General features: G+C 63.2%; 100 protein-coding genes (2 of these 100 running past the window's edge). 43 read left to right on the top strand and 57 right to left on the bottom strand.

What is annotated here, in order from left to right; all coding sequences use genetic code 11:
* A protein-coding gene (locus VHC04_RS15070) for a TIGR02466 family protein (RefSeq protein WP_325682678.1) crosses the window boundary here: on the bottom strand, positions 1-450 show its 5' portion. It extends 177 nt beyond the left edge of the window; 450 of the gene's 627 nt are visible here — the first part of the coding sequence; the start codon lies at positions 448-450; its stop codon lies off the left edge, out of view.
* A 128-nt stretch (positions 451-578) separates the two neighbouring features.
* Here VHC04_RS15070 and VHC04_RS23080 point away from each other — a divergent pair, with 128 nt between their 5' ends.
* From VHC04_RS23080 to VHC04_RS15090, 4 genes are all read left to right on the top strand, one after another.
* Entirely contained in the window at positions 579-860 is a 282-nt protein-coding gene (locus VHC04_RS23080) for a cupredoxin domain-containing protein (protein ID WP_408903819.1), read from the top strand.
* Between the two features lie 136 nt (positions 861-996).
* Positions 997-2,247, top strand: a complete 1,251-nt coding sequence (gene efeB, locus VHC04_RS15080) for an iron uptake transporter deferrochelatase/peroxidase subunit (protein ID WP_325682682.1) — start codon at positions 997-999, stop codon at positions 2,245-2,247.
* 186 nt (positions 2,248-2,433) lie between these two features.
* Positions 2,434-3,855, top strand: coding sequence for a carbohydrate porin (locus VHC04_RS15085; RefSeq protein ID WP_325682684.1), 1,422 nt, complete (start codon positions 2,434-2,436; stop codon positions 3,853-3,855).
* 31 nt (positions 3,856-3,886) lie between these two features.
* Complete coding sequence (locus VHC04_RS15090) at positions 3,887-5,041, top strand: hypothetical protein (RefSeq protein ID WP_325682686.1); 1,155 nt, start codon at positions 3,887-3,889, stop codon at positions 5,039-5,041.
* Between the two features lie 92 nt (positions 5,042-5,133).
* Here VHC04_RS15090 and VHC04_RS15095 read toward each other — a convergent pair whose 3' ends face one another.
* Positions 5,134-6,756 carry a tetratricopeptide repeat protein gene (locus VHC04_RS15095; protein ID WP_325682688.1) on the bottom strand — a complete coding sequence of 541 codons (1,623 nt, stop codon included), beginning with the start codon at positions 6,754-6,756 and terminating at the stop codon, positions 5,134-5,136.
* A 3-nt stretch (positions 6,757-6,759) separates the two neighbouring features.
* On the bottom strand, positions 6,760-8,574 hold the full coding sequence (locus VHC04_RS15100; RefSeq protein ID WP_325682690.1) for an ATP-binding protein: 1,815 nt from the start codon (positions 8,572-8,574) through the stop codon (positions 6,760-6,762).
* Between the two features lie 211 nt (positions 8,575-8,785).
* Between VHC04_RS15100 and VHC04_RS15105 the strand changes: the two genes are divergently transcribed.
* A complete protein-coding gene (locus VHC04_RS15105) occupies positions 8,786-9,988 on the top strand; it encodes an alpha-hydroxy acid oxidase (RefSeq protein WP_325682692.1) in 1,203 nt (400 codons plus the stop codon).
* Positions 9,989-10,334: 346 nt separating this feature from the next.
* Complete coding sequence (locus VHC04_RS15110) at positions 10,335-11,630, top strand: MFS transporter (protein WP_325682694.1); 1,296 nt, start codon at positions 10,335-10,337, stop codon at positions 11,628-11,630.
* 119 nt (positions 11,631-11,749) lie between these two features.
* Here the strand turns inward: VHC04_RS15110 and VHC04_RS15115 are convergent, their stop codons facing one another.
* The 3 genes from VHC04_RS15115 to VHC04_RS15125 all read right to left on the bottom strand — a co-directional run bounded on the left by VHC04_RS15115 (position 11,750) and on the right by VHC04_RS15125 (position 14,655).
* A complete protein-coding gene (locus VHC04_RS15115; RefSeq protein ID WP_325682696.1) occupies positions 11,750-12,463 on the bottom strand; it encodes an alanyl-tRNA editing protein in 714 nt (237 codons plus the stop codon).
* The gene (locus VHC04_RS15120) at positions 12,460-13,107 is read right to left on the bottom strand and encodes an NUDIX domain-containing protein (protein ID WP_325683068.1); all 648 of its coding nucleotides are present in this window, start codon (positions 13,105-13,107) and stop codon (positions 12,460-12,462) included. Before VHC04_RS15120 ends, VHC04_RS15115 begins: the two co-directional genes overlap by 4 nt.
* 231 nt (positions 13,108-13,338) lie before the next feature.
* Positions 13,339-14,655, bottom strand: coding sequence for a class I SAM-dependent RNA methyltransferase (locus VHC04_RS15125; protein ID WP_325682698.1), 1,317 nt, complete (start codon positions 14,653-14,655; stop codon positions 13,339-13,341).
* A 273-nt stretch (positions 14,656-14,928) separates the two neighbouring features.
* Here VHC04_RS15125 and VHC04_RS15130 point away from each other — a divergent pair, with 273 nt between their 5' ends.
* The 6 genes from VHC04_RS15130 to VHC04_RS15155 all read left to right on the top strand — a co-directional run bounded on the left by VHC04_RS15130 (position 14,929) and on the right by VHC04_RS15155 (position 19,953).
* A complete protein-coding gene (locus tag VHC04_RS15130) occupies positions 14,929-16,470 on the top strand; it encodes a peptide chain release factor 3 (protein WP_325682700.1) in 1,542 nt (513 codons plus the stop codon).
* A 100-nt stretch (positions 16,471-16,570) separates the two neighbouring features.
* On the top strand, positions 16,571-17,080 hold the full coding sequence (locus VHC04_RS15135) for a tetratricopeptide repeat protein (protein WP_325682702.1): 510 nt from the start codon (positions 16,571-16,573) through the stop codon (positions 17,078-17,080).
* Between the two features lie 273 nt (positions 17,081-17,353).
* Positions 17,354-17,968: a glutathione S-transferase family protein gene (locus VHC04_RS15140; protein WP_325682704.1), complete on the top strand. Its 615-nt coding sequence runs from the start codon at positions 17,354-17,356 to the stop codon at positions 17,966-17,968.
* Positions 17,969-17,972: 4 nt separating this feature from the next.
* Positions 17,973-18,557 carry a histidine phosphatase family protein gene (locus tag VHC04_RS15145; RefSeq protein ID WP_325682706.1) on the top strand — a complete coding sequence of 195 codons (585 nt, stop codon included), beginning with the start codon at positions 17,973-17,975 and terminating at the stop codon, positions 18,555-18,557.
* 120 nt (positions 18,558-18,677) lie between these two features.
* Positions 18,678-19,466, top strand: coding sequence for a class I SAM-dependent methyltransferase (locus VHC04_RS15150; RefSeq protein WP_325682708.1), 789 nt, complete (start codon positions 18,678-18,680; stop codon positions 19,464-19,466).
* 1 nt (position 19,467) lies between these two features.
* Entirely contained in the window at positions 19,468-19,953 is a 486-nt protein-coding gene (locus VHC04_RS15155) for a GNAT family N-acetyltransferase (protein ID WP_325682710.1), read from the top strand.
* Positions 19,954-20,010: 57 nt separating this feature from the next.
* On the opposite strand, the gene VHC04_RS15160 is transcribed toward VHC04_RS15155, so the two are convergent.
* On the bottom strand, positions 20,011-20,583 hold the full coding sequence (locus VHC04_RS15160; protein ID WP_325682712.1) for a hypothetical protein: 573 nt from the start codon (positions 20,581-20,583) through the stop codon (positions 20,011-20,013).
* A gap of 257 nt (positions 20,584-20,840) precedes the next feature.
* Here VHC04_RS15160 and VHC04_RS15165 point away from each other — a divergent pair, with 257 nt between their 5' ends.
* The 7 genes from VHC04_RS15165 (at position 20,841) to VHC04_RS15195 (ending at position 26,929) form a co-directional block, all read left to right on the top strand.
* The gene (locus tag VHC04_RS15165; RefSeq protein WP_325682714.1) at positions 20,841-22,007 is read left to right on the top strand and encodes a vWA domain-containing protein; all 1,167 of its coding nucleotides are present in this window, start codon (positions 20,841-20,843) and stop codon (positions 22,005-22,007) included.
* Complete coding sequence (locus VHC04_RS15170) at positions 22,004-22,339, top strand: XdhC family protein (protein WP_408903820.1); 336 nt, start codon at positions 22,004-22,006, stop codon at positions 22,337-22,339. The genes VHC04_RS15165 and VHC04_RS15170 overlap by 4 nt, the downstream gene beginning before the upstream one ends.
* A gap of 176 nt (positions 22,340-22,515) precedes the next feature.
* Entirely contained in the window at positions 22,516-23,214 is a 699-nt protein-coding gene (locus VHC04_RS15175; protein ID WP_325682716.1) for an XdhC family protein, read from the top strand.
* The gene (locus tag VHC04_RS15180; protein WP_325682718.1) at positions 23,211-24,872 is read left to right on the top strand and encodes a molybdopterin-binding/glycosyltransferase family 2 protein; all 1,662 of its coding nucleotides are present in this window, start codon (positions 23,211-23,213) and stop codon (positions 24,870-24,872) included. The genes VHC04_RS15175 and VHC04_RS15180 overlap by 4 nt, the downstream gene beginning before the upstream one ends.
* A gap of 100 nt (positions 24,873-24,972) precedes the next feature.
* The gene (locus VHC04_RS15185) at positions 24,973-26,094 is read left to right on the top strand and encodes a M20 family metallopeptidase (protein ID WP_325682720.1); all 1,122 of its coding nucleotides are present in this window, start codon (positions 24,973-24,975) and stop codon (positions 26,092-26,094) included.
* A gap of 110 nt (positions 26,095-26,204) precedes the next feature.
* Positions 26,205-26,561 (top strand): hypothetical protein, encoded by a 357-nt coding sequence (locus VHC04_RS15190; RefSeq protein ID WP_325682722.1) that lies wholly within the window; start codon positions 26,205-26,207, stop codon positions 26,559-26,561.
* A gap of 17 nt (positions 26,562-26,578) precedes the next feature.
* Positions 26,579-26,929 carry a hypothetical protein gene (locus tag VHC04_RS15195; protein ID WP_325682724.1) on the top strand — a complete coding sequence of 117 codons (351 nt, stop codon included), beginning with the start codon at positions 26,579-26,581 and terminating at the stop codon, positions 26,927-26,929.
* Between the two features lie 154 nt (positions 26,930-27,083).
* Here the strand turns inward: VHC04_RS15195 and VHC04_RS15200 are convergent, their stop codons facing one another.
* Positions 27,084-28,631 carry an amidase gene (locus VHC04_RS15200; protein WP_325682726.1) on the bottom strand — a complete coding sequence of 516 codons (1,548 nt, stop codon included), beginning with the start codon at positions 28,629-28,631 and terminating at the stop codon, positions 27,084-27,086.
* A gap of 228 nt (positions 28,632-28,859) precedes the next feature.
* Here VHC04_RS15200 and VHC04_RS15205 point away from each other — a divergent pair, with 228 nt between their 5' ends.
* Both VHC04_RS15205 and VHC04_RS15210 read left to right on the top strand, forming a co-directional pair.
* On the top strand, positions 28,860-29,303 hold the full coding sequence (locus tag VHC04_RS15205) for a hypothetical protein (protein WP_325682728.1): 444 nt from the start codon (positions 28,860-28,862) through the stop codon (positions 29,301-29,303).
* A complete protein-coding gene (locus tag VHC04_RS15210) occupies positions 29,300-30,364 on the top strand; it encodes an AI-2E family transporter (protein ID WP_325682731.1) in 1,065 nt (354 codons plus the stop codon). The genes VHC04_RS15205 and VHC04_RS15210 overlap by 4 nt, the downstream gene beginning before the upstream one ends.
* A 30-nt stretch (positions 30,365-30,394) precedes the next feature.
* On the opposite strand, the gene VHC04_RS15215 is transcribed toward VHC04_RS15210, so the two are convergent.
* Both VHC04_RS15215 and asd read right to left on the bottom strand, forming a co-directional pair.
* Positions 30,395-30,982 carry a chalcone isomerase family protein gene (locus tag VHC04_RS15215; protein ID WP_325682733.1) on the bottom strand — a complete coding sequence of 196 codons (588 nt, stop codon included), beginning with the start codon at positions 30,980-30,982 and terminating at the stop codon, positions 30,395-30,397.
* Positions 30,983-31,081: 99 nt separating this feature from the next.
* Positions 31,082-32,002, bottom strand: coding sequence for an archaetidylserine decarboxylase (asd, locus tag VHC04_RS15220; protein ID WP_325682735.1), 921 nt, complete (start codon positions 32,000-32,002; stop codon positions 31,082-31,084).
* Between the two features lie 186 nt (positions 32,003-32,188).
* On the opposite strand from asd, the gene VHC04_RS15225 reads away from it, so the two are divergent.
* Positions 32,189-33,727 (top strand): aminotransferase class III-fold pyridoxal phosphate-dependent enzyme, encoded by a 1,539-nt coding sequence (locus tag VHC04_RS15225; protein ID WP_325682737.1) that lies wholly within the window; start codon positions 32,189-32,191, stop codon positions 33,725-33,727.
* Positions 33,728-33,734: 7 nt separating this feature from the next.
* Here the strand turns inward: VHC04_RS15225 and VHC04_RS15230 are convergent, their stop codons facing one another.
* Positions 33,735-34,265 (bottom strand): hypothetical protein, encoded by a 531-nt coding sequence (locus VHC04_RS15230; RefSeq protein WP_325682739.1) that lies wholly within the window; start codon positions 34,263-34,265, stop codon positions 33,735-33,737.
* Positions 34,266-34,583: 318 nt separating this feature from the next.
* On the opposite strand from VHC04_RS15230, the gene VHC04_RS15235 reads away from it, so the two are divergent.
* Positions 34,584-35,780, top strand: a complete 1,197-nt coding sequence (locus VHC04_RS15235; RefSeq protein WP_325682741.1) for a CaiB/BaiF CoA transferase family protein — start codon at positions 34,584-34,586, stop codon at positions 35,778-35,780.
* A 77-nt stretch (positions 35,781-35,857) separates the two neighbouring features.
* Here the strand turns inward: VHC04_RS15235 and VHC04_RS15240 are convergent, their stop codons facing one another.
* Complete coding sequence (locus tag VHC04_RS15240; protein ID WP_325682743.1) at positions 35,858-36,262, bottom strand: OmpA family protein; 405 nt, start codon at positions 36,260-36,262, stop codon at positions 35,858-35,860.
* 275 nt (positions 36,263-36,537) lie between these two features.
* Here VHC04_RS15240 and VHC04_RS15245 point away from each other — a divergent pair, with 275 nt between their 5' ends.
* A complete protein-coding gene (locus tag VHC04_RS15245) occupies positions 36,538-37,965 on the top strand; it encodes an amidohydrolase family protein (protein ID WP_325682745.1) in 1,428 nt (475 codons plus the stop codon).
* A 252-nt stretch (positions 37,966-38,217) separates the two neighbouring features.
* Positions 38,218-38,514 (top strand): hypothetical protein, encoded by a 297-nt coding sequence (locus VHC04_RS15250; protein ID WP_325682747.1) that lies wholly within the window; start codon positions 38,218-38,220, stop codon positions 38,512-38,514.
* Positions 38,515-38,527: 13 nt separating this feature from the next.
* Here VHC04_RS15250 and VHC04_RS15255 read toward each other — a convergent pair whose 3' ends face one another.
* Entirely contained in the window at positions 38,528-41,368 is a 2,841-nt protein-coding gene (locus tag VHC04_RS15255) for an FAD-dependent oxidoreductase (RefSeq protein WP_325682749.1), read from the bottom strand.
* Between the two features lie 87 nt (positions 41,369-41,455).
* On the opposite strand from VHC04_RS15255, the gene VHC04_RS15260 reads away from it, so the two are divergent.
* From VHC04_RS15260 to VHC04_RS15270, 3 genes are all read left to right on the top strand, one after another.
* The gene (locus VHC04_RS15260) at positions 41,456-42,466 is read left to right on the top strand and encodes an LLM class flavin-dependent oxidoreductase (RefSeq protein WP_325682751.1); all 1,011 of its coding nucleotides are present in this window, start codon (positions 41,456-41,458) and stop codon (positions 42,464-42,466) included.
* 119 nt (positions 42,467-42,585) lie between these two features.
* Positions 42,586-43,440: an LLM class F420-dependent oxidoreductase gene (locus VHC04_RS15265; protein ID WP_325682753.1), complete on the top strand. Its 855-nt coding sequence runs from the start codon at positions 42,586-42,588 to the stop codon at positions 43,438-43,440.
* A 4-nt stretch (positions 43,441-43,444) separates the two neighbouring features.
* Positions 43,445-44,374, top strand: coding sequence for an LLM class flavin-dependent oxidoreductase (locus VHC04_RS15270; RefSeq protein WP_325682754.1), 930 nt, complete (start codon positions 43,445-43,447; stop codon positions 44,372-44,374).
* Between the two features lie 34 nt (positions 44,375-44,408).
* Here VHC04_RS15270 and VHC04_RS15275 read toward each other — a convergent pair whose 3' ends face one another.
* Positions 44,409-45,326, bottom strand: coding sequence for an enoyl-CoA hydratase/isomerase family protein (locus VHC04_RS15275; protein WP_325682756.1), 918 nt, complete (start codon positions 45,324-45,326; stop codon positions 44,409-44,411).
* Positions 45,327-45,495: 169 nt separating this feature from the next.
* Between VHC04_RS15275 and VHC04_RS15280 the strand changes: the two genes are divergently transcribed.
* Complete coding sequence (locus VHC04_RS15280) at positions 45,496-46,755, top strand: ATP-grasp domain-containing protein (RefSeq protein WP_325682758.1); 1,260 nt, start codon at positions 45,496-45,498, stop codon at positions 46,753-46,755.
* Here VHC04_RS15280 and selB read toward each other — a convergent pair.
* Positions 46,709-48,598 carry a selenocysteine-specific translation elongation factor gene (gene selB / locus VHC04_RS15285; RefSeq protein ID WP_325682760.1) on the bottom strand — a complete coding sequence of 630 codons (1,890 nt, stop codon included), beginning with the start codon at positions 48,596-48,598 and terminating at the stop codon, positions 46,709-46,711. The two genes, VHC04_RS15280 and selB, sit on opposite strands and share 47 nt — an antisense overlap.
* Before the next feature lie 99 nt (positions 48,599-48,697).
* Here selB and VHC04_RS15290 point away from each other — a divergent pair, with 99 nt between their 5' ends.
* Complete coding sequence (locus VHC04_RS15290) at positions 48,698-52,078, top strand: DEAD/DEAH box helicase (protein ID WP_325682762.1); 3,381 nt, start codon at positions 48,698-48,700, stop codon at positions 52,076-52,078.
* A gap of 101 nt (positions 52,079-52,179) precedes the next feature.
* On the opposite strand, the gene VHC04_RS15295 is transcribed toward VHC04_RS15290, so the two are convergent.
* Positions 52,180-52,614, bottom strand: coding sequence for a CBS domain-containing protein (locus tag VHC04_RS15295; RefSeq protein WP_325682764.1), 435 nt, complete (start codon positions 52,612-52,614; stop codon positions 52,180-52,182).
* A 307-nt stretch (positions 52,615-52,921) separates the two neighbouring features.
* Here VHC04_RS15295 and VHC04_RS15300 point away from each other — a divergent pair, with 307 nt between their 5' ends.
* The 4 genes from VHC04_RS15300 (at position 52,922) to VHC04_RS15315 (ending at position 57,188) form a co-directional block, all read left to right on the top strand.
* A complete protein-coding gene (locus VHC04_RS15300) occupies positions 52,922-53,599 on the top strand; it encodes a GntR family transcriptional regulator (RefSeq protein ID WP_325682766.1) in 678 nt (225 codons plus the stop codon).
* Positions 53,600-53,739: 140 nt separating this feature from the next.
* The gene (gene aspS / locus VHC04_RS15305; protein ID WP_325682768.1) at positions 53,740-55,533 is read left to right on the top strand and encodes an aspartate--tRNA ligase; all 1,794 of its coding nucleotides are present in this window, start codon (positions 53,740-53,742) and stop codon (positions 55,531-55,533) included.
* 84 nt (positions 55,534-55,617) lie between these two features.
* Positions 55,618-56,442, top strand: a complete 825-nt coding sequence (locus VHC04_RS15310; protein WP_325682770.1) for a cell envelope integrity EipB family protein — start codon at positions 55,618-55,620, stop codon at positions 56,440-56,442.
* A 17-nt stretch (positions 56,443-56,459) separates the two neighbouring features.
* The gene (locus VHC04_RS15315) at positions 56,460-57,188 is read left to right on the top strand and encodes a maleate cis-trans isomerase family protein (protein ID WP_325682772.1); all 729 of its coding nucleotides are present in this window, start codon (positions 56,460-56,462) and stop codon (positions 57,186-57,188) included.
* Between the two features lie 142 nt (positions 57,189-57,330).
* Here VHC04_RS15315 and VHC04_RS15320 read toward each other — a convergent pair whose 3' ends face one another.
* The 6 genes from VHC04_RS15320 to VHC04_RS15345 all read right to left on the bottom strand — a co-directional run bounded on the left by VHC04_RS15320 (position 57,331) and on the right by VHC04_RS15345 (position 64,334).
* A complete protein-coding gene (locus VHC04_RS15320; protein ID WP_325682774.1) occupies positions 57,331-58,536 on the bottom strand; it encodes a multidrug effflux MFS transporter in 1,206 nt (401 codons plus the stop codon).
* 117 nt (positions 58,537-58,653) lie between these two features.
* Positions 58,654-58,986, bottom strand: coding sequence for a hypothetical protein (locus VHC04_RS15325; protein WP_325682776.1), 333 nt, complete (start codon positions 58,984-58,986; stop codon positions 58,654-58,656).
* A 210-nt stretch (positions 58,987-59,196) separates the two neighbouring features.
* Positions 59,197-60,213 (bottom strand): DNA polymerase III subunit delta, encoded by a 1,017-nt coding sequence (holA, locus tag VHC04_RS15330; RefSeq protein ID WP_325682778.1) that lies wholly within the window; start codon positions 60,211-60,213, stop codon positions 59,197-59,199.
* Positions 60,214-60,220: 7 nt separating this feature from the next.
* On the bottom strand, positions 60,221-60,766 hold the full coding sequence (gene lptE, locus VHC04_RS15335) for an LPS assembly lipoprotein LptE (RefSeq protein WP_325682780.1): 546 nt from the start codon (positions 60,764-60,766) through the stop codon (positions 60,221-60,223).
* Complete coding sequence (gene leuS / locus VHC04_RS15340; RefSeq protein ID WP_325682782.1) at positions 60,763-63,390, bottom strand: leucine--tRNA ligase; 2,628 nt, start codon at positions 63,388-63,390, stop codon at positions 60,763-60,765. The genes lptE and leuS overlap by 4 nt, the downstream gene beginning before the upstream one ends.
* A 206-nt stretch (positions 63,391-63,596) precedes the next feature.
* On the bottom strand, positions 63,597-64,334 hold the full coding sequence (locus VHC04_RS15345; RefSeq protein ID WP_325682784.1) for an SDR family NAD(P)-dependent oxidoreductase: 738 nt from the start codon (positions 64,332-64,334) through the stop codon (positions 63,597-63,599).
* A 144-nt stretch (positions 64,335-64,478) separates the two neighbouring features.
* On the opposite strand from VHC04_RS15345, the gene VHC04_RS15350 reads away from it, so the two are divergent.
* Complete coding sequence (locus VHC04_RS15350; RefSeq protein WP_325682786.1) at positions 64,479-65,324, top strand: VOC family protein; 846 nt, start codon at positions 64,479-64,481, stop codon at positions 65,322-65,324.
* On the opposite strand, the gene VHC04_RS15355 is transcribed toward VHC04_RS15350, so the two are convergent.
* From VHC04_RS15355 to VHC04_RS15390, 8 genes are all read right to left on the bottom strand, one after another.
* Positions 65,325-66,053, bottom strand: coding sequence for an SDR family NAD(P)-dependent oxidoreductase (locus tag VHC04_RS15355; RefSeq protein ID WP_325682788.1), 729 nt, complete (start codon positions 66,051-66,053; stop codon positions 65,325-65,327).
* Between the two features lie 2 nt (positions 66,054-66,055).
* Entirely contained in the window at positions 66,056-66,937 is an 882-nt protein-coding gene (locus tag VHC04_RS15360) for a TauD/TfdA dioxygenase family protein (RefSeq protein ID WP_325682790.1), read from the bottom strand.
* Positions 66,934-67,833 (bottom strand): alpha/beta fold hydrolase, encoded by a 900-nt coding sequence (locus VHC04_RS15365; RefSeq protein WP_325682792.1) that lies wholly within the window; start codon positions 67,831-67,833, stop codon positions 66,934-66,936. The genes VHC04_RS15360 and VHC04_RS15365 overlap by 4 nt, the downstream gene beginning before the upstream one ends.
* Positions 67,834-67,891: 58 nt before the next feature.
* Positions 67,892-68,620: an SDR family NAD(P)-dependent oxidoreductase gene (locus tag VHC04_RS15370; RefSeq protein WP_325682794.1), complete on the bottom strand. Its 729-nt coding sequence runs from the start codon at positions 68,618-68,620 to the stop codon at positions 67,892-67,894.
* 1 nt (position 68,621) lies between these two features.
* Positions 68,622-69,422, bottom strand: a complete 801-nt coding sequence (locus VHC04_RS15375) for an SDR family NAD(P)-dependent oxidoreductase (RefSeq protein ID WP_325682796.1) — start codon at positions 69,420-69,422, stop codon at positions 68,622-68,624.
* Positions 69,423-69,512: 90 nt separating this feature from the next.
* On the bottom strand, positions 69,513-72,992 hold the full coding sequence (locus tag VHC04_RS15380) for a sarcosine oxidase subunit alpha family protein (protein WP_325682798.1): 3,480 nt from the start codon (positions 72,990-72,992) through the stop codon (positions 69,513-69,515).
* Positions 72,989-73,261: a sarcosine oxidase subunit delta gene (locus VHC04_RS15385; RefSeq protein ID WP_325682800.1), complete on the bottom strand. Its 273-nt coding sequence runs from the start codon at positions 73,259-73,261 to the stop codon at positions 72,989-72,991. Before VHC04_RS15385 ends, VHC04_RS15380 begins: the two co-directional genes overlap by 4 nt.
* Positions 73,261-74,517, bottom strand: a complete 1,257-nt coding sequence (locus VHC04_RS15390) for a sarcosine oxidase subunit beta family protein (protein WP_325682802.1) — start codon at positions 74,515-74,517, stop codon at positions 73,261-73,263. Before VHC04_RS15390 ends, VHC04_RS15385 begins: the two co-directional genes overlap by 1 nt.
* Positions 74,518-74,637: 120 nt before the next feature.
* On the opposite strand from VHC04_RS15390, the gene VHC04_RS15395 reads away from it, so the two are divergent.
* The gene (locus VHC04_RS15395; RefSeq protein WP_325682804.1) at positions 74,638-76,257 is read left to right on the top strand and encodes a GMC family oxidoreductase; all 1,620 of its coding nucleotides are present in this window, start codon (positions 74,638-74,640) and stop codon (positions 76,255-76,257) included.
* 76 nt (positions 76,258-76,333) lie between these two features.
* On the opposite strand, the gene dnaA is transcribed toward VHC04_RS15395, so the two are convergent.
* The 3 genes from dnaA to VHC04_RS15410 all read right to left on the bottom strand — a co-directional run bounded on the left by dnaA (position 76,334) and on the right by VHC04_RS15410 (position 79,552).
* The gene (gene dnaA, locus VHC04_RS15400; RefSeq protein WP_325682806.1) at positions 76,334-77,791 is read right to left on the bottom strand and encodes a chromosomal replication initiator protein DnaA; all 1,458 of its coding nucleotides are present in this window, start codon (positions 77,789-77,791) and stop codon (positions 76,334-76,336) included.
* Between the two features lie 407 nt (positions 77,792-78,198).
* Positions 78,199-78,468: a 30S ribosomal protein S20 gene (gene rpsT / locus VHC04_RS15405; protein ID WP_325682808.1), complete on the bottom strand. Its 270-nt coding sequence runs from the start codon at positions 78,466-78,468 to the stop codon at positions 78,199-78,201.
* Between the two features lie 184 nt (positions 78,469-78,652).
* Positions 78,653-79,552, bottom strand: coding sequence for a cation diffusion facilitator family transporter (locus VHC04_RS15410; protein ID WP_325682810.1), 900 nt, complete (start codon positions 79,550-79,552; stop codon positions 78,653-78,655).
* 445 nt (positions 79,553-79,997) lie between these two features.
* Between VHC04_RS15410 and VHC04_RS15415 the strand changes: the two genes are divergently transcribed.
* A complete protein-coding gene (locus VHC04_RS15415) occupies positions 79,998-80,507 on the top strand; it encodes a hypothetical protein (RefSeq protein WP_325682812.1) in 510 nt (169 codons plus the stop codon).
* Positions 80,508-80,559: 52 nt separating this feature from the next.
* Here the strand turns inward: VHC04_RS15415 and VHC04_RS15420 are convergent, their stop codons facing one another.
* Entirely contained in the window at positions 80,560-81,027 is a 468-nt protein-coding gene (locus VHC04_RS15420) for a hypothetical protein (protein ID WP_325682814.1), read from the bottom strand.
* Positions 81,028-81,360: 333 nt separating this feature from the next.
* On the opposite strand from VHC04_RS15420, the gene VHC04_RS15425 reads away from it, so the two are divergent.
* The 3 genes from VHC04_RS15425 (at position 81,361) to ppdK (ending at position 87,002) form a co-directional block, all read left to right on the top strand.
* On the top strand, positions 81,361-82,218 hold the full coding sequence (locus VHC04_RS15425) for a glycine--tRNA ligase subunit alpha (RefSeq protein WP_325682816.1): 858 nt from the start codon (positions 81,361-81,363) through the stop codon (positions 82,216-82,218).
* A 61-nt stretch (positions 82,219-82,279) separates the two neighbouring features.
* Positions 82,280-84,322: a glycine--tRNA ligase subunit beta gene (gene glyS / locus VHC04_RS15430; protein WP_325682818.1), complete on the top strand. Its 2,043-nt coding sequence runs from the start codon at positions 82,280-82,282 to the stop codon at positions 84,320-84,322.
* A 10-nt stretch (positions 84,323-84,332) separates the two neighbouring features.
* A complete protein-coding gene (ppdK, locus tag VHC04_RS15435) occupies positions 84,333-87,002 on the top strand; it encodes a pyruvate, phosphate dikinase (RefSeq protein ID WP_325682820.1) in 2,670 nt (889 codons plus the stop codon).
* Positions 87,003-87,126: 124 nt separating this feature from the next.
* Here the strand turns inward: ppdK and VHC04_RS15440 are convergent, their stop codons facing one another.
* Positions 87,127-87,615, bottom strand: coding sequence for an Lrp/AsnC family transcriptional regulator (locus VHC04_RS15440; RefSeq protein ID WP_325682822.1), 489 nt, complete (start codon positions 87,613-87,615; stop codon positions 87,127-87,129).
* A 170-nt stretch (positions 87,616-87,785) separates the two neighbouring features.
* Here VHC04_RS15440 and VHC04_RS15445 point away from each other — a divergent pair, with 170 nt between their 5' ends.
* Complete coding sequence (locus tag VHC04_RS15445) at positions 87,786-88,547, top strand: arginyltransferase (protein ID WP_325682824.1); 762 nt, start codon at positions 87,786-87,788, stop codon at positions 88,545-88,547.
* Positions 88,548-88,573: 26 nt separating this feature from the next.
* Here the strand turns inward: VHC04_RS15445 and VHC04_RS15450 are convergent, their stop codons facing one another.
* From VHC04_RS15450 to VHC04_RS15485, 9 genes are all read right to left on the bottom strand, one after another.
* Positions 88,574-90,919 (bottom strand): fibronectin type III domain-containing protein, encoded by a 2,346-nt coding sequence (locus VHC04_RS15450; protein ID WP_325682826.1) that lies wholly within the window; start codon positions 90,917-90,919, stop codon positions 88,574-88,576.
* Positions 90,870-94,247 (bottom strand): hypothetical protein, encoded by a 3,378-nt coding sequence (locus VHC04_RS15455; RefSeq protein WP_325682828.1) that lies wholly within the window; start codon positions 94,245-94,247, stop codon positions 90,870-90,872. The genes VHC04_RS15450 and VHC04_RS15455 overlap by 50 nt, the downstream gene beginning before the upstream one ends.
* A 99-nt stretch (positions 94,248-94,346) precedes the next feature.
* Entirely contained in the window at positions 94,347-94,829 is a 483-nt protein-coding gene (locus VHC04_RS23170) for a hypothetical protein (protein WP_422662677.1), read from the bottom strand.
* A gap of 75 nt (positions 94,830-94,904) precedes the next feature.
* Positions 94,905-95,987, bottom strand: a complete 1,083-nt coding sequence (locus VHC04_RS15460) for a glycine-rich domain-containing protein (protein WP_325682830.1) — start codon at positions 95,985-95,987, stop codon at positions 94,905-94,907.
* 194 nt (positions 95,988-96,181) lie between these two features.
* Complete coding sequence (locus tag VHC04_RS15465; protein WP_325682832.1) at positions 96,182-96,865, bottom strand: hypothetical protein; 684 nt, start codon at positions 96,863-96,865, stop codon at positions 96,182-96,184.
* Positions 96,855-97,988, bottom strand: coding sequence for a baseplate J/gp47 family protein (locus tag VHC04_RS15470; protein WP_325682834.1), 1,134 nt, complete (start codon positions 97,986-97,988; stop codon positions 96,855-96,857). The genes VHC04_RS15465 and VHC04_RS15470 overlap by 11 nt, the downstream gene beginning before the upstream one ends.
* Positions 97,989-98,365: 377 nt before the next feature.
* Positions 98,366-98,884 (bottom strand): phage baseplate assembly protein V, encoded by a 519-nt coding sequence (locus VHC04_RS15475; RefSeq protein ID WP_325682836.1) that lies wholly within the window; start codon positions 98,882-98,884, stop codon positions 98,366-98,368.
* Between the two features lie 15 nt (positions 98,885-98,899).
* Positions 98,900-99,913 (bottom strand): hypothetical protein, encoded by a 1,014-nt coding sequence (locus VHC04_RS15480; RefSeq protein ID WP_325682838.1) that lies wholly within the window; start codon positions 99,911-99,913, stop codon positions 98,900-98,902.
* Positions 99,914-100,120: 207 nt separating this feature from the next.
* Positions 100,121-100,774, bottom strand: coding sequence for a hypothetical protein (locus tag VHC04_RS15485; RefSeq protein WP_325682841.1), 654 nt, complete (start codon positions 100,772-100,774; stop codon positions 100,121-100,123).
* A gap of 301 nt (positions 100,775-101,075) precedes the next feature.
* Between VHC04_RS15485 and VHC04_RS15490 the strand changes: the two genes are divergently transcribed.
* Positions 101,076-101,285, top strand: coding sequence for a hypothetical protein (locus VHC04_RS15490; protein WP_325682843.1), 210 nt, complete (start codon positions 101,076-101,078; stop codon positions 101,283-101,285).
* Positions 101,286-101,977: 692 nt separating this feature from the next.
* On the opposite strand, the gene VHC04_RS15495 is transcribed toward VHC04_RS15490, so the two are convergent.
* From VHC04_RS15495 to VHC04_RS15555, 13 genes are all read right to left on the bottom strand, one after another.
* Positions 101,978-102,316 (bottom strand): hypothetical protein, encoded by a 339-nt coding sequence (locus VHC04_RS15495; protein ID WP_325682845.1) that lies wholly within the window; start codon positions 102,314-102,316, stop codon positions 101,978-101,980.
* Positions 102,316-102,744 (bottom strand): hypothetical protein, encoded by a 429-nt coding sequence (locus tag VHC04_RS15500; protein ID WP_325682847.1) that lies wholly within the window; start codon positions 102,742-102,744, stop codon positions 102,316-102,318. Before VHC04_RS15500 ends, VHC04_RS15495 begins: the two co-directional genes overlap by 1 nt.
* A gap of 10 nt (positions 102,745-102,754) precedes the next feature.
* Positions 102,755-104,317: a phage tail protein gene (locus VHC04_RS15505; RefSeq protein ID WP_325682849.1), complete on the bottom strand. Its 1,563-nt coding sequence runs from the start codon at positions 104,315-104,317 to the stop codon at positions 102,755-102,757.
* A 74-nt stretch (positions 104,318-104,391) separates the two neighbouring features.
* On the bottom strand, positions 104,392-105,201 hold the full coding sequence (locus VHC04_RS15510; RefSeq protein ID WP_325682851.1) for a hypothetical protein: 810 nt from the start codon (positions 105,199-105,201) through the stop codon (positions 104,392-104,394).
* Positions 105,201-105,848 carry a hypothetical protein gene (locus VHC04_RS15515; RefSeq protein ID WP_325682853.1) on the bottom strand — a complete coding sequence of 216 codons (648 nt, stop codon included), beginning with the start codon at positions 105,846-105,848 and terminating at the stop codon, positions 105,201-105,203. Before VHC04_RS15515 ends, VHC04_RS15510 begins: the two co-directional genes overlap by 1 nt.
* Positions 105,849-106,229, bottom strand: a complete 381-nt coding sequence (locus VHC04_RS15520; RefSeq protein ID WP_325682855.1) for a hypothetical protein — start codon at positions 106,227-106,229, stop codon at positions 105,849-105,851. It abuts the gene before it with no gap.
* A gap of 323 nt (positions 106,230-106,552) precedes the next feature.
* Complete coding sequence (locus VHC04_RS15525; RefSeq protein WP_325682857.1) at positions 106,553-107,875, bottom strand: DUF4043 domain-containing protein; 1,323 nt, start codon at positions 107,873-107,875, stop codon at positions 106,553-106,555.
* Positions 107,876-107,911: 36 nt separating this feature from the next.
* The gene (locus VHC04_RS15530) at positions 107,912-108,328 is read right to left on the bottom strand and encodes a hypothetical protein (protein WP_325682859.1); all 417 of its coding nucleotides are present in this window, start codon (positions 108,326-108,328) and stop codon (positions 107,912-107,914) included.
* Entirely contained in the window at positions 108,321-109,745 is a 1,425-nt protein-coding gene (locus tag VHC04_RS15535) for a phage portal protein (RefSeq protein WP_325682863.1), read from the bottom strand. The genes VHC04_RS15530 and VHC04_RS15535 overlap by 8 nt, the downstream gene beginning before the upstream one ends.
* 16 nt (positions 109,746-109,761) lie before the next feature.
* Positions 109,762-110,988, bottom strand: coding sequence for a phage terminase large subunit (gene terL / locus VHC04_RS15540; RefSeq protein WP_325682865.1), 1,227 nt, complete (start codon positions 110,986-110,988; stop codon positions 109,762-109,764).
* 322 nt (positions 110,989-111,310) lie between these two features.
* The gene (locus VHC04_RS15545) at positions 111,311-112,510 is read right to left on the bottom strand and encodes a paraquat-inducible protein A (RefSeq protein WP_325682867.1); all 1,200 of its coding nucleotides are present in this window, start codon (positions 112,508-112,510) and stop codon (positions 111,311-111,313) included.
* Between the two features lie 157 nt (positions 112,511-112,667).
* Positions 112,668-113,228, bottom strand: a complete 561-nt coding sequence (locus VHC04_RS15550; protein ID WP_325682869.1) for a PqiC family protein — start codon at positions 113,226-113,228, stop codon at positions 112,668-112,670.
* Between the two features lie 8 nt (positions 113,229-113,236).
* Positions 113,237-114,928: an intermembrane transport protein PqiB gene (locus VHC04_RS15555; protein WP_325682871.1), complete on the bottom strand. Its 1,692-nt coding sequence runs from the start codon at positions 114,926-114,928 to the stop codon at positions 113,237-113,239.
* 242 nt (positions 114,929-115,170) lie between these two features.
* On the opposite strand from VHC04_RS15555, the gene VHC04_RS15560 reads away from it, so the two are divergent.
* Positions 115,171-115,343, top strand: partial view of an LLM class flavin-dependent oxidoreductase gene (locus VHC04_RS15560; RefSeq protein ID WP_325683072.1) — the beginning only. 850 nt of this gene lie beyond the right edge of the window; only the first 173 of its 1,023 coding nucleotides appear in the window; it begins with the start codon at positions 115,171-115,173; its stop codon lies off the right edge, out of view.

A 115,343-nucleotide genomic window follows, 5' to 3' on the forward strand; every position in this document is an offset into this window, starting at 1 on the left:
GTTGGGATCCAGAAGGTGGATCGCGGTGTCGTCGGCACCGGGCGCGCAGTCGCCGTCATCGACGTAATAGACGCCGGACCACGTCGCCCCCGGATGGGTATGCACCCCGTTGGAGTGGCCTTTCCACGACACGTTCGCCCAGGCGCTGAGCGCCCAGCTCACCGATCCGCGGCCCCCGCCATGAACGGCATAGAGACGCCGGGTCGCCTCCTCGGTCATCGCGCCCATGTGCTCGATCAGGCGCATGCCCGCCTCTCCACAGAAGTCCAGGCGTCCGACCGCCGAGTGCCAGCCTCCGATATTGGTCTGCTGGGTGCCTGGGTCGTGCCGAGCGTGAGCCAGAATTCTCTCACGCAGGGCGACGTTCAGGGCCGCCGCGTCGGCCCAGACATGCTCCAGCACCGGGCTGGCAAAGAGCTGTCCGAAACACGCCTCTCGCAGAGTCCGCATCGTCTTCGCCTCCATTCCTCGCCGCCCGGGGCAGCCCATTGGCGGCCATCGGCGGCCCGTCGCACGCCGCGATGCCGCTGCCTAGATAGATGCGAATAGTTCTCACTGTCATTGACAGACGTCATCTCATGCGATACCGGGGGACCGTCATTGCACAAACCGGAACCCCGACGTTGCGGAAATTCTTGATCGCCCTCTCGGCCGCGACACCGTTCATCCTGTCGGCGACCGGGGCCAGGGCGGCGGAACCCTCCTTCTCCCGGACGGGCCAGCATCTTACCCGGTCCGAACTGATCGTGCCGGCGAACACCAAGGTCCGCGTCGTGGTGAAGAATGCGGATTCGACCCCGGCCGCATTCGAAAGCGATGATTTCAAGGCCGAGAGGTTGTCCCGGCGCATCACGAAGTGACCGTCTTCATCGGCCCGCTGAAGGCCGGCATCAATGAATTCCACGATGGGTATCACGAGGACGAATCAAAGAGCCGCCTGATCGCCAAATGAGGGTGTGATGACCGACTTCCTGCCAACCGGACATTGGCGCTGACATGAGCGGGCGGTGCCCTTTCACGTCCCGTCGCGGATTGCTCGCGGCGGCCAGTTCATTGCTGGCGGCCACCAGCGCGCCGGCGGCGGTCCGCTCCGCCGTGGCCGCCACCACGCCGCCGGCAACGGAGAATTTCTGGGGCGACCATCAGGCCGGCATCATCACGCCGCAGCAGCGGCATAGTTACTTCGCCGCGCTGGACCTGACGACGAAGAAGGCCGGCGACGTGGCCGCCTTGCTGCGGACCTGGACCAATGCCGCGGCCCGCATGGCCAGCGGTGAGACCGCCGAACCGTTGAATGCCAATGCAGAGCAGCCGCCCGCCGATAGCGGCGATGCGCTCGGTTTGTCACCCGCCCGCCTCACCATCACCTTCGGCTTTGGGCCGGGCCTGTTCACCAAGGACAAGCAGGATCGCTACGGCCTGGCGAGGCATCGCCCCGAGGCGCTGGTCGATCTGCCACTGTTCAATGGCGATCAGCTCGTCGAGGCTCATACCGGCGGTGATCTCTCGGTCCAGGCCTGTTCCGACGACGCCCAGGTGGCGTTCCACGCGGTTCGCCAGCTCGTGCGCCTGGCTTATGGATCGGCCCAGCTGCGCTGGGTCCAGGCGGGGTACCTGCCCGACTATCCGGCAGGGGAGACGCCGCGGAACCTGATGGGTTTCAAGGACGGAACGATGAATCCGGGCCCACCCTATCAATCCGTATGGGTGACCGACGAAGGCCCGGCCTGGATGCACAACGGCAGCTACCTCGTGGCCCGGCGCATCCGCATTTCCCTTGAACACTGGGACCGCACCGATCTGGACTTCCAGGAGGAGGTGATTGGCCGGCGAAAATACTCCGGTGCGCCGTTGGGTCGCGAGAAGGAATCCGATCCCCTGGACCTGGGCGCCACCGACAAGGACGGCAATCCGGTGATCGCCGAGAACGCCCATGTGCGCCTTGCGGCGCCCGAAGCAAATGGCGGTGCCGAGATCCTTCGGCGCGCCTATTCGTATAATGACGGTGTCAACTTCACCGCCGAACGCTGGCCACCGTGGCGGCAGGGCCTGATGTATGACGCCGGCCTGTTCTTCCTGGCTTATCAGCGGGACCCGCGCACAGGCTTCATCCGCATCTTTGATACGATATCGAAGCTGGACGCCATGAATCAGTTCACGACCCATGTCGGCAGCGGCATCTTTGCCTGCCCGGGCGGCGTCGCCGAAGGCATGTTCATCGGTCAGGGACTGTTCGACCTCGCCTGAACCTCGGGTGACTGTGGCGCGAACTCATCACGCCTGCGTCGATGAGAACGACGATGGGACTACAGAGTTGACAAGTGGCCATACAGGGTTTTGTGTCGCGTCAAGTTTTGCGAATGACACGCAGTCGCAGGATTTGCCTCTCACCAAACGGCGTGGTGTGCCAGCCCGGAAGACAGGAGAACCCTCGTGCGCACAAGATTCACCGGCCTTTGCGCATCGCTGTGCTTGATCGCACCGGCGGCGCTGGCCCAGACCGCCAGCCCGCCCGGCACGACGGACGAACCCGGATTCATGACGAATCTGTGGACGCGCAGCACGCTTCTGGGGGATGCGGGGGGCCTGCGATCCACTCTGTGGAACTATGGCATTACCTTCGGCATCGAGGATTTCAACGAGGTCTGGGGCAACACCTCGGGCGGTATCAAGACGGGTGCCAGCTATAACGGCGCCACGCTGGTGAATATCGGCCTTGATACGAACCGGGCCTTCGGCTGGGAGGGCGGCACTTTCAACATCAGCGCCTGGAACATCCGCGGCCGTAACATTGCCGCCGACAACCTGCTGAGCCTGCAGACCCCCAGCGGCATCCTCGCCCAGGACACCACCCGTCTGTGGGAAGTCTGGTTCCAGCAATCCTTCATGGACGGCAAGTTCGACATGAAGCTGGGCCAGCAGGCGGTCGATCAGGAATTCATGGTCAGCCAGGGCTCAGGCCTGTTCCTCAACACGATGATGGGCTGGCCCATGTATCCGTCGGCGAACCTGTATGCCGGTGGCCCAGCCTACCCGCTGTCTTCCCTGGGCGTGCGGCTTCGGGCGCAGCCGGTCAGTGGCGTCACCACGCTGCTGGGCGTGTTCCAGGACAATCCACCGGGTGGCCCGTTCGACGATGACAGCCAGTTGCGCGGCAGCACCCGCTGGGGCGGCAACTTCAACCTGCGCACCGGCGCGCTGGTGATGGGGGAGATCCAATACGCCTTCAATCAGCCCAGTGACGGCGACATGGACCGCAGTGGCGGTACGTCCGGGCTTCCTGGCACCTATAAGCTGGGCTTCTGGTACGACAGCGCACCGTTCCCGAGCCAGCAGTATGACAATATGGGACTGTCGCTGGCCGATCCAAACAGCAACGGCGTCCCCAAGATGATCCGTAACAATTTCAGCATCTATGGTGTGGCTGATCAGACGATCTGGCGTGCCGGGGAGAACAGTCCGCGCAGCCTTAGCGTGTTCGCCCGCCTGATGGGTGGCCCGGGCGACCGCAACCTGATCAACTTCAGCGTCAATGCCGGCGTCACGCTGAAGGCGCCGATCGAGGGGCGTGATGACGACACGGTCGGTATCGGCTTCGGCATCGCCCGCGTGTCCGGCGGTGCCAGAAACTATGATTCCGCCGTCGCGGCCTACAGCGGCGGCTGGTATCCGGTGCGCGGTTCCGAAACGTTCATCGAGGTCACCTACCAGATCGCGGTGACTCCGTGGTGGCAGCTGCAGCCGGACTTCCAGTACGTGTTCAACGTCGGCGGCGGCATCCAGAACCCCAACAACCCGACGCAGAAGATCAACAATGAGGCGATCTTCGGCATGCGCAGCGTGGTGACGTTCTGATCCCCTTTTCTCTCCCGCACGGAGGCGATTCATGAAGAGCAATCGGTTGCTGGAACGCTACGGGCCCCGTCGGCCCGGCCGCCGGTGGTTGGCTATGCTGCCCCTGCTTGCCGGCCTGGCCGCCGGACCTGCCCACGCGGCCGAGCAAGGGTTCCTGGAAACGATCAAGCATCACAGCATCCTGGCGTCCACTGTCCCGTCGAACGGCGACCAGAACCCGTACGCGGTTTTCGTGGCCCCCGTCAGTGCCGGGGTAATCCAGAAGGACGATGTCCTGGTCGACAATTTCAACGACCGGAACAACCTGCAGGGGCTGGGCACCACGATCGTCATCTACCGTCCGTCGACGAAGAAGCTGTCGCAGCTGGTGGCCATCCCGCGCAACCTGGCCGGTTGTCCCGGCGGCGTCGGGCTGACGACCGCCATGGCGATGCTCAAGACCGGTTGGGTCATCGTCGGCAGCCTGCCCAGCACGGACGGTACAACGGCGACCAAGGGTCAGGGTTGCCTGATCGTGGTCAGCCCGACCGGCGCCGTCGCCGGCGTCATCAGCGGTCCCAACATCAACGGACCATGGGGCAACATGGCGGTCATCGACAACGGCGCGACGGCGACCCTGTTTATCAGCAATACCGGATTCGACGTCGGCGCACCGGAAGAAGAGTCGCCGATCGTCAACAAGGCGACGGTTCTGCGGATGGAACTTTCGATTTCCGGCGATAAGCCGCCGGTCGTGACGAACCAGACCGTCATCGCGAGCGGCCTCGGCCAGCAAGCGGACAAGGATGTGTTCATCATAGGCCCGACCGGCCTGGCCCTGGGTGCCGGCGGCGTGCTGTACTTGTCGGATGCGCTGGGCAACCGGATCGCCGCCATTCCGAATGCCGCGACCCGCAAGGACAGCGCCGGCACGGGCGAAACGATCACCAAGGACGGCTATCTGAGGCGTCCTCTGGCAATGACCACCGCGCCGAATGGCCATCTGATCGTGGCCAATGGCCTGAACGGACAGGCGGTGGAGATCGATCCGGTATCGCACACCCAGCTCTATGCCCGCTGGATCGATCCCAACAAGGCCCAGTCACCGCCCGGCAGCGGCGATCTGTTCGGCATCGCCATGACCCCGGCGGGCGATGGGTTCTATTATGTCGAGGATGAAGTGAACATGCTGATGCTGGCGCACTGATCCGGCGGCACATGGCGGGATGGTTCAGGCCCGGCGGGGGAAATCTCGCCGGGCCTGTTGCGTTGAGAAGGATGCAGCGGACCGCTGCTGGACTATGGCGCCTCGAGCGCCGACAGATAGGCCAACCGGCGTTGCACCGCTGCGTCACCCGGCGCCAGGCTGGCTGCCTCACGCAGGGCCTTCTCGGCAGCCGGCAGGTCCCCTGATTGCAGGTGCAACGAGGCCATCAGTGCGTGTCCCGCGGAGTCCTTCGGACGCAGGTCGACCAGCTTCCGTGCCCAGGCCAAGGCGCCGTCGAAATCCCCGCAGCGCGCCGCCAGTTCGGCCAGCCGGCGCAACAGCCCGAAATCGGCCGGAGCCAGCTCCACCGCCTGCTTCGTCATGTCGAACGCCCGCCTCGCATCATCCTGGCGCTGATGCAGATGTGACAGGTGCAGATACCCGGCCGGGTCCAGCGGCCGAGCGGCGATCGACTGCCTGGCCAGGGCCAGCGCCTCGGCCATCGCGCCCCTGGTTTCCAGCAGATTGCCCAGCCGCCGCATCTGGTTCGGATCGGCCGGCATCAACGCCGAGGCCTGGCGCAGCGTCGCCTCGGCGGCGTCCAGATCGCCCGCCTGGGTCTGCAGCGCCGCGAGATGATGGTAGCCGGCCAGTTCCTTCGGCCGTGCCTCGATGGCGCGCCGCGCCCAAAGCAGGGCATCATCCCGGTCGCCGGCCCGCCCGCGCAGGTCGCTCAGGCGGCGCATCAGCCCGGCATCGCCCGGCGCCAGCTCGATGGCCCGTCGCAGCGCAACCTCAGCCGCGGCCAGATTGCCGGCCTGGACCTGGGCAATCGCCAGATGCTCGTAACTGGCCGGATCGGACGGCCGCAGCCGTACAACCTCCTCGTGCCGGGCAACCGCCTCGGCTGTGTCGCCACGCCGGGCCGCCAGCTCGCCCGATCGGCGCAGCACCGCCGGATCGGTGGGGGCCAGTTCCGCAGCGGCCCGCAGTGCCGCCGCCGCCTTGTCCAACTCCATCTGCTGCAGATGCAGCCCTGCGAGGTGCAGATGGTTCGCCACGTCATCCGCCCGAGTGGCGATGGCCTTGTTGGCCCATTCGAAGGCGCCGGACAGATCGCCACGACGCCAAAGCAGATCGCTCAACCGGCGCATGAAGCCGACATGCCCGGGCGCGCGTGCCACGGCTTCGCGCATCGCGGCTTCCGCTGATGAGATGTCACCCAGGGACTGGTAGACCCAGCTCAGATGCAGATGGCCCGAGGCATCGGCTTCCGGTGCCGCCGCGATCGCCCGTGTGGCTAGGTCCAGCGCCAGGGCTATCTCGCCGCGGCGATTGGCGATCTCGCTATGCCGTCGCAGCAAGGTGGCGTCCTCGGGCGCGATGCCCAGCGCCTGTTCCAAGGCATCCGATGCGGCATCCAGGTCGTGGCGGCCGAGGTGGAGACCAATCAACTGATTGCGCAGGCCAATATCGCCCGGGCGCGCCTCGATCGCCTGCAGCAGCGCCGCCAGGGCGGCATCGTGCTGGCCGCGACGGGCGGCGATTTCCGACCGCACACGCAGCAGGCCGGAGTCGGCCGGATTGAAGTCCAGCGCGAAGCGGATGACGCGCTCCGCATCGTCCAGATCGCCCTCATTCAGCCGTTCCCGCGCGGCGCGGACGGCATCCTGCGGCCGGGTCGGATCGGCCAAGGTTTCCAAAACATCCGCCATGGCTCAGGCCGCCTGAGAGAAACCGGCGGCCAGGCCGATACCGAGCTCCGCCGCCGTCTCGGCCGGTTGCCAGTCAGCGCCCAGCTCTTCGCGCATGCGCAGCCGCGAGGGCTCCACCATCGATGACCAGTCATCCGCGACCAGGCTGAAGCTCTCCGGCGATTGGGCGCGGCGCACATCCTCGGCCGGCCAGCCGGCGGCTTTCTTCGACAGCGAGTAGACCAGCGCCCGCGCGACGCGACGGGTTATCGCCCAGCCGGCCACCGTCTTCGCCACGCTGCGCATCCTTTCGGGGTTCAGCGCGCCTTCGAATTCGGCTTCAAGCTGCTCGGCGATCGCGGTTACGGCCGGGTAGCGCAGGTTGACGAACAGCTGGTGCGAGGTCGGGTAGAATTTCGCCGCCCTGCCCTTCAAGCCGCGCTCCTCAATGAGTGCCTCATCCTCCAGGCTGATGATTTCGGGTGGCCGTTCGAAATTCTTCTTCGGCGGCGCGGGTGGAGGTGCCGGCGGCTTTGCTTCGGACTGAAGCTGCGGTTTTGCCGTTTCGATGTCCGGCTTCCGCGGCTGCTGGCCATCCGGCTTCGCCACATCGGCCTTCGGGGCGGCGGGCGGCGGCGGCTTGTATTCCGGGGCGATCTCCAGCTCCGCCACCAGCCGGCGCAGCTCATCCTCGACCTCGCCGACGAATTTCTCCTGCTGCGGGCCGTGCGAGCGAATGACGTCCTTCAACCAGGCTGGAAGGTAGGTCATCACCAGCTGGCCGAAATCGTGCAGAAACACCTGGCGCTGATCGCCGCCACGGAAGCGCAGGAACTGGCGATAGGCTTCCGGACGGACCAGGTAGTCGTCCGGCAGCTCGACGAAGACGGAGCAGAACTTCGCGCCGAACGGGATGCCATAGATCGGCGCGTCCAGGACCCAGGCCTTGTCGGTGCGCGGATCGTAGATCTCGTTCTTGTAGACGATCGCCCCCAGCGCCGCTGGGTGGCCGATGCCGATCGCGGCGCGCGGGCTGTCTCCGGCCTGCGGATCATAGCGGTAATGGATGCGGATGCCGCTGGGTGTTTCCACCACCTCCGTCCGCTCGGCCAGGCTTTCCATGCCGCTCAAGGTCATCAGGGGACGCGGCGCTCCGCCGCCGATGATCGTCGGAGAAAGGCGGACCGCCACATCGGGCGCCAGGCGGAAGAACCGCAGCAGCAGGATGGACAGCAGCCAGTCGGGCTCCATGCGCGGATTGCCGGCGTAGGGATCGGCCACCGTGTCCTGCGCCGCCGACTGGCCATAGAGCACAACCTCGGTCCAATCCCGCGTCAGGTCATAGCCGCCCTCGGCCTGGCAGATCCCGGTTGCGTCAATCACATCGATGCCAGTGCCATCCGGGTTGTCGCCACGCCGAAGCCGTCCATAAACACCGTCGCGCTGGCACATGATGACCTCGCTGACTACCCCGTCCTTGCAGGAGCGGTAGCGGAGCCCGTGCTTGTTCGACGGCAGGGAGGCGACTTTGGCGCCCATGCCGAAATTCGCGTCCAGGCTGTTTTCCTTGTACAGCGAGGACGCGAGATCGCAGATCCGGTCGAGCTCCTGCGCGGACATGCCGCGGCCGGTGTTGCGGATACACAGCTTGCGCACGCCCTCGATGGCGGCGGACATGATGTCCACATATTTGTCGGAGGCGGCGGTCTCCGCTGCCTCGATGGCATTCACCACCAGCTCTCGGATCATCATCGTCTTGGGGCACCGCTCGATGGTGCTGGAAACCAGAAAAGCCTCATTGGCGACGCGCAAGGCCGCGACCGGAGGATGTGAGGACATGAAAACTCCTGGCTGTGATGGCATGTGCCTAGCAGAATGCGGTCCTGGGTGCACCGGTTTATGCTGCAGGCGCGAAGACGTGACCGAGCCGGCACCCTTAACGGGTTGATTTTCCGTCTCTCAGCCGATCGAGCGCGGTGCTCGGACTGGCCCGGCATCCGCGCGCCTGATAAGCAGGGATGGTGGGAAACCCGGGGGAAACGCCGCAGCCATGAGCCGCATCGACAGCGCCATCAACATCGACGACCTGAAGCGAATGGCGAAACGCCGCCTGCCGAAAATCATGTTCGACTTCATCGAGGGCGGCGTGGAGGATGAGGTCGGACTGCGCACCAATGCCCAGGTGTTTCGCAACGTGCGCCTGGTGCCGCGCTATTACATCAACACCTCCAAGCGATCGCAGAAGGCCAAATTGTTCGGCCGCGAGTTTGCCAGCCCGTTCGGTATCGCGCCCACCGGCATGGCTGGAGCCTTCCGCAAGGACGCGGAGCTTTTCCTGTCGCAGGCAGCGAATGACGCCGACGTGCCGTATCTGATGTCCGGCGCTTCCAATGCCTCCATGGAACAAGGCGCCAAGCTGGCGCCGCGGAACCTGTGGTATCAGATCTATGGCGCCAAGGACCGTTCCTTCCAGTTGGACCTGGTGAAGCGCGCCAAGGCGCTGGACCTGTCGACCATCGCCGTGACCTGTGATGTGCCAGTGTCCTCCAACCGCGAACGGAACCGGCGCAACGGATTCGTCCGACCATTGAAGATGACCTTGCCGACGATCCTGGAGGCGATGCTGCATCCTGAATGGGTCATCAACTATTTCCGCAATGGCGGTCTGCCGATGCTGGGCAACTGGCAGCCATACGCGCCGCGGGGATCGACGCCGGACCAGGTGGCGGACGTGTTCGCCGCACAGACGCCGGATGCCAGCCAGGTATGGGAGGATCTGGACGCCATCCGCCAGGCTTGGCCGGGGAAGCTGCTGGTGAAGGGCATCATGCACCCCGAGGATGCACGGCAGGCCATCCGCCTGGGTGTCGACGGCATCATCGTGTCGAACCACGGCGCCCGGCAGCTCGACAACATGCCCTCGCCCATCGACGTTCTGCCAATGATCCGTACCGCCGTCGGACCCGATGTGCCGCTGCTGCTGGACAGCGGCGTACGGCGCGGATCGGATATCGTGTCGGCGCTGTGCCTCGGCGCGGACTTCGTGCTGACCGGACGGGCGACGCTGTATGGCGCGACGGCTGGCGGGCTGGAGGGAGTCAGGAAGGCCATCTCCATCCTGCAGCGGGAGATCGACCTGGTGATGGGCCAGATCGGTGCCGTGACCTTGCAGGATCTGGGTCCGCATTACCTGCTTGAAACGGTGCGCGCCGAAGAGGAACGGCGGAATTCCGGTGCCATGATGGCGCGGTAGCGCGGGTCATCGCCGCGGCCGGCGATCGCCAACCGGTATTTTTGTTAGGATTCCGCATTGATATGCGTGTCGCCGGCAAAAGCGACCAAGGCCGTTCCGTGTACAGCCGCGCCGATAATATCAGCCACCAGACCATGCGGCCTGTTGGCCGGAGACCGCGGCGCAGCATCCTTGCCACGGTATCGCGCCGCCAGCCGGGCAATTCGGCGGCACTCGGGCAATTCGATAGAGAGGCCCGAATACGAATACGGCGTGCCGGAGGAGCCAATCGGGCCGCACATGGCAGCCATACACTTGCCAAGCTGCGCTCGCGGATTGTCTTTTGTCGCCGACAGAGGGAACGACCATGACGAAGACGCGCTGGTGGCTGATCGGCTTGTTGCTGATAGCCAACATGATCAACTACATCGACAGGGTCAATCTGTCGTTCGCGGCCCCTCACTTCATGCAGCTCCTTCACATCGGCCCGGCCGAGATGGGCGTCGTGCTGTCTGCCTTCCTGTGGACGTATTTCCTGCTCCAGGTCCCTTCGGGCATGGCGCTGGACCGGTGGGGCGTCCGCTTCGTGTTCGGCGGCGCCGCGATTTTGTGGGGTGCTGCAACCATGTTGACGGCAACCATCACCAGCGCGACGTCCTTGATCATCTGGCGGGTCCTGCTGGGGGTGGGAGAAGCCCCGTCCGCCCCCGCCGGCACGAAAGTGCTCAGCCAGTGGCTGCCGGATCAGGAGCGTGGGTTTGCCGGTTCGCTCAACATCGCCGGCGTTCCGCTTGGCGTCTTCATCGGATCACCGCTGATCTCGTGGCTGCTGGCCACCTATTCCTGGCAGATGGTGTTCATCGTCACCGGCCTGCTCGCGGTTCTATGGGGCATTGGCTGGATCGCCTACTACCGGCTGCCGGAGCACCATGCCGGCGCCAATGATGCCGAACGAAACCATATCCTGGCAAACAACGCCCGATTGACCCGAGGCGATGTGCCCCAGCGCGCCTCCTGGGGGCAGTTGCTGACCAACCGGAATGTCATGGGCCTGGCACTTGGCCACGCGACACTGCTGTTCAACCTGTACTTCTTCATTACCTGGTTGCCGACCTACCTGATCGAGCGCCATCACATGACGATGATCCATACGGGTATCTATGGGTCGATCCCCTGGCTCTTTGGCCTGGCCGGGGCGCTGGCCGGCGGCGCCGCGTCCGACCGGCTCGTTCGCCGCGGCTGGCCCTTGATGACCGCGCGCAAGGCCTTTCTCGGTCTCGGCATGATCCTGAGCATGGGTGCGCTCGTTTCGGTGTTCACCGAGACCACGATATGGACCGTGTTCTGGCTGAGTGTCGCCGTGTTCGGCCTGATGCTGACCAACAGCGTCGTGTGGTCCGCCAACGCCGAAATCGCCCCCTTGATGCAAGGCGGCCGGGTCGCCGGCATCCAGAATTGCGTCGGCAACGCCGGCGGCCTTCTGGCGCCGGTCATCGCCGGCATCCTGCTGCAAAGCACCGGCAACTGGTCCGCACCGTTGATTCTGGCCGCCTTCGTCGCCTTGGCCGGGGCGGGCATCTACACGTTCATGCTGTCGGATCGCGGCCGGTTTGTCGTCAATGAGCGGTCGCCGGGGATCGAGGCCGCCAGACTCCGTCCATAGCCAGTGTCACACCGCGCGGCGCGGTGACCACGATCACAGCACAGCCGTCTCTGCAAATGCAGGGCACGACAGGATCAGGCGGCCCCCATCGTCCTCCAGCACGTCTCGCGCCGCTCGGGTCAGCCTGGCACGATAATGATCCGGCGGTTCTGCCGGCCCTTGTTCTCGATCTTCTGCACCCGGATCGGCCCGATCTCGCCGGTGCGGGAGACATGCGTGCCACCACATGGCTGCAAGTCGACCAAAGCATCGTCCGTGCCGATCCGCATCAGCCGCAGGCGCCCGGCGCCACGCGGTGGCTGGACGGACATGGTACGAACCAGGCCCGGATCGGTGTCCAAAACCGACTCGTCCACCCACTCGATCCGCACCGGCAGGTCGGCCTCGATCAACCGGTTCAGTCCGGCCTCGATTGCTTCCTTCGGCGGCGGGTTCGGCAGGTCGAAATCCAGCCTGGACTTGTCGGCGCCCACCTGACCGCCGGTGACGGCGGCGCCCTTGATCAGGCTGCACAGCAAGTGCATCGCGGTGTGCATGCGCATCAGGGCGTGGCGGTGGTCCCAGTCGATCACCGCCTCGACCGTCGCCCCGACGGGGGGCAGCACGGCATCGGCCGGGACCAGGTGCAGGATCGCGGTGCCTTCGCCCTTCACGGTGTCCGTTACCGCGACCTCTCCGTCCTTCCAACGCAGCACGCCCGTGTCGCCGGGCTGCCCGCCACCGCGAGCGTAAAAGATGGTGCGGTCGAGCACGATGCCTTCCGCCCCCGCCGACAGCACCGTCGCGCTCAAGCTGCGCAGGGTCGGATCATCCTGGAACACGCGTTCGGTCATGCGGTCATCCATTGCTGCCGCAGGGCCGCCCGGCGCGCCGCCAGCCAAAACAGCCCCAGCGAGGTAACGATATTGGTGAAGCGCCCGGCAAAGGCGGAGGCGATGGCGATGTCCGCGTTCCAGACGCGGATGCGGATATCCTCGGCCTCGGCCGCTTCCCCGGCATGGCCGGCGATGCCGTCCGGATCGGCTGGCGGCGCGTGCACGCGGCCAACAAACACGTCACAGCATTCATCCGCCCCGCCCGGCGTCAGCAGGAATTTCCCGATGTGCTCCAGTAGGTCGGCGGACAGCCGCATCTCCTCCTGGATTTCACGCCGGATTGTTGTCTTGGCCGTTTCGTTGACGTCGCAGAGGCCGGCCGGCAGCTCCACCAGCACCGGTTCCAGCCCGGCGGCAAGGGCCGGCAGTCGGAACTGCTCTATCAGCACCACTTTGTCGGCCCAGGGGTCGTAGGGAACCATGGCGGCGGCGGGACCGCGGCGCCATAGCTCCCATGTGCGTTCAGCCGACATCGTGCCGTCGAACCGCCTGTGCCGAAACTTTATCAGTTCGAGTGGAAACTGGCCGGACCACACCGGGACATTGGAATCGATGATGACACCCGGATGCGGCGGTAAGGGCACGGGGGGATGACGGGCCATGTGGCCGTTGTAGAAGGGTTCGCGGCGGACAGGCAAACCCCGCTGCCCCCAAGGGCTGATGTCGCGCCGGCGTCGTCACCGTCCGCGAGACCCGCTCGGCGCGGCGACGCGGGGCAGGCCCGGCAACCCGCCTCGGCAGCCCGCATGTGCTCGCCGTTGGGCCTGGTCGCCGCCGACCTCTCCCGCACAGGATGCAGGAACCGCGACACAGATCGGTCGGGATCGCCGATGTCAGCGCGGCTTGCGGAACACGCAGACGGATTCCAGCCGAGAGGACCAGAGGAACTGGTCTATGGCCGTGGCGGCGTGCAGGACATAACCGGCCTGGCGCAGCGGCGTCGCGTCGCGGGAAAGCGTGGCCGGATTGCAGCTGACGTAGATGACCACCGGCACACTGCTGGCAGCGATCTGGGCGGCCTGCGGTCCCGCCCCGGCATGCGGCGGGTCGAGAACCACCGCCGCGAAGCCGGACAATTCCCTGGCCGACAGCGGCTGACGGGCGAGGTCGCGATGCACTGTCTCGATCCGGCCGGACAAACCGCCGAGATTCGCAGCGGATTTCAGTGCGGCGACGGCGTCGGCGTCACCCTCGAACGCCGAGACGCGGATCGTGGGCGCCAACGCGAGGCTGAGCGTGCCGCAGCCCGCGTACAGCTCCGCGACCCGGGACCTGCTGGTGAGACGCGGCGGCAAGCCGGCTCGCACCGCGGCGATGATCGCCGCCTCCCCGTCCCGCGTTGCCTGCAGGAAGGCCCCCGGTGGCGGACGGACGGCGATACCGGACAGCTCGGTGACCGCGGGACGCAGCAGGCACAATGTCTCGGGTCTGTCCGCACCCCGCGCCCAGGACAGGCGGGGCACGCCATGGGCGGCGGCGAAGGCGGCCAGGGCGGCGCGATCGGCGGCGCCGGGATCACCATCAGTTCGCAGCAGGATATCGGGGCCGGCATCCAGCAGGTTGATGATCAGCGACGCCTGCCGCCGGATGGCGGCGAGCCCGGTCAAGACCGAGCGCAGCGGAGTCAGCAGGCCGCATAGTACCGGGTGCAACACCAGACAGGCAGAGAGGTCCTCGACCTCGGCCGATCCCGGGCGGTGCAGGCCGAGGATGATCCGCTCGGCGTGTCGTCGGACCGCGAAATCCAGCCGGCGACGCTCGGCGGGCATGCCCGGGATGAAGATGGCCTCGGGCAGCGGCGCGAAGCCGGCGCGGCGGAGGGCGGCGTCCAGCAAGCCCCGTTTCCAGGCAGCGTAGGCGGGGCCGGCCCAGTGCTGCAGCGAACAGCCGCCGCAGTGTCCGAAATACGGGCACGGGGCGGCGACACGGTCCGAGGCCCGGGTTTCGATAGCAGTGGCGCGGGCGATCCACCCGTCGCCACGGGGCCGGAGCGGTACGGCCTGGATTGTCTCCCCGGGCAGTGTCTGCGGCACATAGATCGGCGTGCCATCCGGCAGGCGGCCGATGCCGTCGCCTTCGGCGCCGATGTGATGGATGGTGAGGCGGACCGGCGGGGGCGGTTTGCGGACGGGCGGCGGACGGCGGGGCATGGATGGGGATTACAGAAAGTGGCTGCGCGGCGGTAGGCGCGCCGGGACACGTCGCACTGACTCGCCCCGCGCCCTGTCCGCCGGGTCGAAGGCCGGTGGCGACACGGCAGACGGACGGAAAAGCGTGACCAGGCCGCGGCTGGGACAAAAGGTCATCCGGACGGCCTATGTCCAATCCCAGGTCCCAGGGTCCCGCAGACGGCGTTTCCGTTTCGACCGGCCATCCCCTATATACCGCCGGCATTGTCGAAAGCCCCCCAAGAAAGCCTCGGAATGACCGACCCCGCAGCCGAAATCGCGCGCCGGCGCACCTTTGCCATCATTTCCCACCCCGACGCCGGCAAGACGACGCTGACGGAGCATATCCTGCGGGCCGGCGGCGCCATCCAGATGGCCGGCAACGTCCGCGCCAAGGGCGAACGCCGCCGTACACGCTCCGACTGGATGGGGATCGAGCGGGATCGCGGCATCTCCGTCGTCACCTCGGTCATGACGTTCGAATACAAGGATTGCGTCTTCAACCTGCTGGACACGCCGGGCCATGAGGATTTCTCGGAGGACACGTACCGCACCCTGACCGCGGTCGACTCCGCCGTCATGGTCATCGACGCCGCCAAGGGCATCGAGGCCCGGACACGCAAACTGTTCGAGATCTGCCGCCTGCGCGACATCCCGATCGTCACCTTCATCAACAAGATGGACCGTGAGGCCCGCGACCCGTTCGAATTGCTGGATGAGATCGCTTCGACCCTCGCGCTGGACACGGCGCCCGTCACCTGGCCGGTTGGCCGCGCCGTCGAGTTCGCCGGCACCTATGACCTGCGGAAGCGGGAACTCCATCTGACCACCACGCTGGGCCAGTCCGATCCGCGGCTCCAGGCGATGGCCGAGGAAGTCGACCTTGCCACCGCCGCCCTGCCCGAATTCGATGTCGACGGCTTCAATGCCGGACATCTGACGCCAGTGTATTTCGGCAGCGCCATCAAGGATATCGGCGTCCACGACCTGCTGGACGGGCTGGTGGAGTACGGGCCGAAGCCACGTGCGCAGCATGCCGACCGGCGGGAGATCGAGGCGGCGGAGCCGGGTCTGACGGCGCTGGTGTTCAAGATCCAGGCGAATATGGACCCGAACCACCGCGACCGCATTGCCTTCGCCCGCGTCTGCTCCGGCAAGCTGGTGCGCGGCATGCGGCTGAAGCAGGTGCGCACCGGCAAGATGATCCCGCTGCACGCGCCGCAGTTCTTCTTCGCCCGCGAACGGGAGGTGGTGGACGAAGCCTTCGCCGGCGACGTGGTCGGCATCCCGAACCACGGCACGCTCCGCATCGGCGACACGCTGACCGAGGGCGAGGACATCCAGTTCACCGGTGTCCCCTATTTCGCCCCCGAAATCCTCCGCCGTGTCCGGCTGGACGACATGATGAAATCGAAGAAGCTGCGCCAGGCCCTGGTGGAGCTGGCCGAGGAAGGCGTGGTGCAGTTGTTCCGGCCACAGGACGGATCGGCGCCGCTGGTCGGCGTCGTCGGCACGCTGCAGCTGGACGTGCTGCAATCGCGGCTGGCTGGCGAGTACGGGGTGCCGATCGGGTTCGAAACGTCCCCCTACAATATCGCCCGATGGATATCCTCGGACAACAAGGCGGCATTGGCCAAATTCATTGCGGCGAACCGCTCGGCGATGGCCGACGACGTGGACGGCGATCCCGTGTTCCTGGCGACCTCGGCCTTCATGATGCGCCGGTCGGAGGAGTTGGCGCCAGACGTGACGTTCCGCGATATCAAGGACGTGCGCGCCGAGAAGATGGCTGCCTGATCCCGCTCGGTCGCGCATCATCACAATCATCGACGCGACGGGCTTGCACCCCCACCCGACGCCGCTACGTCTGGGTAGACCACTGACCAGGATGGGGACCATGGCCGGAAAAAGCGAACTCGGCGCCCAACGCATGGAACTGGAGCGCATCATCGAGGAGCGGCAGCGCCTTCTGGGCCCTGACCATCCCGACCTGGCGCATGATCTGCGCGATCTCGGCCGGCTGTCGCATGAGTTGGGGGAGATGATGGACGCGCAGGTCCAGTTGCAGCGCGCGCTGGCGATGCACACCGAGGCCTTTGGACCGGAACATCCGGAAACGGCGACCGATATCAACCACCTTGGCCTGGTGCTGCACGACCTGGGCGACCTGGACGGCGCCTGCGCGGCGTTCGAGCGCGCCTTGTCGATCGATGAGACTGCTCTCGGCCGCGACCACCCCCACGTGGCGCGGGATGCCAACAACCTGGCCGGTGTGCTGAAGGATCTGGGTGACTGCTATTCGGCACGCAAGGCGCTGGACTGGGCGCTGTCGATCTACATGGCCAGACTGGGACCGGACCATCCGACCACGCAATCCGTCGCCCGCAACCGCGCGGGACTCGACTAGGGCCTGATCGCCTGAAGCCGGCGGTTGGAAGGCGTGAATCGCGCTCTTGAATCAAAGAGTTGATAAAGCATGACAGGGTCAACCCGGCCCCGTCATAACTTTCCGTCACAACTTTTCACAACTTTATCGATTGGCACGCCCGCCTTGGGCATTCCCGTGCCTGCGGGACTCCCGCGGGCCTGACGCCGCCGCCCGAACGCGGTATAAGCCCGGTCACACACCGAGCGCGTCGGCCGCGCGCCGTCGCCGGGCGTGTGTCTGGGGAGAGAGATGATGAAACTTTATTATGCGCCGGGCGCCTGCTCGATCGGCATTCACCTGCTGTTGGAAGAGATCGGCAAGCCGTACGAAGGCATCGCCGTGAACCTGCGCGAGGGAGCGCAGTTCAAGCCCGAATTCACCGCCGTGAATCCGAAGTCCAAGGTCCCCACGCTGGTACGGGACGATGGTTCGGTGCTGACCGAATATCCCGCCATCGCCTACTGGCTGGCACGCACCAACCCCTTCGCCAACCTGCTGCCCGACAATATCGACCTGCAGGCCCGCGTACTGGAACTGACGGATTACTGCGTCGCGACCATCCACATGCAGGGGTTTTCGCGAATCTTCCGCCCCTCCAACTACGCGCCGAGTGCGGCGGATGAGGACGCGGTAAAAGCCCGCGGGAAAGAGATTGCCGAAAAAGGCTTCGCCGTCCTGAATGAAGCACTGGCCGGTAAGGACTACGCCGTGGGGTCCTTCAGCATCGCCGATTCCGCGCTCTTCTACGTGGAGTTCTGGTCCAAGCGTGTCGGCATCGCGCTGCCCGCGAATTGCGCCGCGCACCTGGAGCGCATGCTGGCCCGCCCGGCCGTGCAGCGGATGCTGAAAGCGGAAGGGCTGGCCTGACCTGATGAGCACCTCCCTCGCGCAGATCACGCCCACCGCGTTCTGGTTCCTGCGTCACGGTCAGACCGACTGGAACGCCAAGGATCTGTCGCAGGGCAGCGTCGATATTCCGCTGAACGAGACTGGCCTGGCCCAGGCTCGTTCGGCCGCGCTGCTGCTGCGCGGACGCGGTATCACGTCCATCATCTGCTCGCCGCTCGGCCGCGCCCGAACCACCGCGGATATCGTCGCGGAGACGCTGGGACTGCCGGTGGAGATCGATGCCGACCTGCGCGAGGCCGCCTATGGCGTGAAGGAGGGCCATCCGATGGATGGCTGGTTCCCGCAATGGGTGACGGGGGAGTTCACGCCGGAAGGCGCCGAGAGCTTCAGCACGCTGACCACCCGGTCGGTGACGGTGATCAACCGCTGCATCACCCGCCCGCCGATCGTGCTGGTGGTTGCCCACGGCGCCGTATTCCGTGCGCTGCGCGGCGCGATGGGGCATGAACCGAACGTGAGGACCCGCAACGCCGTGCCGGTCTGGTGCGAACCGCCGGCATCCGGATCGACACGTTGGGCCATCACATACGCGGATGAAATGACCTAGCGTGCGGCTGTCTGACACCCGCCACTGCCTGATGTGGCGACGCGCCCGCAAACCGGAGCCTACCGCGCGTGGCGGGAGTGTCTTCTCTCGGTTGTAGGTCGGCCTGAAAGGAGCTTGGCCATGAGCCAACCGGTCACTGAAATCCGCTTCGACGACGGCGCCGCCTATGAGCGCGGCATGGGCGTCTGGAGCCGGCTGGCGGGAGATGTGTTCCTCGATTGGCTCGCGCCCGCCGGCGGATTGCGCTGGCTGGACGTCGGCTGCGGCAGCGGTGCCTTCTCGGAAGCCGTGCTGCAGCGCTTCTCACCGTCCGATGTGCAGGGCGTGGACCCGTCCGAGGCGCAACTGGCCTTTGCCCGCGCCCGCTCTCCGGCGGCGACCTTCCAGCTTGGCGACGCGATGGCTTTGCCCTTCGCGGATAACCGCTTTGACGCAGCCGTCATGGCGTTGGTGATCTTCTTCGTACCCGATCCGGCCAAGGGCGTCGCCGAGATGGCTCGCGTGGTGCGTCCCGGCGGCATGGTCGCCGCCTATGCCTGGGATTTCACTGGCGGCGGCTTTCCGTTCCAACCGATCCAGCAAGCACTGCGCAGCATCGGCGTCCCGCCGCTCCGGCCACCCAGCGCGGGTGCGGAGCGGATCGAGATTCTGCGCGCCTTATGGGAAGGCGCCGGGCTGACGGAAATCGAAACATGCGAGATCACGGTCCATCGTGGCTTCGCCGATTTTGAGGCGCTATGGACCGCGAGTACCGGCACCGGCGGCATGCGCCAGATCGTGGCCAGCCTGTCGGACGCGCAGCGGACCGTGCTTCGGGACGGGCTCCGGGCGCAGCTTCCGCCCCATCCGGACGGTCGCATCCGCTACCCCGCTCGGGCCAATGCCATCAAGGGACGGGTTCCCAACTGACATGGCGGAAACCGCTTTCCATATCGCGCCGGCGCGTTCAGCGGCCGATCTGATCGCGGTGGCCGATCTGTTTCAAGCGTATGCGAATTCGTTGGGGATCGACCTCGGATACCAGGACTTCCCTGCCGAATTGGCTGGCCTGCCCGGCAGATACGCCCCACCCGCCGGCGCCCTGCTGCTGGCGCGCGACGCGGCGGGAACGCCGGTCGGCTGCGTGGCGCTGCGGCGCATCGACCCGCCCGGCTGCTGCGAGATGAAGCGGCTGTATGTCGCCCCGTCCGGCCGCGGGCTCGGCCTGGGACGAGCGCTGGCCGAGGCCGTCATCGCGGCAGCGGAACAACTCGGCTATCGGGAGATACGGCTGGACACGCTTCCGTTCATGCAGGCTGCGATGCGTTTGTACGACGAGCTGGGTTTTGATCAGATCCCGCCCTACTACGACACGCCGGTCGACGGGACCCGGTTTCTGGCGAAACGGCTCCGGTAAACCGGCCGCTTCACGCAGCGGCCGGCGTGAAGCGGACACCATCGCGACGCGGCATGCTCACCGCGACCCGGCCAGCACGGGTCCTTCGGCGGCCCCGCCTGGCAGGCCCACCGCGCGCGCCACAGCGTGAAGCGCCAGCAAAGCCACGAAGGCCCCAAGGTTCACCAGGAACACGAGCTTGACCGTCGCCAACGAAAACGCATCCGGCCCGGCACCCAGACCAAAGCCCGCTACATACAAAGCCAGCTCATAGACCGCGAACGACGCCACGAATGGCAGGCTGACGGCCAGCCGGACAGGCTGCGCCGAAGCGAAGACCGCCGCCGCACCCAGCGCCAGGAAGCTCGCAGCACCGATAGCCACGCCCCAAGCCAGGCTGTCCGCCGTCCAGGGATAACCCAGCAGCGCAAAGCCGATTGTTTGATTAGCCAGCCAGACCAGGCCCACGACAGCGATCCCCTCCCGCCACTCCATTTTCAGGGCGGCGAGCGTGGCGAGCGCGGCGAACGGGGTCGCGCACGCGAAGAAGAAACTGGAGCAGACTCCCCCCACGACGAGGAGACCCAACCAGACAGCGCGGAGCGCGATTTCGGATTGAGGCCGAGCCTGCGGGGCTTGGGTCGTGCTCATGTGACTTGTCTCCACCGCTGCGGGTAACAGGCTGCTATCCAACCCGGTCACCGACACAACTCTACGCTGCGGCGGCCGATCAATCCAGATCATGCCTGCATGGCGGCTCGCCGCCTCATGAGACACCCAATCTTTGTACGGCCAGCACCGACGAACTCGCGCCTTTCTGGGGCACCCCCTTGCGCCCGATTGCTGCCTCTCGTTCACTGTCGGCGATGTCCGAGACCGGAACGCCGTCGTGCCTCGCGGCCAATGTCATGCATTTTGCCCGGCTGCTGCGCCGAGCGGGGCTACCGGTCGGGCCGGCCGAGGCGATTGCGGCCCAGCATGCGCTGACTCTCATCGATCTGGGTTCCCGCACCGAGACGCGGACCGCGCTGTCAAGCGTCATGATTCATCGCCACGAGCATCAGGAGGTGTTCGACCAGGCCTTCAACCTGTTCTGGCGCGATCCTTCGGCGGCGGAGCAGGCAGCGGCGATGGCCCTGCTGGACGCGCAGAAGAAACCGAAGCCGGAGAAGCCGCCACCCGCCGCCCGGCGCGTTGCCGAAGCCTTTGCCAACAAATCCCAGAAACCTCAGCCGCCTCAGGACGAACCACCGCAGGTCGACATGACCATGACGGTATCGGACCAGGAGCGACTGCGGCAGATGGATTTCGAATCCATGAGCGCCGGCGACATCGCCGCCGCCAAGCGGGATATTCGCCGCCTGGTGCTGCCGCTGGACCTGCGCCGCACGCGTCGCCGCCGCCCGGATGCGTCCGGCCCCATCTACGATCTGCGCCGCACCATCCGCACCAGCTTGCGCCAGGGCGGCGAGATTTTCTCCATTGCCCGCGCCCGCCGCACCACCCGTCCGCCACCGCTGGTCGTCCTGTGCGACATCTCCGGTTCGATGGCGAAATACGCACAGATCCTGCTGCACTTCCTGCATGCGGTGACGAACGACCGCGACCGGGTCTATACGTTCCTGTTCGGCACACGCCTGTCGAATGTCACCCGACAATTGAAGGCGCGGGACCCCGAAGTGGCGTTTCAGATGGTAGCCCATGCCGTGCCGGACTGGTCCGGCGGCACACGCATCGGTGAGGCGCTGGCGACGTTCAACCGCGCCTGGGCGAAGCGTGTGCTGGGCCAGGGCGCCATCGTGCTGTTGATCACGGACGGGTTGGACCGCGACGGCGCCCAAGGCCTCGCCGAGAACATGGAGCGGCTGCACAAGTCCTGCCGCCGGCTGATCTGGCTGAACCCCCTGTTGCGCTGGAGCGGTTTCGAACCAAAATCACAGGGCATCCGCGCCATGCTCCCGCACGTGGACGAGTTCCGCCCGGTGCACAATCTGGCCAGCCTGCGCGCATTGATCGAAAGCCTGTCTCGTCCGGCCCCACCGGCCGGCGACCGTCCGGAAAGGATGACCGCATGAGTGGCATGAACCCCGCCGAAGTCGAAGACGTCCTCGCTACCGCCGCCGCCTGGCGCGCCTCCGGCGAGCAGGTTGCCGTCGCGACGGTAACCGAAACATGGGGCAGTTCGCCCCGCCCCGCCGGCAGCCAGATGGCGGTGACCAAATCGGGCCGGATGGCCGGCTCGGTGTCCGGGGGCTGCATCGAAGGCGCGGTGGCCGATGCCGCGATGAAGACCATCGAAACCGGCACGCCGCAGCTTCTGGATTTCGGGGTCAGCCACGAGCGCGCCTGGGAAGTCGGTTTGGCATGCGGCGGCAAGGTCAAGGTGTTTGTCGAGAAGCTCGTCTGACCCGCGGCAGTCATCGCTGACGGCGGGGGCGTGCGGCCTTGCTCGCATGCCCCGCATTCTATTCTCGCGACGGCCCCTGACGACGGCCCCTGGCGATCGCCTGTCGCCGCCCTGCCCCTCCCCCTCCTCAGGATCCCGCGCTATGGTGAGCGGAACGAACGCGGGAAGGAACGTGCATGACTCCTGATATCCTCGCCGCCCTGGAACAGGCGAAGCGCGAGAAGCGTCCGGTCGTGCTGGCCACCCGCCTGCCATCGGGCGAACAGTGCCTGTTGCCGGATTCAAGCGCCGCCGACGCGCTCAACGAGGCGGCCCGGCGTGCGCTGGACCGGGATGAAAGCGGCACCGTCAGGATCGACGGCGCGGACTGGTTTCTGCACGCCCATAACCCGCCGCTGCGCCTGATCGTGGTCGGAGCCGTTCACATCGCCCAGGCGCTGGTACCTTTTGCGGTGCCTTGCGGCTTCGCCGTCACGGTGGTGGACCCCCGACGTTCCTTCGCCTCGGATGAACGGTTCCCGGGGGTCGAGATCTCCACCGCGTGGCCTGACGAGGCGATGGAGACATTCGCCCCGGACTCCCGCACGGCCGTGGTGACGCTGACGCATGACCCGAAACTGGACGATCCGGCGCTGGATCGCGCGCTGCACTCACAGGCCTTCTATATCGGCGCCCTCGGTTCCCGTCGCACCCATGCCGCTCGGCTGAAGCGCCTGCGAGACCTCGGGCATGGGGATGACGCGCTCTCCCGCATCAAGGGACCGGTCGGCCTGAACATCGAGGCAGTCACCGCGCCCGAGATCGCCCTGTCGATCATGGCTGAAATCGTCGGCGTCCGCCGCAACGCGCCGCTGCCGCCCAAAGCATCGTTATGAGGTTCGGATCGGCACCGCTGGACGAGGCCCGCGGTGCCATCATGGCGCACAGCCAGAGAATCGGCGAGCGGATGATCCGCAAGGGATCGCTGCTGGACGAAACCGCTATCGCCGCTTTGCGGGAGGCCGGCCAGACCGAAGTCATCTGTGCACGCCTCGACCCGGGAGACGTGCCGGAAGACATTGCCGCCGACCGGCTCGCCACCCCGCTGGTGGCGCCGCTGATTGCCCGATCCCGCGCCGCAACCGGTCGGGTGAACCTTGTTGCCGAGGCACCTGGCCTGTTGCGCGTCGATGCCGGCCGGATCGACGGGCTCAACATGATCGACGAAGCCATCACCATCGGCACATTGCCCGACTACGCGGTGGTTGCGCCGAAGGACCTCGTGGCGACAATCAAGATCATCCCGTTCGCAGTCCCTGGCACGACGCTGTCGGTCGCCGAGGCCATCGCCCGGCAAGGGCCGCCACCTCTGGCCCTGCACCCGTTCCGGCCGCTGAAGGTCGGGCTGGTGGTGACAAAGCTGCCCGGCCTCAAGGACAGCACCATCGAAAAGACGGTGGCAGTGACGCAACAGCGCGTCGCCAGGCTCACCGGATCGTTGCTGTCGCCGGAGCACCGCGCGCACGAGGAGGCGGCGATCGCCGATGGACTGGAAGCGCTGATCGCCCAGGGCGCGGACCTGCTGATGGTCGTAGGCGCCTCGGCCGTCGTGGATCGCCGCGACGTCGGACCAGCAGCCATCGTGCGGGCCGGTGGCCAGATCATGCATTTCGGCATGCCGGTGGATCCCGGCAACCTGATCTGCCTGGGCCGCATTGGCGATCGACCGGCGCTCGTATTGCCGGGCTGCGCGCGAAGCCCCAGCCTGAACGGGATCGATTTCGTCCTGACGCGGCTGTTCGCCGGCTTACCGGTGACGGGCCGTGACCTGATGCGGCTGGGCGTCGGCGGACTGCTGAAGGAGATGGAGACAAGGCCGATGCCTCGGGAAAAAGCGCCCGCCACGCCGCGATCCGGTGTCGCGCCGCGCAGCGCTCCCACCATCGCGGCGATCGTCATGGCCGCCGGACGCTCGCGCCGGATGGCACCGCACAACAAGCTGCTGGTCACCGACCGTGGCGGCAAGCCCATGATCGCGCGGGTGGTTGATAACGTGCTATCCTCCAACGCGCGGCCAATCCTGGTGGTGACAGGCCACATGGCGGATCAGGTGGAAGCGGCCCTGGGTGGCCGCCCGGTGCGATACGTGCACGCCGCCGACTACGCCGATGGCCTGTCCGCCAGCCTGAAGGCCGGCATCGCCGCGGTACCGCCGGAAAGCGCGGCGGCGCTCGTCTGCTTGGGGGACATGCCGCTGGTCACCGGCCGGATGATCGATCGGCTGCTGTCGATGTACGATCCGCACGAGGGCCGGCTGATCGTGCTGCCGACCTTTCGCGGCAAACAGGGCAACCCGATGATCTGGGACCGTCGCTTCTTTCCCGAAATCCTGGAGATTTCGGGGGATTCGGGCGCCCGCTTCCTGGTCGGCAAGCACGCCGAGGCGGTGTGCGAGGTGGAGATGGGCGACGACGCGGTGCTGCGCGATTTCGACACGACGGAAGCTCTGGCGACGCTGCCGAAAGGCATGCGGCCGGCTATCATCGAGAACTGAGACAGGACCCGCGCAAGCCGCGCCAACCGGTCGATGGTTCCCGCCGCCCTCCGCCAGCGATACGGTGGCGGTTCCCGTCACCACCGAAAGGACGAACCGCATGCCCTCGACCGAGGTCGGCTCCTCCATGGACCTGCTCACGGAACTGGCCGAGTGGGTGAAACTGGAAACACCGACGACAGACGCCGCCTCGGTCAACCGGCTGATGGACGTGGCGGAAGCGGAGCTGACGCAGGCCGGCGCCGCGATCACGCGGATTCCCGGCCGTGACGGGTTCGGCGACAACCTGATCGCCCGCACGGAAGGGAGCGGTCAGCCGATCCTGGTGTCCGGCCATCTCGACACCGTGTGGTCACTGGGCACGCTGGCGCAGATGCCATACGCCGTGAACGGGACCAAGGCGCATGGTCCTGGCATCTATGACATGAAGGCAGGCAGTTTCCTCGCCTTCCATGCTGTCCGCAGCATCCTGCGCCAGCGGATCGCCACACCCAGACCCATCGTCCTGCTGCTGACCCCGGATGAGGAGGTCGGCAGCCCAACCAGCCGCTGGCTGATCGAGCGGGAAGCCGCCCAGGCCGCCGCCGTGCTGATCCCCGAACCCGCTGGCGGCGGGGGCGCCTGCGTCACCGCGCGCAAAGGCGTTGGTCGCTTCGTTCTTCGGGTGGAGGGCCGCGGCGCCCACGCCGGCACCAGCTTCGAGGACGGGGCATCTGCGATCGTCGAGCTGTCGCACCAGATTTTGGCCCTGCACCGCATGGTCGACATCGATCGCGGCATCACCCTCAACGCCGCACCGATCTGGGGCGGCTCCCGCCCAAATGTCATTTCGCCGGATGCCGGTTGCGAGATCGACCTGCGGGTCAGTACCGCCGAGGATGGGATGCTGATGGAAGAACGCATCCTGTCTCTGTCCGCCCGCACGCCGGGCTGCCGCGTGATCGTCGAGGGTGGCATGAACCGCCCACCCTATACGGAAAGTGCCGCGATCACCGCGCTATACGGCAAGGCGCAGGTGATCGCCCAGCAGGTCGGCCTGCCGCTGCCGAAGCAGTCCCGCGGCGGCGGATCGGACGGCAACTTCTCCGCTGCCCTGGGTGTGCCGACGCTGGATGGTCTCGGTTGTCCCGGTGCCGGCGCGCACGCGTCACATGAGCACATCCTGTGGCAGCATCTTTCAGCCAGGGCGGCCTTAATGGCGGGGTTGCTGGAGACGCTGTAGACGATCGCCGCGCCGGTTCCCGCCTCTGTCTCCGCACGGTCGGCAAGGCGATTTGCCCTGCGCGGGCATTTCCCCCCAAGCTGCCCCGCAACAGGAAGCGAGGAAACGTGATGGCCATCCGGATCCACAATCTGTACTGCGACGCGGACGGCGAGTCGCATTGGCGCGATATCCAGGTCGACTGGGCGCAGCAAGGCCCGGAGGGCAAGACGTCGGTCCGTTTCCCGGCCAATGGCATCATCTTCCGTCAGACCCAGGCGGAGCACGACAGGCCATGGCATCCCGCGCCGCGCCGGCAGTATATCATCAACCTCGATGCCGGCGTGAAACTCACCGCCAGTGACGGAGAGGCTCGGATCATCGGCGCCGGAGAGGTGATCCTGGTGGAGGACACCACTGGCAAGGGTCACCTGTCGCAGTCGGTCAGTGACAGGATACGGCACTCGATCTTCATACCGACCGAGTAACAAGAGAGGAGGCATTCATGAAAATCCACAACATCTACGTCGACGATGCCGGCGAAACCCATTGGCGCGACATCGAGGTTCAGTGGGTCGAGGAACGTAACGGCAGCAAGCTGTCGGCCCGGCTGCCGGCCACCGGTGTGATCTTCCGCGAAACCAGCGGAGACTACGACCTGGATTGGCACCCCGCGCCACGGCGGCAATACATCATCAACCTGGACGCCGGTGTGAAGATTACTGCCAGCGACGGCGAGGCGCGGGAAATCGGCGCGGGCGAAGTGATCCTGGTGGAGGATGTCCGCGGCAAGGGACATCTGTCACAGTCGATCGGCGGCAAGATGCGGCACTCGATTTTCGTGCCGATAGAGTAGCATTCCGGTCAGGCAGGCATCGAAGGTCTGCCTCCCGGCCTGCCTCGCCGCACGCTCATCCCGGCATGAAAACACTGGCCGGTTCCTCATGAAACGCCCAGCAGCGTCCCAGGTGAGCGACCATCTCCTCCACATAGGGCGCTGTGGCGCAGAGCTATTCGAAATGATCGTCCGGCAGGATCATGCCGGCACGCCGGCAGATCGCGGCAATCTCCCCACGTCGTGCCGCGGAAATATCGGCGGTCGCGGGAGGCGGAACCGGCGGTTCGGACAAGGAGGCCGCTCCTGGCGTCAACGCCGGACGGTGTGACCGCCAGGGCGTCGCGTCCTCGTACGTCTTGGCGACGCGCAACACCATCGCATCGGCATGTGGCCGGCCGGCGATCTGCATCGACAGCGGCAATCCGTCCTCGGTGAAGCCGATGCATTGCACCAGGGCCGGCCCGCCGGTGCAGTTGAATGGGGCGGCAATGCTGTGGTTCTTCCAGAAATTCAGCGTGCGCCAGGCGTCCAGCCGCCCAGCCGGCCCTGGCCCGGCAGTCACCAGCACGTCATATCGTTCATAGAGCGGTGCCATCTCGGCGATCATCTTCCGCCGCTGGCGCGACGCCTGCATGTAGTCGGGCCCACTGATCAGCAACGCCCCCAGCGCGCGGCCCAGGAAATCGGCACCGAAATCGGTCAGCCGCGTCCGCAGGACAGGTTCGTGCACCGCGAGCAGTTCGCACTCGGCATTGGTGATCTTGACGGCATGATAATCGTGGGCCGGGCGAATCCGGGCATCCTCGATCTGGGCGCCCTGATTGCGGAGGACGTCATAGGCTCTTTCCAGGGCCGCCTTCACCGGGGACGGTGTCGGAATGTCATCCTCATACAGATGCCGTAATACGCCGATCCGCAGCCCTTTCACCCCCGCATTGAGGTCCGCGCGATAGTCCGGCACCGCGGCCGTGGCACTGGCGGGATCTCTGGGGTCGTGGCCGGCGATCGCCTGCAGCAGGATGGCACAATCCTCTACCGTCCATGCCATCGGTCCGGCGTGATCGTAGCTGAAGCTGTTGGTATAGACGCCATAGCGGCTGACCAGTCCGTATGTCGGCTTCAATCCGACTAGGCCGCACAGCGCCGCCGGATTGCGGATCGACCCGCCGGTGTCCGATCCCAGGGAGGCCCCGATCAGCCCGGCGGCCACCGCGGCGCCCGATCCGGATGATGACCCGCCGGTCACGTGGTCCAGTTTCCATGGGTTGCGCGCCACGGGCCAGGGCAGATCGAAGGATGGGCCGCCATGGGCGAATTCATGCGTCGCCAGCTTGCCCAGAAGTATCGCGCCCGCCGCATGCAGCCTGGCAACCGCGGTCGCATCGAAATCCGGCACGTGATCGGCCAGCGTCCTGGAATGGCATGTCGTACGCACCCCGGCGGTGCAATAAATATCCTTCAGCGCGAACGGGATGCCATGCATCGGCCCGAGGTAACGCCCGGCGGCGATGTCAGCCTCGGCGATCCTGGCCTGGGCCAATGCCCGATCGGCCGTGACGGTCAGATAGGCGTGTACCTGGCCATCGACCGCCTCGACCCGATCCAGATAAGCTCTGGTCAGTTCAACCGGGGACAGGCGCTTCGCCGCGATCAGGCGCGCCGCTTCGGACAGCGGCAAATGGTGCAGCTCGGTCGATGTCGGCTGGGCCTCATCCGGCATGGCGGCAGGTCTCCTCGCGGAACGAGGACGCCTGGCGGGCGCTTCCCGCCCTTTACAGCCATCTCCGCCGAACCGCGTCAGGTTTGGAGTTTCGCGCAACGGCCGCGCGGCGCAAGAGGCCGCACGCTCGGCCGCACACTCGGGAACCGGTGCGGCGCGCCGGATCATGGCGTAGGCTGGCAACCCATTGCGACATTCACCGAGGCAGGATTCGTGCGGCGAGAGACCTTGGCACTCATCTGGATCGGCGGCCTGGCCCTGGCGGCCCTGATCTATCTGGTCGGCGCGGACCAGTTCATGGACGCTGTCGCGGTCGCGCTGAACGCGCTGGACGCGACATTCCGCCATGTGTTGTTCACACTGGGGACGCAGCTGTTTGGCGTGGTGCGCGCACTGACGATCGCCTTGTACGTGGTTTTCGTGATCCTGGCGGTCCTGTCGGCATCGCGTGGCCGTGGCGGCGTCGGAGCACTGATCTTCATTTCCATCCTCTACGCGCTGCTGACGTGGCGGCCATTTGAGGATTATCCGCCGCCGGTCGGCCGCTGGATCGTCGCTTTCGCACTGGTGCTGGTCGCCGCCATCGTGATGACGCAACGGCTGCTGGCATCGCCGCGAGACGGGCGCTGGCCGCACTACCCGCCCCCTGAGCGGCCGCCCGGGCCGCGATGAATAGCCTGCCCGCGCCGCCCGTTGACGAAATCTCCCACCTGCAACGGGCAGCCAAGGGTGGGCTGGTCGCACTGCTGGCGCTGGCCGGGTTATGGACGCTGCACCGCTATATCGACGCTCTGATCTGGGCATCGATCCTGGCGATCGCCGTCTGGCCCTTCTATCGCCGGACGCGGGACCGCTGGCCGCCGGGATGGCACAATGTCGTGCTGCCGGCGTGCTTCACCGCGGCGATCGCGCTGGTGGTGGTGATCCCGCTGATCCTGGTGGGAATCGAGGCGGCGAAGGAAGTCGGCACGATCCTCGACGCGATCAACACCGCGCGTGCCGAGGGTATCCCGCCACCGGCCTGGCTGGCGCGCCTGCCGATCCTGTCCACCGAGGCATCCTCATGGTGGCGGCAGCACCTGGCCAGCCCGGAATCCGCCCAGGCGCTTCTGGAACAGGCCCGCCACTCATCCCTGGCCAGCCAGAGCCGAGCGTTCGGCGCGATGGCCGTGCACCGCGTCGTGCTTTTCGGCTTCACCCTGTTGACCCTGTTCTTCCTTCTCCGTGACGGGGAACGCCTGGCGGCGCAGTTGCAGCGCGCCGGGCAGCGCGCCTTCGGGCCGTCCGGTGAGCGAATCGGCCGCCAGATGATCGCTTCGGTCCACGGTACGGTGGACGGGCTGGTCCTGGTCGGCCTCGGGGAAGGCCTTATCCTCGGCGTGGGCTACGTGATCGCCGGCGTCCCACACCCGACACTGTTCGGCCTGCTCACCGCCGTCGCCGCCATGGTCCCGTTCGGCGCCCCGCTTGCGTTCGGTATTGCTGCCCTGACGCTGCTGGTTCAAGCCGAGATCGGCTGGGCCATCGGCATTGCCGCGCTGGGCATGGTGGTGACGTTCGTGGCCGACCATTTCATCCGCCCGGCGCTGATCGGCAAGACGACCCGGCTGCCTTTTCTGTGGGTCCTCCTGGGCATCCTGGGCGGCGTCGAGACCTGGGGCCTGGTGGGCCTGTTCCTCGGTCCCGCCATCATGGCGGCACTGATCCTGCTATGGCGGGAGTTCACCGCCTGACCGGCGGGCCACCAATCATCACGCCACCAGTCACGGCTTCAGCAGGCCCAACAGGTTGGCCCGCAGTTCCGGGGTCGGCGGATGCGGGCCGATGAAACTCTCCAGCATCAACTTGGCGAGGCCGCTGCCGGGATAGACAGTCGGCACGCCGCCATTGAAAGAGACCCGCAGCCCCTTGTCGCTGATGTAATAAGCCAGCGAGTCGCCAGGCTGAACGGCCGGCGCCGCGGCCACCAACCGCTCGAACTCCGCTTCCAGCGATCGGTCGCAGTGGCCGTCGCCGCAATTATCCATCTCCCCTTCGCGATAGCGCGACTGCACCTGCTCACGCGAACCGCCGCGCAGAAAATGCATCACCACGACCTTGGGACCGGGCGATGCCATGATGGCTTGCGGATCAAAGCTTTTCCGCGGCAGATAGAGCGCGGCCACATACAGCTTGATGCGCAGGAAACTGATCGTCCGCAGCCCATAGCCGTTCAGCACCAGCGATTGGCCGTCGACCTGATAGGTATCCGGCACATGGACGCCGGCCAATTCCGCCGCCCAGGCCGGCACGGTCAGTCCGGTGCACAGCGCTCCGGCCAGGGCCGAACGTCGCGGCAGGGTGTAAGGCATCGCAGAACCCATCAGCAGCCGGGCGAATCGCACATCGCATAGGAGGAAACCATCCGGCCTTGATATTGTGCAGACGATGCAATCGTCAATTGATGGAGTTCAATCGCATGCAACGCCGTGGCTGATCCCAGGCGATCGGCTGCAACACCGTTTCCCGTGCTCCCAGCCCGTCCGCACGGGCCGCTGCATCAGCTTCTGACCCACCCTGACCTGCCCGCCGGTGCGCACCGTCTCGCACAGCTCAAAGCCGGACGGAGCGAACAGGATGATGGTCGAGCCGTGCTCGAACCATCCCATCTCCTCCCCCCTCCGTATCATGGTCCGGCATGCCAGCTCCGTCCTGCCCTGTTCCCGGCGGACGCCTGAGAGGTCCAGGAAGCGCAATCGGATGCCGGCAACCAGGATGGCCGCGACCGGCACCAGCGCGACCGGCCAGCCGCCCCGCGCCAGCCGGGTTCTGATCACTGCCCGCTCATTACGGCAGAACAACCGTTCGACGCGCTTCAACGCGATCGGATTCACGTTCCAGGTGTCACCTCCGATATGGGTGACGCCCGTGACGATCAGATCATCCGGCGCGTGGAAGCGATGATACATGGATGATGTCAGCCGCAGCGTCACATAGGTGCCGCTCCGGAACGTGTCGGCGTGCGCCGGATCGCCCAGGAGATCCGCGACCTTGTAAGGCAGTCCCTTGATCTGCAGGACCTTGCCCTGCTCGACCGAACCGCAGGCCCCGACGATGGCGTCGCAGGGGCTGACCAGCACCGCCGGATCGGGATCGATCGGCCGCGCCCCAGGCTTGAGTTCGCGGATGAAGCAGTCATGCATGCTGCGAAACCGCGTCTGCTTCGCGTCCGACAGATCGAGGTCGGCGAAGAAACGCCACGCGGCCAGGGAGGCATCGCGTATCAGCGGCTGCTCGATCCGGCTGAACCAGCCGATGAAGCGTGTGGCCAACCGGCGCGGCAGCCGGTTGGTCAACAGGAAGTTCACATCGTCCTGTTGCACAATCTTCATTATGTTGGCGTGGAAACCCATGACATCCGGGCGTAGCACGATGCAGCGCGGATGTCGGACGATATGTTTGTGACAGCAGCCTATGCCGCCGGTGGCCTTTTAGCCGCCGCGGCCGTAGCACCAAAACTCAAGGCCAGGCTTGACCTTTCCAGGGCCAAGCATCACTCCCTGGCGGGTCACGCACGGATGGCGAAGCGTATTGCGGGACTGGTCCCGTATTATGAATATGCCGACGATCGGTTCTTTCGCGTCGACGATGCGCCACCCGCCATCGAAGCACGGCGGCGTGAAAGCTTCATGTGTCTGTCACAGTTGTTTCAAGGCCGGTTCACGCGTGGCGGTGCCCTGACGGCGGAGGCTGCCGGCGGATTATCGGACCTGCGGTTCACCGGTGCCTATCGTGTGCCGTTCCAGTTCAGCCGTCACGTCCGCCAGCACCTGCGCATGGCCGCATTCGTCGCCGCGACACAGGGTGTCACCGTCACCGATCTGGACGGCAACATCTGCTACGACCTGACCGGCTCCTACGGCGTCAATCTGTTCGGCCACGATTTCTACAAGGCCTGTATCGACGAAGGCGCCGCCCGCGTCCGTGATCTCGGGCCGGTTCTGGGCTCGTATCATCCCGTCGTCGCCGGCAACGTCGCCCGGCTGAAGGCGATTTCCGGCCTGGACGAAGTCTCCTTCCACATGTCGGGCACCGAGGCGGTGATGCAGGCGGTGCGGCTGGCGCGCTACCACACCGGACGATCCCATCTGGTACGGTTCTGCGGCGCCTATCACGGCTGGTGGGGCGACGTGCAGCCAGGGATCGGCAACCCGACGCCGGCCGACCGGACGTATACGCTGGCCGAGATGTCGGACCGCACGCTGCATGTGCTGAGGACACGAAAGGATATCGCCTGCGTGCTGGTAAACCCGCTGCAGGCCCTGCATCCGAATCAGCCCGCGCCGTCCGATTCCGCGCTGATCGACAGCGGTCGCAAGGCGGGCTTCGACCGAGACGCGTACGCCGACTGGTTGGGGCAGTTGCGCACGGTGTGCAGCGCGCGCGGCATCGCCCTGATCTTCGATGAAGTGTTCATGGGTTTCCGCCTCGCGCCCGGCGGCGCCCAAGCCTATTTCGGGGTTCGGGCCGACATGGTCACCTACGGCAAGACCCTTGGTGGCGGGCTGCCGGTCGGCGTCCTGTGCGGCAAGGCCGCGCTGATGAAACGGTTCAGGGACGACAAGCCCGTGGATATCTGTTTCGCCAGGGGGACGTTCAATTCCCACCCCTACGTGATGGGCGCCATGCAGGTGTTCCTGGAACGGCTGCAAACCGAAGCGGTCCAGGACCTTTACCGCGACCTGGATACGATCTGGAACGCGCGCGCCCGAGGCCTGAATGAGCGTCTGGCGGCCGAGGCGCTGCCGGTGCGCGTCGAGAACATCTCGACCGTGTGGACAGTCTGCTACACCCGGCCAAGCCGCTATAACTGGATGCTGCAATATTATCTGCGCGCCGAGGGCCTGGCATTGAGCTGGGTTGGCACAGGCCGGCTGATCTTCACCCTGACCTTCGCCGACGACGATTTCACCGCGGTGGCGGACCGCTTCGTGGCCGCCTGCCGACGGATGCATGATGACGGGTGGTGGTGGTCGCCGCCGGCGGCCACGAACCGCGCCATCAGGCGGCAGGTGCTACGAGAAATGCTTGCGGAGCGCGGCCTGGTTCGGGCGTAGTGGCGCCTCAGGGGCGCGTCGATCCGCACCGGTCGGTGTCATAGGTCGTGTAGCTGCAAAGACCGGTGGCGGACGGCTGCGAGACTCTGTCCGAAGAAGAACTAGAAGAAGAAGAAGAAGAGAAAGAAGAAGACGAGCCAACCGGAACCGTCGGACTGGCCATCAAGGTGCTGATATCGGTGCTGGATACCGGGGCCGGTGCGACATCCCCGACCGAGTCGGCCATCACTGGCTGAGCCGGCTGCGCCTCCCATGCGATATAGCCTTTGATCATGAATGCAAACAGCACGACGACGGCCACCCACATGGCGATTCCGTAGGGGGTCAGCCTGAACAGCCGGTTATCCTGCTCTGCACACCAGCTTTGACAGAAGAAGCGGGTCGGCTGGCTGCCCTCGAACACGATGTCCAGCAGGACATCATTCGGCCGTCCGGGCCGCTCCCGCAGCTTTGCCGTCACCCACTCCACGCCCTTCGCCTCAAGCGCAGCCCGCCACCGTTCCTCGTCGTTCTCGATCTTCATCATGCGGAGCCCCATTCCGCTGTCCCATGCCGGCCGCTGTCGATGCCGGCCGGTGGCCCACCGGGCCGGTAGCCTGTATCCGAGCATATGATACTCATGATATTCATGGGAAGTTTGGCGGAGAGTAAGGGAATGTGTCTCCGCGTTGCGTCACATCAGCCGCCATGCGTGCCATCAGCACGGTCACAGGCGCGGTGGCCGCGGCGGCTTGCCGCCCTGGCGGCAATCGGCAAAGGTCTGCGGGTTAGCCGGTCGCCCGGACGGCTTCGGTCCCCGGCGTCGGAATAACCAGGCAGCAGGATAACACGAGGATCGCCCCATGAGAGGACATCGATGAGCACCCGTCCATTTGAAGGAGTTCGCATCCTCGACTTCACGCAGGTGCTGGCTGGCCCATATGCCAGCTATCAGCTGGCTCTGCTGGGGGCCGACGTGATCAAGATCGAGCGCCGCGGTGGTGAGGATATGCGGCGCACGCCGCTGTCGCGTGAATGGGCCGACCGCAACATGGCCTCTGCCTTTGTCGCCGTGAACGGAAACAAGCGCAGTCTGACGCTGGACCTGCAGAAGCCGGCTGCCCGGGAGATCATCTTCAAGCTGGCGGAATCCGCCGACGTGGTGATGGAAAACTTCCGCGCCGGCGTGATGGACCGGCTGGGCTTCGGCTATCAGGCGTTGTCGGCGATCAACCCCAGGCTGATTTATTGCGCCATCTCCGGTTTCGGCCAGAACGGGCCATACAGCAATGAAGCCGGATATGACGGCAAGATCCAGGCATTGTCCGGCATCATGGCAATCACCGGGCATGAGGAGATGGGGCCGACCAGAGCCGGCTTCGCGGTCTGCGACGTGCTGTCGGGCGCGACCGGTGCCTTCGCGGTATCCTCGGCCCTGTTCCAGCGTACGCATACCGGCCGCGGCCAGTTCATCGACGTATCGATGCTGGAAGCGAGCCTCGCGTTCCTCACTACCCAGGTGGCCGACTACACCGTCGCCGGCCATCGCCAGAAACAGGCCGGCAACCAGGCGATCAGCCGCAAGGTGACGGCGAACCTGTTCCGTGCCAAGGACAGCTTCCTGCTGCTGGCGGTAAACGACGAAAAGCAGTACCGGGCGTTGATGACGACGATCGGCCGCGTCGATGCACTGGACGATCCGCGCTTTGCCGACTGGTTCGCTCGGAAGGAGCATGAGACCGCGCTGCGGGCGATCATCGAGGAAGCACTGCAGGCCGCCGATTCCAAAGTCTGGGAACGGCGATTGAATGATGCCGGCGCCCCCTGCGCCAGTATCTGGAGAGTCGAGGAGGTCATCGACCATCCGCAACTGGTAGCCCGCGGTGCGATGCAGGAGGTCGACAGCCCATGGGGCAAGCTGCGGCTGATGGGCTCCGGCTTCCAGATGGCGCATGGAGGCGGCCGCCTGGACAAGCTGGCGCCGACCCCGGGCGAGGATACGGACGCAGTGCTGGCCGAATTAGGCTATGACCAGACGGCGATCGCCGGGCTGCGGGCCGACGGCGTCGTCTGATCCCGCCGGCCCGCGGCCGATGACCGTCTGTCCCGAACGCGGATGCCACGCGCTCGAGACAGACCGGTCAGGCGCGCTCATTTCGACGGCAATGGCCCGACGTTGATGTCGACACGGCGAACGGAAATCTCCTGCCGGCCGCCTTCGGGCTCCACGGAGCCCTTGGCAATGACGGAAATACGGTTCGGCGAAACACCCTCATTCACCAGCACCGTCTGCACCGCGGCGGCACGCTGCTCCGACAGGCCAGCCACGTCCCTGCCCGGATCAGGCGGCGCGGAATAGCCGACCAGGATCACAGGCTGCAGCGGATGACGTTTGGCAAACGTTGCCGCGTTCTGAATCGCCTCCTGCGCCGGCTGATCCAGCTGCGCCGAATATGGCTGGAAGAATACGGGAAAATTCGCGGTCGGCGGCCCAAACAACTGGGCGCAGGCCCCTAGCATGACCGGCAGCACCAGGGCGGCAAGGCGGATACGCATCAAGTTCCTCACATTTCGTTCATGCCGATAGAGGCACGGGGCCGATAGAGGCATGGGGTCAGGCCGGTATCAAGCCGAAACCGACCCCTGTAGCAACGATTCGCCTCGGAGTCGGTCGTGCCGACACGACGATCCCGAGTCAGGCTGGCCAATCCACAACGGACTCGGGCCACAACGGACTCGGGCCACAACGGACTCGGGTTGCCGGACGGCCGCGAACACGCGACGATGAGCAGGGCCGCGATTTCAGCGGCTATCTGCAGATGGGGAGTCCCATGGTTGACCTGGTGATTCGCGGCGACACGATCGTTACGCCGCAAGGGGTTGGTGCCCACGACGTCCTGATTGCCGGTGAGAAGATCGTGGCGGTGGCTTCCCCGGGCAGCCTGCCAGTACCGGATGGCGCGCGGCTGATCGATGCGACCGGCAAGATCGTCATGCCCGGCGGCATCGACCCGCACGTCCATTGCAAATGGCACCTGCCCAGCCCGGATGGCGGCGCGACCCTGACCCAGGGGCCGGAGGTGGTCAGCAAGGCCGCCGTGCACGGCGGCACGACGACCATCATCGATTTCACCAGAGCACAACAGGGCAGCACGGTCCGCGACGCCATCGAGCAACGGGACAAGGACTGGGTCGGCCAATGCGCCTGCGATTACGCAACGCACCTGATGGTGGAAGGCGCCCTGCCGCTGGACCTGCCCGGCCAGATCGGCGAGGCCATCCAGGCCGGCTATCCGACGGTGAAGATCTTCACCACCGATATCACACCGTCCCGCAAGGGCCGGATGGTCGATTTCGGTGATATCTGGGAAATCTTCCAGGTGCTGGCGGCCAACCAGGGCATGGGCGTGATCCACTCCGAGGACAACGACATTGTCATGCACATGTATGGCAAGCTGATCCGCGAGGGCCGCACCGGCTTCGAGAACATGGCCGAGGTGCACAACACCCTGTCCGAGGACGTATCGTTCCGCCGCATCATCCGCCTGGCGGAGAAAGTACCGGGGACAGCCCTGTACATGATGCACGTATCCGCCGCCACTGGCGTTTCCGCCATCGCCGAGGCACGGGCGCGTGGCGTGCCGATCTATGGCGAGTCCCTGCATCAGTACATGTTGTATTCAAAAGAGGACTACAAGAAGCCCAACGGCCAGATCTATCACACCTATCCGTCGCTGAAGGGCGCGGAAGACCACGCGGCGCTGTGGCAGGGCACGCTGGACGGCTCGATCAATTGCGTCGCCACGGACGAGATCTGCTGCACGCTGGCGCAGAAGCTCCAGGGCGTGCGGATCGACGACACCACCGGCGGCAATGCTGGCGTGCAGCCGCGTGTGGCGCTGATGTACACGGAAATGGTGGGCAAGCGTGGCTATTCGCTGCCGCGTTATGTCGATCTCGTGTCCACCAACGCAGCAAAGATCATGGGCCTGTATCCGCGCAAAGGCGCCATCGCCGCCGGCTCGGACGCCGATATCTGCGTCCTTGATCCAGCCGATAAACGGGTGGTCAAGGCGTCGGAGATGCATGAAACCGACTACTCACCCTGGGAAGGCCGGCAGATGGAGGCCTGGCCATGCCTGACCGTCGTGCGCGGCCAGATCGCCGTGGAGGACGGCGTGTTCAAGGGCAACCTCGGTCACGGCAAGTGGCAGCACCGCAAGGTCGATCCGGCGCTGATCGCCAGCCCCTGTCTTTGATGGCCCCACCGACGCCTCCGCGTCACGAGGGATGCGGACGCCGCCATGCGCCGCTGGCGATCAAACGCGCCCGTCAAACATGCCGCCTCTTCGACAAGAGCCAAGAGCGCGGATCGGCAAGAGCGCGGACAGCGGGTTCTCGCCCGCAATGATGAAACGGCGTCGGAGAGACCGGCCGCCGCGCCGGATGATGTCATCCGGAGCAATGATCGAAGCAGGCTTCTGTGACCTCTTCCGGGGAGCCGGCCCCCGATGGGCATGACCGACGCACAGTTGCGGGCGCTCCTGCTGGATTGCCTGGTGCTGTGGGAGGTACCCGGGCAGGTGACCGTCCGGAGCGCCGACATTGCGATAGAGTGCGGTGCCGGCACGTTCCTGGTCACCCGGGCGGACCCGGCGATGCGGCCGGTACGATGGTTCTACCAGACGCCGGAACGCATGGCGGCGGGACGTCCGCCGCGGCCGGTGCCCTCGGTGGTCGCGCTGTTGTCCGCCTTGCGCAATGCGATGGGAGGGGCCGGCGGGGACCGCCTGCGGATCGGCGGATAAGGCACGAACGCGTCTACCGGAACCGTTCCAGCCGGTAATGCGGATTGACCGGCTCGCCGTGGCGGATGGCGGCGGCGGTGATCTCGCCGACGACCGGGCCGAGCGTGTAGCCGTTGGCAGTCACCGTGTTGAAGAAGCCGGGCAGGCCGGGCGCCTCGCCAAGCAGCGGCGCGCGGTCGATCGCCGGGTTGATGCCGGTCCAGCTTCGCACCATGGCCAGCGATCTCAACAGCGGCAATGCCTGGGCTGCCACCCACAGATTGCCCTGGATATTCTCCCGCAACGGGTGGCTGCGGCCGCTCGCCGGGTTGAAGGCCCCGAACCACCCGCCGCCCACCAGGAAGCCGCCGCTGGCCTGCTGCTTCAACGACAGGTGACGGTTGGCGACGGCCACCAGATGGCGGGTCGATGGCGGGGCCGATTCGGTAACGATCACCTGCTGGACGGTTCCGGTGACCGGCAGGCTCAATCCGACCATCCGTCCAATCACCGCCGCCCACGGCCCGGCGGCGTTGACGACGCGGCCGGCGGTGATCGGCCCCTTGCTGGTGGCGACGCGCCAGGTCGTCCCGGCACGCCCGATGGCCTCCACCTCCGCGCCGCGCAGCAGCCGCGCGCCGTGCCGCTGGACGAGGGCCAGCAGCGCCGACATGCCGCGCAGCGGGTCACCGTATCCTTCCGCTGGCACGAAATCGGCGCCCAGCATGTGTTCGGACAGGGCCGGCGCCAAGGCCCGCACTTCGTTCCGGCCGAGCACATGGCTTTCGATGCCCCAGCGCCGCTCCATGGCCGATTTGCGGCGCAGCCAATCCATTCCGGCCGCGTCCTCGGCCAGCATCAATCCGCCCTCGGTACGGATGCCCAGATCGTCCCCGACCGCCGTCCCGATCTCTTTCCAGAGCGCGATACTGCGCGGTGCGAGCGGCAGGGTGTGCGCCGCCGGGCCGCCATCTTCTTCGATGCCGTCGGTGAAATCGTAGGACAGAAGCTGCACATGCAGGCTGCCGGCATTGGCGGTGCTGGCGGCCATGGCGATCTCGTCGCGGTCGACCAGCAGCACGTCGGCACCATCGCGCGCCAGGAAATACGCGGTCGACAGCCCGGCCACCCCCCCGCCAATCACCACGACATCGGCGGACCGCTCCGCTACGGGCATCGCGGGCAGCCGATGCAGCCGACGCGGCGTTGACGGAGCCTCCAGCAGCGGCGCGACGAATTCCGGCGCCGGGTGCATCAGCGGCGCCGCCGGAACCGGGCGCAGCGGGGCTCGGGGCGCGGCGAAGTCCTCGGCGTCCAGATCGCCACCCAGCAGCCGCGCGACGGAGGCGGCGCAGAACCGGCCCTGGCATCGCCCCATACCGGCCCGGGTCGCCTTCTTCAATGCCGGCAGCGACGTCAGGCCGGCGGCCATGCGGGCGCGCAGATGCCCGGCGGATATCTCCTCACATCGGCAGACGATGGTTTCATCGGCGATGGGTGGCGGCTCGGGCGCGGCGAACAGGCGCCACAGCGCGTTCTGGAACCGGCGCGCCCGCCGCAGTGGCGCGGCATCCGCTTTTCTGACGTGACAGCCCAGTTCCGCCGCGGCCGTCAGCCCGGCCAGGCGGCCCGCTGCCTCCGCCACCCGAGCCCCGCCGAAGCGCGCACCATTGCCGACCGCGAACACGCCAGCGACAGCAGTGCGACCATCATCGTCCGCCTCGGTTTCCAGTGTCCCGCCGGGGCCCCGCCGATGCGGAACCCCCAACGCTCGGGCGAGGCCCGTCTCGGCCTGAAAGCCCCTGTTCAGCGCCACGAGATCGACGGCGAAGGCCTGCCCACCGGCATGGGCCGCCTGCACCCGCCCGTCACCGTCCAGCCGGTCCAAAACGGTGCCCCACAGCACGGGCACGCCCGCACGGTGCAGGGTGTGCAGCATCCGCGCGCCATCCCAGGCCAGGTCGGGCGCGGCGCGGGCCATCCGCAGCACCATTCCGAGCGCAGCCTGCCCGGGTTTGGGCGCGGCTTCCAGAACCGCGACCGGCGGGATGCCACGTGCCACCATTTCGCAGGCAACCTGTAAGTTCAGCGGCCCATTGCCGGCCAGCAGCAAGCGGCGCCCTGGCAGCACCATCTGCGCGCGGGCCAAGGCTTGCAGTCCGCCGGTCGTCAGCACGCCGGGCAAGGTCCAGCCGGGCAGCGGCACCGGTGCCTCATGCGCGCCTGTCGCCAGGATCAGGCGGCGTGGATGATACAGGACCGATTGACCGCGCACCAAGGCCGCAATCTGGTCGGGCGCAAAGGCGCCCCATGCCAGCGCGCCCGTCTCGATCGCCACACCGGCATCGCGTGCGGCCTGGCGCAGCCGGATGCCGGTGGCGAACTGGCGGTCAGGCGCCGTGGCCTCCAGGCTATGGGCCACCCATTTGCCGTACTGGCCGCCGGGAATGGCCCGCTCATCCAGCAGTATGACCGACGCGCCGGACGACGCGGCGGCGGCAGCGGCGGCAAGGCCGGCGACGCCACCGCCGACGACCAGGATGTCGCAGGTCCGTTCCTGCTGCGGTGGCGTCTCATCCGTCGTGGTCAGCCGGTCCGGCAGCGCGCCGGTGACCCTCTGGCCCTCGGCCGCCAAGGTCATGCAGGCGCGCTGGCCGATGCGGCCGTCCACGGTCACCACGCAGTCGAAACAGGCGCCCATGCCGCAATGCAGCCCGCGCGGCGCACCGGACGGTGTGTGACGAAACGTCACGACACCCGCGGCGGACAGCGCGGCGGCGATGGTCTCGCCTTCCAGCGCCTCGATCGGCATGCCATCGAAGCTGAAGCGGATGGTTCGGCCGACGGTCCGTATGGTGGGAAGGGTCAGGCGCATGGCGGCAGCGTGCCAAATTCATGCCTCGCTTGACAGATGCCTCGGCAGGTCCACCCTGCCGGGAATCAAACCGGACGGGAGGATAAGATGCGTTTCGGCCTGATCATCCGGGGCCAGTATGCCCAAGGCGACGATATGCGCGTGCGCCTGCAGGAGGATCTGGACGCCGCCCGACTGGCCCAGGACCTCGGCTATGACCTTGTGGCGAAAGGGTCGCACTACAGTTCCCACCCGTTCCAGTACATCCAGCAGATCCCCTATCTCTGCCAGGTCGCCATGGTCGCGCCGAAGCTGCGGCTGGTCCCCGGCGTCGTGTTGCTGCCGCTGCACAGCCCGCTGCACGTCGCCGAGGAGCTGGGGTCGTTGGACGTGATGTCGAACGGCAAGCTGGTGTTCGGCGCAGGCATCGGCTACCGCGAGGTGGAGTTCCGCGCCTTCGGCACGACCCAGAAACAGTCCGGTCAGCGGTTCGAGGAGTGTCTGACCGCGGTGAAGCGCCTGTGGTCGGAGGACTTCGTCCACATGAAAGGCAGCTATTTTGAGCTGGACGGCGCCAACTGCACGGTGCTGCCGGTGCAGAAACCGATGCCGCCGATCTGGATCGGCGCGAACGCCAATGTGGGAATTCGCCGCGCGGCGCGCATGGCCGATGCCTGGTTCATCAACCCGCACAACAAGCTGGACACCATCGCGGCGCAGATGGACGTCTACAAGCAGGCCCTGGACGATGCCGGAAAGCCGTTTCCCACGGAATTGCCAATGGGGCGGGAGGTCTTCGTGGCGAAGTCGCGTGACGAGGCGATCCGTCTTGCGCGTCCTTATCTGGAGGTGAAATACAAGGCCTATCGCGACTGGGGCCAGGACAAGGTGATGCCGGCCAGCGATCATTTCGACCTGGATTTCGAGGATCTGGTGCAGGATCGTTTCCTGTTCGGTTCACCGGCCGAGGTGACCGAGCAGATTCTGGTGCTGCGCCGGCGTTTCGGGGTCAACACGCTGATCCTGGGCATCCACTGGGCCGGCATGCCCGCCAGCCTGGCCAGCGAAGCGATGCAAATGATGGCGGAAGAGGTCTTCCCGGCGGTCCGCTCGGCTTGAGCCACGGGCAACCGCGTATGCGCGCGGCAGCCTGCATGTCGAAGCCGCTTCGCAGACGCCAGGCTTGACGGCGATGCTGTCCGGTTGCTGACGTGCGCGATGAGTTCGGGAGGATCACGATGAAAATCGGCGCCGTCATGTTCTTCACCACCGATTCCATGCAGCCGGCGGAGCTGGGCCGGGCGCTGGAAGAACGCGGCTTCGAATCCTTATGGGTGCCGGAGCACACGCATGTTCCCCTGACCCGCCTGTCGGAATATCCCGGCGGCGGCCCCCTGCCCCGGCCTTACTACGACATCTACGATCCGTTCCTGGCCTTGAACACGGCGGCGGCCGCGACGACGACGCTGAAGGTCGGCACCGGCATCGCGCTCCTGGTGCAGCGGGATCCGATCGTCACCGCCAAGATGGTTTCAACCATCGACCAGCTTTCGCGGGGCCGTTTCCTGTTCGGTGTCGGCAATGGCTGGAACCGCGATGAGATCGAGAATCATGGCACGGTGTTCGAAACCCGCAACAAGCTGGCACGGGAGCGCATCGAGGCGATGCAGACCATCTGGACGCGGGACGAACCATCCTATGATGGCGAGTTCGTGACGTTCGGTCCGATGAACCAATGGCCAAAGCCGTTCCAGAAACCTTATCCGCCGGTGATCGTCGGCGGCGCCTATCCCTATGCCGCGAGGCGGGCGATCCGTTACGGAAACGGATGGATTCCCCGTGCCGACCGGCTGGAGCACGAGGGCGTCGGCGTGGTGATCCGGAAATTCCGCGCCATGGCGACCGAGGCCGGGCGTGATCCGGCCTCACTGCCGATCTCCATCTTCCGCGTGCCGGATGATCTGGCAAAACTGCGCTTCTGTCAGGAGATCGGTGTCGACCGCGTGGTGTTCAGCCTACCGGCAGCCAAGGCGGACACGATCATGCCGATCCTGGATCGCTGGTCGCAGGTGAAACGGGAACTGGGGGTCTGACCGCATGGCCGCGCATCTTGGCTACCTGCTCCCGACGCGGGAGCGGATCATGGAAGACCGGCCGGAGACCGGGCCGCTGCTGGACCTGGCGGCTCGCGCCGCCTCCCTCGGCTTCCAGTCCGTCTGGGTTGGCGACTCCCTCACCGCTCGGCCGCGGCACGATCCGCTGACCTTGCTCGCCGCGGTGGCCGGCCGGACGCCGGCGCTGACCCTGGGAACGGCAGTGCTGCTGCCGGCATTGCGCAATCCCGTCGTGCTGGCCCACCAGGTCGCGACACTGGACCGGCTGAGCGAGGGCAAGCTGATCCTGGGCGTCGGCTTCGCGACCGATGTGCCGAACATCCGCACCGAGTTCGCCGCCGCCGGCGTGCCATGGGACAAGCGGGTCGGCCGCATGATGGAAGGGCTGCGGTTGTGCCAGGCGCTGTGGTCGGGCCGCAAGGTGGACTGGGATGGGCGCTGGCACATGACGCAGGCAACGGTCGCGCCGACGCCGCATCGGCCGGGCGGTCCACCCTTATGGATCGGCGGCAATCGGGAGGCCAGCCTGAACCGGGCCGGTCGTTTCTTCGACGGATGGTTTCCGAACTCGCCAACGGCGCAGGATTTCCCGGCGCGCATGGCGCATATCCGGGAGGTTGCGAAGGCACATGGCCGTGATCCCTCGGCGATCAGCGGTGCGCTGTACCTCACGGTTTGCCTGGACGACAACGCGTCCGCCGCCGAGGACCGGATGAACCGGTTCATGGAACATTACTACGGTCAACCCGCCGCGGCGATGCGCCGGCGGCAGGTCAACTACGCCGGCAGCCTGGCAGGGCTGGGTGAGTGGCTGAACGCCTATGAAACCGCCGGCGCGACCCATCTGATCCTGCGCTTCGCCGGAGACCATGAGCGCAGCATGGAAGCGGTGGCGCGTATCCGGGGTCTCTGAGGCCAAGCGATAGCGGTGGGTCTTGCCGGATGGTTCAGTACTCCCCGCTCCGATACGCCTCGTCCAGCCGCTTCGCATCGTCATCGGACCAGTCCGGCCATGCCTCGCCACGCCTGCGCAGCTTGCCGGTGAAAATCGGCGGACGCTTCTCATTGAATGCCTGGCGCCCCTCCTCGCCATCCGTCGTGACCTGGATGAGCAGATGGTTCATCAGGTTCTGCACATGCCAGGCCTGGTCGTCCGGCAATTCCCGGAACCGGACGATGAACTCCTTCATCATCCGCACGGCGGCGGGCGGCAGGGTGACGATATGCCGCGCCATCGCCTCGGCACGCGCCATCAGATCGGCATGCGGCACGACCTCATTGATCAGGCCGACCCGCAGAGCCTCCCGTGCATCGAACGCCTCATCCGTCAGCAGGATCTTCATCGCATCCACGTAGCGAAGCTGTTTGGCCAGCATTGCCGGGCCCGGCCCGTTGCCGACCCAGCCCTGGGTCAGCAGCCCGAACTTGAACCGCGCGTTCTCGGCGCTGGCGATGCGGATATCGGTCGAGGTCAGCAGCATGTACAGCCCCGCCCCTGCCGCCCAGCCGTTGATCGCCGCGATCACCGGCTTCCAGATACGCGGGTAGTGATCGCCCATGCGCCCGTCCAGACCCGTCTTCTGCCCGTGCACCGTCCCGGCCAGCGGCCAGAATATCCGTTTCGTCCGCAAGTATTCGCGGTCCTCGGCGGTCAGGTCGGGTCGCGGCTGCAGATTATGGCCGCCACAGAAATGGCGGTCACCCTTGCCTGTGACGATGGCGCACCGGATATCCGAATCCTCCCACACATCGATCCACGCCTCGGAGATCGCGTCGGAGGTATCCTTGTCCAGGATGTTCGCCTTCGCCGGGTTGTTCAGCGTGATATAGGCGACACCGTCGCGCTTGGCGTACTCGATCGGCATGAAAAAGGCTCCTCTGGACGGTTCTGGTTGGGCAAGGGGCCGGCACTGGACCAAGGATCGACGGCGCTGACAAGCGCGACGGCCCTGCGCACCGCGTATCCGCACCGCGTATCAATGGGTTGTTAACGTTTTACCGGCACGCTTCGACCCAGACCGGAATGGGGCCGCGATGCCGTTCGACGCCGAGAACCTGCCTGCGCTGTCGGAGGACTGTGTGCCCCAGCCGATCCTCGGTACGGCGGCGCTGGCCGGTCGTGCCTACGCGGCCGCCGATCCGGCTGCCGCGTTGTCGGAGGCTCCGGTGGCCTGCCTGTACGACGAGTCGATCGTTCAGCAGCTTTGCTTTCGCAAGGCCGAGGGTATGGCGGTCCAGGCCCGAGCCCTGGCGCAGAATGTACTGTATCGCATCCGGCATCCCCGGCCTGCCTCGGCCCCCCTGCGCCTGCTGGCCCTGTGCGCACCGGGTGATCTGATGGTGAACACGCCGCTCGATTTCATCACCAATGAACTGGATGTGCGGCTGGACCTGCTGTTCCTGCTGCCCGACCAACTGCTGCCCGCGGTGCTGCCGGATCACGACGTCGCCTTCTGCGCGGTCAGCGAGGCGGCGCCGCCGCTGCTTCATCACCTGATCCATCTGTGTGCCCGCTGGCCGCGGCCGGTCCTGAACGACCCGCGCCATCTGCCGCTATTGGCACGCGATACGCTGTCTCGCGCGCTGGCGGATGCGCCCGGAACCTGCAGCCCGCGGGCAATCGCGGCGACGCGGAACATGCTGCACCGCCATCTGCAGGGCGTCCAGCCGCTGCCGCCGCTCGGCGCCGTGGACAGCGCGTTTCCCTGCCTGATCCGGCCGCTGCACGCCCATGCCGGGACCGGATTGTCGCTCCTCAACGGGGATGCCGACCTCGATGCCTATCTGCGTCTGTCGTTGACTGACCGGTTCTACCTGACGGCTTTCCAGGATTACGCCGGACCGGATGGGCTGTACCGCAAGCTGCGGATCGCCTTCATCGAGGGGCGCCCGCATCTGTGCCATATGGCCGTTTCGCGGCACTGGATGGTCCATTATCTGAACGCGGGCATGACCGACTCCGCCGCGAAGCGGGACATGGAGGCGGAGGCGATGGACACCTTCGACATCGGTTTCGCCCGTCGCCATGCCGTCGCGTTCGATGTCCTGAACAGGCGTCTGGGCTTCGACTACTATTCGATCGACTGCGCCGAGACTCCGGACGGCAGGCTTCTGGTGTTCGAAGCGGACACCGCGGCCATCATCCACATGATGGACCCGCCAGAGGTGTTTCCCTACAAGCGACCGCAGATGCGCCGCGTGTTTGACGCGTTCGGCGCGATGCTGCGGCATGGTGCAACCCGTGGGATCAACGGAACGATGGTTCCCCGAACAGGCGCAATCGTTCCGGCCTGATGCGTCGCGTGTCCCCGGTTCGAACGGTGACACCGGCGCGATCGAGGAACTCCAGTACCAGGATCGCCACCTTGCGCCCGTTCTCCAACCGGTCCCGGAACGAAGCGGCGGTGATCACGCCGTCATGCTCCGCCAGGTCGGCGGCGATCGCCACCATCTCGGCCATCGTGTCCCGCCGGAAGAACAGGTCGGGCGGCACTTCCACCAGCTGTCCCATCCGCTGCAGACGCTTCAACGTGGCCCGCACCTCCTTCTCTGGAACATGCAGAGTCTCGGCGAGTTCCCGCAGCCGCGGCGGGCGGAACCGCTGTCCGGTGATCAGCGGTTCGGCGGCGCGCCAGATGCGCTGATCCTGGGCCGACAGCATGACGCTGTGATGCGGCTGGCGCAGCCACGGCCCGTCCTGGGCAATGACGCCATCAGCCACCAAGATCTGAACGATGCCGCCGAAAGCCGCCGCCGGCGGCCGCTCGGGCAATCCGATGCGCAGCCGTTCGGCCTGCATCCCCGGCAGTTCCGGCGACGACCGATGATGCGCATCCAGCATCGCGACAATCCGGTCACGGATGCGGACGAATGCCTCGGGGCTCAGCAGCAGCCCGCCGGCCGGACGGGCGGGAGCGGCGGCGATGACCTCCGCCTGCGCCGGCTCCGGCAGGTTCCAGGCACGGAAGAAGCTGCCGGCATCGGTCCAGTGGGGTGTCACCGCGAGCAGGCCACGCAGCGCCTCGGTCGGATCGGACGCGTCCAGGGACACCAGTTGCACCAGCCGAGCGGCGGTGCGCCGGCCCCGTCGTGGCGGAAATGGGTCCAGGACCGTGCCGCCGCCCAGCGTGTGCGTCGCGCTGGTGTCGCGGATGACGAAACGATCGCGGGCCAGCGCACCGATCGGTTCCCGCAAGGTCAGGCGGACCAGCGCCGTGTCTCCGGGTGTCAGCCGGTCCCGGTCCAGCAGGGACAGGCGCGCCATCCCATGGGCCGTGCCGAGATGCAGATGAACTTCGGTATCCGGCCGCAACTGCACGGCATCCGGCAGCAGGCGCAGCCGAGCATCCAGCGCGGCGGTGGGCGCATGCAGCGCGGGGTGCAACACCCAGTCGCCACGCCGCACCGCATCCTTCGACACGCGTGGCCCGGTGATGTTCAGGGCCACGCGCTGGGCCGCCACAGCCTCCCGCGCCGGCCGATTCTGCGCGTGCAGGCCCCGCACCCGCACCTCCAGCCCCACCGGAGACAGCACCAGCCGATCTTCCACGGCGATCCGGCCCGCCACCAGGGTTCCGGTCACGATCAGCCCGGCACCGGTCAGCGTGAAGGCCCGATCCACCGCCAGACGCGGATGGCCGGACACGGGGCGAGGCGGCCGAGCAGTGGCGACGAGCGCGGCGCGCAACGTCTCCAGCCCCATGCCGGTCACGGCTGACACCGGGATCATGGGCGCGTCGCGAAACCGCGTTTCGGCCAGCAGAGGGCGCAGCGCGGCCGAGACCTCGGCTGTCCGTTCCGGCGCCAGATCGGCCTTGGTGAGGGCAACGACGCCGGTTTCGATACCTAGAAGCGACAGGATCTGCAGGTGCTCACGTGTCTGCGGCCGGATTCCTTCGGTCAGGTCGACAACCAGCAATCCGGTGTCGATCCCGCTGGCGCCGGCGAGCATCGTGTGGACGAAACGCTCATGGCCCGGCACGTCGACAAAGCCGAAATCATCGGTATAGGCATAGCCCAGGTCGATCGTGATGCCGCGCCGCTTTTCCTCGGCCAGCCGATCCGTATCCACACCTGTCAATGCCTTGACCAGGGCGGTCTTGCCGTGATCGACATGACCGGCGGTGCCGATGATCACGCCGGATCATCCCGGTCACAACGGCCGATTCCCGGTAATCCGCCGACCGCCCGGCACTGGCCCTGTTCACGACTCGCGCACCCTTTGCATAGTCGATATATGCGCATTGTGCCCATCGCGTCCGACATCGACCCCTCCCTGGCGCTGAGTGAAGCGGATATCCGGGGCGCGTTCCAGCCCCACACCTATGCCGCGGGACGCACCTATGAGCAGCGCGGCCGGGTGCAGAATCTGTTGATCGCGGAGCGCGGCGGGCTGATCACCGCGACCACGCAGGGATCACTCGCCGACCCCTATCTGCAGCGGCTGACAATCGGCAAGGGACTCGGTCGCCTGCGCATCCAGGGGCGCTGCTCCTGCCCGGTGGGCCGGAACTGCAAACATCTGGCAGCGGTGCTGATCGCGGCACACCGGCGGGAGCGCACGATGCCGCGCGCCGCCGCCGTCCAACAAAGCACGCCGGAGCCATTGCCGCCGCAGCCGGCCCCGCTACCGCAGCACGTTCGCTCCTGGTTGCAGGAATTCGAACAGGACGATGAGGAGCAGACCGAGGATTACCCGCCGTCGATGCGCTCCCGCCTGTTCTATGTGATGACCCTTCGGGCGGCACCGGTGCCCAGGCTGCAGATCGACATGATGAATGTCACGACGCGGAAGGACGGATCGATTTCGGCGGTCCGGCGCTTCAATCATCACGGAAGCCCGGATGGACCGAAATATCTGCGCCCATCCGACCGGGTGCTGGTGGCTCGCCTGCATCGGTGCCCGACCTCGGAGCTGGCGTCGCTGCCGGCGGACGACGACCCGCAGCAGACGCTGCGTGCCATCCTGGCCACCGGGCGGGCGCGTTGGCAATCCGCCGAGGGTGTCGCCCTGAAGGAAGGGCCCGAACGCGGCGGCCAGATCACCTGGGCAACCAACGCGGATGCCTCCCAGCAACCGGCATTGACGCTGGAGGAGGGCCTGGTCGGGGTGCGCATTCCCGATCCCTGGTATGTCGATCCCCGTTCGGGGGAGATGGGGCCGCTGCGCTTCGACCTGCCTGCCGGCGTGGTCAAGCGGCTGCTGCGGGCGCCGGCTATTCCGGCCGAGGCGGCGGCGGAAGTGCGTGAGCAGCTCGCCCGCAAGGCCAGGGCGCCCTTGGTGCCGGTGCCGAACGAGCTGCAACCGCCGGAACGCGTGCAGGTGCCAATGCAGCCGGTGCTACGGCTGCTCAACGGCACCGTGCCGCGCGACCCGAATTTTGGCCGCGGTACCGGCCGCAGCCTGGCGGGCGGCCTGTTCGAGACGCCTCTCGTTCGCCTGTCCTACCGATATGGACCGGTTGACCTGCCGCGCACGCGGCTGCCGACCGCTCGTCTGACGGCACATGGCAACAAGATCTATGAAGTGATCCGGGACCTGCGCGCGGAGCAGGCCGCCATCATGACACTGCGCGAACTGGGGATCGAACCGGTGCAGGACATCGTGCCGGTCTGGTACGCGCACGCACACTCCGACGATTTCGTGCTGCACGAAGCCAGCTCCCACCGCACCTGGCTGCAGGTCGTGACCCAGGATGTGCCCCGGCTGCGCCAGGATGGCTGGATCGTCGAGATCGACACGGATTTCCCGTTCCAGATCGTCGCCGCGGATAGCTCGATCGAGGCGGAGCTTCTGGAAGGCTCCGGTATCGACTGGCTGGAGCTGAACCTGGGCGTCATGGTGAACGGCCAGCGTGTCGATCTGGTGCCGCCACTGCTGCGCCTGCTGGCAAAGCCGGACACCGCGGCGCTGATGGAAGGGCTGGACGACAAGCCGTTCATTGTCCCGCTGAATGACGGTCGGCTGTTGTCGCTGCCGCTCGAGCAGATTCGTCCGACCCTCCAGGCATTGCTGGAGCTGTGGAACAGCCGCGGCGGCGCCCTGGACGGCGACAGCATCCGCTTCACCCGGTTGGACGCCGGCGACCTGGCGGCGGTCGAGGAGCGCTCGGGCCTGGTCTGGCGCGGCGGCGAAGGCCTGCGGGAACTGGGCCGGCGGCTGCGACAGGCCGGTGGAATCCCCACGGTCAGCGTGCCGGACGGGTTCAAGGCCGTGCTGCGGCCATATCAGGCCGACGGGCTCAATTGGCTGCAATTCCTGGCTGCCGCCGGCCTGGGCGGCGTATTGGCCGATGATATGGGTCTTGGCAAGACGGTGCAGGCCCTGGCCCATCTGATGGTCGAAAAAGCCGCGGGGCGGATGGACAGGCCCTGTCTGATCGTCTGTCCCACCAGCCTGATACCCAACTGGGTCGCCGAGGCCACGCGGTTCACGCCCGACCTATCCGTCCTGTCCCTGCACGGGGCCGCCCGGAAATCGCGCTTCGCCGACATCCCGAAATTCGACCTGGTACTGTCCACCTATCCGCTGCTGGTGCGGGATCATGAAACGCTGACGGCGCAAGACTGGCACATGGTCATCCTGGACGAGGCGCAGTCGATCAAAAACCCGGACGCCGAAACCACCCGGCAAGCCTTGCGACTGAGGGCTCGGCAACGCCTGTGCCTCTCCGGCACCCCCTTGCAGAACCACCTGGGGGAGCTGTGGTCGCTGTTCGATTTTCTGGCGCCCGGCTTCCTCGGCAGCCAGAAGACCTTCAAAGCCGCCTATCGCGCTCCGATCGAGCGCCACGGCGACGCGGAGCGCCAGGCCCTGCTGAACCGCCGGGTTCGCCCGTTCATGCTGCGCCGGACCAAGCAGGAGGTCGTCACCGAGCTGCCGCCGAAGACGGAAATCACCGAGTCGGTCGAAATGGAACAGGCGCAACGGGCGATCTATGAGGCGATACGTCTTTCGATGCACGCCAGGGTCAAGGCCGCGATCGCGCAGAAAGGGCTCGCCCGGTCCGGCATCATCATCCTGGATGCGCTGCTGAAGATGCGCCAGGCTTGCTGCGACCCTCGCCTGCTGAAGCTGCAGACTGTCACCCGAAGCAGGGCACGATCGGCGAAGCTGGACCGGCTGATGGAGATGCTGGCCATCATGCTCGACGAAGGGCGGCGGGTGCTGCTGTTTTCCCAGTTTACCGAAATGCTGGCGCTGATCGAGCAGCGGCTGCGCGACGACGGCGTCGGCTATGAAATCCTCACCGGAGATACCAAGGATCGAGCAGGGCCGGTGAAACGGTTCCAATCGGGCAAGGTGCCGCTGTTCCTGATCAGCCTGAAGGCGGGCGGCGTAGGTCTCAACCTCACCGCCGCGGACACGGTTATCCATTATGACCCGTGGTGGAATCCGGCCGTCGAGGAGCAGGCAACGGACCGCGCACACAGGATCGGGCAGAAGAACAAAGTGTTCGTGCACCGGCTGGTGACGCTGGGCACGATCGAGGAGAAGATGGAATTGCTGAAGGACAAGAAGCGCGCCATCGTCGCCAGCGTCATGGACGCGGAACATGGCAGCGCCTTGAAGCTCACCGCCGACGATGTCGAGGAACTGTTCGGCGTCGCGAGCTGACCGGTGTCTCCGGCCGACTGTGGCAGGGCCGGTCCGGCCCTGCCATGCTGCAACCCCGAGCTCTGCTGACGCCTCTCCTTCGGACTTGCCCGGGATCCGCCTCAGGCGTGCAGGCGGGCGATATCCAGCAGGACGTTGGCTTCCAGCGCCTTTTCGTCCAGGCGGTGCTTCACCAGGTCGCCGATGCTGACGATCCCGATCAACGAGCCATCCTCCACCACCGGCAGATGCCGGATGCGCCCCTGAGTCATCGCTCCGAGCGCGACATCCACGCGATCGCGCGGCCCGCAGGTGATCACACGCTTGCTCATCAGGCGGGACACCGGAAATGTCAGCGCCTCCGCCCCATGGCGGTCGATCGCGTTCACGAAGTCACGCTCTGAGAAGATGCCGGCGAGGCGCATCCAGTCGTCCTCGACGACCACGGCGCCGATCTTGTGCTCAGCCAACTTCTTCACCGCAGACAAGACCGTATCGGCCGGAGCCACCTTCACCACCTGGCCGTGCTTTTCCTGCAGGACATCGGAAATAAACATCAGCATCGCTCCTTCTCAATCAAGCGCTCACGCAATCAAGCGCCAGCGAGATCGATATGGGGTTGCAAGGAAGCGTGGCACATAGGTGTCGCAAGTTTAACCAGCGCCCCCGGGAGCCAGCGATCCCGCGACCCCTTGATTCCGAGCGGGCGGACCTTCAGTCAACGGAGTGCCGCACAGGATTGCCGGACCCATGCAACCGGACCACTCCTATTCCGCTATACATTCGAGAAGCGACCGGCGGATAATGATAGTGCCGGTTCGCCCTGGCATTGCCAGAGGATCGTGCCGCGAGAAGGTTGAGACTGTGAAACCCACGACAACCAGCCAGACAAGAGCGGAACGACTGGCCGGGCAGATTTCCAACGCCATTCTGACTGGTGAATTCGCACCGGGCGCGCGTTTGGACGAACAACAGCTCGCGGGCCGGTTTGGCGTGTCCCGCACGCCGGTGCGGGAGGCGCTGCGCCAGCTCGCCACCTCGGGACTGATCGATCTGCGTCCCAGGCGAGGCGCCGTCGTGGCGTCGGTGACGCCCGAGGATCTGCGGACGATGTTCGCCGCCATGGCGGAAATGGAAGCCGCCTGTGCGCGGCTTGCCGCGCTGCGGATGACCCCGTCGGAGCGTCAGGCGCTGCAGCAGTTGCATGAGTCGATGGCGGCGCTGGTGCGGACCGGCGATCCCGATGCGTACGCGGATGCCAACCAGTCCTTCCATCTGTCGATCTACGACGGCAGCCATAATGCAGTGCTGGGCGACTTTACGGCGAGCCTGCGCCGCCGCCTGGCGCCCTTCCGGCGCGCGCAGTTCCACACCACCGGCCGCCTGCCGCAATCGTGGGAGGAACATGATGCCGTCGTCCGGGCAATCCTGGACGGCAACGCACCGGAAGCGCATGCGGCGATGCTTCGCCATGTCGACCTCGTCGAGGGTGCCTTCGACACGTTCAGCAGCGCGGCCCGGCCCGTGGCGATCGTGCGTTAGCAGTGCACGGTCCCGTCCGGTGCGGCAGCCGGCCGCCGAAACGGGATCAATCGCTTGACTTGACCGGGCCACCGGGGCTTGTGTCCGGCCCCTGACATGGCGGCCGACATGGCGCCTCCGATTTCGCTGGGACAAACAGAATGCACGCCTACCGCACCCACACATGCGGCGCCCTGCGCGCTGCCGACGCCGGCCAGACGGTCCGCCTTTCCGGTTGGGTGCACGCCAAGCGCGACCATGGCGGCCTGCTGTTCATCGACCTGCGTGACCATTATGGCATGACGCAGTGCGTATTCAGCACCAGCTCGCCCGCCTTCGAAGCCGCTGACAAGGTCCGGCCCGAAAGCGTGATCACCGTCACGGGTTCGGTCGTGATGCGTGAGGCCGGCACCGTGAACCCCAGGCTGCCGACCGGCGAGGTGGAGTTGCGGGTCTCCGACATGGTGGTGCAGTCGGCCGCCGAGGTCCTGCCGATGCAGGTCGCCGGCGACGAAAAGTTCCCCGAGGATATTCGCCTGCGCTACCGCTTCCTGGACCTGAGGCGGGAGAAGCTGCATCGCAACATGGTGCTGCGCAGCCAGGTGATCACCTCGATCCGCCAGCGCATGATCGGGGCTGGATTCCTGGAATACCAGACCCCGATCCTGACCGCGTCCTCGCCCGAGGGCGCGCGCGACTTCCTGGTGCCGGCACGCCTGCATCCGGGCAAGTTCTATGCGCTGCCGCAGGCACCACAGCAGTTCAAGCAGCTGCTGATGGTCGCTGGCTTCGACCGGTATTTCCAGATCGCGCCGTGTTTCCGCGATGAGGCGAGCCGCGCCGACCGCTCACCGGGTGAGTTCTATCAGCTCGACTTCGAGATGAGCTACGTCACCCAGGAGGACGTATTCAACACGATCGAACCGGTTATCGCCGGCGTGTTCGAGGAATTTTCCGGCGGGCGGATGGTCACCAAACCCCCCTTCCCGCGCATCCCCTACGACCAGGCGATGCTGGAATACGGGTCCGACAAACCGGACCTTCGCAATCCGATCCGCATCGCCGACGTGACGGAGCACTATGCCGGCTCCGGATTCGGCCTGTTCGCCCGCATCGCCGCGTCGGGCGGGGTGATCCGCGCCATCCCCGCCCCTGGCGCCGGCAACCAGCCGCGCAGCTTCTTCGATAAGCTGAACGACTGGGCGAAGGCGGAAGGCCAGGGCGGCCTGGGCTACATCATCTATGACGCCGAGGGACCCAAGGGGCCGATCGCTCGCAATCTGGAAGCGGACCGCGCGGAAGCCATCCGAGCTGCCTCCGGCGCGCGGGCCGGCGATGCGGTGTTCTTCGTGGCCGGGAAAAAGGACGCGGCGGAGAAATTCGCCGGCACGGTGCGCACGCGGCTAGGCGAGGAGCTGGGCCTGATCGAGGCCGGCGCGTTCCGCTTCTGCTGGATCACCGATTTCCCGATGTACGAGTTGAACGAGGAAACCGGCCAGATCGACTTCAGCCACAACCCGTTCAGCATGCCGCAGGGCGAGCTGGAGGCGTTGAACACGCAGGACCCGCTGACGATCAAGGCCTACCAGTACGACATCGTCTGCAACGGCATCGAGCTGTCCTCGGGCGCCATCCGCAACCACCGTCCGGACATCATGATCCGCGCCTTCGAAATCGCCGGCTACACCGCCGCCGACGTGGAAGCCCGGTTCGGCGGCATGCTGAACGCGTTCCGCTATGGCGCACCGCCGCATGGCGGCTCCGCCCCGGGGATCGACCGCATCGTGATGCTGCTGGCCGACGAACCCAACATCCGCGAGGTGATCGTGTTCCCGCTGAATCAGCAGGGCGAGGATCTGCTGATGGGCGCGCCGGCCCCGATCCCGCCGGCGCGGCTCAAGGAACTGTCGCTTAAAATCGACATCCCGCCAAAAGCCAAGGCGACCGGCGGATGAGCCGTCTGCCGCGATGGCGAAAGCCGTGGCGGCCTCCTATGGTACGGCACCGGTTCCGATCCCGGACATGCTGCGGAGTTGTTCATGCGTCTTTCTGCCGCGTTCCTGACGCTGCTTCTGGTTGGTGCCGCCCCGGTCGCTGAACAGCCCGCCCTGGCTGCGAGCGCACAATCAGGCATGCCGGCGGCGGTACCGCTTGCAGCCCACAAGGCGCTGTATGGGCTGACCCTGGCGAAGACCAACAGCACCGACGTGATCGCCGCGCGCGGGACCATGGGATATGAGGTTACGGATGCCTGCGATGGCTGGGCGACCCGGCAGCGGCTGCAGATGACCGTCACCAACGCCGACGGTCAGGACATCGTGATGACGTCGGACTATACGACCTGGGAAGCCAAGAACGGCCTCAAATTCCGTTTCCACGTGCGGCAGACGACCGAACAGGCCATTACCAGCCAGACCGATGGTGACGCGACGCTCACCAAGCTCGGCGGTCCCGGGGAAGCACGCTATACCTCGCCGCAGCAGAAGACCGTTCCTCTGCCGGCGGGCACGATGTTTCCGATGATGCACACCGCGGCGATCATCAACGCCGCGCGGGAGAAGCAGCGCTTCCTGGCGATCCCGCTGTTCGACGGGACGGATGACAGCGGCGTGGAGGACAGCTTCATCGTGATCCTGGACTGGAAGCCTCCCATGCCGACGAAGTGGCCTGCCCTGTCCGCCCTGCCCAGCACGCGGGTCCAGTTGTCGTTCTTCGACCATGACGAAACTGCGATGACACCCAGCTATCAGGTTGGGATGCGGTATTGGGAGAACGGCGTCGCCGACGCGATGAAGATGGATTTTGGCGACTTCGTCATGGACGCCAAGATGACCGAGTTCACCCTGCAACCGCATCGCTGCTGAACCTTGCGGGCCCTCGCATGCTCCGCCCAATCCGCCTCGGTATGCTGACGCCATCCTCCAACACGGTGCTGGAGCCGGCGACGGTGGCCATTCTGGGCGGGCTGCCGGAGGCGACGGCGCATTTCTCGCGCTTCCGCGTCACCCAGATCGCAATGAGCGAGGACGCGCAGGCGCAGTTCGACGACAGCGCGATCCTGGACGCGGCGGAGCTTCTGTCGCACGCCAAGGTGGATACGATTGCCTGGAATGGCACCTCGGCCAGCTGGCTCGGCTTCGATACCGACCGGCATCTGTGCAACCGGATCACCGGTATGACCGGGATCCCCGCGACGACGTCGATCCTGGCACTGAATGAGGCGCTGGCCTTCACCGGTGCCCGGCGCCTGGGGTTGGTGACGCCATATACCACGCCAGTGCAGGACCGCATCGTTGCCAACTACGCCGCCACGGGCCTGATCTGCGATGCCGAACCGGCTCTTGGGATCGAGGATAATTTTGCCTTCGCCAATGTAGCGCCGGAACGGTTGGCCGGCATGATCCGGTCGGCGGCGGCGCGGCGGCCGGATGCCATCGCGGTTCTGTGCACCAACCTGCGCAGCGCGGCGCTGGTGGCGCCGCTGGAAGCCGAGCTGGGGATTCCGATTTACGATACGGTGGCGACGGCGGTGTGGAAAAGCCTGATCCTGGCCGGCAGCGACCCCGGCCGGGTTACGGACTGGGGCCGGCTGTTCCAGCTCCATCCCTGAAGCAGGACAGGGTCAGGTTGACATGCTTTGTCAACTCTTTGATTCAAAGGGTGATTCACGCCTTCCAACCGCCGGCTTCAAGCGATCGCACGTTAACCGCTGCACGGTGCAAGCCGGGAGCCACCATCCCCGGTTGGACCGATCAGCCCCGACCGCTGGCGCCAGCCCGCAATGCGACCCCGATCGCCGCCTGACCCAGCAATGCTGACCCAAGCAACAGGACGACGACCGGGTAGATGGCGCCCGGCGACCAGCTTCCGGCAACGATGGTGCACAGCATGCCGTACGTCATCTGGAAGAAGCCGTAGAGGCCCGATGCCGCCCCAATGGCCTGCGGGTTCACGCTGACGCAGCCTGCCAGGGCAAACGGGCTGGCCATGCCGGCGCCGATCATGAAGATCGCGACGGATCCGACGATGGATACCACGCTGATCTGGCCGGTCATGTCCGCGACAGCGAACAGGACGGCACCGGTTACGCAAATGCCGTTCGCGATCCGCAAGGCTGTTGCCGAACGGACCCGGCTCGCCAGACGGTTTGCCATCAGGCTCCCCAGCGCCACCCCGCCCATCAACAGCAGGTAATACAGGCCGATCTGCTGTGGTGTCTGCTGCAAATGCCGCTCGAAGATGAACGGGGAAGCGGACATGAACCCGTAGAAAGCGGTCGTCGAGCATGCCCCGCCCACCGCGTAGCCCAGGAACCGGCGTGACTGCATCAGCCTGACATAGCCGGTCAACAGGGACCGGCTGCCCGTGGCAGGTGACGCAGTCTCCGGCAGCCGCAGAACACAGGCCGCCAGGGTCGCGGCCCCGATCACGGTCAGCAGGACAAAGCTGGCATGCCACCCGTACCAGGACGTGAGAAAGCCACCGACCGCGGGAGCGATGGCCGGCACCATGGACATCACCAGGGTCAACAGCGCGAGTTGAGCCGCCGCCTTGTCGGGCGCCGCACCGTCGCGCACCGCGGCGCGTCCCAGCACCAGCCCGGCGCAGCCACCCAGAGACTGGACGATGCGTGCGCCGATCAGAACCGTCGCGCTGGGAGCAAACACCGTGACCAAGCTGGCGGCGGTGAACAGCGCCAACCCCGCCAGGATCACCGGACGGCGGCCCAGACGGTCCGAAACCGGGCCGTAGGCGAGCTGGCCGATGGCGAGCCCGACCAGGTACAGGGTAATCGTCAATTGCGCCGCGCTCTCGGACATGGAGAGCGCGACCGCCATCGCCGGCAGCGCGGGAATGATCACGTGCATCCCCAAGGTACCGCAAGCGGTCATGGCAACGAGTAATAGGAAGGGAGCCCGCGCGCTGCCGCGCAGCAGCGGGTTGGTCAGAAGAGACATACCGATATCCGTGCTTTGGCGCCAAATGTGCCTGTGACCTTGGCGCGCCGCAACTCGGCAGAGGCGGATGACCGGCGATGATGACGACGAAGGAGCCTGCTGGAGCGGAGAACCCGCTCAGTGCCAGGTCGGAGCCAGCTCCCATTGCTCGGCCGCCGTCAGCAGGACGTCGCGGACGGTGCCCATCACATCGGCCAGGGTCGCGAACCCGCCGAGATCCTGCATGTCGTCCCAATGCACCGTATGCAGACGATACCGGAACCCTTCCCGGCTTACCACGAAGCTTGGCCCGGTCTCGTCGTCGCCCAGTTCCGGGACCATCACCAGCGTCGCCTCGTCAGCGCAGATCCCCTCCAACTGCACGCACCACTCGGGCGCGAAATCGGCGAGCTCATCCTGCACGAACCGAAGATCCGACTGGTTGATCGGTTGTGGTTCGATCGAGGGCATCACTCTCGTCAGAATAGCCGCTGGTCTGTTGGCTGACATGACAGGCTCCGGATCAAGCGTCGACAAACGCTTCGATCGCGGGACGTGATGACACAGCACGCACCAAATCAAAAGTATAAATTCCCGAGATTTGTATCTATTTTCGATATTTCGCTACCGGCCACTACCCAAGCACGCAATGTCGGCCGGTAGCACGACCGAACATTGACGCTACCGTCGGTTCAATGCAGCAGAGCGGCGCGCAATCGTCATGATGGCATTGCGGCACAGGGTCCGATCCGGCCAGCCGGTGCGTTTGCACCCTCGTTCCGCCTCGGCCATCGCGGTCAGTGCGCCTTGCAGTGCGGCGGCGGACCAAAGGTTCAGTGCCCGGTTGAATGCACCGACCCGTTGGTAGAAAACCGGCGGCCGCAGCGTCTTCGCGGCCTCGGCGGCAGACAGGTTGGATTGCTCCATCGCCAGCCTGGCGCGATGCAGTCGCTGCAGATGACCGATCGCCGTCCGCAGCACCTGCACCGCATGTGCGCCCTCGGCCAAGGCCAGTTCCAACGCTCTGTCGGCGGTACCCACATCGCCGGCCGTGGCGGCGAACAGCGCATCGTCCAGGGACAGGCCTGCCAGATCACCGACGCATGTCTGCGCTGCGTCGATATCGACCCGGTTCCCCGGCCCGACGAACAATGCCAGTTTTTCCAGCTCCGCTCTGGTTGACGCCCTGTCCGCGCCCAGCTGCCCGCTCAACCAGGACAGCGCATCAGGATCGATCCCGACATTCACCGCTTGCAATGTGCCGCGGATCGTCGTCTCCAGAGCTCGGCCTTCCTCCGGGTAGCAGCCCAGGGCGGCACCGTCCGGGTCCGCCTCCAGCAATGTCCGCAGTTTGGAGCGCGTGGGAAGCGTCGCGCCCTCCAGCACCACCAACGCCGGGGCGGCGCCTTTCAACACAGTGCGGACCGCGTCGGTCGCGGCATCGGTCGCCTCTCGGACCCGCACGACGCGACGCCCGCCCATCAGGGGCAGCGAAGCCGCTTCATTGGGAAGATCCCGCAGCTGATCGCGGGCCAGTTCCGCCACGAGAAACGGGTCATCCAGGGATCCGGCCACCGCCTTGACCAGCGCTTCGGCTCGTTCCCGGATCATGCCGATGTCTTCCCCGAACAGGAGGACCACACGCGTATGCCCGGGATCACGCAGGAATGCCGGTATCTGCGCGGGGGCGAGCTTCATACCGGGGTCAGCCGGCCTGTTTGGCGGCCTGCTGCCGAAACCAGACGGCCAGCTGCAAGGCGATTTGCTGTGCCACGGCGTTGGCGATCCGCTTCTGCACCGCCTCGGTTTCCATGTCGGCGGCGAAATACTGTTCGTTGAACACATTGAGACCATCCATCGACCGGGCACTGCCGCTGGTGACGAGGGTCTGCTGGGGATTGCGCTCCACCAGGCGCCAGGACGCGGTACCGATCATACGGACCCGGGTGGAGATGTTATTGGCCTGGATCGAAATCCCTTCGCCGGAGATGCCGTAGGCGACCAGCAGATCATAGGTGGCCGGTGCGCCGGAATCGCTGCCCAGTTCCCGCTGCAAGGCTTGCCGCAGCAACTGGCCGGGGCGGTCCGGAATGACCGGGACGTTGACCTGCGCCATCTCCCGCTGCGCTGGTCCGGCCTTGCCGCTCGCGGTCTTCATGTAGACGGGCTGGAAACCGCAGCCACCCAGCAGGGAGGCGCCGCCCAGAGCCAGCACACGGCAAATCAGACGGCGACCGAGGACCCGGCTCATCCGGCGATCACGAAGTTCACGACGCGGTTCGGCACATGCACCCGCTTGACGATGCGTTTGCCCTCCAGCGCCTTGGCAACCTGCGGATCGGCCTCCGCAACTGCGATCACGGTGTCCGCCGGCGCATCCGGAGGCACATCGACCGTACCGCGCAGCTTCCCCATGACCTGGACGGCGACCGTAACGGTTTCCGCGGCCAGCAAAGCCGGATCGGCTTCCAGCCAGGGCAATTCCGCGACAAGGCGGCCGGTGCCCGGATCAAGGCGGTGATGCACTTCCTCGGCCAGATGCGGCATCATCGGGCTGATCAGGCGCGCAATCGCCTCCATCGCTTCATGGCGCGCCCATACCAGTCCTGGCTCCGGCCTGGCGCGTTCGGCGTCGGTGATGGCGTTCGCCAGCTCATAGACGCGGGCGACGGCCACATTGAAGGCGAAGCTCTCCAGCGCGTCGGTCACGGCCGCGATGCAGCGATGGGTTGCCCGGCGCAGCGCCTTGCCAGCGGCACCGAACGTCTCCGGCCGAGCCTCGCGCGTTACGTCGGCGAGCGCGTCGGCCAGGCGGTAGATACGCTGGGTGAAGCGGAAGGCACCGGCGACGCCGGCTTCCGTCCATTCCATATCGCGATCCGGCGGATTGTCGGACAGGATGAACCAGCGCGCGGTGTCCGCGCCATAGCGGGCGATGATGGCACCCGGATCGATCGTATTGCGTTTCGACTTGCTCATCGCCTCCACACGGCCGACCGTCACCGGCTGGCCGGTCTCGCGGTGTATGGCGGTGCCGTCGGCATGCTTCTCGACCTCATCCGGATAGAGCCAGCTGCCGTCGGCGGCGCGGTAGGACTCGTGGTTCACCATGCCCTGCGTGAACAGGCCGGCAAACGGCTCCTCGACCCCGATATGGCCGGTGTCCTTCATCGCGCGGGTGAAGAACCGCGAATAGAGCAAGTGGAGAATCGCGTGCTCGATGCCGCCAATATACTGGTCCACCGGCATCCAGGCGTCGACCGCCTCGCGCACCAGCGGCACGTCGGCGTTCGGCGAGCAATAGCGGGCGAAATACCAGGAACTGTCAACGAAGGTGTCGAACGTGTCGGTCTCCCGTCGCGCGGGCCTGCCGCAGACCGGGCAGCCGACATGTTTCCAGGTCGGATGATGGTCCAGCGGATTGCCCGGCTTGTCGAAGGTGACGTCATCCGGCAGCGTCACCGGCAACTGGTCGTCCGGCACCGGCACGACACCGCAAGCCTCACAGTGGATGACCGGGATCGGGCAGCCCCAGTAGCGCTGGCGCGACACGCCCCAGTCCCGCAGGCGCCAGTTGACCACGCCTTTGCCGACGCCCAGCGCCTCAAGCCGCCCGATGGCGGCCCGCTTGGCAGCATCGACGTCGAGCCCATTCAGGAATTCGGAGTTGAACAAGGTTCCAGGGCCGACATAGGCGTCCTTGCCAAGAGCGAAGGTCGCCGGATCGGCGCCGGGCGGCAGGACCACCGGCGTGACTGCCAGCCCATATTTGCGGGCAAAATCCATATCGCGCTGGTCGTGGCCGGGGCAGCCGAAAATGGCGCCGGTGCCATATTCCATCAGCACGAAATTGGCGATCCAGACAGGGTAGGTGGCACCGTCGATGAAGGGGTGACGCACCCGAAGCCCGGTATCGTAACCGCGCTTTTCCGCGGTCTCGATCGTCGCTTCCGAAGTGCCCTGGCTGCGGCATTCGGCGACGAAATCCGCCGCCTTCGGGTCGCGCGCGGCCACCAGGGCCGCCAGCGGATGCTCCGGCGCGATCGCCAGGAACGACATGCCGTACAGCGTATCCGGCCTCGTCGTGTAGACCTCCACCGTCTCCTGGCTGTCCGCAAGCCGGAAGGCCAGGCGCGCCCCCTCGGACCGGCCGATCCAGTTGGCCTGCATCAGCCGCACCCGTTCCGGCCAGCGGTCCAGGGTTTCCAGCGCGTCCAGCAGTTCCTGCGCGTATTGGGTGATGCTGAGGAACCACTGGCTGAGCTGCTTTTTCTCCACCAGCGCGCCGGACCGCCAGCCCCGGCCGTCGATCACCTGCTCATTGGCCAGCACCGTGCCGTCGACCGGGTCCCAGTTGACCCAGCTTTCCTTCCGCTCGACCAGGCCGGCCTTGAGGAAATCCAGGAACAGCTTCTGCTGATGGCGGTAATAGGCCGGGTCGCAGGTGGCGAATTCCCGCTCCCACTCCAGGGACAGCCCCATGCGCTGCAACTCGGCCCGCATGTTGGCAATATTTTCATAGGTCCACTTGGCCGGATGGACGCGGCGCTCACGGGCGGCGTTCTCGGCCGGCAGGCCGAACGCATCCCAGCCCATCGGATGCATCACCGCATAGCCGCGTGCCCGCTTGTACCGGGCCACGACGTCACCCAGCGTATAGTTGCGGACATGCCCCATGTGGATCTTGCCACTGGGATACGGGAACATCTCCAGCACGTAGTATTTGGGCTTGCCGTCGGCCGGCACATCCGCGACGCGAAAGCAGGCGCGGTCGGCCCAGGCCTGCTGCCATTTCGGTTCTGCGGTGGCGAAATCGTAGCGCGGGGCGGCGTCCGAAGCCTGCGCGGCCGAGCTGGGGGCGGCGGTGTCGTTCATGGCCGGATGTATCGGTCGCGGCGGCCCGACGCGCAAGAGCAATGCCGGGCAGCACGGACGGCTGGACGCGCAAGGTGACAACCGTTGCCCGGCACTCGCCTGAAAAGCAGCGATTTTCCCTCGCCGGCGGCCATGTGCGCCACCGCCTCGCAGCGCCGCCTCCACCGGATGCCGTGCGGGAATGCCGGCCTGGCCCGGCTGCTGAACTAGACGCGTTGGCCGCCGTCGATATGGACTTCCGACCCCGACAGGTACAATGCCTGGTCGGAGCACAGGAAGAACAACAGATCGGCCACCTCCGAGGGTTTGCCAAGGCGTCGCATCGGAATTTCCCGCTGCACGATCTCTTCCGTGCCGGGCGACAGGATCGCGGTGTCGATCTCTCCTGGCGATACCGCATTCACGCGGACGCCATAACGGCCCAGGTCATTCGCCATTTCCCGCGTCAGCGCGGCCAGCGCCGCCTTGGACGTGGCGTAGGCCGCGCTGGCAAAGGGGTGAACACGTGAACCGACGATCGACGTCATGTTGACAATGCTGCCCTTCGAGTCGACCAGAAGGTCGGCCAGTCCCTGCGTCAGAAGGACCGCCGAGAAGAAATTCACGTTGAAGATATGCAGCCAATCCGCGTACGCCATCTGCAGGCTGGTGATCTTGGCCCCGTCGGGGTGTTTTGGAGAGATCGCGGCATTGTTGACCAGGGCGTTCAGCCGCCCGCCGCAGATTTCCCGGATTCGTGGCACCGTGTCGCGCACCGCCTCCACGTCCGCGAGGTCCAGCTGGATGTGATTGGGTTCGGCATCCGGCCACGGGCAACGCGGATCGAACGGCTGGCGGGAAATGGTCAATACCCGCCACCCGGCGCTGCCGAAGCGCTTCACCGTGGCATGGCCGATTCCCCGGCTGGCGCCGGTCAGAAGCAGAATTGGTTGATTTTCGGACATGACCCTGGTTCCCGTATGGTACGATGGAAGCTGCTGCTCCACGTGGCTCGCGCCGAGCCGTTCACGCCGCCTCCGCCGCAACCGTCGACCGCAATGCAACATGGCCCGCCGGGCCGCGTTGGTTCAAGCCTTTGGTGAGTTTGTATGGTATCTGTGCTCCCCGTCCCCACGCTCGATCACGTTGTCGTCAATCTGCGCGACCGCATCGATGAGGGCGCGGAGGCCTATCGCCGCCTGGGCTTCACCCTAACGCCCCGCGGCTATCACACGCTTGGATCGATGAATCACCTGGCGATGTTCGGCACCGATTACCTGGAGCTGATCGCCGCCAAGCCCGACGACGACAGCCGGCCGGAAATCATGGCCGCGTCCAGCGGCCTGAATGGCCTCGTCTTCGCCAGCGAGGACGCGGACGCCACCTATCAGGCGCTGCGGGCCGTGGGGGTCCCCATCGATCCGCCGCAGCAGTTTTCCCGGCCGGTGATGGTTGGCGACCGGATGCTGGACGCAACGTTTCGGACAACCCGCCTGCCCGGCGGCAGCGTGCCGGCCGGCCGGCTGTATTTCTGCCAGCATCTGACCCGGCACCTGGTCTGGCGAGACGAATGGCGCCATCATCCCAATGGCGCGATCGGCGTGGCGCGCGCCGTCATCGCGGCGGAGGACCCATCGCGTTTGGGCGAGCTGTTTCGCCGGATGTTCGGCACCGAGACGGTCCGCCAGACGGATGAGGGATGTTCCCTGCTGCTGGGCCTGTCGCGCTTCGACGTCGTGACACCAGGCGCGCTGTGGGAGATGTTCGGCCATGCCGCGCCGGACAGCCGCGGGCGGCGGGAATACATGGCGGCATTGACGCTTCGCACCCTGTCGCTGGACGCGGCGGAGCTGGCGCTGGAGCACGGCGGCATCAAGGGTGTTGACCGTGTCGGCACCAGTGTCCTGGTGCCGGCGTCGGAAGCTTTCGGCGTGACGCTGGAATTCAGCGTCTGATCAGGCGTTGGTGATACCCCCGTCGATCGTGATGGTCTGTCCGGTCATGTAGGAAGAATCAGCCGAACACAGGAACCGGATCACCGAGGCGATCTCGGTTGGCCTGCCGAAGCGCTTCAGCGGAATTTCCTGCCGGTACGCCTCGCCGCGCTCCGCGATGATCGGCGCCGCCATTTGCGTTTCAATCACTCCCGGCGCCACCGCGTTCACCAGCACGTCGGGGGCCAGCTTGCGCGAGAGTGCCCTGGTCAGGCCGACGATCCCACCCTTGGCCGCGGCATAGGGCACACGGTCGGGGCTGCCGCGGCGATAGGCGACGGAGCTGGCGAAAACGATGCGCGCGGGTTCGGTCCGGTTGAACCGGGCCGCAAACGCCACCGCCATGTCATACGCATTCGTCAGGTTGGCCGCGATCGCACGGTCCCATACGCCATGATCATCGGGGTCCAAGGCATCCCGTTCGAACACGCCAGCCAGGTGAATCAGCGCATAAGGCGGTGCCCCCGCAGCCTCGACGACCCGCGCGCATTCAGCCGGCGTGCCCAGCTCGGACGCGATCGTCGCGATCTGCACCCGTCCCAGAGCGCCGATGGCGCGATCCAGCGCCGCCTGATCCCGATCGGCCAGGACGACATGCGCGCCGTGCACCATCAGGGTCCGTGCCGTCTCGATGCCGATTCCACCGGCCCCACCGGTGATGATGATCCGCTTGCCGGTGAACGGCATCATGGTCAGGCGACCAGCGCGGGGTAGTCGAGCGTCGCCATCACCTGCGCCCGGCGCATGTAGCGCGGCTCGTCAGGCATGTAGTCGGCGACGGCATTGTGGACGGTGCCGATATTGTCCCACATCAGCACGTCATTGACCGCCCAGTGATGGGCGTACAGGAAATCCGCCCGCTCCTGATGACGGAACAGGAAGTCCAGCAGCAAGCCGCTTTCCAGCGGATCCATGTCCTCGACATACATCGTGTAGCCAGGATCGGCGTACAGGACCTTGCGGCCGGTGATCGGATGAATCCGCACCAGCGGCTGAGAGACCGGCGGCTTCTTGGCGCGCTGGGCGTCTGTCAGCGGACCGCGGCGGGAGCCGGGGCGCTGGCGCATGATCTCCCAGAATTTTTCGAAGTCATGGATGGCAGTACGCCCCTCGATCTTCCGCTTGATATCCGCGGGAAGCTCGTCATAGGCGGCATGCATGTTGCGGAATTGCGTCTCGCCGACGGATTTCCCGTTGCGGACCGGCACCCTTTGGGCGTGCAGAATGTTCGCCAGCGCAATGTCCTTGCTGTAGGACATGTCGGTGTGCCAGCCCTGCCCGGCATCGTTCAGGCCCAGCGGCTTGCCATCCGGTCCCATCATGTTCGACAAAATCATGATCTCGGGGAAATCCGGCTCGTAATACAGGTTGGCGACATTTACCTCCAGCTCGCCGAACAACTTTGCGAAGGCGGCGAATTGTGGCGTCTGGCAAGTCTGGTTCGGGAAACACAGCACACCGTACTGGCCGAGGGCGCGGAGGATGGCACGAAAATCCTCCCGTGATACCGGGTTGGCGAGGTCGATGCCCTCGATGCGGGCGCCGAGCGTCTGGCCGCCAGGGATGATTTTCATGAGGTAGGCTCCTTGAGACGGGCAAGTTCGAGTACCGCGGCGACGACATCAGCCGGGTTCTCGCGTGACAGGAAATGGCCGGCACGCGGCAGGTTGCGGCGGTCGAGCAGGGCGGTGAATAGACGATCGCGCGGCGCGGAGCCGGCTGGGGCGCCGACACCGTCGTCCGCGCCATGCAGGATGATCGTCGGCACAGAAATCGGCGGCATGGCGGCGAGACGCGCTTCCAACTCCTCATAGGCAGGGTCGCCAGGCGCCTTGCCATACCGGTGGCGATAGGACTGGATGGTCACCGCCACAAAATCAGGATTGTCCAGGCTGGGCGCCGTCGCCTGCAACGTAGCCTCGTCAAACGTCCAGTTGGGGGACCACAGGCGCCACAATAGCCGGGTGATATCGAGCCGGTTCGCCGTCAACCCGGCCACGCCGCGATCGGTGTGGAAATACCACTGGTACCAGTAGCGGTATTCCTGATCCGCCGAGGCGGGCCGCGCAGACCCGGCTATGTCCTGGATGGCGTAGCCGGTGATGCTTACCAGCCCGCTGGCTCGTTCCGGCCACAGCGCGGCCACCACATTGGCCGCGCGGCCACCCCAGTCGTAGCCGACCAGGATCGCCTGCCGGATCGACAGCGCATCCATGAAGTCGCGCAGATCGGCGCCTATCGCGGCCTGCTGGCCGCTGCGCGGCGTCGCAGGGTTCAGGAACCGTGTGCCACCGAAGCCGCGCAGCCAGGGCACCAGGACGCGGAACCCCGCCTCGGCCAGAGGCGGGGCGACGTCATCATAGTCATGCACGTCAGACGGCCAGCCGTGCAGCAAGATCACCGGCCTGCCGTCGGCAGGGCCAAACGCCTGATAGGCGATCTCCAGAACCGGTGTGCGGATGGTCTTCATGCCCGGTGCGTCATGTTCCAGCGCTCATGCCAAGTACGTCATACCCGTTACGCCATACTTAGTACGCCAGGAAGCCGCCATCCACCGGCAAGGTGACGCCGGTAATGTAGCGCGCCAGGTCGGAGGCCAGGAAGACCGCTGGGCCGGCGATATCCGCGGGTTCGCCGAACCGGCCGAGCGGGATGCGCCGGGCGAAGTTGGCCATGTAGTCGGGATTCTGCCGGGCATCGGCGTTCAATGGCGTAGCGATCATGCCAGGTCCGATCGCGTTCACCCGCACGCCTTGCGGTGACAGCTCGATCGCCAGCGCCTTGGTCAGCGCACGGACGCCCCCCTTCGACGCCGTGTAGGCGGCCGAGTTTGGCAACGCGATAAAGGACTGGATCGATCCGATGTTGATGACCGACCCCTTGGTCTGCTTGAGCTGGTCCAGGAAGGCCGTGACCATGTTGAACGGCCCGTCCAGGTTGACAGCCATGGTCGCATCCCAGTCGTCGCGGGCACTGGCCGCGTCGACCTTCGCGCGGCGGATGATGCCGGCATTGTTTACCAGCACCGAGATCGGCCCGACCTGCCTCGCCAACGCATCGCATGCCGCTCTGTCGGACACGTCCAGTACGTGAAACGCGGCGCCGCCGCCGATGGCCTTGGCGACACGTTCCGCCCCGGCTGCGTTGACATCCGCGACGATCACGCGCGCGCCGTGGTCGGCCATGGCGCGCGCGATCCCCTCGCCGATGCCGGATCCGGCGCCCGTTACCAGGGCGAGCTTTCCCGACAGCAGCATGTCAGCGCACCAGATTGTTGGTGACGGCACCCCCTGTCGCGGTGCGGCCGCCATCGACGACGTAGTGCGCCCCGGTGATGTTGCCGGCCAGGTCGGAGGACAGGAAGATCACCAGATTCGCCACCTCCTCCGGCGTGCCATAGCGGCCGATGGGGATGTTGTTCTGATAGCGGCTGCCAACGCTGCCGGGATCGTCCGGGTTCAGCATCGATTCCAGCGAATGGATCATCCGCGTGTCGATCGGACCCGGGCAGACCGCGTTGACCCGGATACCGGCGCGCCCAACCTCGCCGGCCGCGGTTTTGGTCAGCCCGATCACCGCGTGCTTGGAGGCAACATAAGCGGGCATGCCGGGCGACGCGACCAGGCCCGCCACCGAGGCGGTGTTCACAATAGAACCCCTGCCCTGCCCGATCATCACCGGCAGGATATGGCGCATGCCCAGGAATACGCCTTTCACGTTCACCGCCATGACGCGGTCGAACATCTCCTCATCGTATTGGTGCGTCGGTGCCACGGTCCCTTCGATGCCGGCGTTGTTATGGAAGCAGTCGATGGCGCCGTACTTGTCCAGGGCGAGCTTCACATAGTTCTGCACATCCGCGGACCTGGTCACGTCAGCCGGAACGAACATCGCGTCGCCCCCCTGCTGACGCAGGATTCCCGTCGTCGCCTCACCCGCCGCCTGGTCGCGATCGACCACGACGACTTTGGCGCCGCGCTGGGCGAAGCCCAGGCACACCGCGCGTCCGATACCGTTCCCGCCGCCGGTGACCAGGGCCACCTTGCCGTGAAAATCCATGGCATTTCCTCCTGCCGTTGCTCGTTGCCGCGGAGGCTAGCGCAACTGCGGCCGGACGGAAACCAAGCCGCCGTGCATGGCACGGTGTGGCTACGCGCTTTGCTGCGGCGCCTCTACCGGTGCGAACTCGCGCCGCGCCTCCTCCAGGCAGTCCCAGACATAAGGCAGGTAGGACCGATCGACCTCCAGGCGGAACGTGTCGGCGCCGGTGCGCCACAGGATGATCCCGGCCTTGCCAAGAAGCGTACGGGTACAGGCGCCGATTGGGAAAGCCGCGAGGTGCAGGTCCAACGCGCAAAATGCGTTCAGGCACCAGGCGGCGCGTGGGCCGGTGATCTCCACCGCCATCGATGCGTGGGACACGTCGACGACCGATGCCGGGTGGCTGCCCGCTCCCGTCACGACCTTGGATGCCAGATCCGGTTCGTCGGGCGGAGCAAGGATCAGCCATTCGTCGGGGCCCAGCCACAGGGCGGCTCTGTCGTGTTCCGTATGAGCCCTGCATGGCGTCGCAGGCAGCAGGACACCCAGCGCCAGGCCAATCCCCGCCGCCGCCGTGCTCCCCGCTCTGATATTCAACCGGGTCACGCGGGGCAGGACGAACAGATCGACGCCCTCGGCCACGAGCGCTTCCGGTGGCTGGACCGGCGAGGCGGCCTGCAGCGCCGCCGGCGGAATGGCGGGGATCGGCCGGGGCTTCAGGTTGGCGCCATCGGGATCATGGAAGACCGGGGAAACGACGCTGACATCCACGGTCCCCCGCGCCAGGGGAACACGCAGCGTCGTGCCGATGCGGGCGCGGCCGCCAGCCACCAATGCCAGCGCGAAGCCGCGGCCCAGCGTGGGGCTGTCATAGGCGGAGGTCACATGGCCCAGAGCCGGGTAGACACCCTGCTCCGTCACCTGAGCGCCCTCCGGCAGAACCATGGAGGGATCGGCCGGCAGCAGACCAACGAGTTGCGGCCGCCCGGCACGGATCATGTCGGCGCGCGACAGGGAGCGTTTCCCGACGAAATCCGGCTTCGTAGTGCTGGTCATGCGGGAGAAGCCCAGATCGTCGGGCACGACGGTGCCATCGGTCTCCTGGCCGATCACGATATACCCCTTTTCGGCGCGCAGGACGTGCATCGCGTCCGTGCCATAGGGTGTCGCACCGGCGTGCAGCAGCGAGGCCCAGACCCGTTGCGCCTGTTCGGGATGCAGATTGATCTCAAACCCCTGCTCACCGGTGAAGCTGACGCGGAACAGCCGGATCGCTACGTCGTCGATATGTGTCTCCCGGACGCTCATATGCGGCATCGTTGCCAGATCGTCACCTGGCAGGAAGGCCGACAGCAACGTCGCCGCATGCGCGCCCTGAACCGAGATGACGGCCCATTGTTCCGTAACGGATGTCAGCCACGCCCGCAGGTCCGGAAACTCCGTCTGCAGATAATCTTCCATGTGGTGCAGCACCGATGCGGCATTGCCGGTCGTCGTGGTAATGTGGAACCGGTCCGGCGCCAGTCGTGCTATGATGCCGTCGTCCCGAATGAAACCATCCTCGCCCAGCAGAATGGCATAGCGGCAGCGTCCGACGGCCAGCGTGGCGAGGTCGGTCGGATAGATCCGGTTCAGGAATGTCTCGGCATCCGGGCCCGTGACTTCGATCTTGCCCAACGTGCTGGCGTCGAAGATGCCCGCTTCCCTGCGAACGGCCAGGCATTCGCGCATGACGGCGGCTTCGGGCGTCTCCCCCGGTCGTGGGAAGCAACGCGCCCGCTTCCAGGTGCCGACATCCTCGAACAGGGCATTCGTCACGGCAATCGGCGTATGGCGTACTGGGGCGAAGAGGCTTCCGCGGCCCGCGCCGGCCAGAGCGCCGAACGTCACGGGCGTATATGGCGGACGGAATGTCGTATGTCCGACAACCTCCACCGGTTGACCGGTCATGGCGGCAACGGTCGTCAGGGCATTGAGATTGGATGTCTTGCCCTGGTCGGTCGCCATCCCCGTGGTGGTGTATCGCTTCAAATGCTCGATCGCGACAAAACCCTCTTGCGTCGCGACAGCCAGATCCTGCGTCGTCACATCGTTCTGGAAGTCGATGAATGCCTTACGATGCGGCGATGCGGCGAACGGCGGACACGGCATGGACAACGGCCAGTCGCCAGCGACCTGGAAGTCGCGCGGCACTCCTCCGCCAGCAGCCATGGCGGTGGACAGCACCGTCGCCAGATCGAACACGCCGGCACAGGCACCGACCGAGCCGATCATGTCGTCCGGCAGGAACGCGCCCGACGTCGGATCGAAGCGCAGCGGCCGGCGGGATTGCGCGTAAAGCTGAACCGACGGTGTCCATCCGCCCGCCATCAGCAGAACGTCGCAATCGAGGGCCATGCCGTTGGACAGGCGCGCGGTGGTGACGCGCTGGGTGCCTTCCGTGCCGGCGACGGTGTCGTTGGGGTGGACCGGAATACCTAGGCCGCGCACGGCATCGATTGCCGGACCGGCTGGGTTCGGCCGCCAGTCGACGATACCGGAAACGGCAACGCCGGCAGCCTGCAGATCGGCCGCCGCGCGGTACGCGGTATCGTCGCCGGCAGCAACCACCGCGCGCCGCCCCGGCAGCACACCGAACCGATTGACGTAAACGCGCGCGGCTTCGGCGAGCATGATGCCGGGGCGATCATTGTCCGGGAACACCAGCGGCCGCTCGATCGCGCCGGTGGCCAGGATCACGCGCCCTGCCCTCACCTGCCACAGACGCTCACGGGGCTGATTTCCGGGTCCCTCGCCCATATGATCGGTAACCCGCTCCACCAGCCCGATCAGCGTGTCCGGGTACCATCCGAAGGCGGTCGTGCGTGTCAGTAGCGTGATAGTGGAAGTCAGCGTTTTCACGGCTTCGGCGACCCAATCGCCAGCCGCCCAGCCATCGATGGTGACGTAGGGTTCAGCGAGGAGCGAGCCGCCGAGCTCCGCCTGCTCATCGCATAGGATCACGCGCTGGCCGGTCGCCGCCGCGCCCAGCGCTGCCGCCAGGCCGGCCGGACCGCCGCCGATGATCAGAAGGTCGCAATGGGCGTATTGGTACAAATAACGGTCCGCATCCGGGTTTAACGGTGCTCGGCCCAGACCGGCGGCCCGGCGGATCGCGGGTTCATACACGCCGCGCCAGAAGCCGCGCGGCCACTTGAATGTCTTGTAATAGAAACCCGCCGAGAGCACCGGCGCCGCCGCACTCGCCAGAGCCCCGACATCGAACCGCAGCGACGGGAAATGGTTCTGGCTATGAGCCGCCAGTCCTTCGAACAGTTCGATCTGCGTCGCACGCAGATTGGGGGTCTGCCGCCCGGCACCACGATCCAGCGTGACCAGGGCGTTCGGCTCTTCGGCGCCAGCCGACAGAATGCCCCGAGGCCTGTGGTACTTGAAGGATCGGCCGACGAGGTGCACCCCGTTCGCCAACAGGGCGGAAGCGAGCGTATCACCGGCAAAACCCTGAAGACGGCGGCCATTGAATGTGAAGTTCAGCGGCCGGGAACGATCGATCCGGCCGCGATCCTTCAGCCGATACGGTTGCCTCATGGCGCGCCTGCCTCGGCCGAACGGTCGATGTGGCTGATCCGGTCCGTCACCGTGTCGCGGACGACGCTGAAAAAACGGCCGCAGCCGTGCCGGTGGCGCCATCGTTCCGCAAGAGGACCTTTCGGGTTGTCCCGCAGATACAGGTAGGCGGCCCACGCCTCGTCGCTGACCGCCGCCGGATCGGATGGGCGCCGGATATGCGCCTGGCCGGCGTGTTGAAACTCGTTCTCCGGCCGAGGACCGCACCAGGGGCAAGGGATCAGCAGCATCAGTGTGCCACCGCGGCGGCCGCGGCCTCGTTGATCAGGCGGCCGGTCACGAAACGCTCCAGCCCGAACGGGGCGGCCAATGGATGCGGCGTCCCGGCCGCGATCGTGGCAGCGAAGACATGGCCGGAACCGGGCGTGGCCTTGAAGCCGCCCGTGCCCCAGCCGCAATTGACGAACAGCCCCGGCACGGGCGTCAACCCGATGATCGGTGAACGATCCGGCGTGGTGTCGACGATGCCGGCCCAGTTGCGCAGCATGCGCAGGCGCCGGAAGGAGGGGAACAGTTCACACACCGCTTGCAGGGTCTCGGCACCAATATGAAGTCCGCCGGCCTGGCTATACGATGGGTATATGTCGGTGCCGGCACCGATCACCAACTCGCCCTTGTCGGACTGAGAGATATAGGCGTGTACGGTATTCGACATGACGACGCACGGCATCACCGGCTTCAGCGGTTCGCTGACCAGCGCCTGCAAGGGGAACGATTCCAGCGGCATGCGGAGCCCGGCCATCGCCATGACCACGCTGGTATGGCCGGCGGCAACGATGCCGATCCGACGGGCGGCGATCGGCCCCTTTTCCGTCTCGACGCCGGTGACGTCGCCGGATGGCGCCCGCATGATCCCGGTGACGGCGCAATTCTGGATGATGTCGACGCCAAGCGCGCTGGCGGCCCTGGCATATCCCCACGCAACGGCATCATGGCGGGCGATGCCGCCACGACGCTGCAATGCCGCGCCGAGGACCGGATAGCGGCCCGCCGCGCTGATATCCAAAGGGGGACAGACGGCCTTGGCGTCCAGCGGTGTCAGCCACTCGTTGTCGATACCCTGCAGACGGTTGGCATGGACGTGGCGCTGGAAGACCTGCACGTCGTGGTGGGTGTGGGCAAGCATCATCACACCCCTCGGCGAGTACATGACGTTGTAGTTCAGCTCCCTGGACAGGGTCTCCCATAGCTTCAACGCATGCTCGTAGAGCGCCGCGCTCGCATCCCACAGGTAATTGGAGCGGATGATCGTCGTGTTGCGGCCCGTGTTGCCGCCACCGAGCCACCCCTTGTCGACCACCGCGACGTCGCGAATGCCGTGCTCGCGCGCCAGGTAATAGGCCGTCGCCAGCCCATGCCCGCCCGCACCGACGATCACCACGTCGTAGGCGGCTTTGGGCTGGGCATGCCGCCACTGCCTGGCCCAGGCCCTGCCGGTGCCGTGCGATAACAAGGAAAGGAAGGAGAAGCCAGGACGGTCGGCCATTGGCGGATGGTTGCCACACCTGCCCGAGTCCCGGAAGCGCCAGACTTCCGATGATGGCTCTCCACTTCCGATGAAGGCGCTCCCTCGCTATAGCTGGCGCTGAAGGAGAGGAAGCGATCAATGGCGGAGTTTGACTACATCATCGTCGGCGCCGGTTCTGCCGGTTGCGTGCTGGCGAATCGGTTGAGCGAGGATCAGCAGTTCAAGGTGCTGCTGCTTGAAGCAGGGCCGAAGGATAGTTCGATGTGGATCAATATTCCCGCCGGCTTCGTGAAGTTGCTGAACAATCCAAAATACAACTGGAACTTCGAGAGCGAACCGGAGCCGAACATGGCGAACCGGCGCATTCCGATCCCGCGGGGGCGCACGCTAGGCGGCTCCAGCTCCATCAACGGCATGCTATACGTGCGGGGCAATCCGCTCGACTACAACACCTGGGCACAGTACGGGAATCGCGGCTGGTCCTATGAGTCGGTGCTGCCGTATTTCCGGAAGTCGGAGCATTTCGGGCCGGGTGGCGATGACAGCCGCGGGCGCGGCGGTCCCCTGCATGTCGACACGATGCGGGAGCGGGCGGAGCTGCTGGACGCATTCATCGATGCCGCGGTCGATGAAGGTTTCCCGCGCAACAGGGACTACAACAACGGCCACCAGGAAGGCTTCGGCTATTTCCAGGTGACTCAAAAGAACGGGGAGCGGTGGTCGACGGCCCGGGCATTCCTCAACCCGGCGCGTGCCCGGCCGAACCTCCAGATCGAAACCGAGGCGATGTGCGCGAAGGTGATCCTGGAGGGGAAGCGGGCGGTCGGCGTGGTATATTCGCAGAATGGCGGGCCGCCCAAGACCGTGCGTTGCAGCCGGGAGGTGATCCTGGCCGCCGGCGCTGTGAAATCGCCGCATCTGCTGGAGCTGTCGGGGATCGGTGCTCCGACGGTGCTGCAGGCGGCGGGCATTCCGGTGCTGCACGAGCTGAATGGTGTGGGTGAAAATTACCGCGACCATTATGCCCCACGCATGAACTGGCGCGTGAAGCTGCCGGTGACGCTGAACGAGCAGACACGCGGGCTGTCGCTGGCAAAAGAGGTGGTGAAGTACTACACCCGGCGGCGCGGCGCCCTGACCTTCACGGCGGGTATCGCATATGGCTTCGTGAAGACCAGGCCGGAACTGGAAGAGCCGGATGTGCAATTCCATTTCGCGCATGCGAGTTACGGCAATGCGCAGACCCGTGTGCTGGAGAAGGAACCCGGCATGACGCTGACGGTGTACCAGTGCCGGCCGGAGTCGAAGGGCTCGATCCATGCCAGGTCGGCGGACCCGAACGCGCCACCGGCGATCCGGCCGAACTACCTTGCCGATCCCTATGACCAGCAGGTCATCGTGGATGGAATGAAGATCGGCCGCCGGATTATCAACAACCGGGTCATGGACAAGTACCGTGCCTACGAAATGAACCCGGGCGACAAGGTCCAGACCGACGATGAATGGCTGCAATGGGCGCGGGAGACCGGTCAGACCACATATCACGTGATCGGAACATGCAAGATGGGGCCTGATCCGATGGCGGTCGTCGACGACACGTTGCGGGTGCACGGCATCGAGGGGCTGCGTGTGGTCGACGCCTCCATCATGCCGACGGTTCCATCCGGCAACACCAATGCCGCGGTCATCATGATCGCCGAAAAAGGCGCCGACATGATCAAGGCGGCCAGCGCCGAGGCCATGCGTTCCGCCGCGTAGCAAGATGGGGCGCGGGCCGTCGGAGTGTTCCTGGTGCCCGCCGCCTTCGTGCCCATGCTACGGCGTCGCGCGGCTATCAGGACTCCAGCAGACGACGCAGCAGCTCCACGTCTTCGGCGAAATTGCCGTCACGCTGCATCAGTTCGCTGACGCGGGAGACGGCGTGCATAACCGTGGTGTGATCCCGGTTGCCGAACTTTCGGCCGATCTCCGGCAGGCTGCGGCTGGTCAGTTGTTTCGCGAGAAACATGGCGACCTGCCGGGGCCGCGCCACCGCGCGTGCCCGCCGCGCGGATGACATGTCCGTCAGCCGGATGCTGTAGTGTTCGGCAACTTTCTTCTGGATCTCCTCGATCGTCACCCGGCGGTCATGCGCCTTCAGGATGTCGTGGAGAACCTCATGTGCCGTTTCCAGTGTCACCGAACGGCCGAACAGGTTCGCATGCGCGATCAGTCGGTTCAACGCTCCCTCGAGTTCCCGGACATTGGACGTGATCTTGTGGGCAAGAAACTCCATCACCTTGACCGGGATCGAGATCCCTGCCCTGGCGGCTTTCGCTTCCAGGATCGAAATGCGAAGCTCATATGTCGTCGTGTGCAGGTCGGCCACCATGCCACACCCGAGGCGGGTGCGGAGCCGGTGTTCAAGCCCGCTCAGATCGGACGGGGACTTGTCGGCCGATACCACGATCTGCTTCCCGGCTTCGACCAGGTAGTTGAACGTGTGAAAAAACTCTTCCTGCGTGTTGTCCTTGCCAATCAGGAACTGGAGGTCATCGATCATGAGCACGTCGACGCTTCGCAGGTGTTCCTTGAACTCCATTGTCGACTGGCTGCGAATGGCCGCGATGAAGCGATACATGAACTTCTCGGCCGACATATAGGCGACCGAGTAGCGCCGGTCGGTGCGATCCGTCAGCTCCCATGCGACGGCGTGCATCAGGTGCGTCTTGCCAAGACCGACGCCGCCATAGAGGAAGAGCGGATTGAAGCCGGGGCTTGACGGCTGGGCCGCGACGCGGCGGGCGCAGGCATAAGCGAATTCATTCGGTTTGCCGACGACGAACCCCTCGAAGCTGAAACGCGGGTCCAGGGCGGCCGCCAGATCCGGGCGCGGGTCCGCCCTCTCCTCTGCAATCTCCGCGTAGGACGCAGGAACCTGGCTGCCGCGATCGCCGGGCCGCGGGTTTGGGGCGGACGGCGCAAGATGCGTCGCGGTCCGACGAGGCTCGACAGCGGGGAGCGCGAGACTTTCCGTCAGCCCCACGGAACTCGCGTTGCCAGATTCGACACGGATATCGACGCGGCGCACAGCCGGATTTTCGTTCTGCCACAACGCGCTGATGCGATCGCCATAACGGCTGGAGACCCAGTCGCGGATGAAACGTGTGGGCAGCGTGACGGTGACCTCATCGCCGTCCATGCCGGACAAGGTCATCTGGCGCAGCCAGGTGCGGTAGATGACCTCTCCCACTTCGCCCTGCAGTCTGGCACGGATGCGGGTCCATTGAGCAGCAAGGTCCGGCTGTTCCACGATCCCCGTATCCGTCGCGGTCATCGCGTGCTCCCCCAAGGCTCACCGTTAGTCGGCGCAACAGTCTTTTCATCCGATGTTCCGGTCCGCGGTGCGCAGGACACAGCCACTCGGCACTCAATGACAACGAAGCGCTGTCATCGACCAATTTTGTTCGAACTCAGTATGTCAGGGATTGGGAACCAGGCAATGCGGATTCATGGAAACGAAGAAGCGAGCAACGAAAACGCAAGAACATTACTAATGTGTCATGCGAAACGGACGGGAATGTAGAGAAAACGATCTTCTTTTAGCGTCGCCCAGCACAATATTACTTGCTTCTGCAAGTAATATTGTCGCGCGGAGCCCGGGATGATGCCCGAGAGGCACAAACCGGTCAACCAGTTGGCCGACCGGCCACAGCCCCATTAACCCGCGGGAAGCGCCTTGATGCGGGCCGACAGGCGCGAGAGCTTACGGGCCACTGTGTTGGCGTGCACGACCCCCTTTCCAGCGGCGCGTTGCATTTCCGGTTGCGCGGCGCGCAGGGCTTCAACGGCAACGGAGCGATCGCCCCCAGCGATGGCGGTTTCGACCTTCTTGATGAAGGTGCGCATGCGCGACTTGCGTGCCTGGTTGCGGGCAGTACGGGTCGCGGTCTGGCGAATGCGCTTACGCGCTGAAGCGGTGTTGGCCATGAGTCCTGTTTTTTGCCGTCTCTTGATACGCTGGGATACGGTGCGGGAGTGCCGCACTGCTCCACAGCAGGAGGGCGGCGTTCTACGCACCCAGACAGGTCGTGTCAAGGCGGTTTATATCTACCATTGCGTGTATATTTCTCTGGATCCAATCCCGGAGGTCGCAAAGAATCCGCTTGGCTGATCACACGGTGATCTTCTGAACCTCATGACCAACGTGCTTGGCCTTCTCTTCGGGCTCGACATGAATGGTCACGAGAACATGGGGGATATCGGCTTTCAAAGCCGCCTCGATCCGGTCACAGATGGCATGGGCGTCCGCCACGCTCATGGCGCCAGGCACCACGAGGTGAAACTGGAGGAAGGTATGCCGGCCGGCATGACGGCTGCGGAAGTCATGAGCCTCGATCGCGCCGGTGCCCGCTTCCGCCACCACGGTCCTGATCCGTTCGACCACAGCCGGTTCGGGGGCCGCGTCCATCAGCCCACCGACCGATCCCCGTATCATCACCGTGCCAGACCATAAGACGTAGATACCGGTCGCCGCGGCGAGCAGGGCGTCGAGCGCGATCCAGCCGGTCAGCACAGCAAGCGCCACCCCTATCGCAATGCCGGCCGAGGTGACGACATCCGCAAGCAGATGGCGGCCATCCGCCTGTAACGCTGGAGAGCGCAGGCGCCGGCTGACGCGCAAGAGGATACATGACCACCCTCCGTTCAGCGCGGTGGCGACAGCATTCACTAGGATGCCGATCACCGGGAGCGACAGGTGCCGCGGCTGGACCCAGGCAAGCCATGCCTCATTAAATATAAGGAGAGCGGCGAGGATAATGAGCACGCCCTCGATCACCGCAGAGAAAAACTCGGCCTTGTCATGCCCATAAGGATGGCTCTCATCCGCCGGCCTGGCGGCGAAACGTAGCGCTGCCCAGGCGATCAGACTGGCCGCGACGTTGACGATGGATTCCAAGGCATCGGAGTAAAGTGCCGCGCTCCCGGTCAATCGCCACGCGAGCGTCTTCATACCCAGGACCGCGCAACCGACCGCGAGGCTACCGGCAGCATAGTGCTCGGCCTTGTTCATCGGGAGATTACGCAGCCGGGCGTGTTGCTTCCGGCTGCCCGCTTTTCCGTAGCCTTCCGGTGCACACGGCCATCCGGGTGGCATTGGCTTGCCTGAAAATACCGCACAGACACCACCTTTCTCGCCCGATCACATTGATTGGCATGATCGACCTATCCGGATCCATGCAGCATCCATGATACCGCAGGTCATGAAATCCAAAGGATGTCCATTGGCCCACCAAGATTGACCCTGCTCGGCAGGCCGGGCCCGTGTCCCTGGATCGAGGCCGATCACGCGAGAAAATTTGTGCACCGCACCATGCGCGGCAACATAGGTTGAGGACTTTCCGCAACGGCTATGGAATCATTCATTCAGCTATCATAGGGTGGGGATGAAAATTGCGCTGGCGAGGGAGCCGAGACAGCGCTATCCAGCGTACCAGCGTAAACAATAGGAGAGTCATATGCGTCGTTTGCTGGGAGTCGTCTCAGCCTTCGGTATCCTCGCTGCCCAACCTGTCGTGGCAGAACAGAGATGCCCCTCGCCGGCAGATCAGTCCATGTTCGAGGTGCAGGCGCTGCGCAGCGAACTGATGGTGCTGGCAACCGGTTGTCACTACGATGACCAGTACAACGCATTCATCCGGCGGTATCAAAGCGACCTGCAGGCCAACGAACGTGCCGTCAGTGCCTATTTCGCCCGCCATTATGGCCGGGCCGGGCAGACCGAGCACGACCGGTTCGTGACCGAGCTGGCCAATGCGAAGTCCCGTCAGGGGACAGAGCTGGGCGGTGATTTCTGTCCTCGTAACGGCCTGATCTTCAAGGAAGTTCTGTCGCTCGCCTCGGCAAGCGAGCTGCCGGAATTTGCCGCCGGTAAGGACATCATCCCTACGTCGGTCGATGTCTGCGCCACCCCGGCTCCGGCCAGCACCAAAAGCACGGCCTCGGTGCTGAGAAAGAAGCACAAGTAGATCTCTACCCGACACCAGGGCGTCGGCGCGATGCCGACGCCCTGCGTGGATCTCACTTCTTGCCGGTTGCGGCTGTCACCGTGACATTAACCTGGATGACCGCATTCCCAGGCAGAAGCTTTACAGCGAAGCTGTCCGGTCCGGTAAACCCGCGCTCTGGCCGGTAGTCGATCCTGGTGAAATCGCCGACTTCGTGCACGAAGACGGTCCCGTGCGTTGGCCGGCTTGTCAGAAGCCCGGCGCTAAATGGGCCGTCGCCGCGCTGCAGCGGCAATCCGCACCAGCCACCATCGTTGACAACGCCCATTGGTACGGCGGTCGTCTGGCCATCGGCGGGTGAAACTTTCGGCACCTGGCAGACTTTTGCCTCGCCCGTTACGTCGGCGGCAAATACCCGATTTTTTGATGCGCGGATGGCTTGCTCTGGGCCACATGCCTGCAGCAGCCCGGCGGTCGCCAGAAGGGCGATCCAGGGCGTTAAGCCGCGCAGACGCCGCGAAACGGGACGAACTTCTATCATGGCAAGTGCCTTCGATTCCTTCTGACGCGGCCGCGGTCGAAGGCGGCCGATTCGTGCGATAAACTGGTGCAGGAGACACATACCGATTGCCGCACGTATTGGAAGCCACTCTTGTGTGCGAACATGACCGCGGCAGATCAACCGGGACCTCAGGCGAGTCACCTTCGTCTGAACAGGCTGCACGCGGTCAGCCCACGCCGGTGCCCTGGCCGGCGGACGTCATCCCGCCACGGAGGTGACGTGCTGCATTGCGAGGAAGCCCGCCGCGCACAACTTGCCCGAGCGGATTGAGGGTGCTTAATGACGCCGCCACAGCCACTTGCCAGGATCGCGATGTCCGAGACCGTCCTCAGTTTTCAGGCATTGATCATGCGGCTGCATGACTTTTGGGCGCGACAGGGCTGCGTCATTTTGCAGCCGTACGACGTGGAAATGGGCGCCGGCACATTCCATCCGGCCACGACGCTCCGGGCGTTGGGCGCGAAACCTTGGCGAGCGGCGTATGTTCAGCCTAGCCGGCGCCCGACGGACGGCCGCTATGGCGAAAACCCCAACCGTCTGCAGCACTACTATCAGTACCAGGTGATCATGAAGCCCAGCCCTGCGGATGCGCAGGATTTGCTTCTCGCGAGTTACCGGGAGATCGGGCTGGACCCGCTACGCCATGATTTCCGCTTCGTCGAGGACGACTGGGAAAGCCCGACCCTGGGCGCCTGGGGCTTGGGATGGGAGGTATGGTGCGACGGCATGGAGGTGGGTCAGTTTACCTACTTCCAACAGGTCGGTGGTATCCCGGTCACTCTGCCGAGCTTCGAGATGACCTACGGGCTGGAGCGTCTGACGATGTACGTCCAGGATAGGGAGAATGTCTTCGACATCGATTTCAACGGCGCCGGCGTGACATATGGCGACGTATTTCTGCGGTCAGAACGGGAGTACAGCGCCTATAATTTTGAATTTGCCGACACTGCCATGCTTGAGCACCATTTCATGGACGCGGAAAGGGAGTGCGCTGCGCTACTCGACCGCCATCTGGCGCTACCCGCCTATGATCAATGCATCAAGGCCAGCCACCTGTTCAATCTGCTCGACGCACGCGGTGTCATCAGCGTGACTGAGCGGGCGAGCTATATCGGAAGGGTGCGGACTTTGGCAAAAGGCTGCTGTGAGGCCTGGGTCGCTGGCGAGTAGCGCAGCCACCATACCGTCGGATGCAACAGGCTGGTCGCCAGGAGATGAAAGCGTAGTCTGAATGCCGGAATTGTTCGTCGAGCTACTGAGCGAGGAAATCCCCGCGCGCATGCAATGCGCGGCCGCCGCCGATTTTGAACGCCTCGTGCGCGACGCTTTATCAGCAATTGCACCCGAGCGAATCACGACATGGTTCGGGCCGCGCCGGCTAGCTCTGTGTGCTTCTGTCGCGACCGAGGTCGCCGCGGCCACCGGCACCGAGCGAGGGCCGCGGCTCAACGCGCCAGATCAGGCGCTGGCCGGCTTCCTGCGCAAACACAATGCAGAGCGTGCTCAGCTGCGCCCGGAGGGTGACTATTGGATTCTGGATAAGCGTTCTGCCGCCGTGCCCGCAGCAACGCTGATCGCGGAAACGATGCCAAGCTTATTGCGCCGCTTTCCCTGGCCCAAATCCATGCGCTGGGGTCGAAGCCACTTCGCCTGGGTCCGTCCCCTGAGGCGTATCACGTGCCTTCTGGACGGCGCGGTCGTCTCGTTCGACCTCAGGGACGGCGCTGACGACGGACACGGGCTGATCTCGGACAATCAGACCGAGGGACACCGATTTCATGCGCCTGGCGCATTTCGGGTCGACAGTGCCGACGATTGGCGACGACAGTTGCTGGAACGTCGTGTCCTGGTCGACGTTGACCACCGCAAGCAGGTCATTACCGATCGCATTACAGGCCTGGCAGCGGAGAAGGGGCTCACGGTCGTGGAAGATGGACCGTTGCTGGAGGAAGTCGCCGGACTCGTGGAGTGGCCAGTGCCGCATCTCGGACGCATCGCGGCGGAGCATATGGATCTACCGCCAGAGGTCATGCAGGTTTCGATGCGGGTGAACCAGCGCTACTTTGCGCTGCGCACCCCGGATGGTTCCGCTGCTCCCTGGTTTGCCTTCGTTGCCAACATTCAGGCTGACGATGACGGCGCCACCATCATCGCCGGCAATGAACGGGTCTTGCGCGCACGCTTCGCAGACGCTCGGCATTTCTGGGACCTTGACCGCAAATCCCGGCTAGAGAGTCGTATCCCCGCGCTCGATACGGTAACCTATCATGCGAAGCTCGGAAGTCAGGGCGATCGGGTCAGGCGATTGGTTCGCCTCGCCAATCACATCGCGCCACTCGTCGGGGCAGATGTCGAACACGCGCGACGCGGCGCCATGCTGGCCAAAGCTGATCTTGTCAGTGGCATGGTGGGAGAATTCCCCGAGCTGCAGGGTACCATGGGGCGCTATTACGCCTTGCATGACGGGGAGCCGATAGAAGTCGCCGACGCCATACGCGATCACTATGGACCGAAAGGCCCGGCCGAGGCGCCGCCGACGGCGCCTGTCTCAGTGACGGTCGCGCTGGCCGACAAGATCGATCAACTTTGCGGCTTCTTCTCGATCGGCGAAAAGCCGACAGGGTCTGGAGATCCCTACGCCCTTCGCCGAGCCGCTTTGGGTATCATTCGGATCATACGTGAGAACGGCTTGCGAATCCGGCTGCGTACGCTTCTTGCGCAGGCAAGCGACCCACAGACCTCCGCCGCGGTCTTTGCGTTCATCAGCGAAAGGCTGGTCGTCCAGCTCCGTGCCGAAGGGGCAAGGTACGACATCCTGAATGCCGTACTCGGTGCAACCAGCCTTGCAGGCGGCGATGATCTGGTCTCGGTTCTGGCGCGCGTGGAGGCCATCGCGGATTTGCTGCGCACGCCCGACGGGGAAAGCCTGCTGGCTGGGTACAAGCGGGCTGCAAATATCCTTCGGATAGAAGAGCGCAAGGACGGACCGCATTCCGGAGCTCCCGACCCGGAATCACTCGTCGATGACCGCGAGCGTGCATTATTGGCGGCAACCAATGTGCTGATCGCATCCGTCGATAACGCGCTGCATCAGGAAGACTATCACGCCGCGATGCGGTACATGGCCAGGGTACGCGCGCCGCTGGATGCATTTTTCGATAGCGTAACGGTGAACGCACCCGAACCAGATTTGCGCCGCAATCGGTTGCGCCTGTTGCACCGGACCAGGTCCGTGATGGACCAGATCGCAGATTTCTCTCGGATCGAAGGCTAAAGAGGGCCGCATGACCAAGTGGGTTTACAGGTTTGGCGCCGGTCTGAATGAAGGCCGCGCGGATATGCGCAACCTGCTGGGTGGCAAGGGCGCAAACTTGGCAGAGATGGCGTCGATCGGTCTGCCGGTCCCGCCCGGCTTCACGATCAGCACGGACGTCTGTACCGCGTTCTACGAAAACAACCACCGCTACCCGGAAGATCTGAAATCCCAGGTGGATGAGGCTTTGGCCGCTGTTGAGGCCGCGGTCGGATTGAAATTTGGCGATGCCGCCAAGCCCTTGCTTGTTTCAGTTCGCTCCGGGGCGCGTGTGTCCATGCCGGGCATGATGGATACGGTGCTCAATCTGGGGCTCACGGACCACACTGTGGAAGGTCTGGTCGCGGCATCCCAGGATGCGCGGTTTGCGTGGGACTCGTATCGCCGTTTCATCCAGATGTACGGTTCGGTCGTGCTGGGCGTCGACCATCACCGTTTTGAGGAAATTATCGAGCACGCGAAGCTGGAAGCCGGCGTGGTCGAAGACACAGCCCTGAAGGCAGATCACTGGCGACAAGTTGTTGGCAGCTACAAGGATCTGGTTCATCAGGAGACGGGTAAGCCGTTCCCGCAGGACCCGCACGAGCAATTGTGGGGAGCGATCGGCGCGGTGTTCGGGTCGTGGATGAATCCGCGCGCCATTACCTATCGTCGACTTCACGACATTCCGGCGGAATGGGGCACCGCGGTCAACGTCCAGGCGATGGTGTTTGGGAACATGGGCGATGACTGCGCGACTGGCGTCTGTTTTACCCGAAATCCCTCGACCGGCGAAAATGCCTTCTATGGGGAATATCTGGTCAACGCCCAAGGGGAGGACGTGGTCGCCGGTATCCGCACGCCGCAGCCACTATCAGCCGCGGCAGCCAAGGCTGGGGAAACGCCCCTCGAACTGGCCATGCCAAAGGCTTACGCTGAACTGCTCACTGTCCGCGAGACGCTGGAAAAGCACTATAAGGACATGCAGGATATCGAGTTCACCGTGCAACAGCACAAGCTCTATATGCTGCAAACTCGAAACGGAAAGCGCACGGCTGCCGCATCCCTACGCATGGCGGTGGAGATGGCGCGTGATGGCCTGATCGATCAGTCGGAAGCGGTGAAACGAGTGAATCCCTCCTCGCTCGACCAATTGCTTCATCCCATGCTGGACCCGAAGGCTCCGCGTACGTTGCTGGCCAAAGGTCTACCGGCGAGCCCGGGTGCCGCCGCAGGCATCGTCGTGTTCAGCGCCGATGAAGCAGAAAGCAGGGCGAGCAAGGGAGAAGCGGTGATCCTGGTCCGGGTGGAGACCAGCCCGGAAGACATTCATGGAATGCACGCCGCTCGTGGCATCCTGACGACACGCGGGGGAATGACCAGCCACGCGGCTGTCGTGGCGCGAGGCATGGGTCGTCCATGCGTTTCTGGTGCCGGTGGAATCAGTGTCGACTACAACAATCAGGTACTTGTAGCCGGTGGACGTGAGATCCGGGCTGGCGAGACGATCACTCTGGATGGCGGCACGGGAGAGGTTTACCTCGGCTCCGTCGCCATGACTGAACCGACATTGTCCGGTGATTTCGGAACCCTCATGGAATGGGCGGATCAGTGTCGCCGCATGAAAGTGCGTGCCAACGCGGAAACGCCCCTTGATGCCGAGACTGCGCGGAAGTTTGGAGCGGAAGGCATCGGGTTGTGCCGGACGGAGCATATGTTCTTCGATCCGGAACGCATTCTGGCGGTGCGACAGATGATCATCTCCAACACGGAGAGTGGGCGGCGCGCCGCGCTGGATCGTCTGCTCCCGGTTCAGCGGGAAGATTTTCGGAAAATATTCACCATCATGGCAGGCTTGCCGGTCACGATCCGCCTGCTCGATCCGCCATTGCATGAGTTCCTACCTCATGGCGATGCCGAGTTGCAGGAAGTCGCCGATAGTCTCGGTACCGATATCGACACCATCCGCCGCCGAGCCGTCGAATTGGCAGAAGCCAATCCGATGCTCGGCCACAGAGGCTGCCGGCTGGGGATCACTTATCCGGAAATCTACGAGATGCAGGCCAGGGCGATCTTCGAAGGGGCTATCGCCGTGGCGAAGGAGACGGGCAGCGCGCCCCATCCCGAGATCATGATTCCTCTGGTGGGCATGAAGAAGGAGTTGGAAATCACCCGAGCTCAGGTTCAGAAGGTCGCCACGCAAGTATTCAGCGAAACCGGCATGAGCATTGAATACAGCATCGGCACCATGATTGAACTACCGCGCGCGGCCTTGCAGGCTGATAAAATCGCTGAATGCGCGGACTTCTTCAGTTTTGGGACAAATGACCTGACACAGACCGTCTTTGGTCTGTCGCGTGATGATGCTGGCAAATTCCTCCCCCACTACGTCGAGGCGGGGATCTTGCCGAAGGACCCCTTTGTCTCCATCGACATCGAAGGTGTTGGAGAGATGGTGCGCATCGCATCTACCAAAGGTCGTGCAGCGAAGCCACACCTGAAGCTTGGCATTTGCGGCGAACATGGCGGCGATCCGGCGTCGATCGCTTTCTGCGAGCAGGTAGGGCTCGACTATGTTTCATGCAGCCCGTTCCGCGTGCCTGTCGCGCGCCTCGCGGCGGCACAAGCCGCACTCGGCGTGGCAGGCGATCGTACAGCGTAGGCGCAGAAATCGGAAAGAGGTCTGCGCATCCGGCCGATGATCGGCGAATGGCCCGCAGTGCATTGGGGCGCCATGTAACGGGGCGGCGGCCTATACCGTCCGATGCACGCCAGAAGGCCCGCGTTCAGGTTTCGAGAGGAACACCGGCTAGATTCTGGCTGGTGCGTATCGTTTGAAGCGTCTGGACGCGGCTGACTGTCGGGGAACCAGTCAATCGCTGCGTCAATTGGTTTTCATGCGCGGTGTCACGAGCAACCAGCCGAAGCAGGAAGTCACCCCCGCCCCTGATCATGTGGCATTCACGAACCTCTTCCCATTCTGCCACAAGCTTCTCGAAGGCCGCCAAAACGACGTCCTTCTGACTGTCCAAGCCGACGATGACGAAGAAGGTTATCTCGAATCCCAGAGAGTGGGGATCAGTCTCAGCATGGTAGCCCCGGATGACGCCAGCATCCTCCAGTGCACGAACGCGACGAAGACAGGGAGGTGCAGAAATCCCCGCCTTTCTTGCGAGTTCGACATTCGTGATGCGCCCATTTTCCTGCAAGGCGGCTAGAATTCGCCGATCGATGGCATCAAGAACAAAAGGGGTCTCAGCGTGCGGCGATGTCATGGGCTGTTGAAGGCGCGTTCCTCGAATAGTTCGACAATCTTATTGCGTACCTTGACGCTCGGAAAGCTGCCACAAACTGCGTTCCCGACATTTCACTCAAAGCGCCGGTTCCCCGTCGCTCTTGACGTTCAAGAGGCCGGTTTCGAACATAGAGTTGGAAGATGGCCGTCATGACCTACAGACCCCCGCACCGTCCGCATTTCTTTTATACGACAGCGCCCCTACCCTGCCCGTACGTCTCGGGTCGGACAGAACGAAAGGTGGTCACCGAAATTGTCGGACCTGACGCCGAAGGGCTTCACGACCGCCTCTCCAGGGCGGGCTTTCGCCGTAGCCACAATATCGCCTATGCGCCGGTTTGTCCGGCCTGCCAGGCATGTGTCCCGATCCGGATCCCGGTTGACACCTTCATCCCTGGCAAGACATTTCGGAAAATCGCGAGGCTCAACAGCGGACTTGATGGGTTCCGGGTTGCTGCACGGGCGACAGCGGAGCAATTTCATCTCTTCCAGCGCTATCAACAATCACGCCATATCGATGGAGATATGGCGAGTATGAGCTTTTATGATTATCGCGCGATGGTCGAAGACACCCCCATCAAGAGTTTTATTGTAGAGTTCCGCGACCGGACTGACCACCTCATCAGTGCATGCCTGACTGACAAGCTGGCAGATGGATTTTCTGCAGTCTATAGTTTCTTCGCACCAGAACTGGCGACATACTCGCTCGGCACACACACAATACTGTGGCTCATCGAGCAGGCTCGCCAGTCAGGATTAGCTTATGTCTATCTCGGCTATTGGGTACCAGATAGTCCAAAAATGTCTTACAAGGCCAAATTCAAACCGGCTGAAATACTTATCGGTGGAGCCTGGCGTTCGTTGACAGCCGACGATCCCTTATGCCTGCGGCTTCCAATGTCTCCAACGTGACGAACCCATCGGACCAGCACGGAAAATCATTGTAGCTGGAACGGCGTCGGAGATACGCAACTTCCCGCAATATTCCCATTGCTGTCCTTCGCGATAGCCCAAAGATAGTAGCTTCCGGCTGAAGGCGGAAATGCGACAGCCCAAGTGTACCAAAGCGCGTGTCCATCCAGGGACAACCCGTTGGTTCCGTAGTTGGTGATGGCCGGCACTATGGTATTACTGGCAGACCACGCAAAGCCGACCGATGCTGGCACCGGATAGGCGCCGTCTGCTGCAGTCGAGTTGTCACTGACATTATAGCCCGACTGAGGTTGACCGTTTGCCATCGTGATCGTCATTCCAACCCACCCGAGGCTGGGAGATTGCCGTGTGGGCGCCGGTGTCAGCTTGTAAAGACTGGTCGACGACGCCGTCGTAGCATTCGTGGCCGAAGCGGTATAAGCGCCTGTTGCAGCACCGTTGACCGCCTGGATCTGAAATTCGTAGGTCGTACTCGGCAGTAAACCAGTGACGGTCAAGGTTGTAGCCGCAGATGTAACCTCAGTCCAAGCGGGGCCGTTCTGGACACGATACTGGATGTTGTATCCCGTGACGCTTCCGGACGGTGCCGACCATTGGATTGTCATGCCGGTACTGGATGTCAACGAGAAGGAAATATTCGTCGGAAGGCCTGGGGTCTGATTTGCAGAGGCTGTCGTCGCCGCTGGATAGGATGAAGTTGGACTATAGGCGCTGGTGCCGGCTGCATTCGCGGCGGCAATCCTGAACAGATAGATTGTTCCTGGGGCTAAACCGGAGACTGTGCCACTTGTCACTGCCCCGACCGTTGCTGCAACCGACCAGGTTACCCCGCCATCCGTACTGGCTTGAATATTGTATGAGGTTGGTGTTCCCCCGGAACTGGGAGCGATCCATCCCAGGGACACAGACGTACTAGCGACACCGCTGACATTCAGTCCGGATGGCATCCCGGGCGCGACTGTTGCAGCTGTTGCGGTACTGATACCGGATAACACAGTGAAAGCTCCGGTTACCCCACCGGACGTGATTGCCGCGACCCTTACGTCATAAGAGGTACCTCCGCTCAATCCCGAAATAGTCACCAAGAGGGTGGTGATAGTGTTGCTGACCGTGAACCAGGTATCCGCCCCAGCCAATCTATATTGCGCTACGTAGCTGCCACTAGCCGCCCCAGTCGTAGGCGCGCTCCACGAAATCGACAAAGTGGTTGCTGTGCTGCTCGTCAAGACAAGATTACCGACCGGGCCTGGCAACGCTGCAGTAGTCGTCGAAGTGCTATTTGCAGCGACGGACGCCAACACAAGCGTACCGGTACTGGATGTTACCTGGAAGAGCCGAGCATGGGCGCAACCGGCAATGCCGGTGCCGTTGTCGGTCGCTACTATGCCATTACCCCAGATAACCGATGCCCCTGCCGTCGATATGACATCACAAGAAAAGCCATTGCTCATCACAGGGCTATTCGGTGTCAACACGACACCCGGCGCTGTCACAGTAAGAATTTTCCCATTGTGATCTGCATAATCCAGCGTGGTATTTGTGGTTATCTCCATCATCGGCTGCTGATAACGACAGAAGCTCGTGGCTATCCACGTCCAAACCGCCGCAAATTTCTGGGATGCCATCGTGCTGGAACCCTGCGCGATCCAGATTTCGTCCGTGTCCGCGATGGCTCCTCCCAATGGCGCCTGATCGATCGTAAGGCCATTCAAGAATGACGCATAAGTTACCCCGACAGCCGTTCCATATTGGCTAATCGGAACGATGTCTCCTGCGTTGACAGCACTCACGCGATCCAAGGTGGCTATGGAGCTTGAGGAAAATCCAGTCGTCGTCCCTCCCCCTGTACCGCCAGCTGAAATGACACCGTTCGCATCGATTTGAACGTTATCGCCACCTGAGAAGAGCCCTCGCAGCAGCGTAGCCGGCATCAGCATCTGCGTGCCACCATCCGAAACCACGACACCGGCATCCGGCATCAGGGTAGACGCTGTCGGGAACATGGCGTGATCGGCTCCGGTGGCGACGATGGTGCCATCCGAGAGCAGCAAGCCTATTCCTAGATCAATACTTTCTGGAGAGCCCGCGCCAACACTCGACCGGCCCAACAACGCACCGGTAGGAACGATAATGGCCGGCTGTGTGGACGCCAGGAGTTCACCGATCGATACCGAGCATGCACTGCCATTTTGGCTAATGAGCACTTCATCTTCAGCGAATGGGGTCGTTACCAGTGGCAGCTGGGAGATTGTCGGCACCGTTTCGTTTCCCTCTATAAAATGGAATGGACGACTATTCTGGTCAGGAGACGACGGCGCTCCCGCTGGAAGCCGATATCCATCTGCTTCCATCGTAGTACACCTGGACGCCAGTCCCAGCGCCCGCACCCTCTGACGGCTTGCGACCATTCACCGCGAGAGCCAACGCGCCGGTACTGACACCACTCGGAAGGCTGGCGACTGTAAACGATGGTAGAGTCGGTGGTGCAGACCACCTGGGGCCGACCGCATTGGTTCGAAAGACTTCACGCCATGTATTTACGTTGTCCGAAATAACATGGTATCGATCATTCGTCTGAAGGACGATCGGGCCGTTATCGATATAGTTTCCGTTCGCGAGTGCGATCGTAACTGCACCGGAGCCCAAGTTGGAGAATGTGTAGCCGCACCCTGCGGCAATGGCACTGGCCGCCGGCAACGTGAGTGTAATCGGACTGGACGCCACCACGAAGCATATATTGCCAACCATATATGCCGGCACCGCAGTCGAAGAAGTAAATACGCTTTGAAACCCGACAGAAATCCCCTTACCGATCACCGTATTATAGTTGGAGTTGCTAAACCGAAGGACGCCCAGCGAGCTGTCATACCAAAGGCGGTTCGTGCCACTTGCCTCAAAGGCGATCGCCTGTCCCGCAGCCATCCTCAATACTGGCGCAGAACTCAATGAAGTGGCGTTACGCGTATCGAGAACCGCATTAGAAAATGGAATGCCCACCTCAAAGACGTTCTTTACGCTTCCGGACGATCCGTATGCCAGATATATGCCTATCGCATTGGTTACTTCCACCGGAAGCCCTGAGGTATTGGCTTGCCCCACTACAAGGCTTTGTATTTGGCGACTATTGGCGTCATCGGCACCATTGCCATACCAGTCCATTTCAACCGTTAACGATGCGGCAGTCGAACTCGACGGCAGACCAGTCACATCGCGATACTCCAGGCACGCGCACCACAACTCCGGCTGTGGAAGATATGATCCGGTGCTGCTGGGATTGGCCGATATCCGCACTGTCTGTATATAGCGTGCTACGTGCTGAGCGGTAGACATCCCCGTCGGCGTCTGAGTTCCTGCCCATAGCAACCTGTCCAGTCCGCCCCAAACGAAGTTAGCCGGGCTGCTTGTGATGACTGTATCACTACGTTGGTTCGTAATGACAGTACTAGTACCGCCATTGTGTGTGACAATATAGCATGATTGCTGGACTGCCAGATCGGTGGAGGCTGAAGAACTTTGGGATACGCCCACGCCGCCGAGAGTGTTGCCGACGACAATGCCAGGTAACATGTAGCTACCTAGTCCGCCGCCGGTAGGAACAGCCGATGCCAGAGGTGTCCCGTCCGTCAGTGTTGTCCCGTCAACAAGCCATTTCACCCGCTTCGTGAGCGATATACCCCACGTTCCAGGCTGCTGGAGCTTGACCACACCAAATGGAACATAGATGGCACTGCCGGCTGCAGCCGCTTGATACGCCGCCTTGAATGCCGCGGTATCGTCTGTCACGCCATCTATGGCGGCCCCATATGGCGCCATGCAGACGTTAATGACCTTATTCGGCCCGGGATTGGCATCAACATACTGCTTCGTGGCAGCCTGCAGCGGTGCAGTTGGATTGCCGACCAGAGTCAGCGTACCGCTGAGGGAGCCGCCGCGAAGCGACAGCGCGGTTGCAAGCTGGCCGTCCACATATTGCTTATTGGATGCATGGGCCGGCTGCGTGGGCGATACCCCGAGGGAGAGAACCCCGGATACGGACCCTCCGCTGAGCGGGAGAGCCGTTTGCACCTGAGCATCCACATATCTTTTGGTGGAAGCGTGCACAGGCAGAGCGGGATCAGCCACCAGCGCCAACATACCGAGCATCGATCCACCGGCGATCGGTAAAGCGCCTGCGACTGCCATATCGACGTAGTTTTTGGTGGCAGCGCCCGTAGCCACGGTCGGATCCGCGGCAAGCACGAGCGGTCCGGCCATTGTGTCGCCAGCTCGCAGGATCCGTCTGTCCGCGTATTGCTTGGTAGTTGCCTGCATGGGCAATACGGGATCGGCCGCCAAGCTGACAGCTCCGCTAAAGGATCCCCCAGCCGTCGTAACCGCACTCGCAAACTTGGTATCGACATATTGCTTGGTTGTAGCCTGCAACGCCGAAGTCGGATCGGAGGCTAGCACGAGACTACCCGTCAGCGTATCGCCAGTCCGAGACAGCTTTAAATCCGCGTATTGCTTCGTGGTCGCCTGAAGCGCTGTCGCCGGATCACCCGCCAGTATCAACGCGCCCGACAGAGATCCACCTGCTTTCGAAACCAGGCCACCAGCCTGCTGATCGACATAGTTTTTGGTGGCAGCGTGGCTCGGAGAGGCGGGATCGGCAGCCAGGCTCAGCATGCCGGTGAGTGTATCACCTGATCGCAAAAGCCTGTAATCGACGTACTGTTTCGTGGCCGCCTGGGCCGCCACTGATGGGTCGCTTGCGAGAATGAGACTCCCTGTCAGGGTCCCACCCGATTTTCCGACTGTCGTCGAAACTTGGGCATCGACGTAGTTCTTGGTTGCGGCCTGCAAGGAAGCCGTCGGGTCGCCGGCAAGCGACAAAATTCCGGTCATCGTATCGCCGGATCGGGCGATCTTCTGATCGGTGTATGATTTGCTTGCAGCCTGCAAGGCCACCGTCGGGTCAGCCTTCAAGTACAGGCTTCCGGACAATGACCCGCCAGCAAGAGGCACAAGCGCAGAGGCAACCGTATCCACATACCCTTTGTTGGCTGCCTGCAGCGTGAGCACAGGAGCCGCTGCGAGCATTAGACCACCGGTCAGAGAGCCTCCCGAAATTGCGAGCCCCTGCGATGCGGAGTAATCGACATAAGCCTTGGTGGCAGCGTGCCGGGCCGTTGTGGGATCCGCTGACAGGCTCAGCATTCCCGTGAGCGAGCCGCCAGCTTTAGTCATCATATTGCCGGCGATGCTTGCCAGAGACTGAGGCGTCCCTGACACTGCCGTTACTAATCCATTTGATAGATCAACATTCGAGACTTGGCTGAAACCGCTCCAAAACTGGCCATAAGAGATAGCCTTATCGGTGCCGCCCTGAGATATCGGGATCAGATCCGAACTACTCGGCACGAGCCCGCTTTGCAGCTGGTTCACCACAAACGGGCTGGCTGATGCGGCTAGAGTAGTACCGTTGAACGTCAGGTTTTGGCCGATAGATATCGCTTCCGGTGCGCCAACACCCGAGCTCACTCTTCCCATAAGGGTCGCGGGCGACAGGAGCATTTGGCTTTGGTAGCCGTTCAGGATCTGCGATCGACTTACCTTTCTTGCAGTCCCTCCCTGGCTGACGATAAATTCATCAGTGTCTGAAGCTGAACTTGCTGGGGCAAGCTGATCAATTGTCGGCATAAACGGGCGATCCTTAGACCCACTGTACCATGACGCACAATGCACCATGGAAAGCAGTAGCACACGATTTCATTAATTGAAGGGGACAGAGTTTCGTAGTCACACAGCTACGATGGGATTTCCGTTCTGATCAGTCAGTGCGGCACCAGTTGACGTGAGAATAGCGTTACCGGGTACTGGCGGAACCGACAGCAGGATTACAGGGAGGAGGATAGTTCTCTGTAGAGTTCTTCCCCCATGCGTGCCGATATTGAACGTTACATTGTATGTAGTTCCAGCCTGCCCGCCAGAGAACCAAAGTACCACCCGGCTGCCGTCGGTCGTAGTACTCTGCAGCGTCAAGTCACCCGTTGCCGATGGGGAGACGTTCACGTCGAGTGTGGCAATGCCATCAGCATCATTGCCAATAATAGCAGGACCTATATCCAACATGTAGTCCAGAACATCACCCGGATCCTTGGCCGGCCAGTTCAATGGAGCTGGTGCAACAGCTGTGGATCCTCGCGGGACCGGGACGAACGAATCGATCGTAACCAAGCGCGCTTGACTAGGCTTCCAGAGATACGTGGCTGCTGTCGACATTCTTGAATATATTTCTCAGATTGATTTGCGGATATTTAATTCTTCGTTATCAGTGGGTGTCACTTTACCGCGGGCTTACCACCGAACCACCACAAAGCCGCCCGCTCCGGCCGCACCATCGTACGCTGTCATGCTGTTCACCCCGGTTCCAGCGCCCGCGGCGCCGCCCCCCGGAAAGATGCCGGGATTGGCCGAGGTACCGCTATTCTGTACGCCGCCGAAAGGCGCAGCTCCGCCTAACCCACCCTGGTTGGCAATGCCGGCCTGTCCAGCCGAACCTGTCAGATTGACGTCACCACCGACCCCGAATCCTCCGGGTGTCGCGCCATTCTGCGGCTGCGCCGCAGTCGCCAGATAGTTGGTGGAACCCCCCGTTGCACTAACGAACGATCCAAAACTCGATGTACCGCCAGCAGTCGGAACAGCTCCGGCCACAGTACCTCCAGAGCCACCGGCTCCCACAGTCACCACAACAGACTGGCCAGGGACCATGCCGGTGATACGCTTCCTTGCATATCCACCACCCGCTCCACCTCCGCTGGGCAGGCCGGCTACTGACGCATAGCTTCCTGATCCACCGCCCCAGACCTCAACCTCCAGTTGGGTTACGCCAGCAGGTACGGTAAAAGCACCGCTGCTTGCAAATGTCTGGACGCCCGATCCGAAACCTGGCGCCAGGGTCGGCAGCTTCCAATTGACAAAAGGTGCGGTAGCAATCTGGCTAATATTGGATGCGGTGATCTGCGTTTGACCATAGGAGACCGCCACTTGATACAAGGGTGTCCATCCTGCGTCGGCCGCCGGCGTCACCTGGTGACCAGTATCCGCGGCCACGCCCGGCTTGACTTGGATCTGCACAGTCTGGGCGCGCAGTGTATTCTGGGCGCTTCCTGAGTTATTCGGACCGCTGAATGTCTGCGCTGGATTACTAGCATTGTAGTAAGGAAGGACTGTAGGATTGATATCTGTTTCCAGAAAGGCTGCCTCGACGAGGTAGTTTATTGTCTGCCCGACACTGGCAGGAGCGACCAAATTATATGTCGATGTCGCCGTATTACAGCCCATCTTCACAATAAGATCAGCAGGATCCGCCGCGAGGGTTCCATAATCCGACGCATCGATCGACGCTAGCTGTGTAATACTGCCGGGGCCGATCATTACCGAAAGTGATGGCGGACTTGTCGCAGTGCAGCTAAGGCCATCGACGACAGTGTTTGATCCGAATACAGCCTTCATGAGAAACCCGAGGGCTGTCATAACATTCCGGTTAATACTTAGAATATCCGTATCCAGCGGTATTGCGCCCGGATATACTATAATTCGATCCATTATATTCTCTTTTGAATACTATTTTACCGAATACGAACCCAAGCGGTGACCCCGACCGGCAGGACTTCCCGAACAAAATCGAGTATATCTAAATCACTCAGTGCACCAGGAAGCAACGCCAGATCGGCATATGCGCACTGACCGACACCATAGCCGGCAGCGGAAACAGAGTACCCGGGGAGCGAAGAGAGTCCGGATATGATTGGCCTATCAATGATCGCAAAAAACTGGAACGGAAGACTCAGACTACCCCATCCACCGGCAATTCCATAACCTGCCGTGGCGACAATGCCGGCTGGACTAGCTGAGCCCGCCCCATAACAGCCGGTGTCCGACGACTTGGCAGGTTCGAAAATCCAAGGCGCATGTCCAGTCAGGTATTCGACCGCGTCCATCACGGCCTTCCGGGTCGCCGCCGGCCGAAACAGACGATATTTGATCCTTGATCGGTAGGATGGGTCCATTTCCCCCTCCAACCTAGCCACGCTATTCCCAAAAAAGTCTTTTGCAACCAAATCCAGCCAGCTTCCCGTGGCCGTCGAGATCCGGGCCTGCTGCGTGACATTCCTGATTTGGCTGTAAATCCAAGCCAGCGGCGTAGCGAGACCCGAGAGAAGCGCGTCAAGGTTGGGACTGGTGTCGGCAAACCAACGAAGCGGAAGCAGGGCTTTAAGCCGAGCCTGCAAATCCTTGGCGTCACCCGACATTTATTTGGGCCGTTATTTGTCCGGGACGGAGTACGGCGCCTGCAGAAGCGACGATGTCCACGGATCCGCCATTCAAGGAGATGTTTGACACGTTAGACACTCCCGGAATGTTTGCATAGAGACTCTGGGCAATACGAGTGATAGATGCCATTCCTTCAAGCGGTATCAGACTAATATAATTTTCGATCGCACCCGCTATCGCGCTCTGTGTGGGAGTTGCTGATCCGACCTCCATCTGTATCGTGACCGTGACATTGACAAGCTGAACAGTTGGTGGAACGACATTGAATGTAACTCCAATAGGCCGAACCGCTTCGATCGCGTCTGAGAGGGACGACAGAAGATCCTGGTTCGGGTATCCGGTTCCATCATCAATGATGACCAGAAAGGAACCCGCACGCTGTTCCCCGTCCGGTAAAGTGTTCTCTTTGATTTTGTACGCCAACCCTTGCCGAAAACTCGATATCACCGCGGCTATGGCTGGAGCCGTCGCCTTTGACAACCCGGCAAGATAATTCCGAAAACGTACACGAAATCCCGCATCATCCTCCGTATCAATCCCATTAGCAAAGGCAACAGAGTTGGTAACCTGGTCGACACCGGATAATGAGGACGCGATCAAGGTCACTGTATTGGCCATAACATTCCCGATACTACCGGAAGATTGGCAGACAACGGGAACATCCACCGATGCCACGCCAACTGGTATCGTATATCCCAATGAATCCGCTTGCCAGGTCGAGTTTGTCGCGTCCGCAGTAACCGAGAATGTGACATTCCCATCGCCAGTCTTCACGATAGTGCCAACCGGTACAAAAGCGGTCAGGTTTGTTGAAAAACGCGAAAGAGTTATGGTGCCGGTAGCCGCAATCGCCGGAAGCCGAGCTAATCCAAAATCATTCATCCAGGAGTCCAGATCGGCTCCCGTTGACGTCGATGCCCTTGTCATGCTGAGAACCTGAAGCACCAGCCATTGTAGCCAGAGGACTAATCCGGCATTGGCCTCGAAGATAGCCCTGACGACCGAACCAATCGAAACGTCTACCAGAGATGTCGCCGCACCTTGAAGGGCCACGACCATATCCTGTACCAATTGCGCGAATGACTTGAGAGGTAGCTGCACAGTCCTATCCTTGTGGAACGGTCAGTCTGGTAGACTGACCCGACTCAGCATCCGAATACACGATCTCAGCTGCGAACGTACCGCCGGCTACATTTAACGGTGCGACACTAACCGACGGGATGGGTGCCTTCGCTACGGAAGCCTCCATGTCCAGTTGAGTCCGAATAATCGACTCAATGCGCGCCGGTTCGACTGGCTCTCCTACCAAGAGAGCTAGGCCGCCGCCGAATGATAAATCCCAAAGATAATCGCCTGGATTGGTCAGAAGCCGGCGTATCACTCGTTGATTCGTTTGCAAGACACCCGAAGAGAGAAGAAGATCACCGCTAGATCCGGCGACCAGATCTGAATTCCACTCCAGAAAGATATCCGTCATGCTAGTCGACCGAGTTGGTCGTTGAGGTAGTCCCGCCCCGAGAGTCCACGTGTGCATGCTTATTGTAGTTCGCTCTCAGGCTGGAGAGCGCGCCATGACGATCATACACGTCGCCATCTACATGGAGATCGCCGCTGACCCGGATAGTACCGTCGCCACAAAGTTTCAGATAGCTCCCGGAATTATGGACAAGCCACAATTCGCCTTCCGGCGCAGGTGGGGGCCTCTGCTTACTCGAATACGCACAACCGATCACCACGCCCTGCTCTGCGTCCCCTTCCTGGGCAATCAATAGAACCTGATCTCCAGGCGAAGGCGGACACACCATGCCCCAACCATTCCCGACCCAGGGTGAAAGCATAGGAAGCCACCCTGACAGGACCCCATCCGGCTGGATAGTAACCTTCACATTCCCGGTCTGCACATTCACCGAGCTGACAGTTCCAAACTTTGCTTGACCTGCTCGGCGGCTTAAGTCACTCACATGGCTCTTGATCGCGCTCGCTAGCCTGTCGCTCATATCTGTCACCCATCTTCAGAGCGTATAAGGAACGGCCGTAACAAATTGGACCGACCCTGATGTCGTACAAAATAGCCGTTCTACACAATCCACCCGATAAAGGCCGTCAAATGACGTTCCTGTATCAATAAGGGAGATCAGTCCGCGGGGACTAATATTGAGGTTCCAGGGCATTTCAATGCGGGCGATAGTATTGAGGCGGCTGATCTCCCGTGAATACATCAAGGCCTTGGCATCCGCCTGAGCCGCCGTAAGATTGGGCTGGGAGAAAAGATAACCCGTATTATCCGCGCTCAAACCCGTAACTTCCGCGCTGGTACCCTGTCCCCACCCCTTGTAGGCCGAAAGCTGTTGACTATCCCAAGTCTGTATCTGCACGAGTGGTGTCGTACTGAGGGTAGTATTGTATTCGAATTGTGTCCGGATAGTATCGGTCAGGTGCAACGTTATCGGTGCCGATCCAGATCCCAACGCAGGGCCGAAGTACAATGTTCGGTCCTTAACATAAACGTCGAACCCCTGCTCTCTCGCCAACTCCACAATAAGGTCCCAGTTGGATCGAAAGCGCGAATGATCGCCGAGGCCAAGCCTTGCATACCCATCCGCGAAATAGCGGCCTACCAAGCCCTCAGTAGGGGTGACCTCGGCTAAGAGACCATATCGACCCGCCAGCAAAAACACAACTTCTGCAGCAGTTTGATTTACAAAATCCTGCTGTACATAGGAGTCTATTAATAGGGCAGACAGGTCCCGTCCTTCTACCGAGAAAACACCGAGTACCGGATCAATTGTTATCTTATCTATATTCCCATATATAAGAGATGCCTCGCCCTTAGCGGAATCGTCCCAAACGACTATTTCCAAATTTGATTGCGACATGCCAAGGAGTGTACCAATATCCGATAGCGGTGCGCTTCCATAGGCGACAGATATCGAAAAGGAGTCACTGGAGAAGTAATTGTTGGAGACGATAGAGGCGCGGAGCAGGCCATCTATTGACTGCCCGTCGATTCGAAGTCCTAACTTCAATGCTTTGGACCAGGGTTATTGCGAGCCTATGCCGTCGGCATAGGAGGCCGATGGCGGTGGTATGATGAGCGTTGTCAGATCCTGGATCATTGGATCATTAAGGCGGTTTATATTAGCGATAGCGACCCACTGCAGAGCGCTGCCCAATTCCGTCGCGGCGATCCTGAACAGATTAGTATTGGATACAACGATGGTCTTCACGGCATCCTACTCTGCAAGGGTCACCAAGGCACGACTCAAAAGTGCGCGACAGCCGGTTAGGATCGCAAGTATCTCGCCTACCGACAATGCTGTCATGACATCTATATCCGGACTTGTACTTTCATCTGATGTCAGAGTAGCCATGTTGGCGCCTGCCTGATCTATTCTCTGGTCTATAGACGCAATTACGCTGGTTATAGCTTGCATTGCGTTACGGTTGGCACTTGTGCCTGATGTGGTGGCAGCCGTCAGCGCAGCGCTGCTAGGAAGGCTTGCCGAGTCCATCGACACCTGTGCAAGTCCGGAACGGGCGTCAGCCAAATCTGCCAGAATACTGGAAAGATTCGTGGGTGACTGTGAACTGACAGCGGTATTTTGCTTGACGACCGCAAGGCGCAGAGAGTACGAAATCCACCATGGACTGTTATAGGAGGCTGTGAATGTTCGTACAATGACGTCGTACTTGAACGACTGCCATTGCAAACTTACAGTATTACCCTGTTGGCGAATCGTATCTATTGCACGCGCGCGTGATTCGGCGTCTGCACCAGTGAATATCCCGCGAAATAGAATGTCGCTTTCATCTGGCCCCAGCGTCTCAAACACTCTGCGGCCGTCGGCAAGCCTGTGCGCCACGATTCGTTGCGAACCACCGAACATAATCTGTTCAGGAACTTCCAGGACCGTAAGCGTAATATCTGAAAGACGCAATTGAGACGGAAGCAAGGTAAATGACTGACCTGATAGAGAGCTATTGGGAGGCTAGAATGGGGTTAGCTTGCTTCGGGGCGCGATAACGCGTGGATCTACCCCGGTCATGCCACTGGGACTGCGGGACAATGTTCTAGCGAGATGGTCCACCACCCATCGCCCCAGGGCGGTACCATCAAATTGCAGAGTGCCGGCCTGGATCTGATTCACCGATCTATGAGTCGCGCCCTGCACGCGATCTAGCCGCGAGATGGAAGAACTATTGGGCACCGGCCTGTTGTCATTGATTGTTGGCACATTAAACGGAGGGTTTGTTACGCTGGGGGCTCGGGTTTCTGCTGCCAAAGATATACGGCGCCGCTTCTCCCCCGCCCTGACGCCGGCCTCTATCGAGCTAAAGGTCTGGTTGGATCTCGGTGCTATCGCTGCCGTTGTTAGCGATGCCCTCCTCAGCGAATGAGCAACTTGTGTCGCCAATACCGGTCCCCTGCCGGTTTGGGAGTTGGCGATGATTGTCGGCGAAGCAAGATTGCTGCCGAGCCCCTCGACAGTTATAAATTTACGGTTGCTCGCCAGCGTCCCGGCAACGAGCAAAGGTCCACGACTTTTGGATAATTGGCTGACGGCAAACGGTCGCGTTCGAACTGCCTCGGCTGGAACGCCATGTCCGGTCCATGAAAGGCACTTGGCGGAGACTGACCGATCGCGTTCCAAGCCCCGCTTTTTGGCCAGTTCCGCGATAGGGAAAAGGGGTTGAATTTTGCTATTCTGAAGCGCGTGGCTAAAAGTGCGCTCCTGCAGTCGCTGCGGCCTAGCTAGTGGGGGAACGGTAGGTGCCGACTGCCGATCCAGATGCTTCTGCAAGCCTAGATACCAAACAATGCGGCTTCTGATAGCTGGTGCTGTCCGTATCCTTCGCGTGTTCCGGGAGCCACCCGTTCTGTCTCCCGATATCCATGAAGCACCGTTAATCCACGAGCTCATTCCTGATGTCTTCCCATGTCAGCGTGCCCCAATTGAATCTACCGCCGTTTAACGTCCCGATGGCGACGACATGGGCCATTCTCTCATCAGGCGGAAGCGAGAATGCGACATCGTAAGGCACCCCATTCATGACCAGGTATAAGCAGTCGATCAGAACCGGGTGCCTGGCTAGTTTCCCACTTGTGCCGGACTCGCTTCAGGCTCCGCCTTGTCCAGTTCTCGGTTGATAGCAGCCAGGCCGGCATCACCAAGCTTCACGATCAAAGCCTCGATCTGGCCTTCGTTAACCGGCGTCGGCATCGGAATGTCATCGATAGCCTCAACCGCATATGCGAGGCTGGCTATCGACAACCATGGCTCATTCTGCGCCAGTGTCGGGCCGGCGGCCTTAAAGAGCCGCAGCGTATCCAAGGCTGTTGGGCGACGGATGACGATCTTGCGACCCTGGCTGTCGACGCTGACGATCCTATCCTGCGGCGCAGCCACAACGACCTCCGTACCCACCATCAGATCCTCTGCCTCTGGGTCGCGAAGAATTCCAGCTTTTGACGGACTGCTGCGTCACCCTTCCAGGTTCCGGCATTCGCCAGCTTGAACACCACGCCGCTAAATTGGTACGTTGAAACGGATCCATCTGCCTCCGTGACGTACTGATACATCGTTCCCGGTTGGATCGGATTTCCATTGTAAAAGCTTTGTTCGATCCCTGCGATGAAGTCATCAAGGATAGACGTGCCCCGCTCCACCTCAAACGTTCCCTCCCAGCCGCGAGGTAGTTCTGTACCAAGTTGCGTACCATCAATCCTGGATACCCGGATTGGTGTGGTCATCTGTCGGCTTTCGAAGGCGATAACATGGCTGATATCAATCCGACCGGTCGACCCCATGATCACGATCTGAGTGTCTCGACCGATCGAGAACGTTGTAAGCGCCACAACCCTCTCCTTAGTTTATCTGACCACTGGGAAGTGTCTGCACCGATACCTGCACGGTTTGACCTCCTTCTACATTCACAATAAAGCGCTCATTGATCGACTGATATTGAACTTGTGCGTCAGACTGCACGTATCCCAGGCTCGTACGAGATGGCGGATTATTGGACGCATCGCAAATCACACTGAACGGCATCGAACCATCCGTCGTTCCTAATAGCCCCTGCTGCAACATGTTACTGAGGAATGCCAGTTGCGTCGCCCGAATTTGCCTGAACAGATTCTGGTTAATCACCTGACCCACATACTGCCCCATGCCGGCTGCCAGGGTGGCTGCAATATAGTTTGTCAGCCGTGTATAATTGTCCCCGTGAATGGCCAGATTGCTGGAGGTATTGATGCCTCCACGAACGCCCCAGAACGTACCGGCTGGCTGAGGGTTGCAGATAACGTCGATCCCCGCCGCAAGCAGGGTACCCAATTCAGCGGCGGAGTATGCAGTATTCCAACCTGACGACGGCGCGCCAGAGCGTTGGCTGCCTACGATCCCGTAGATTTGCTTGTTTAAGCTTGATTGCTCCGGAGACAGATTGGCAAGCCGCCCTGCCGCGAAGCCCTGCGGCGAAACCAATCGAACGATCCCGTTCACACTATCCGACCACCATAGCCAGTCACCGAACATCAGTTTCACCGCGTAGCAGTCCAGGCCCACTTGGCCCACGGTTGCCACCGCGTTGGCTATTGTGTCACCGGCTGGTGTCGTCAGTATCAGGTAGATGCCCTCCTGCAGGCTGAACTCAGCCTGGGTCGTCCAGGTTGTGGCATCGTCGCAGTCGGCAAGAAGCGCCAAGCCACATCGCTGCCCACGCAGCGCGTACATACCAGTTCGAGTCGTGCCATCCGTCCCGATAAGCGACCTACTCGAGACGTTCGTTGCTCCATCCGAGCCGGGCGTCCCTGCGCCCAGTGTGATGGAAAACGTTGCAGGGGACGCAGTCGATCCACCAGCATTCGCCACGACCAGCTGCGATGGGCCTCGTTGCGGACTTGTCCCGGAATTGACTGCCTTCGCCAAAGCTTGCCAGAATTGCGCACCATTGCCCGTCAGCCCATCGAACAATTCGGGCAGGAAACCGGGTGCCGTGACGGTCAGCAGCCAGGCATTGGCTTTACTGCTGGGTGCGAGGTTAATAACAATGGAGTTTCCCAGCGTTCCGGTGTATTTCGCGGTGAACGAGACATTCGTTCCGGTCACAGACGCCGACGCAGCTGCGTCGGTGCCATCGGAAACTCTCACACATCGGAAATCCTGAGCGCCCTGCTGCACCGCAGTCGCCACCTGGGTGCCCATATCATATTTTCGAGCATTGATAGGCCCGAACATGCCGGCATAGTCGGCCATGGTAGCCACGATCGTGGGTTCGTTCACGGGTCCCCACGAGGCTGTGCCCACGACGCCTAGCACATTGGTCGGAACGCCATTCAATACCAAATTCTGTGGAGGAACTATTTGTACATAAAGATCAGGGACGATCAATGACGTGGCGTTTATACTTCCCTGCTGAATAATGGGCATTGGAATCCTACGGTACTACAAATATTTTTCGATCACACACCAGGCGCGCGTATTTGACCACTGTCTGGGATACTCTAGCCGAATGTCGTCGACGCATTGATGCCGACTCCGCCAAAAAGGAGAGCCGGCAAGGCGGTCGACACAAGTGTCGGATACTCAGCTGTGTATTCAAGGTCACGACGGTAGAGCAGGGCGTTCTGGGACTGGTCGTAGGTCGCGGTATTTCTATACTCCAACCGTGCAGAAGCACCGTCAGCAAGCATCAGAAAGGGCCTCTGGCTTAGCGCCAGATCGACAGCACTGGTGATGCTGTCACGTATCAAGGGTGCCGGGCACCAGAATACCAGGCGCAGATTTTTCTCTTGCCGACGTACCTCGTAAAGAAGCTTCGCATCGCAGACGGCGCGCCCGATTATACGGTATGATCCGGGCACCGAAACGGTGCTATTATCAAGTACTGCCGGGCGCTGACTCTGAATCAGGGAACAGAGATTCGCCGCGACCAGAGGCGCTGTATCCCCATCTTCTACGCGATAGACATATGGAGTGCCGTCTATGAGGACACCAGCGACGGTTCCTGTAGTAGGATTTCCCGTTATAGAAAATGCTTGGGTCGTTGTTTCAATAGCCATAGTCGCGTTCACGCGGGTGATGGAGCCGTCGTCCATATACCGCGTGGTCAGCCGTCCCACTTCGTTATCGCTGAATACCGTCACGTTTACAGCGCCAGCGCTCAGATCACTATTCAGCGTTAGCGCATTTGGCCAGCCCCGATAGATGCGGCATGTGGTACCAATAATGCTCCCACTTGAGATGCCTTGGGGATAGAGCACGCCCGAGACCGCATCCGCCAACGCCTGTTCCACATCGGAGATGTCGGCCATTATGTCGTCGCCAACTTGGTCGACACGCGCCAACCCAATTCCGAGAATTCTGCCGCGATCACAACTAAATTTCTACCCAGATCGTCGCTGACTATATCACCAGGCGCGATCACGACTGATGGCAGATTAGGAAGCAGCACCGTCATCTGCGGTGTCGCCTGAGCGGTAGGCAACCCTGACGGTGCGTCACCGGCGCCGGAAACTCCCAGGATGCTAGCCGGCCATCCTTGCAGAAGTAAGGCCGCATCAGCGCTGACATACCCACCATACGAATTTGACCCTACCGCCGACTGGATCGCAGGCCGCCGCAACGATACGACACGATTGGCCAGGATGCACAGGACGGGCAGCAGAGGCTGCTGGGCAGCAACGAAAAAAGCACGATTACTGGCCACCAGGTAGTCGCCTGGTTGAGTATATGACGCATCAAAAATGCCATGCCATTCATTCGACCCATAGCCGACAAATCCATCCATCCGCCCCCTCGGGGGCAGAAAGGCAGCATAGAGGCGCAGAAACCGATTAGCCTCGCTGATCGGATTGATGGCGCTCGTCGGCCGATACGCATCGATGCTGCTCCCGACGTGGCGCGCCGCCACACCGGCAGCAAAGTAGAGCCGGTCCTGGAGTTTATCGGCCTGCATCATCTAGACCACCAGTGTTCCCGCCTGATTTCCAAGGAACGGACCTGCAGGCACTCCGATGAAACCGCAAAGACGACGGCGCCATTCATCAAACAGTGCCAATCGATCCTTGACTTCACTGGCATTGCGTGTCCACACCCCGGCCTCAGTCGTATCCAGGTTGTCGGCCGCTCCGGTGACACCAGCCTCCAGGCCACTCAGGGTCGTCAGATAAGCTCTGACAACCACAAGCTCGGCGTCAGACAGATTGTTGATACGAAATTCCAATAGTCCGTAGATCTGAAAAAACCGCCAGGACTGCAAACCTTCGGCGGCTGCACCGTACGCCGGGAAGCCGCAATATCGCCTGACGTCAACTTTCTCGCTGTCCGCCAGTACCGTCACATTACCGACCCATCGCCTCGACTGACAATAACTGTTCCGGAGCCGCCGGGCATCAACACGGCGCAGTACTTGATTAAGATATTTATAGAAAGAATCGCTCTGCTTCCTCCTAGAATAGGAAAATCTGAGGCCGTGGCGGTGACACTGCTATCCGATCCAAAACGGACATAGGCCAAGTAGCCACTGGTATTTGTTACGACTACCGTATCCCCACCTCCGACCAAAATCGCATTTGTCGATGTCGACATCGCGGCCAGCGTAACGCTGCCGGTAGGCCGAAACGGACTCACAGAACCCGACATGATTGCTTGGTGACTTTTCTATCAACCGACATGTTCGACTACGACAGCACGCTTATATGCTGCATTGGTCGCAGTCGGCACGGTCGAAGGGTTGGTCGTCGTATCGGATGGCGCGCAGAAGCCACCAATCCAGTACCATGACTGGGCAATGATCTGCTGCAGCCGGTCGATCGCCTCGCGCGTTACCATGGCAATACCGTCAACCACGTTGATGATAGAGTCGGCAGGAGCAACGTCTTGCGAGCCGATGGCAGCGAAATCACCTTCGATCAACGCTCCTCGCCCACAGATCACGGGTCGCCGGATCATCAGACCAGACAGGGATGGATGACTTTGTACAAATGCTTCGGTTGTCGGAACGAATCGGAGACCTAAAAAATCGTTGGTCATTCCGTTCCTGAAGACCTGATTTGCCGACGTCGCCCCCTGAAAAAGCTGCTTGAAGTCCGGATCGGCAAATAGTTGCCGCGAGGAGACCGGGTCCAGATAGCAGTTATATGCGCCATCGATCTCGGGAACCGCATTGAGACGTAGTTTCGCTACAGCGTCGAGCAGGCACGACATCGTCAAGGTGTCGGAAGCAAGCAGTTGAGATGTGTTGCCGCGCTGCGACGGGCGGACAATAGATGCCCCCGATGCGGCGATCACGCTATTCCCGCTCGTACCATCCGAGACGGAGACATTGCCCGAGAACGTCAACGTCCCGGAAACGCCGTTGGGTGCCTTCGAGCCGTTGGTGGCATCCGCGGTGGCACTGATCAGGGAGTACGTGTTCGCCCCAACCGTCACAACCATTGGATTTGTTGAAGTAACGGACTGCTGGACACCATTCACAAAACAGACTTGAAACCCACGGATATCGTCGACTGAGATGGTTGGGCCAGCGCTCGATAGCGTTGCAGTTACCCGCGTGTTGCCACCAAGATAGGCTGCGAACAACGCATTCCTGGCAAGTTCGTCCAGGCTCCGGCCGGCTTGTTCACCGTTAACATAGGCATTTTGCAGGAACTGAGACGCGATGCCGACCTGCTCGGTCACCACGTTCAGGTCGGTGGTGGCCGCATAAAGATTCATCGAGATCGTATACTGTTCGACGCCCCAGGTTGTTGGCGTCAATCCATTGTCCAGGTTGGTGTTCAACGATGGCACCATCGGACTGGTCACCGTCGGTTTCAGACCGGCCCGGGTTTTCGTCAATGTCTCACCAATGCCGGCGGCAATAATAACGCGGTCGGCGCAAGCCCGATATGCCAGCTTGGATCGCAACGCTTGCTGGAATTCTCTTTCAAGAAAACCTTGCTGAATGATTGGCTGGAGAGTGCTGGGAAAGTTCTGGATCGGCATCTATGGTCCTGAAATCAGTTTGAAATGTCGTTGTAGTCAGATCCGGCGAGAAATCAGTGCTGCACGGGCCGCCGCATATTCTTCATCACTCATCTCCAATGCGGACCGCTGCTTGCGTGGATGGGAAGCGGGTGCGACAGCCGGGCTGGAGGAGGAAGTCGACGATCCGAATAGCCAGGGTTTGGAGCGACGCAGGTTGTCCATTGCCTCCCGTGCGCCAACCAGTTCATCGCTCGGACCGAGTGTCACGCCAGACAGATCGGCAAGCTTCAGACCATCCAAATCAATCATGCCGGCGCGCACGGCTTCGGCCTTCATCAGCGCGGTCACCAGGCGGCCTTCGAAGGACTGCTTCATGGCATCCAATTGCCGGTCATGCTCCGCAGTGATCTCGGAGCCCGCAGTTTCCTCCTGTTCGGGAACTTCCGGCTCGTCTATGGAGATCTCACCCATTGTCGCCACTTTCACTCGATGCCTCATTCAAAATTGATTCAGTCTCCTCGATAAGGAATTCGATATCATAGGAACCAGCGATGGCCTTCATAACAGCATCTCGGCTCATGCATCCGGCCTGAACCAGCGCGACGAGTGATTGAGCGTCTTTCTGACGATCATCCGCGGTCGTCGGATACCATCGCGGCCACTTGAGGCTTACGGGCGCCGACGGATCGATAGGATCCACCCTTTGACCTAGAACCACCAGTGGAAATCGCTGGGATGCCAGCGCAATGAGACGAGCCAGCTGTAGCAGCGCCACTTCTCCGTAACTAATCCGGAGATTGTCAGCCAGCCAGATCAGCCCCTGATTCATTAGTTCAAGGGCGCGCCCGGATTGAGCCGTCGACAACCGCTCCGGACTCGCTCGATTGCCGTGAACACTTTCAAGTGCCAGTTCACGTAGACTGCGAACATACTCGATCACCGCGCCGCTTGCGGTACCTCCGATCTCCAGAAGGCGCGCATCGCCTTTTTCGGAAACGATGAGAGCATTGCCGGCACCTTTGACTATGTCCCCATCAGGGAGCGCCGGATCTTTCAATAGAAGAGTTGGGTCACTGCTATATTTGAGCCCCCTGCCGACCTGGCTCAGCTGGTAGTCAATCTCGACCTGTGTGTGCATCGCAGCTGCAAATGTACAGGCTCCGTCAGACTCATCGCCCGTGTAAGGGCGGCCAGGTAGGTTCTTGATCCACACAATAGGGACCGAACCGATATTGTGCGATATGCTTCGTTCGAGATCGACCTCAAACGGGTTCTGGGTGCCAACCGGCCACGGCTGATACCAGATCTCCTGCCTCGCATCCCAGCGCCGGGCAAACCAGTACTGGCATGTAGGGTCTTCGAGTATATACCCCTTACGCACTAGATCCTGACCCGCTACCTTATACTGCTCGTCGACCTGTAGCAGCGTATCCGGCGCATACGGGTCCCAGAGCGGAGTCAGGAAGGTGGTGTCAAGGACGCTCACGAATAACCGTCCGTTTAACACTCTCATCAGGAGGGCCACCGACCCGACGGATCCGCGCATTGCCGCATCCGTCATGACCTGATTCAGGTGTGTTTCCCTGGCGATATTCGCAAAGACCTGCCGAACCTCCTGATCCGGGCTATCGAACGTTGGAAAGTGGCCTTCGCTGAATAGAAGCGAGACGCTATCTTCGACGACGACTCGACAAAGCGGATATCTGACGTTTGGCCGCCGTTGCCGCAGCGGTATATATTCTCCCCCTTCTGTCCGCTCCTCGTGAAAGTGGAATGGCAGAACATCGTATATTGTTCCATCCATCACCTTATTCAGAATTTCCAGGCGGTGGACTCGGTCAGGGTAGTCTGGATCGCGCGCCACAAGTTCGCTTAACGTATCGAACATTCGTCCCGTCTGTTTTCTAGCGCTGAAATAGGGTAGTCTGAACCGATTTTACCGGTCGCGGTATATTGCAGATTGTCATGAATGCTCTGACCAGGGCATCAACCTGATCGTCTTTTCGGCCAAACGGAAAGTCCCGCAGTTCATCAATCAGGATGGCGTTCCAAAACGCTTCTGTGATTAGAACGTTGCCAGCTTCCATCTGCGACGCGAGAGGCATGGCGCGTGTGGCTTTTGATCCTGTTTCCCTTGTACTCAGGACGACAAATCCGCCAAGTTGGCGGGTAAGATATGCCATTTGACTCTTGCCTGCCTGACCCGGGTCCTCGGGAATACTGATGATTACTCCGGAGCCATCACACCGGGCAGTTGAGACAATAAGGTCTTCCACCTCTCGGGGCGAGCCACGCAGTCGAACGACATCCAATATGATGTATCGATGGTCTGCCAGCAGACCCAGCTTCACACCGACCGTCCAATCCGGATCGTTCCTTTGGCTCGCGGCCGTAGCGGCAAGGTCCCAGCCGCGAACAGTGGCGATCAGCGTCCGATCCTGTCCCGGGTTTACCGTCTCCAGGCGGTCGACCGAGAATAGTCGCCCGACTGCAGGTTGCGGATTCTGCTGAAACAACGCCGCCCACATGCGCTCCCCGATCTCCTGCCGCTTGCGCAGCAAGGCATCAAGAGGTTCCCACTCCGGCCACAATGCAGCACCGATCGGTCGACCAAGCGGATCCTGCGCTTCCGCGAGAGCAGGTAATCGGACAGCACGCCAGTCCGCGCCTGATTGCGCCATAAGACGTCCGCTCAGGTCATCGACGTGCCAACGCGTCATCACGACAGCGATCCGGCCACCGGGCCGCAGGCGCGTGACGAGGTCAGCCCTGAACCATTCCCATAAATAATCCCTGCGACTTTGACTCTCGGCATCTACCTGCGAGCCGATAGGATCATCGATGATGATCAGATCGGCTCTTCGTCCGGCTATGCCCGCGTGGACGCCAACGGCAAGAAATTCTCCCCCCTCTGTCGTCGTCCAAGACTCGAGGGATCGGTTCGCCGTGCGTACCGAGAACCCGAGAGACGGTAGTTTTTCCTCTACGAGAATCCTGACTTTCCGGCTGAAATACGTTGCCAATGCCGCAGAATGGGATGCAATGATGACCGACGATTGGGGAAATTGAGTGAACCACCACGATGGAAATATAATAGAGCTATAAGTGGATTTGGCGGATCCGGGCGGCATCAAAACAATAAGTCGATCGCACTCTCCTTTTGCGAGATCTTCAAGATTGCGAAGCAGCAGGCGGTGGTGCGCGGCCGGCGCATGTCCTTGTGCCTTTCCGATCGCCCTGGCCCAACCCAGGAGGCTACCGCGAATCTGTCCTCGTCCGAGGAGGTGACCTTCTAGAATGACGACAGACCAAATTCACAACCAGGACGTCGCCGCACACGCCCCGATTTGCGAGGGAAAGCGATCATATAGGAACTTATAGCCCAATATGGGGCGTTTGGTCAACCTAAATGTTCCTATCACGGAGAATGATTGCCATCCGCCGCTCTGCTGCTTATGCGTCTCCGGCCGGCCGCCAGGCTTGCGGGCTCGGCTCAGGCAGTTGTGGCCGCGATGGCGTCCGTGCCGCATCCCACATCAGGCGGGGATCGAACGCCTCGGCAGATAGCATTGTCAGGATCACCACCGCACAAAAAGCCAAGGCGCCGATTCCAGGCTCGATTGTCACAAGCCCGCCAAATTGGACCAAAGCACCCAGCAGAGATTCCATGAAGATATCGACCATCGACCAGCGACCGATCCACGCCACAATGAAATAGATAGCTGTCTTCTGGCGCAGTCCAGCGCCCATCGGTCCGGAATGCGAGGACGCGCGTGTTGTCCGCAACAGCATGATAAGTCCGACCAGCTTCAGCAGCGGCACCAGCACACTTGCCGACAGGACAAGAATTGCCAAAGGATACAGATGGGCGGCGATTAATTCCTCCACTCCGCCAACGATCGTGCTCGGTTCACCGCTACCCAGCTGAATGACTGTCAATACAGGGTAGTAATTTGCCGGAACATAGAGAATCGCGCCGGCCAGCAGATAAGCCCATGTTCGGGTCGTGCTCGACGGCTTTCGTGGATGAAGTGCGGAGCCGCAACGGGGGCACCACGCAGGCGCATCTCCAGACTTTGCCGCTGGAAAGCTCACGAACCCACACCCTTCGCAGCCAATCGCCTCATTCGTGTGTGATTCAGCGCCCAGCCGCGGGGGCATCGGGGCATGGGTCAGGCCCCGATGTTCTATCGCTTCCCAAACCGCGTCCGGATCGAGCGCAGTATCGGCCCATAGGGTCACGACAGTCAGCAGGGCCAGTGCATAGACAGCTGGTCCAACCTCGATATGCACCAGATCACCCAGCTTCGTATATGCGACGAACGCACCCAGCAGGAGAACGTCGAGCATCGCCCAGATGCTCATGCGGCGTGCGAACAGAAATGCCCCGCGTATGTTCGGCGGCGGTCGTGTCATGCGGACACCGACAAGCACATAGGTCATCGCGAGATACTTGCTGAGCGGTGCAAAGGCCGTCGTAAATCCCACGACCAGACCCAGCGGCCACAAACCGCGACGGGCAAGCTCCAGCGGGCCATCCAATAGGTCAGCGTCGTGGACGATTCCCGAAGCTGACACCCGCATCAGCATTGTGGTCCAGAGTATGATGAAGAGAGCGAGGGCCGCGATCGTCAGGGCAAGGCTGTGTGCCATGGGCTCGCGCCGGGTGCGACGCAATGCGGTACCGCACCGGAAGCATCCCGCATGCATTTCCGGCAGCAGCGCAGGGACCGTCTGGACCTGGCCGCAGCCGGAACACTCGCGAAGTTGCGGCGCGGTCACCAGCTTTGGGTCGCCCGACATTCCGAACCTAGCGCGCGAGCATGGCGGCCAGGCCATCTGCCAACTCACCGATCGCCAGGCTCTCGGCTGCCGCCTCATCGGCGACCGAGGTGGAAGCGGGGGGCTTCCTGATCGTAAATGTCCGCGTCAGCGGCTGTGGCCGGTCCCTGAACTTCACTGCCACCTGGGCCAGGAAGGTCAAATCACCATCGGGTTCCTCGTCCATTCGCTGCACGTTGACTTCTACCACGGCGTCCGCAACCACCGATATGGCACTGCGCTCACTATAGACATTGCTTGCAGGCAGGCGCTGCGCCAACTCGACCGCGAGTACCCGCCCGATCATGCCGCCCAGCGGCTCACCCCACATGTCATTGGCCATGATCTGCAGACGATAGCCGCTGGATGACCTGACGATCTCGGGCCTGTCAAGGTAACCAGCGAGACCGATATCACGAAGTTCGATGTTCTTGACGCTACCAGATATAACCGCTCCCGGCTGGACGCCGATGGTATAGATACGAGGGTTAGGCGACGAACACGCGGCCAAGCCTGCTGCTGATAGCATCGCGACCGCCAACGGGCGCATTCTGCTTCTCATTCCGTCCCCTTGTCCGTGCGACCGCGAATAAGCGCCTCGGGATGACGCTGAAGCAGATCAGTCAATGCCCGGATCGATCGCACGGCATTTGTTAGTTGTGGCAGCAACTGGTTCAGGTCGCGGTTGAACTTGGAGCTGTCCCCGTATCCATCATTCAAGGATCCCGCAAGTTTGTTCGCCTTCGTCAGGGTTTCCTGCAGTTGCTTCGTAGCGTCGGGCAGACCTTTCAAGGCTGGCCCAAGGCCCTTGTCGAGCTTCCCAGTCAGGTCGTGGACACTCATCAGGGTCGCATTCAACGAGACCAGAGCCTGCCTGACCTGTGGCCCATTGACAATCGTGTTTAGCCCGGCCGTCAGATCCGTAATGGTGTTGCCAATCTTGACGAAGTCGATCTGATTGACCTTATTGAGCAAATCGGCTGCGGATTGCTCGATCGTATCAAAACCTCCAGATTGAGCAGTCGGCATGATGTAGACATCCCCCACCTTCTGCAGCTTCGCCGGATCTGCATGGGGGAAAAAATCCAGGGCCACGAGCTTTTGACCTGTCAGCAGATTTGACGCCTGAAGCGTCGCTCGCAAACCTCTCCTGACCATTTCCTCCGCGATCTGGCCGCGCGGAAGTGCCGTCACCTCCCCTATATCCGCTATGCGACCAGGCTCGATCCGATATTCCACCGGCGCGACAATTTCATCAGAAACTGAATCATAGGCCAGACCGACGCGAGTAACCTGACCGATCTTCAATCCGTGAAGTGTAACAGGTGCCCCGACGGTGAGCCCCCCCACGGAACCGGGGAAGAAGGACTTCAGATAGATCAGGTGACCAAATCCGACGGCCTCTGCCTCCTCCCTGCTCGCGAAAAGCGTAAATATATGATCAGCCGCACTGACCGGCTCTGCCTTGTCACCGCCCGAATCGAACGCAATGCCACCGAGCAGCAAAGCTTTCAGAGATTCCATTTGAACGGAAATCCCGCTGCTGCCCAGATTAACCGATACGCCCGAAGCGTTCCAGAAATGCGTCGTGTCGTGGATGTAGCTGTCAAACGGTTTCCGGACAAAGGCATGAATCGTTACATTCTGAGCCATGTCTCCAAGGTCATAGCCAAGCACTGTGCCAACATCAACATCTCGGAAATAGATCGGCGAACCCGGACTGACCGTGCCGATCCGCTCCGCCCGGAGCAGAAACGTACGGCCTGGCTCATTGGTAACAAGAACAGGAGGGTCTTCCTGCCCGACAAAGTCTCGTCTGGGCTCGCCGGGTGTGGCCGAGGGTAGCATTTGAATGTAAGGTCCCGATAACAGCGTATCCAGACCGCTGACCCGACCAGCAAAAAGCCCCGGCCTGACGACCCAGAACACGGTTTTATCGGTCAGCAGTGGATCTGCCTGACGTTTTGTCTCGACAGTCACGATGACACGGCTGAGGTCGGACGACACCGTAATATTGCTGACGATGCCCATATCAACGTCCTTGAACTTCAGATGCGACTGGCCTGCCTGCAGTCCCTCGGCGCTTTGAAATGAAATCGATATGGTCGGACCTCGCTTGGAGTAGGTATTCCAAGCCAGCCACGCACCGATAAGCGCCGAGATGATCGGAACAAGCCACACCACCGGTATACGCTTGCGCGGGCGCACATAGGCCGATGCCATTTGGGGCGGCGAATGTCGACCGCTCACCGACGCCTCGTCAGCTCGCCGTATTCGGCAAATCGGTCGCGTTCATCGCTGCCTACTCGCATCGGCTACCACACAGTGTCGGTCGACCGCGATATGCCATACCGCGGATGGTTTATCCAAGCCCCGGCCGGCGTTTTGGGCGTCGTGTGACAAGCCGTGGCAGGCAGGTCATGATGATGCCCTCCCCGGTCGCGCCAGTTCGCAGTGACGTCCTGGGTCCAGAAAGGATTGCATTCAATCATATGGTAGCCTTCTCAGTTCTTGATCTCGCCCCGATCCCGGAAGGGTCCTCCGCTGGACAGGCCTTGGCGAACGCGGCTGATCTCGCCAGCCTTGCCGACATTCTCGGCTACCACCGATATTGGATGGCGGAACACCACAACATGCCCGGAATTGCCAGTGCGGCAACCGCCGT

Source organism: Rhodopila sp. (assembly GCF_035548095.1).
Taxonomy (GTDB): domain Bacteria; phylum Pseudomonadota; class Alphaproteobacteria; order Acetobacterales; family Acetobacteraceae; genus Rhodopila.

What these genes read in the sequence shown, in the direction of transcription:
- terL (WP_325682865.1), bottom strand. Translation starts at nt 110,988, where the DNA reads ATGCCGCCCGGATCCGCCAAATCCACTTATAGCTCTATTATATTTCCA.
- VHC04_RS15215 (WP_325682733.1), bottom strand. Translation starts at nt 30,982, where the DNA reads ATGCCTTACACCCTGCCGCGACGTTCGGCCCTGGCCGGAGCGCTGTGC.
- holA (WP_325682778.1), bottom strand. Translation starts at nt 60,213, where the DNA reads ATGAAGCTCGCCCCCGCGCAGATACCGGCATTCCTGCGTGATCCCGGG.
- asd (WP_325682735.1), bottom strand. Translation starts at nt 32,002, where the DNA reads ATGAAGATTGTGCAACAGGACGATGTGAACTTCCTGTTGACCAACCGG.
- VHC04_RS15455 (WP_325682828.1), bottom strand. Translation starts at nt 94,247, where the DNA reads ATGCCGACAATTGATCAGCTTGCCCCAGCAAGTTCAGCTTCAGACACT.
- VHC04_RS15120 (WP_325683068.1), bottom strand. Translation starts at nt 13,107, where the DNA reads ATGGCCCGTCATCCCCCCGTGCCCTTACCGCCGCATCCGGGTGTCATC.
- VHC04_RS15535 (WP_325682863.1), bottom strand. Translation starts at nt 109,745, where the DNA reads ATGTTCGATACGTTAAGCGAACTTGTGGCGCGCGATCCAGACTACCCT.
- VHC04_RS15230 (WP_325682739.1), bottom strand. Translation starts at nt 34,265, where the DNA reads ATGGGGCTCCGCATGATGAAGATCGAGAACGACGAGGAACGGTGGCGG.
- VHC04_RS15095 (WP_325682688.1), bottom strand. Translation starts at nt 6,756, where the DNA reads ATGGCGGATGTTTTGGAAACCTTGGCCGATCCGACCCGGCCGCAGGAT.
- efeB (WP_325682682.1), top strand. Translation starts at nt 997, where the DNA reads ATGAGCGGGCGGTGCCCTTTCACGTCCCGTCGCGGATTGCTCGCGGCG.
- VHC04_RS15195 (WP_325682724.1), top strand. Translation starts at nt 26,579, where the DNA reads ATGAAAATCCACAACATCTACGTCGACGATGCCGGCGAAACCCATTGG.
- leuS (WP_325682782.1), bottom strand. Translation starts at nt 63,390, where the DNA reads ATGAACGACACCGCCGCCCCCAGCTCGGCCGCGCAGGCTTCGGACGCC.
- VHC04_RS15135 (WP_325682702.1), top strand. Translation starts at nt 16,571, where the DNA reads ATGGCCGGAAAAAGCGAACTCGGCGCCCAACGCATGGAACTGGAGCGC.
- ppdK (WP_325682820.1), top strand. Translation starts at nt 84,333, where the DNA reads ATGACCAAGTGGGTTTACAGGTTTGGCGCCGGTCTGAATGAAGGCCGC.
- VHC04_RS15185 (WP_325682720.1), top strand. Translation starts at nt 24,973, where the DNA reads ATGCCCTCGACCGAGGTCGGCTCCTCCATGGACCTGCTCACGGAACTG.
- VHC04_RS15240 (WP_325682743.1), bottom strand. Translation starts at nt 36,262, where the DNA reads ATGCGTATCCGCCTTGCCGCCCTGGTGCTGCCGGTCATGCTAGGGGCC.
- VHC04_RS15450 (WP_325682826.1), bottom strand. Translation starts at nt 90,919, where the DNA reads ATGGAAGCAGATGGATATCGGCTTCCAGCGGGAGCGCCGTCGTCTCCT.
- VHC04_RS15350 (WP_325682786.1), top strand. Translation starts at nt 64,479, where the DNA reads ATGGTATCTGTGCTCCCCGTCCCCACGCTCGATCACGTTGTCGTCAAT.
- VHC04_RS15150 (WP_325682708.1), top strand. Translation starts at nt 18,678, where the DNA reads ATGAGCCAACCGGTCACTGAAATCCGCTTCGACGACGGCGCCGCCTAT.
- VHC04_RS15530 (WP_325682859.1), bottom strand. Translation starts at nt 108,328, where the DNA reads ATGGGTGAGATCTCCATAGACGAGCCGGAAGTTCCCGAACAGGAGGAA.
- VHC04_RS15510 (WP_325682851.1), bottom strand. Translation starts at nt 105,201, where the DNA reads ATGGCCGACATCTCCGATGTGGAACAGGCGTTGGCGGATGCGGTCTCG.
- VHC04_RS15235 (WP_325682741.1), top strand. Translation starts at nt 34,584, where the DNA reads ATGAGCACCCGTCCATTTGAAGGAGTTCGCATCCTCGACTTCACGCAG.
- aspS (WP_325682768.1), top strand. Translation starts at nt 53,740, where the DNA reads ATGCACGCCTACCGCACCCACACATGCGGCGCCCTGCGCGCTGCCGAC.
- VHC04_RS15090 (WP_325682686.1), top strand. Translation starts at nt 3,887, where the DNA reads ATGAAGAGCAATCGGTTGCTGGAACGCTACGGGCCCCGTCGGCCCGGC.
- VHC04_RS15260 (WP_325682751.1), top strand. Translation starts at nt 41,456, where the DNA reads ATGCGTTTCGGCCTGATCATCCGGGGCCAGTATGCCCAAGGCGACGAT.
- VHC04_RS15105 (WP_325682692.1), top strand. Translation starts at nt 8,786, where the DNA reads ATGAGCCGCATCGACAGCGCCATCAACATCGACGACCTGAAGCGAATG.
- VHC04_RS15190 (WP_325682722.1), top strand. Translation starts at nt 26,205, where the DNA reads ATGGCCATCCGGATCCACAATCTGTACTGCGACGCGGACGGCGAGTCG.
- VHC04_RS15515 (WP_325682853.1), bottom strand. Translation starts at nt 105,848, where the DNA reads ATGATGCAGGCCGATAAACTCCAGGACCGGCTCTACTTTGCTGCCGGT.
- VHC04_RS15360 (WP_325682790.1), bottom strand. Translation starts at nt 66,937, where the DNA reads ATGAAAATCATCCCTGGCGGCCAGACGCTCGGCGCCCGCATCGAGGGC.
- VHC04_RS15420 (WP_325682814.1), bottom strand. Translation starts at nt 81,027, where the DNA reads ATGATAGAAGTTCGTCCCGTTTCGCGGCGTCTGCGCGGCTTAACGCCC.
- VHC04_RS23080 (WP_408903819.1), top strand. Translation starts at nt 579, where the DNA reads ATGCGATACCGGGGGACCGTCATTGCACAAACCGGAACCCCGACGTTG.
- VHC04_RS15365 (WP_325682792.1), bottom strand. Translation starts at nt 67,833, where the DNA reads ATGAAGACCATCCGCACACCGGTTCTGGAGATCGCCTATCAGGCGTTT.
- VHC04_RS15175 (WP_325682716.1), top strand. Translation starts at nt 22,516, where the DNA reads ATGACTCCTGATATCCTCGCCGCCCTGGAACAGGCGAAGCGCGAGAAG.
- VHC04_RS15460 (WP_325682830.1), bottom strand. Translation starts at nt 95,987, where the DNA reads ATGATCGGCCCCGGCAGTATTACACAGCTAGCGTCGATCGATGCGTCG.
- VHC04_RS15155 (WP_325682710.1), top strand. Translation starts at nt 19,468, where the DNA reads ATGGCGGAAACCGCTTTCCATATCGCGCCGGCGCGTTCAGCGGCCGAT.
- VHC04_RS15425 (WP_325682816.1), top strand. Translation starts at nt 81,361, where the DNA reads ATGTCCGAGACCGTCCTCAGTTTTCAGGCATTGATCATGCGGCTGCAT.
- VHC04_RS15370 (WP_325682794.1), bottom strand. Translation starts at nt 68,620, where the DNA reads ATGCTGCTGTCGGGAAAGCTCGCCCTGGTAACGGGCGCCGGATCCGGC.
- VHC04_RS15270 (WP_325682754.1), top strand. Translation starts at nt 43,445, where the DNA reads ATGGCCGCGCATCTTGGCTACCTGCTCCCGACGCGGGAGCGGATCATG.
- VHC04_RS15395 (WP_325682804.1), top strand. Translation starts at nt 74,638, where the DNA reads ATGGCGGAGTTTGACTACATCATCGTCGGCGCCGGTTCTGCCGGTTGC.
- VHC04_RS15145 (WP_325682706.1), top strand. Translation starts at nt 17,973, where the DNA reads ATGAGCACCTCCCTCGCGCAGATCACGCCCACCGCGTTCTGGTTCCTG.
- VHC04_RS15110 (WP_325682694.1), top strand. Translation starts at nt 10,335, where the DNA reads ATGACGAAGACGCGCTGGTGGCTGATCGGCTTGTTGCTGATAGCCAAC.
- VHC04_RS23170 (WP_422662677.1), bottom strand. Translation starts at nt 94,829, where the DNA reads ATGTCGACAGCAGCCACGTATCTCTGGAAGCCTAGTCAAGCGCGCTTG.
- VHC04_RS15170 (WP_408903820.1), top strand. Translation starts at nt 22,004, where the DNA reads ATGAGTGGCATGAACCCCGCCGAAGTCGAAGACGTCCTCGCTACCGCC.
- VHC04_RS15245 (WP_325682745.1), top strand. Translation starts at nt 36,538, where the DNA reads ATGGTTGACCTGGTGATTCGCGGCGACACGATCGTTACGCCGCAAGGG.
- VHC04_RS15445 (WP_325682824.1), top strand. Translation starts at nt 87,786, where the DNA reads ATGACCTACAGACCCCCGCACCGTCCGCATTTCTTTTATACGACAGCG.
- glyS (WP_325682818.1), top strand. Translation starts at nt 82,280, where the DNA reads ATGCCGGAATTGTTCGTCGAGCTACTGAGCGAGGAAATCCCCGCGCGC.
- VHC04_RS15115 (WP_325682696.1), bottom strand. Translation starts at nt 12,463, where the DNA reads ATGACCGAACGCGTGTTCCAGGATGATCCGACCCTGCGCAGCTTGAGC.
- VHC04_RS15465 (WP_325682832.1), bottom strand. Translation starts at nt 96,865, where the DNA reads ATGTCGGGTGACGCCAAGGATTTGCAGGCTCGGCTTAAAGCCCTGCTT.
- VHC04_RS15295 (WP_325682764.1), bottom strand. Translation starts at nt 52,614, where the DNA reads ATGTTTATTTCCGATGTCCTGCAGGAAAAGCACGGCCAGGTGGTGAAG.
- VHC04_RS15255 (WP_325682749.1), bottom strand. Translation starts at nt 41,368, where the DNA reads ATGCGCCTGACCCTTCCCACCATACGGACCGTCGGCCGAACCATCCGC.
- VHC04_RS15315 (WP_325682772.1), top strand. Translation starts at nt 56,460, where the DNA reads ATGCTCCGCCCAATCCGCCTCGGTATGCTGACGCCATCCTCCAACACG.
- lptE (WP_325682780.1), bottom strand. Translation starts at nt 60,766, where the DNA reads ATGAGCCGGGTCCTCGGTCGCCGTCTGATTTGCCGTGTGCTGGCTCTG.
- VHC04_RS15525 (WP_325682857.1), bottom strand. Translation starts at nt 107,875, where the DNA reads ATGCCGATCCAGAACTTTCCCAGCACTCTCCAGCCAATCATTCAGCAA.
- VHC04_RS15265 (WP_325682753.1), top strand. Translation starts at nt 42,586, where the DNA reads ATGAAAATCGGCGCCGTCATGTTCTTCACCACCGATTCCATGCAGCCG.
- VHC04_RS15495 (WP_325682845.1), bottom strand. Translation starts at nt 102,316, where the DNA reads ATGGTGGGTACGGAGGTCGTTGTGGCTGCGCCGCAGGATAGGATCGTC.
- VHC04_RS15485 (WP_325682841.1), bottom strand. Translation starts at nt 100,774, where the DNA reads ATGTTCGGTGGTTCGCAACGAATCGTGGCGCACAGGCTTGCCGACGGC.
- VHC04_RS15130 (WP_325682700.1), top strand. Translation starts at nt 14,929, where the DNA reads ATGACCGACCCCGCAGCCGAAATCGCGCGCCGGCGCACCTTTGCCATC.
- VHC04_RS15440 (WP_325682822.1), bottom strand. Translation starts at nt 87,615, where the DNA reads ATGACATCGCCGCACGCTGAGACCCCTTTTGTTCTTGATGCCATCGAT.
- VHC04_RS15125 (WP_325682698.1), bottom strand. Translation starts at nt 14,655, where the DNA reads ATGCCCCGCCGTCCGCCGCCCGTCCGCAAACCGCCCCCGCCGGTCCGC.
- VHC04_RS15415 (WP_325682812.1), top strand. Translation starts at nt 79,998, where the DNA reads ATGCGTCGTTTGCTGGGAGTCGTCTCAGCCTTCGGTATCCTCGCTGCC.
- VHC04_RS15225 (WP_325682737.1), top strand. Translation starts at nt 32,189, where the DNA reads ATGGCGAAGCGTATTGCGGGACTGGTCCCGTATTATGAATATGCCGAC.
- VHC04_RS15545 (WP_325682867.1), bottom strand. Translation starts at nt 112,510, where the DNA reads ATGGCACACAGCCTTGCCCTGACGATCGCGGCCCTCGCTCTCTTCATC.
- VHC04_RS15200 (WP_325682726.1), bottom strand. Translation starts at nt 28,631, where the DNA reads ATGCCGGATGAGGCCCAGCCGACATCGACCGAGCTGCACCATTTGCCG.
- VHC04_RS15180 (WP_325682718.1), top strand. Translation starts at nt 23,211, where the DNA reads ATGAGGTTCGGATCGGCACCGCTGGACGAGGCCCGCGGTGCCATCATG.
- VHC04_RS15325 (WP_325682776.1), bottom strand. Translation starts at nt 58,986, where the DNA reads ATGCCCTCGATCGAACCACAACCGATCAACCAGTCGGATCTTCGGTTC.
- VHC04_RS15140 (WP_325682704.1), top strand. Translation starts at nt 17,354, where the DNA reads ATGAAACTTTATTATGCGCCGGGCGCCTGCTCGATCGGCATTCACCTG.
- VHC04_RS15410 (WP_325682810.1), bottom strand. Translation starts at nt 79,552, where the DNA reads ATGAACAAGGCCGAGCACTATGCTGCCGGTAGCCTCGCGGTCGGTTGC.
- VHC04_RS15290 (WP_325682762.1), top strand. Translation starts at nt 48,698, where the DNA reads ATGCGCATTGTGCCCATCGCGTCCGACATCGACCCCTCCCTGGCGCTG.
- VHC04_RS15320 (WP_325682774.1), bottom strand. Translation starts at nt 58,536, where the DNA reads ATGTCTCTTCTGACCAACCCGCTGCTGCGCGGCAGCGCGCGGGCTCCC.
- VHC04_RS15505 (WP_325682849.1), bottom strand. Translation starts at nt 104,317, where the DNA reads ATGCCCATTATTCAGCAGGGAAGTATAAACGCCACGTCATTGATCGTC.
- VHC04_RS15390 (WP_325682802.1), bottom strand. Translation starts at nt 74,517, where the DNA reads ATGGCCGACCGTCCTGGCTTCTCCTTCCTTTCCTTGTTATCGCACGGC.
- VHC04_RS15375 (WP_325682796.1), bottom strand. Translation starts at nt 69,422, where the DNA reads ATGGATTTTCACGGCAAGGTGGCCCTGGTCACCGGCGGCGGGAACGGT.
- VHC04_RS15490 (WP_325682843.1), top strand. Translation starts at nt 101,076, where the DNA reads ATGGAAGAACTATTGGGCACCGGCCTGTTGTCATTGATTGTTGGCACA.
- VHC04_RS15345 (WP_325682784.1), bottom strand. Translation starts at nt 64,334, where the DNA reads ATGTCCGAAAATCAACCAATTCTGCTTCTGACCGGCGCCAGCCGGGGA.
- VHC04_RS15160 (WP_325682712.1), bottom strand. Translation starts at nt 20,583, where the DNA reads ATGAGCACGACCCAAGCCCCGCAGGCTCGGCCTCAATCCGAAATCGCG.
- VHC04_RS15385 (WP_325682800.1), bottom strand. Translation starts at nt 73,261, where the DNA reads ATGCTGCTGATCCCTTGCCCCTGGTGCGGTCCTCGGCCGGAGAACGAG.
- VHC04_RS15210 (WP_325682731.1), top strand. Translation starts at nt 29,300, where the DNA reads ATGAATAGCCTGCCCGCGCCGCCCGTTGACGAAATCTCCCACCTGCAA.
- VHC04_RS15100 (WP_325682690.1), bottom strand. Translation starts at nt 8,574, where the DNA reads ATGTCCTCACATCCTCCGGTCGCGGCCTTGCGCGTCGCCAATGAGGCT.
- VHC04_RS15355 (WP_325682788.1), bottom strand. Translation starts at nt 66,053, where the DNA reads ATGATGCCGTTCACCGGCAAGCGGATCATCATCACCGGTGGGGCCGGT.
- VHC04_RS15275 (WP_325682756.1), bottom strand. Translation starts at nt 45,326, where the DNA reads ATGCCGATCGAGTACGCCAAGCGCGACGGTGTCGCCTATATCACGCTG.
- rpsT (WP_325682808.1), bottom strand. Translation starts at nt 78,468, where the DNA reads ATGGCCAACACCGCTTCAGCGCGTAAGCGCATTCGCCAGACCGCGACC.
- VHC04_RS15380 (WP_325682798.1), bottom strand. Translation starts at nt 72,992, where the DNA reads ATGAGGCAACCGTATCGGCTGAAGGATCGCGGCCGGATCGATCGTTCC.
- VHC04_RS15310 (WP_325682770.1), top strand. Translation starts at nt 55,618, where the DNA reads ATGCGTCTTTCTGCCGCGTTCCTGACGCTGCTTCTGGTTGGTGCCGCC.
- VHC04_RS15250 (WP_325682747.1), top strand. Translation starts at nt 38,218, where the DNA reads ATGGGCATGACCGACGCACAGTTGCGGGCGCTCCTGCTGGATTGCCTG.
- VHC04_RS15475 (WP_325682836.1), bottom strand. Translation starts at nt 98,884, where the DNA reads ATGAGCGACAGGCTAGCGAGCGCGATCAAGAGCCATGTGAGTGACTTA.
- VHC04_RS15550 (WP_325682869.1), bottom strand. Translation starts at nt 113,228, where the DNA reads ATGCGCCCGTTGGCGGTCGCGATGCTATCAGCAGCAGGCTTGGCCGCG.
- VHC04_RS15280 (WP_325682758.1), top strand. Translation starts at nt 45,496, where the DNA reads ATGCCGTTCGACGCCGAGAACCTGCCTGCGCTGTCGGAGGACTGTGTG.
- VHC04_RS15165 (WP_325682714.1), top strand. Translation starts at nt 20,841, where the DNA reads ATGCATTTTGCCCGGCTGCTGCGCCGAGCGGGGCTACCGGTCGGGCCG.